Here is a 115343-nt window from a genome sequence, read left to right on the forward strand (position 1 = left end):
TCTGACATATCATCATCAAACACATTTCTTCTGTATTTCACGACTAACACAAGGTGATAATACAACAAGAATACTGAATGGTTATTACTATCTAATTTCATTTATATACCACCCTTTATCATTTATAAGACTGATTATATCAGAGGCAAAATAAAAAGGAAAACCTTTTGGCTACGCCAAACCGAAATTCATCTCCCACCTACCGTTGGGCTACGCCCTTCACACGCTTGAGAAAGGAGAATTCTTTCGGGAAATTCGTTAAAACTCTTTTAGATAATCTTTTAAGAGATTCGATAGTTTTATATTTTATATTTTTTTATTGTACATTTTTGCATTTGATGTTAGGATTATGCCTATTAAAATTGAATCCTAACGATTCTTCTTTATAATTTCCATATTTTAATTGTTAAATAAAAATATAGATTCTGATATATATATTCAAAATCAGACCTACAATATCTTTATTTTACAATGATTTCGTGGCATACCTTTAGAATGGAAAGATATATGCAACAACGTGTTAAGGGGTTACAGGAGGAACAAAAATGAGAGACTTTTTTGATGATAAGTACAAAAATATTGAATTAAAAAGGAGGTTAATCAATTTAATAAGTGAAATTAGCGAATTCAAAGGAAAATTAGCTGCTTATCAGGAACAAAACCCTGACATATTTAATAGTTTAGAAAAAACTATACCACTACATTACATAAAAAATTTCACAACTATTTATGAGGATATAAAAGTTCCTAATAAAAGATTAAAAGAACTTATTTTAGATGATATTGTACCTCAAAATATTTCTGAAGATGCTATTTTTTGTTATTATCAAACACTTTCTTTTGTACATAAAAACTCCTGTACTTTATCAATTAATCCAGCAACTATACAGGAATTACATTTTCAACTAATACATTACCTTACCTCTGACAGTGCCAAATGGCGTGAAAAACCTTTTATTATTCCGGGAGTTCCAGAACATGGAATGCACTTGAATAGTTACCGCATTCTTCCGCATGAACTTATCCCACGGTTTATGGAGCAATTATGTGATCAATACAACTCATTAAATACTAGTAAGGGGCTACATTCACTTTTATTAATAGCTCGTTTTATATTAAATTTTTATTGCATAGTCCCTTTCAATCAAGGTAATAACAGGCTGGCATTTATGTTAATGCAATTGCTGTTAATTAAGAGTGGGCATACATTTGTAAAATATGTATGTTTGGATAAATATATTAAGAAAAACGAATCTGATTATTACAATTCGATTTATAAATCTTCGGTGAATTGGTACTGCGAGGAACATAATAATAGCTTTTGGTTAAAAACGTTTTTAACAATTATATTAGAGGCTTACAAAGATCTTCATAACACAGTTCTAGATTCTATATGTAAACATACTAAAGTTGAGAGAATTCAGGATTTTATACTTAAACAAAAACAACCTTTTACTAAGGAAAGTATTCGTAACACTTATCCAGACATTGCAGAAAGTACAATCAGTAAGGCTTTAAATTCCTTGCAAGTGTTTGGCCATATTAAGCTAGTTACAAAAGGAAGAAACGCAACTTGGATTAAGATTTGACCATACTTTCAATACACATGAGGTTTAAAAATTCAATTATAACCTTACCATTGAATTTCATTTTAATTTTAAGCTAATATTACTTTTTTAGTTATTTCTAATTCCAACAAAACATTTTATAGGAAAAGGTCCGCTTTCCCCCGCCTTTTCCTATAATAAAATGAAATATAAACATAAAATAATTGTCGTAAAAAGTCTAATTTTAATATTTTTTCTTTATTTTCTGGTTGTAAACGCTTCTATTTCGTGTTACCATCTTAATCAAACAATAGATGGTCATAAAAATGAAAGTATTTCTTTCCCTTAGAAACATATAAACGTACGGTAATCTCAAGAAAATAAGGCCAAAGCAATATTTGATACCTACCAAAATAACTAATAGGAATTTTGCGCATATATTTTTCTGTTAATTCAGAAAAAAACATTTTGTCCCTAAACAAAATTTGTTAGCGCGCAAACTTTAATTACACTAGAACACCCAAATAAATGTAATGTCTTTTTAATTGAGCATTAAGATATGAAAAAAGAATTCTTCCTACAAAATTCGGCTGATGAACTTAAAAACATCTAAATTACTACCTTAAACGCCATCTATTGTTGACAATATATTTATCAACTATGAAAAAGAGCCTATCAAGGGTTCTTTTTTGTTATAATCATTCAAATTTCAATTCTATCTTGATACTTAGATTCCCCCACAAATCACCTCTACTTTTTTGCTCTCAATTATTAATTTCCGTTCCCAATTTGTTTAAATTTGTGAATAAAATTCCATCTTATAAAAATAATAAATACAACTAATCGTTATATATTAAAGAGGTGTCAATTTTGTCTTTAAATAAAGAGATCTTAGAAACTAAAACAGATAAAAACATTGAAAAGATCCAAACAAGTAACTTAAAAGAACTTAAAAATACATTAGATAACATCTTTGATATTAGTGCAGATTTAATTGAACACCCTTTGCAATTAAAAACAAATACGAATATTCTACTATATTACTTTGAAGGCCTTACTGATGGTGTTGCTTTAAAAGGCAATGTTGTTACACCATTATTACAAGAAGTAAATGAAGACAGTCAAATATTTAATTCTAATATTATCGCTACTCATACCAAAATAGTATATACATGGAATGAAATTAAAGAAGGATTACTTGAAGGTCAATGTGTACTATTTATGGAAGGAGAAAATCGTTCACTTCTAATAAATACAAAAGGCTGGGCAGAGAGAGCAATTCAAGAACCAATTTCAGAAGTTACTATTAAAGGATCTCATGATGGATTTATTGAGAATGCCACAAAAAATATAGGCTTAATTCGTCGATATCTTCCTTCTGCAGAGTTAAAAATCAAAAAGTTGACGATTGGAGAACGAGCAACTTCTGTTGTTTATTTAATTTATTTAGGTGACGTTGCGAATCCAGATGTAGTTCAAGAAATAGAAAACAGAATCTGTAGAATTAAAACGGATGCGGTATTAAGCATTGGTGAACTATCTAATTTTACAAAGGATCAAAATTGGTCTCCTTTTCCACAGGCTTATTTAAGCGAACGCCCAGATGCTATTTCAAACCATATACTTGATGGAAAAGTAGCGGTGTTAATGGATAGATCCCCTGGGGCAATGATTGTTCCAATGAATTTAATTGGATTCTTTCAAACTCCAGATGATTATAATATTCATTGGCTCATTGCATCATTTTTTCGCTTATTACGATTTGCAGGATTTATTATAGCTATTTTTTTACCAGCATTTTATATAGCTATAGTCTCTTTTCACTTTGAAATCATTCCTATAGATTTATACACTTCTATTGCAACGTCAAGAGTCAAAGTCCCTTTCTCTCCCTTATTGGAAGCTTTTATAATGGAAATCACACTAGAAATGCTACGTGAAGCTGGTATTCGCTTACCACAACCAATTGGACAAACCATTGGAATAGTTGGAGGGATTGTAATTGGACAGGCGGCTGTTCAAGCTGGTCTTGTTAGTAACGTTATGGTTATTATCGTATCTATTACAGCCATTGCTTCATTTATTGTTTCTAATTATGATTTATCAAGTTCTATACGCCTTATTCGTTTTCCAATGATGTTATTGGCTTACTTTTATGGGATTGTAGGTATTGTTAGTGGATTAATGCTCTTATTTGCTCATTTTGTTTCACTAACTTCATATGGTTCACCATATGGATTGCCAATCGCGCCATTTCGTCTCCAAGAGTTAAAAGATTCTTTTGTAAGATTTCCTATTTCTATGCTTACCAGCCGTTCGAGTACAGGGCAGCCGAAACAAAGAAAGAAAAAAGAAGGTGGTTAACATGGGAAATCTTAAATTCAAAAATATAACTTTATTCGAATTTATTATTTTCATCCATTCGCTGCAACTTGCATCTGGTATGTTAATTATGCCAAGCCCACTTGCTACTACTGCTGGCACAGATGGCTGGATTTCAATCATTCTTGGATGGATGGTTACTTCTATAATCGGTGTATTTATTATATTAATGTTACAAAAAAATCCCAACAAAAATTTCTCACAAATCTTAAAAACATACTTTGGTAAATGGCTAGGGACGATTCTTTTTCTTTTATATGCCTGTTATCTATTTTTTGCTGGCTTTAATACTTTACTAAAGGCAACTGATATTGTAAAAGTTTGGATATTCCCTTCCGCTCCTGCTTATCAAATCACCATATTACTACTATTACCTTTTATTATTTTAGCTCTGAGTGGGTTAAGGGCTCTTACTAGTTATTCTATGCTTGTTTTCTTCTTCACTACTTGGATGCCACTATTTCTTCTTTTTTCACTAAAGAGTAACTACAACCCTTTACACCTACTACCTATTTTTAAAGAGGGATTATACCCTATTTTAAAGGCAACAAAAGAAACTATTACTCCTTATGCTGGCTTAGAAATTGCATATTATATATATCCGTTCTTACAAAAAAAACAAAAGGCCATAAAGGGACTACTAATAGCTAATACTGGAACCATGATTTTCTATCTATATGTGACTATTCTTTCTTATATATACTTTAGCCCCGAGGGGATAAAAGACGTAATTTGGCCCGTATTTCATTTGTTACAAGGGGTTCGTTTTTCTTTCATGGAACGATTAGAAATTATTTATATCGCTTACTATTTAATTGTATTCTCCACTACTTTATATCCGTATTTATTTTTCAGTTTTGAATCTATGACCATATCACTTCAAAAAAACGCCCGAAATTGGGCGCTGCTTGCTTTTATGTTATTTATAGTGGGGCTATTTATTTTCCTAAATCCCGATGTGGATCAATATTTGTTTATATATTCTCTTATGGATATCTTAAATGTCATTTTCTTTATTCTTTTACCAATCTTATTTTTCGCTTACAGTATTCTTTTTACTTGGGTTACTAGGAGGAAACAACTTTGATTCGAAAATGGATATGGATTGTAATTTGTTGTGTGTATATAATTGGTTGTAGTCAGAGAGTTCCTCTTGAGAAGGTTTCATTAATCCTTTTAATTGGCTTGGATAGAACCTCTAATGGAGACATAAAAGTTGGAACAAGCATACCACTCTTTCATCATAAGCAGCAAAAAAGTACTATAGAACATTGGACACAAGCATCAACTGTATATAATGGATTCAGTAAGATAGATACGAAGTTAACGGGATATCTGACAGCTTCCAAAGCTGAAATCATTTTAATTGGGAAAAAATTAGCGCAAGAAGCAAACTGGTTGCAGGAGCTTGATTCTTCTTACCGTGATCCTTACGCTACCATTAATGCTAAAGTAGTACTTGTAGATGGGCCTGCAGAAGAAATTTTTAAAATTTATAAGTCTAGTAAACCATCACTATCATCTTATATATATGGTGTAATCGAATCCTCAATTCAAAATAACCAATCCGTCTCTTCTACAATTCAGCAATTAATGAGAGAACAAAATGAAGATGGAATGACGCAAACTGTTCCAATTATCAAAAAAACAAAGAATGAAATCGACACAGTAGGAATTGCATTTTTAAATCGAAAAGGGAAATATTTAACTTATATCCCTAAAAAAAATGTTAAATTTTTCAATCTTATAAATAAGCCAAAAAGTAATGGGCGAATGATATTACACCTTGCACTTCCTCCTAAAAATTACAACAAAAAAACATATACTTCTATCTTCGTACAGAACGCGACAAGGAAGGTAGATGTTACTTTTCAAAACGGAAAGTTTGTATTTAATCTCGATATATATGCTAATGTAGCTTTAATAGAAAAAACCAATCCGAATTTAATTAAGGGGTACTATGATAATAAAAAAAATATATATCATTTAAAAAGTGCTATTCAAAAAGAAATTAATAATAATTTACAAAATATATTAAATGAAATACAGCAGAATAAAATTGATCCAATCGGATTATCCCTATATGCTAGAGCTTTTCAATATAAAGAATGGAAAAAAGTAAAAGAAGATTGGGTGCAAGCGTTAGCAGAGGCTAAAATAAATGTAAAGACACACGTCAAAATAAAAGAAACTGGGACCATTAAAAATTAATCTAGCATTTAATAGCATTTCTCAAAGGAATCACATATTGTTTTAGTGATTCCTTTGAGAGAATAATGCTTTGCTTTAACGAAAAGAAAGTATATGCAATTATTCATTTATTTGTTCTAGTTATGAAAATATCTATTCTTGTCAAAAATGCTCAGTTCAAAGAAAAAATCCCTGTCTTCTTCTACTTATCCTATCCGAAAAAGAAACAAGGAAAAGTTTCGATAATTATGTTTTGCTTTAACAATTTTTAACTATTCACCTTCTTGTAGCTACTCCACTAAAGCTCCTGCTTCTATAATAAAAGCTCAAAAAGAGAATTCACTTTTCAAATCCAACCTATCGAATCAATTATTGTCTAATAATACCACACCATCTTTATCAACTCATTTTAGAATATTTGAACAATAATTTTATATACAAGCTCTGCATAAATTATTCATTTTCATTTATATAAGGCCTACATTTTTACTTCTGATAAATTATCAAATATTGAATTATTATACACAAACCTAAAAACACGAGGTATTTTGTAGAATTTTGTCTATCAATATGTATGTACACCCTTATGTAGTGGATATAGACTGTGAGGTGTAAGGAGGTACCTTACAAAATAACGAAAAGGAGATTATAAAATGATTAGATTAACGAAAATCTCAAAGTTAGCATTTGCAACATTAATTGTGGGAAGTAGTTTAAGCGTCTTTATGTCGTCACACAGTGTACAGGCTGACACCTTAGATCATAATTACCAAGACACTCAAAAATTCATACCACCTTCTAGTGCTAGACAAACATTGGAACAAAAAAACAATATTGTTCCAGAATCAAAAATTATTAAAAACCATTATGTAAAATATTCTAAAGCACATTTCCAAACTAAAGAAAGTATACCAAAAGAGATTTATTATTCTTCAGAAGGCTTTAAGGGCTATATACAAGCTAGTACCGTTTGGGATATGGGAGATCATTTCGCAACGCTATATTCCGGAACCGTTATTCGATGTTAGACTTTTAATCCCTTCTCTCCTAATGCTTATAATGATCAATTGCTCACTGCCAATACCGTAATATCTATTGTTCAAAAAATAAACCACAAAATCTTTCGATTTCATGGTTTATCAAATATAAAGATAATGCTAAACGAATACTCTAACATTACCTTCCCCAAAGTTAATTATAGAGTATTTTCAAAAAAAAGACACTCTTGTAGTGTCTTTTTCATAAGTATTTAAACTTACACCCATCATACTTTGTTTTTGAATTTGATTAATATCTAGTGCCCTTCCATTCAGACCTTAATAATGAATATTGATATTCATCAATCCATTGCCCTTTTAGCATATAATTCTGTAATAAATGCCCCTCTCTCCTCATACCCACACGTTCTAGCACAGAAATAGACTTGTTATTTCGAACATCCGAAAAGGCAATCACTTTATGTTTCCGTAATGAATGAAATATGTAATTCAATAAAGCACAAACAGCCTCAGTCCCATATCCATTTCCCTGATATTCTGGAGAAAGAGTAAATCCAATTTCTACGATACGAGAATCACTTAAAAGTGTGTGAAGTGCACAATCTCCAATTATTTTGTTATTTTCAGCCAAAGCAATTGCGAATTGGAACCAAGTACCTGGTTGATTAGGATTATTTTTAATTTGTTCATTTATAAACGTTTTTGCTTCATAATATTGATAGTTTTCCCATGACTGAAATTTAGCCACTGCTGGATTAGAACGATAAAAATGAAAGTGATTAGTGTCATCAATACTAAATCTTCTCAAAATAATACGATCTGTTTTCTCAAAAACTTGATTATATTTCCCCATAACCTTTTCCTCTTTTCTCTACATTTTCTGTGATCTAGATTTCGTTACATCATAAATTTTTAAGTTTTATTTTTTCATTACATATTCGTATTTTATTTACATAAACAAAAGTAAAGTAAATTCTCTATCATTATTGTATATTTAAAAAGAATTCCGCCTACTAACACCTTATTGTTGCGGCTATTCACTTATTTCAATATGATACTTTTCCATCTCGTATATGCAATAGACAATGATAGCCAAACTCCAACTGACACCATAATAATTATGTGTGTAGAAGTCATATCCCGCCTTAATACCTTTCTCTATTACAACCAATGTAAATCCTAAAGCCACCCATTTGTTAATTTTCATTTTAATAAACGTTAAAGAGATAATTATTAAAAATAAAATATTTGTAAGATGATTTATCATTAGCTCATATTTTTGAATGTATACTGCCATTATACAAGCAACGATACTAGTCGCAATGCCAAAGGCAACCACCGCTCCCCAAATCCTGTCCGAAAGTTCCACTCCTAAGCCAGTCCCTTCCTAAATAAATATCCTTTTCTTTAATTCGTTTCTACACCCTATTCAAGGTATGCTAAATTATCCTTGTCTGATGAATATCTATTTATCTTTTCATATAGAGCAAACAAAATTTTTACTCATAATTTTTTCTTTATTCTTGATATTAAGACTGTTTTTATGAGCATTTCGTATAAGTATGATGTAACTGATTAAAGCCATTTTCAAAGACGACATATCGGCGATAATTTATGTCTATTTTATATTGGTGTTAGCAAGTTCGTTTGCAAACTTGTTAGCACTTTTTTATTTAGATAATACACACACCTTCTTACATACTGATTATTTTCCCATTGAAGTACTTACGTTCTAAGGATATACCTTTATTTCATGTAATTACATTGGAGAAGTATAGTAAAGTGGAGGTCATTCGTTTCAATTCCGGAACAGTTCATTGGAAATAACGAGATTCTTAACTAATTAAATAAAGTTCCGAAATCACTAGTTACAGATGATACATAAGAACCACTTGAACAAGAACTAATAGATTCAATGCAAATTTAAAAAGAAATATTGGTTTCACATTACCGTAATAACTGTATATCAATACGAATACATAAACACTATCCATATTGATATACAAATTTATCTTAGCTAGAGAGAGAAGCTCCTACATCACCAATCCCTTGAATCATGTCAATTTTTACGTTAATTCTGTTTGGTGATCCTATAAGATTATCTGTTGAATTGCTTTCTACTTTTATATTTGGTCCAATAATAGTAACTAGATCTTTGCTAATGTGCAGTATAAAACCTTTGATATGAATATCTTCTAAAAATAATATAATGTACAAATTGGTTAGTTGATAATCACATAGTAATTTTTTAATTTCAGTTGTTTTTATTTCAATATTATTAAATGTATCTATTTGGTAATGAGATTCTTTTTGACTATATAATAATTGCGAATTATCTTGCGATAGTATGAATTTTTTAGGGGTTGGTGGATTTTTAAAAATATCACTTAATCTTAATAAAACACGAGAGGATTTTGGGGTTTTTAATGGTTTTGCAGAAGCATCAGTGGATTCTTGAGGTCTTATTGGTTTTACAGAAGTGTCAGGTGATTCTTGAGGCCTTATTGGTTCTGTTGAAGTATCAGGTGATTCTTGAGACCTTATTCGTTCTGTTGAAGTATCAGGTGATTCTTGAGACCTTATTCGTTCTGTTGAAGTATCAGGTAATTCCTGAGGCCCCGATGAATATGCAAAAGTTTTTGGTGGAATAAAAAACGGGATAGGTTTTATATCAAATAATTTAAATTGAGTATTTTTTTGATTTGAACAGAACTTACACATATAATCCCCTCCTATAAAAGTTTGTATTATATTGTAAACATGACTTGTATAAAAGTGATAGTGCAATTACCTAAAATATTAATATTACTTATATTTGAGGTAATTGCACTATCACTAGGCTTGTATGTAATTAAATTCAAATTCTTCATTTGATAAATCATTTATACAAATTTTATATAATATTAAAAAAATGCACTAGGATTACAAATACCTAGTGCATTTTTAAGCTTGCTAATTACGCTCCTCGATCATCACTAACTGATAAAATACTACTAATTTTTACACTAATTTGGTTAGGATTTTCAAGTGCATTTCCATTATCATTACTTTCTACTTCTACGCCTTCTCCATTACCACGACGAAGCGTAACAAAAGTTTCTCCGATTCGAGTAATAAGACCTTCTACGTGGAATGAAGGTAAAAATAATACAACTCTTGCTCCTACTAATTGAAATGCGCGTAACAAAGTACGGATTTCATCTTCATGATGTTCTGCCATTTTCATCAACCTTTCCTTTAAAATTTATAAAGTAGTGAAGAAGTCTTTTTGAATCAAACCTACTTACTATATGAAATGAAAACTAGTAAAGTAAATCTCATCTTATTTTAGAACTGCCTCACTGCTTTATAAGATAGACTATGTTTTTGATTAGAATTTGCTTAGACTTGATCACTATTGATATAAAAACAAACGTCCTCACTATTTATTCAGAAAATTCAGATAATATTTTTAGAGGAACTTTCTATGAAAAATCTTGATAATTTCCTTACCAAAAATTACGATAATTTTCTATTTATTAAGTCAGATAAACTAGAATAGCAAACAAGAATATTCCTCCTTATAAAAGTGAATTTCTCTTTACTTCACAGCAATTAACTTTGAATTTGCTATGATATAAAACATTTAGCCTTTAGAGTGTGTTGCACCATTTACATTTTTATCCATCGCAACATCTTCTAATGGCTTTCCTACATCATTTGTAGGTCCGTGATATCTAATTTCATAAGAAGGAGTGACTTTCATTTCTTCACGCGTCATTCCAAACTGCCTATATAAACGTACACATTCCAGAACACCTTCTCATTTTTTCTACGTTGCTACTCTATCGATTTTGGATAAGAAAGATAATTGTTTAGTCATGTAAGACCACTCCTTTTTATTTTTTATTACTTTTGTCTTAATGCTCCGCGTCTAGGTTCATAACAAGGTCTATCCATCCTCATTAAATACTCAATTTCACGAGTGCTTAATTTCTCTTTTCGTTTTTTCTTAGTTTTCTTTTTTGTCTGATTCGATTTCTTTTTCCATTCACGTAATTGATCTCTTAACCCCTTCATTTCCCCATCTCCATCTCCCTTTTCAAAACAAAAAGGACACCAATTCATTAAAACAGCTTTCATTGCTGCTTTAATGAATTGGTGTCCTCTAGTTTTCTAGCCGGACTATATTTTATTTTTGTTCACCTTACAAAATTCAATCCTTCAGTATGGATTGTACTGTTAGATTTCTTATCACGTCGGGACCCGACTATCATAATTGTAACATCACTATTAAATATCTGTGTCATTATATCGACAACCTTTAACAGGAAAACCATTTTCATCAACACTGTCAGGCATTGGCATACCGTTCTCATCTGTACACCATGATTGGCTTTGGAATGCTAAAAAATATGCTACCCATTTATTTTCAGTTGGAAAGTGCAGTAAAAAACCTCCATCATGCCAAGTTCCATTTTCCTTAACCTCTATCTCACTATTCCCTTGCATCATATGTATATTATCTATACCACCTGGAAATGTTGTACCATAGACATATATAATAGCGGAATCGTTTAATTCTTTTGCCTTTTTCATATTTTTATCGATAAATTCATTCAAGTCATTGTTCTCTCCAGGCTTATTAAAACTAACAACTTGCATTTTATGAGGATCAAACAAATTACCCCTAATATAATCTAATGCTATATCAGGATTTATACCTTGATGATAATCAATTTTATGAAAATCCGATTCCATTTTAGGAAGTATTGTAATTGATTTGGCGTTAAAATCTTCATCGGCATAGTATAACAAATCTGGACTATTAGCTTCTTTCGAACGAACATTTATTTTAACACTATACTCCTTATTTTGTTCTGTCTTAACTTTCACCTCATAATGTGGATTATGATGATTATTTGCATTTCTATCCGGATGCGTATCCTCTACTTTTCCTATTAGAACGCCATAATTCATTTTTATTCCCTCCATAATTACAATTTACTTTTCTACATTGAATGTAATTTAAAAATATAAATGAGATGTCTATAAGAAGATCTCCCTGTTTTAAAATTTATCTTCATCATGAACATTCTCAAAAAATCCTCCGGTAAACCTATGTTTTCCACCTCGGCGTAATATTTTTTCTAGACCATCCATATCTCCCGAAGCAAATACAGGAATAGGCACTGTATTTATATTCTCCATGTACTCAGGTAATAACGATCTTAACGCGATATCCATTCTTATTTCGCCTGCACGCATTAAAGTATTAATCTCACTGTCATGAAAGCTATCTAAATCAGTACGAAGACCAGCTAACAGACTTTCAACCTCCTTAGAACGGGTTGGTAATTTATAATCAGGTAAAGATGTTTTATCATTATAAAAAGGATTATTATTCTTTTCGAATAAAGATTGAATAGGTTTACTAAGAATAAGTTGCAATCCTGGATATTTTTTGTAATCTAAGGTTTTTAATAATCTTCTCCTTAAAACTACAATTTGACTATTAGATGTATCTAAAATCCGTTTAGTTAATTCAAAATGTGAAGGTACTTCATCTTCCTTCCAAAATTTCTCAGATGCAGAAGCATCTAAAACAAGGTAAATTTCATCAATACTTGCATCTGGGTCGGGAATAAATTTCATGGGCTCTTTTCTATGTTTTGTATTTGAAGGGGAACTACTGTTTTTGTTCTCACCATCCGAAATTAATATTGGCTCAGTCCCGATATTATCAAATACTCCTCCATCAGAAAACCAGAGCGTGTCAAATTTTAGCAAAGGATTGCCTTGCATCCTATTTTCTGGATCACTAAAATTTCTTCCCTCTAATGATAGTGATATAGGTGCAAATAAAACTGGAAAAGCAGCTGAGGTCGCAACAGCATAAGAGACTGTAATATCATCAAAATCAAGTGATTTTCCAATAAGTGTTCCATATATTTCTTGATTGGAAAAATAAAACATCCTCATTGTATCTAAACACGTTGTATTACAGTACCATTTTATAGGAGAATTTTCTAATTCCTTCATTCTTACCCCTTCACATAAGTATTTATCTAACATTGTCGGAAAGGCTTTACTGCATTTTTCACGAATGGACTTGAAAGATAATGCTTGTTTTGTAAACGAGTTCGTGAGTAACTTTGTACGAAGGTCTAATTGTCCTAATTTTACCAATGGATTTACTACGCGTTCTTCAAAATCATTTACATTACGGAATGATCCACCTTTATGTAAAGCAAGCATAATAGCAGCGGCAGTAATGCTGCCACCTGAAACAGAACTAATACTATTTACACATTGATCTAGCTTGCATTCAACTAAACGTTTATATCCCCCTAATGCATAAAAGGTCGCTCTAAATCCACCTCCAGAAAACGCTAATTTTAGCTCCTTCTTCATCTATGATTCCTCCTTAACTATTCCACCCATAAAGTTCGAGTAAAGATATGCGCGACGTTTAAATATAAAATATTTATTAGTAATAAAATAATTCATGGAATCTATTACTTACATGTGATACATTCCATTCAATAGATTAAAAATTAGTTTTATTTTTTTCTGATAATCAAACTTCTATCTGTACTCTTTCCCATGATATTTAATAAACCCTACAGGGCGATGAGTAAAGTGTATTACCGCATACCCTGGATTACCTTCGCTTGGTGTCGCAGTAGTTTTATCTAAATACTCACCTTGTAATTCAATTTCTTCTCCCTCTTCTAAATCTGGGATACGATTTGCTATTCCTAAATTATCTCCATAACGAATTGCACAAAATACTATGGTATCGACGGTTAATGATTCTGGTAATCCTTGAGCATCAATAAGTTCTACTTGATCAACTATAATATGTTGATGAGTACCCCCTTGAGGGTTTGTATCATCTTCTTCCACTTGTTTTATGATTCCTTTAACATGTACAATAGGACCGTGATGTGATAATGGATGTCGATGATGCTCCATAGGATGGTCAGCTAAAGTGTGGCCATAATGAGGATGTCGTTTTAAATTTTCAATCATAATTCTACCTCTAAATTTTATTATAGATATTGCCCTTTCTTGTTCAATCTTTTGTATGTTATATCAAGATTATTCATTTTTTATTTATATTAGTATAAATAGAAATTCAAAGAATACCTTATAAAAAAGGACACCTATTCTTAAAACAGCTTTCATTGCTGCTTTAATGAATTGGTGTCCTCTAGTTTTCTAGCTGGACTGAATTTATTTTATGATACTTGACTGCATGAAAAGATTCATCCATGCTTTATCTAATCTGTCTTTCTCATATTTTTGTATAGCCTTTGCGCGACGAGAAATTGCTTTTTTTAATTTCTTCTTTTTTAAATTAGTCAATCCTCTCACTCCTTCGTATGGAACGGTTTACTGTCCATTTTAGGGCGTTTTCATTAATTTAATACCCTATTACATTCAAAAAACTGCTCAAATGGAAATTGTACCTATATAATTTCAAAAGGATTATTTTGTTTGAATTTTCATAAAACATTTTTTAAAATTCCTCAATATTGGAAATAGCTATATAATAAAAATGATTAGATGTTAGGAGTGCTATAAATGCCTGATATGATTAAAGTCTGTATTGTAATAGTCGTTGCCTTATTTTTAATGTTTTCCATAATATCAGAGTTTAAAAAACCTCAAAAAGGTGTGTTTTGGTTCTCGATTGACGTAATGTTTCTCCTTGTAGCTTTTTTACTAATAAAAGACTATATCGTCAAACATATAACATAATCACTTTAATAAAACTCAATATTCCTTCAATACTATAGACAACCCATTTTTCAAACCATATTCCATAAACCAAGCAGTTAGCTTTAGCTAGCTGCTTTTTTATTAAACGGATAAAATTCGATATTCTAACAATACTACTCATAATACAACTTGAGCAGTTAACTTTTATTAGCTGCTCTTTATTTGTACAAGGTACTCAATTGACTGGCGCACATATAATATCCTGAGTTCCTTTCTTTATAAAATAGTCGTTATAAAATGAGACTCGTCACGAGAGCACTTTACTAAGTGCTCTTTTTATATTCCAACTTAATACAAAATGAAAGTTTGATTAAGCTTATTTTTACTACCGCATAACATGTTTAATTCTGCTTATAATATAGTTATAACTTAAAGTTACATATCATTTACTTGTAGGGTCTAATTTTTTTTGTACAACAAGCAGTTAGCTAATTAAGCTGGCTGCTTTGTTGTGCAAAAAGAAGTTTTTATACGATTTTAAACACATTTAAAAATAAATTCATATGATATTACGTATTCCTCTCTTTTACAAAATGGTTTTTGGTCAAAAGAGCACTTTTATGAAGTGCTCTTTTCTCATGGAATTAAAGCTCTACAAAATAGCGTTTTTGTTTAGTTTCAATCTAAAAGTAAAATTTTCATTTTTTCATTCCACCGAGTTCATAACATATTCTTTTCCCCCGATAAAATAATGATTGGATGTCTCATGCGCACTTTATCCACTGGAAATAATACCTTTCACGTACTTACGTATTAGAAACTTCATTTTTGCTTCTTCTGCAATAGCAATTTTGTTCATTTTTTTGATACATTTATGAAACATTCACATGTTATCTTCAATATGTTCTATTCTTTTTGAAAAACCATGTGAGAATACCAAAACAAAAAGCCCTAGAGCCCTAATTCTAGGGCTTTTTGTTTTCAAATAAGGATTTTGTATTAAATCTGCACCAAGTTTAAGAAGCATACATACCATATCTTGTGCACCTTTTTTATATAAATCTTGTTCATTGGGCGCCTTTAAAAGCGCTCTTTTTTTTGAAAGACTACACAAAGAGAAAAAAAACGCATACAATGTCACGATTCTTTTTCATTGTAAGTTTGGGTGGAAGAGCGTCCTCCAGGACGCTCTTTATATTTGTTTATAAACAAATAATTTACTTAAAAATACTCACAGTTTGTATAAACCAAACATATATTTACATAGACAAGACATAGCTTTTTATTAAACATGCACAATTTTTGTGCATGTTTTTTTATTTAACAAAAATTACATATTTTTTAGTTCAGATTATGTTAAGATTTACTTCGTATTCGAATTATGGTTTCGTATCTAATTCAGCAATATGTGAACTGTTTACCTAAAGAAAAGACACCCAAAAGGTGTCTTTTCTTCTTTTAACCTGAAAAATATTTTCCTTTTCAGTAAGATCCAATTATCCCTCTAATCTAAACCTCATATTTAGAAGGAATTTAATCAAGGTATTCAAGAGTTTTCACCTATTTCAATAGGCCTATAATTTAATTTCAAATCACATTTCCAGCACTATATTTGCTTTCTTACAGATTTTCTATCTTGTTCTTAATTCTGTCAAAATCCTCATGTAGCTATACAAAGAATATATGCTATTATAATTCTAAGAAACTATGTGTTCCCTTAACCCTGTATTTTTACAGGGTCTTTGTGTATTTTCTTCACTTTTATTGGCTTATAAGAGTTAATACACAACCATTTTCAATTAAAACCGTTTAAATGTTAGTTAGAATTTGAAATAATATATCTATTAGCTTTTTTAACAAATGAAATCTACTATTAGATTTCTAAATGTATACTGTACTAAGCACCGATTAACACTACACAAATAGTGTTAACTATGTTAATTGAATATTGGTAATAGTAAGTATAAATATTATCAATTTACTATATCTTACATTTATGTAAAAATAGATGTATGTTAAGCTTATTCAAAATCTTTCCCCTAATAAAGATTTGAAGTAGCATTTCATGATTCTCCTTACTGTTAATATGCCTTGAAAAAGAACCCTATAGGGTTCTTTTTCTTTTCATTATAACCTCAGTAAGTCCTTATTTAACATGTAAAAAGGACTGCTAATTACCTGCAGCCCTTTACACTTTAATATACACTTGTATTAAATACTTAACACTTTATCGTTTTCCGACAGAAGACTCCTTCTTCAAAAATGTGAAGGTGTGAAACACCAATTTTAGGTGGGAGATGAATGTCGGTTGGCATAAGCCAACATGTTTGTTATCATTTACTTATACAGATTGCTCTTCGAAAACTGAAGATATGAGGTTGGTTGCAGAAAAACGTTGCAACCGTAAAATCTTCAACGTTCTATCGCCCCATGTTTGCCGAAGTTGCGAAAACCAAGCTAAAGTAGGGAGTGTGGTGCGTTAACGCACAAGATACTTATGTTCTCACCGTAGGGACTACGGGTAGAGCCTGCTAAGATAACCGGTGGATACACCGGTGTTCGCAGGAATCTCCCACTTCAAAAAGTCCGTAAGGGCGTTAAGTGGTGAGTAGTTCAATGTATTAGACATTCAGACATACTAAACATGCCATTATCATTTAGACATATAACACTTCAAAGTTTAGAAGTATACAATAACAAATCTTTCCCAGCTTCCAGCTACATAACTAGTAGCTGTTAATTCTCTACCACCATTTGCTGATATATACCTACCATTACTGAGTGCTTGTAATACATATATCCTATTGTCTCCACCATTATATAAGATAAACTTTTCCCATGCCCCAATTGATGTACGATCTGCTACTACTCTACCATTTGGCTCAAACGAAACATACTTCCCATTACTTTTGGCTTTTAAAGCGTACGTATATAATTCTCCAGTCGGAATTAATTCAAATTTCTCCCATTCATTAACTACATTACGATTTGCTGTTACATTTCCCAAAGGCTCAGCAGAAACATATTGTAAATTTGCTGCCTGTATAGCAACTGTCCAACTTCCATTAAATAAATTCACGCCTTTTAGTGAACCTACTTTTGATAGATTCGCTGCCGATACATCATTCAATGGTGTAATCATCAATATCATTAAAACCATCGGCAACATCATTAAAACTAACTTTTTTGAGATTGTATTACCACTTGCACGTGTTATGAACCTCTTCATTCCCATTCCTCCCTTAATATACATAGCACTCATATATATCATACCAAATATGTAAAATATTGTAATGATTGAGAGGGTTTATCAACAAATACCTTACTATTCTGTTTCTTTTTTCTCAAATCTATAGCACTTAAACATGTATCAATTTTCAAGCACATTTTTTAAATTTTTTCCCCCTAATAAACAAATGTAGTAGTTGATGGCAATGAGAGTATATACAAAAGAGAGAGTATTTTCATTTCACTTTTCTTTAAATAAAAGCCAAATAGACGTTCATAATGAACGACTATTTGCATCTAACGAATAATTAGAATGTTTTTCATGTTATTCTATTTTGTTTAATCCCGTTGAAGTAACTTGATAGGTTCTTTTTTTGCCTATATATTCTTGTTTATTATTCTCAAGATTAATAAGTGTAGCGCGTATCTTTTCCTTTACTGCTTCCCCTTCTATATGGGTAAACTCAATGTAATCTCCCACTTTTACGGGCACAGTTTGGCTTTCAGCAGTTTGCTGTCTATTTCCCACGATTTCCTTATTGTACAAAATACTACCGGTTGAATTCTTTACTGTAATACTTGCATACGTATTATTAAAGTAAGAATGTGGTACGCCCGCTTCTAAATTCACCTGCATTTTCTCTGTTGTCTTATCATAATCTACTTTTGCGATTTCTCTATCACTATATCCTTTTAAAGACCACCCAAAATGATTTCCATCTAAAACCGTTGTTTCTGGCATTTTCTCTACTTTCTTCAAGCCTTCTTTTGTAACTTGATATCTTGCTGTTTTTCCAATGGTTTCATTTTTGTTATTTTCAAGGTTAATTAAAGTTGCTCGCGTTTTCTCCTTTGTTGCTTCTCCTTCTATATGGGTATATTCAATGTAATCCCCTACCTTGACGGGCACAGTTTGGCTTTCAGCATTTTGTTGTTTATTTCCCACGATTTCCTTATTATACAGAACGTTACCAGAAGAATTCTGGACCTTAATACTCGCATACGTACTAGCAAAATAGGAATGTGGTACACCTGCTTCTAGTTTTACCTTCATCTCTTCTACCGTTTTATCATAATCTACTTTTGCAATTTCTCTATCACTATATCCTTTTAATGACCATGCAAACTTGTTTCCATCTAAAATTGTTGCTTCTGGCATTTTTTCTACTTTCTTCAGGCCTTCCTTTGTAACTTCGTATATGGATTTTTTTCCAAAGCTCTCTTGTTTACTATTGTCTACATTTGTAAGAGTAGCTCTATGTACACCTTCTAGATGTGTTAACTCTATATAATCGCCTACTTTGACTGGAACTTTTTGCGATTCAGCATTTTGCTGTTTGTTTCCATAAATCTCTTTGTTATAGACCACTTTACCTGATGTGTTTTGCACTTTAATACTTGCATATGTACTATCAAAGTAGTCATGTGGTACACCTGCTTTTAGATCAATTTGCATTTCTTCTGTTGATTTATTTAAATTTACTTTCGCAAATTCAAAATCTCCAATCCCTTTCAGCGACCATGCAAATTCATTACCTTCAAAAATGTTTGGAGATTCATTTTTGATTTGTACCTTTTTCTCAACAGTTTGATCAAATATATCCGTTAATACAATTTTTGCATAAGCATTTGTTGGTAATGATATAGATTGACTGATTCCATTTTGATAAGATTTAATATCATTAATTACGTTAATAGGTTGGCCCGTCATATTTTCATTGTTATAAATTTCAATTTTCCCCTTAAATTGCGGTGTACTATTTTCTTTTAGTTTCCAAGATACATTTAATTTTTCATTTTCATAATATATAGATTGAATATCAAAATCTAGTTTTCCTATTTCAGGTTGAGTAGGTTGATTTAGCGTGAATATTTTTCCTGATCCAATAGTAGACTGCGTATTACCTCCTGCTTTGACCCATACATATTCTGAAGTAGACCCTCCATCATATTGATAAGTATTATCATGCGTTCCAGAAATACTTTGATTATTCCAATAACTCCATTGTTTATCAACTAATTTTCGGCTATAACCATTTTTCAGGCGCGCTTCTCGAACATTCTGTCCACTATCAGCCCAGTCTTCTTGAAACATTCCAAATCCATGATTAAATGCAACATTAGCAACCGGAAAGTCCATAATTGCAATTTGATGCCATTTATTCTTTGTTACATCTTTCATCCATTGTCCAAATTTAGTATGACCATTTTCTTGCCATGAACGCATTGTCATTGTGTACCAATTGTAGTCTTTCCAACCATAAGTTGTTTGAACCTTCATTCCTGTTCCTTCTCCTCCAAAGGGTCCAGCTTGCGAATTCGGAGATAAGTATTCGGCCTTTATTGCTTCTTTAGAGGAAATTGGATCCCATAAGGCAAAATGTAAAGTACGTTTTCCATTTTCATCAAACCCACTTTGTTGTTGAAAACCAGCATACCCTCCAGCTTCACCACCTGCATTCCAGTTGTGTACAGCCCAGTACGTATAAGGTGGTGTCTGAACTGGTGACCAGTCTATACTAATAATATCTGAGGCAGGTATATTTTGGGGACTCACATAAACTGCTGGAGCAGCTGAATGTGTTGCAGCTCTAGTTTGCAAAATAGACGTTCCAAACATAGAAAACATGCTACATGCTGCGGTCATTATAATAACTTTATTAAATCTTTTCTTCGTTTTCTGACTAATCACTAATCTACATCCTTTTCTAATTTTTATTAATAACTTAGTAGAGAAATCTATCAAAATTCAAGCAACATCCAGTAAATCTTTAAAATACTGCCCCAATTTCATGTTTTTCTATCTTCACATCTGATTCTTACATGTTATTTGACTATAAGTGGTTTCCATAAAGATAACGCAAATATCCAATTCGGGTCACCATTTCCTTGATGATTTTGAACCGCTTCATACACTGTCCCTTGATGTTCTACTTTATCGCCCTTTGTATATGCCTTCTTTGGATCCCATTTTTCATAAGATACATTTTGATGTTTGGTTTTTACCGAAAGAATTTCACTTTGAATTGATGTATTTCCAGCTGCATCTACAGCCTTCACTGCATATTTATATTCCTTATTAGCTGTTAAGTTTTGATCAATAAATGTCGTTCCTTGTACGGTTTGAATCAATTGTCCATCACGCAATACCTGATATTCTTTTACACCTATATTATCTGTAGAAGGATTCCATTTTAGTTCTACACTGTTAGAAGTAAGGTTGCTTGCATATAATCCTTGTGGCTGTGTGGGAGCTTCTGTATCTGGCTTTGGATTAACAATTTGATTTACTTTTTTCAGGCCATCCTTTGTAACTTCGTACATGGCTTTTTTTCCAAAGCTCTCTTGTTTACTATTATCTACATTTGTGAGAGTAGCTCTATGCACACCTTCTAGATGTGTTAACTCAATATAATCTCCTACTTTGACTGAAACTTTTTGCGATTCAGCATTTTGTTGTTTATTTCCATAAATGTCTTTATTGTATACTACTTTCCCTGTTGCATTTTGTACTTTAATACTCGCATATGTTTCATTAAAATAATGATGCGGTACGCCTGCTTTTAAGTCTACTTGCATTTCTTCTGTCGATTTATTGAAATTAATTTTAGCAAACTCGAAATCACTAATTCCTTTTAGTGACCATGCAAACTGGTTTCCTTCTAAAATATTATTTACATTAGGCATATCTGGTTTAATTGGATTAGAATCCGTACCCTTCCAAATCTCTGCTGTTAAAATTGGATATCCTAATGCAGCTACTTTTTGAATGGTATCGTTATTTGGACGTAATCCCCACTTCTCAAAGAAAGGAATCAAATTTTGTTTGGCTACTTTTGATGCTGAAATCATAAATAATTGTTTTTTATTTTCATCAGTTTGTGGAAGTTCACTTGAAGGCATGTCTCTATACAATTGATGCAATTTAGGATAGAAATCCTCTCCATACGCTAACTGTAGTTGCCAAAGCATAACAAGCTTTACAAAAACATCGCTAATTTCATCATAATTTTTATTCACTTGTTCTAAATATTGAAATGCTTTTGGATAAATTCCACTTTTCTCTAAGTTGGATGGTTGATTAAATGCTTTTTCTACAGAAAGGCTGTATATATTATTTTGTACTTCTGTCATATTATAAAACTTCCAGGGCGATTGTTGTCTCAAATGTCCTGCCTCATGCCAAGGGCCCCAGCCATCTGTTATAAATTTATTAATATCTAACACGTATTGGATTGCATCTCCTACATATGCTGTTCGATAAGAAGTTGCATACATATAATAATCAGGAGAATGATTTTCTTCTACGTAATGAACATAATGTTTATCTACTTGTTCTTCAGATAATCCAGCTACTTTGTCTTGAATCCGAGTAGCTTCATCCATCTTTTTTAAGAGTTGTACAGGATCTGTATTAGAACCCAACAAATATTTCTTAACACGTGCAGGGCTGGCCGTAATTAATACACGTTCGCCTTTTAACTCCACTGCATGTGCATTAGGATACTGGTCCAGCATGTTTATTAAATCTTGTTTCGTATGCTTTCCTAGTTCAAAGAAAGGCGTAGTCGTTCCACCTGTTGTGATTGTTGTTCGAATGGTACCACCTTGTTGTTTATTATAAAAATAAATCAGCCCCCCATTTGGAGATTGGATTGTGTTTATACCAGGTTTTAATGTGAATGATTTTATCTTAGAATCTTCTCTCCAAGAAGCATCATACGAATACGTTCCAATATATACCTGAATATCTTGATTACCTTCTACATTAATCTTTATTTGTTCATTTGGCTTTGCATATAAACCAGTTGGTTCATATGGACTAAATGCCATATTTTTTCTTTCCTGTTGTTTCAGTACCTCAACATCCCCTTTTCCTGGGACCATAAATACTCTATTTTCTGATTTAACTGACTTTTCACTTTGCAGTGATGTCGATAAATTTTTTTGCTGCTCCTTTTGCTCCGCAAAGACATCTGATGAAGAAATCATTCCAATCGCAAGCATAGTTACTGTAGCAGTAGCTGCAAGTATTTTTCTAGTTTTATGTTTTGAATTATTCCCCATATTAACTCCCTCATTTTTCCTTATTACTCTTAAGGATTTTTTGTTTTCTTCTTCATGTTTTTACAATCTAAACTATTCATACTATTTAAGTTGTGTCTATTACTCTATATTTTTTCATAAATATCTCCTTTTCTTTATGTATTATTGTATATAAATGTTATTTGATGACACATTAAATAACAACTTTACGATAAACTCATCGATAACAGCCTATTATGTTTTGATTCTGTATTCTAAACTTCCATCCAATTAGAGAAATATATCCAATTGGGGAAATAAGTAAATAAATTACAACATTTAAAGGTTGGGATCTCACGAAAAATTCATAAAACTTATTTACTTTAAAGGTTTAAACAATTGTGACCACATTTGTTTGAACCTCCACAATTTTTTTCTAAGCTATTCTCTAAAAATCTTATTTTTCGTTGTAAATAAACCTGATTGGTACTCTTTATGCAAAAGAAAAGATGGAATCTTTAATTCAACTCCACCTTTTTTCGAAATAAAAAGCATCTAATTCTATTTGAATTAGATGCTTACATTTAGTCCTTAAGCCTAATATTCTAAACTATTTACGCGTTTCTAAATCTTTTTTTATTACATCCCAGATTGAATTATCTTGACGCATCGGTTTACCCTCTTCATCCCATTTTATTTTTTCTGTTCCCAATTCATAATTCATCCCTGTCCATGTGTCTTCACGGAATGCATAGAATGATTTATGCCATCCTTTTTGGTTAAAGATAGAAATAAGATCTTGTATGTATTGGGTAGCACCTGGAACAGTACGGTTAATTCCAAACTCCTCTGCAATAATTCGATTAGATGGTACATGATTTTTCTTAGACCATTGTTGAATTGGCTTCAAAAACTTCTCTAATCCCTGCTTATTCCACATTACAGGTTTCTCTAAGTCTCCTACTTTTACTAATCCTGGATATTGATATTCTTTATTTTTCTTTTCACCTTGACTCGTTAATTCATATGGTTCATACATATGAAATGCGTAAAGCGTTTTTTTATCCTTTACTGGCTTTAAGTATTTAAAGGCCCATGGAGTAGCATATAAACCTGAATCTAAAATAACCGGTGTTTCTTGGTCTACTTCACGAATGGAATTGATTACCTTTTGATAAAATCTGTTTAAATCCGCTGTCGTTCCCTCCACTTTTGCATACCATTTCTCGTAATCTTCCGTCCAAAAATCATTATATCTATTATTTTTAGCTGTTTCTGGATGTGGTTCATTTATAATATTATAACCAACCACCGCGGGGTGATCTTTTAGTTCCAAAGCTAGGTCCTTCCAAAATTGACTTGCTTGATCTTGATACTTCTCTTCTTCCCATATTCTGTCGTCATTCTTATTATTATTAAATTGGCGCCATCGATCACCAGGTAAGGATAACATTGTAAGAACGACTTTCATTCCTTGTGATTGTGCGGCATCTAAATCCGCCTTTAATTTTTCTAGATCTTCCTTTACTAATCCCCGATAGTTATCTGCATTACCTATCAGAAAATCCTTTCCAGAAGTATCTGGTTTATCCTCAAATAGAAAATCTTTATCTTTTGCCCATTTATCAGGTGCTAAACGTACATATTCAATATTAGCTTCTTTTGCACTTTTATAGTTTTCAGGTAATGACGTACTATTCATGAAATTAGTACCCTTTCTTTTCGAATCCCAAAAACTAATTTTTGAATCGCCCTTGTGGTATGTATCAGCTCTTACATTCATTTCCTGTACTCCAAAACTCATCATGCCTAATAACGCAACAATTGGCAAAACTTTTTTCACAACTTTTCCTTCTTTCTCTTTATATTTAACACACATAACATACCTTTGTTTTGTTACAGGAATATGGCAATTCCCCAAAAAACCTTTTATGTTTATAAAGTAGAAGTTCATTTATACTAAAAAAAGATGGAGATATTTACAAAGTTGTTTCATTTTCTAAAAAACAAAAAAGGAATCCTTTACGAATTCCTTTTTGCCTTGCACTCTTTTTCAAATAGTGCATCTTTGCACCCAATTTTATTATAACTTATAATTCGCATAAGATAAATAAGATTAATTGAAATTCACTTCTATATTTTCATAAAACATCATAATTCCTTATAATTTTACAGATAAAATAGCATATTTTTAATAATCATCCCTTGAACATTCCTTTAGTTGTTCCATAGCAATCTTTTGCGCATGTTCCTTACTATCTATCAAAGTCAATCCTTGTGATATATAACTCCAAAATTCATATCCACAATCCTCCATCCATCTATACGCTTCTGTTGTGTAAAGACCATCCTTCCTTTTAATTATTTGAACCTTATAGTTTTTACTTGAAGAAAAAAACTCTTGTATAACCCGCTCCATTGATGCAATATCCCCCTAAAATAAGAGCTAGGCTTTTTCACCTAACCCTACTAATATATTTACCCTTGTTTAATCAATCTCATACGGATATCTTTCTTCCGCTACCGTTACTTTTTCTTTTGCTTTCTTTTCATAGGGTGTTTCATTGTCCCCTATTGATTCTTTCTTCTTGTCTTTCTTGGTGTCTTCTTCCGTCTCTATACCCTTGTACTTGTCATTCTCTTTCTTCTTCATTTCTTCTTCATTTCCTCTTCATACTTTAATTGTGCTAACGCCATTCTTAGCTGTTTCTCAATTTGTTCATCGCTATAATGCAACTGTTTCATGTCTTTTATCATCTTATCTGCTTTAAACTCTTTATCTACTTGTCTGAACTCTGATTGTGTAAGTCCATATGTTTCGGTTGTACAACCTGCTAATAACATAACAGGTAAGGTTAATGTTACAAGTATCTTTGCTTTCATTTTCTGCTACCCCTATAAAAAGCAGCAACTATACAGTTGCTGCTTCTAAAATTTCTTTTTGTATTTCAACACGCTTAACTTGGTGGGGGTCTTTTGAAAGAATTGTAAAAGCATATCCTTCACTAAATAACGTTTGTCCTTCCTGGATATCATAATTCTGCATTAGAATCCAACCACCAATTGTATCAACATCACTATCATTCATATGTAATCCTAACAAATCATTTATTTCACTAATACGCACTTTACCTTCTACGACAATATGATCATTATTCATTTGTTGAATTGGTGAAAGCTCATCACCATCATATTCATCACGGATTTCGCCTACAATTTCTTCTAATATATCCTCAATTGTTACCAAACCAGCTGTGCCACCGTATTCATCATATAACACAGCCAATGGAATACGTTTCATTTGCATTTTTAATAATAAATCATGTATTGGTATGGTTTCTATTGCTTCAATTACTGGACGCGTATACGAGGAAATAGAATTAAATTCTTTTGATTCATTACTTATATAACGAATCAAGAAATCTTTCACATTCACCATGCCGATGATTTCATCTTTGTCTTCTCCAAATACAAGGTAGCGTGTGTACTTTTCATTACGGATTATATTTATATGATCCGCTAAAGAATTCTCTACATGAAGTCCTATAATTTCTGTACGAGGGACCATTATTTCTTTTGCAATACGATTATCAAATTCAAAAATATTATTTACATATTTATATTCAGCTTGATTAATCTCTCCACGTTCATAACTTTCCGAAAGAATCAATCGTAATTCTTCTTCTGTATGTACGACATCATGCTCTGATGCTGATCTTAAACCAAATAGTCTTGTTATCATCCTTGCAGAGCCATTCAACAATCGAATAAACGGATACATGATTTTGTGGAACCAGATAAGCGGAGCTGAAAGCAATAAAGTAACCTTCTCAGCCTTTTGAATCGCAAATGTTTTGGGTGCCAATTCACCAACTACAACATGTAAGTACGTCATAAAAGTAAAAGCAATTCCTAAAGATAATACACCTGCAATGGAAGGGTTGATATTCCACTTATCAAATAAAGGATATAAAAGTCTCTCAATGGTTGGTTCACCTAATGCCCCTAGTCCCATTGCTGTCACTGTAATACCTAATTGACAAGCCGACAAATATTCATCCAGGTTTGACGTTACTTTCTTAGCTGCCAACGCACCCTTCTTTCCTTCTAATACAAATTGATCAATCTTTGATGCTCTTACTTTTACAATAGCAAACTCAATTGCCACGAAAAACGCGGTACATGCGACTAAAACCGCTACCATAATTAAATTAAATATGTCCAACTAATCCCCTTAGTTTTGTAAAAACTAAAGGATTCACCTCCTAATATATTTTCACTTTCCCTACTTACTATTTATTAACTGCGTGTAATATAAGATTGTTTACAATCTACATTCTCAAAATAATAAGAGGTACTCTAAGAAAATCGAGGTTATTTAGCCAACTATCCGAGTCAACGTCTGAGTCCAATACATATCCACCGCCTAAATTAAATTATCTATATGTTAGCATAGGTAATAAATTACAGTCAACACTTATATTTCAAATACTTAGAAAATGATTTAAAGAACTTCCCTCCCATCATTTTCTTCCTGTACTACCTAATGTAGATAACACTGTTTATAACCTAAACACTCCAACTACATTAGGCCGCTACCTCTCTCTTTCATTCTGCGTATTTTTAATTCATATAATAAAATATTTTTTCAAAAACCACTTCATAAAAGAACGTAAGTTCGTGTATAATGAGAACGTACGTTCTTGTTGTTAGGAGGAATTATGATGTATGACTATTCAATTTTACCGAATAGAATCATTTTATGTGTTGATCTTCGTAGCTTTTATGCTTCTGTTAGTTGCATCAAAATGGGATTAGACCCACTTCATACAAAATTAGCTGTAGTCGGTGATGTGAATAGGAATGGATCCATTGTTTTAGCCGCAACTCCACCTTTAAAAGCAATGGGAGTAAAGAAGTTGGCAAGGCTATACGAGATTCCTCGGCAAAAAGATATCCTTATTGTGAATCCAATTATGGGAACCTATATTAAGTGCTCCAATTACATAACGAAGTTAGCTCTACAATATGTTCCTATTGAAGACTTTCATCAATACAGCATCGATGAATTTTTTATGGATATTACCGATAGCATCCATCTATTTGCCCGAAATCCAAATGAATTTGCATTACAGTTTAAACGTGAAATATATGAACACACACGAATTGAATGCACAATCGGGATTGCACCTAACCTATTGATGAGTAAGGTAGCTTTAGATATTGAAGCAAAGAAAAATAAAGACGGAGTCGCTTATTGGACATACGAAGATATACCTACAAAATTATGGAGCATACGGCCGCTGAGTAAGTTTTGGGGTATTTCGCATAAAACAGAAACAAAATTAAATCAAAAAGGAATACATTCTATTGGAGATTTAGCTAATTATCCTCTTAAATATTTAAAACAAAGCTTCGGTGTGATTGGAGAAGAATTACACTTACATAGTAATGGGATTGATTTTAGTCGAATTTCAGAGAAATATGTTCCGGTTACAACTTCTATAGGAAAAAGCCAAATTTTAATGCGTGATTATACAATAGAAGAATTTCCAATTATCCTACTGGAACATACCGAAGAAGTTTGCTATCGATTAAGACAACAAAACAAACTTGCTCGAACCGTTCATTTCTCTGTTGGTTATAGCAAGGATAATGCAGGTGGCATTAGAAAAACACATAGTTTAAGCCGTCCTACAAATTTAACAATGGATATTTATCATATCTGTACATACTTTTTACATCAGCAATATACTGGTGAACCCATTCGTAGCATAAACATATCCTTAACAAACCTAATTCAAGAAGGGGAAGAACAAATTTCTCTTTTTGATGATGTCACAAAACGAGAACAAGAAGTGAAGTTGACAAAAGTAATGGATGAAATACGCACAAAGTTTGGGAAAAACAGTATTTTACGAGGGATTTCCTACACGCATAGCGCTACAGCTAGACACAGAAACACACTAATAGGAGGACATAAATCATGAGTAACGCCAATATGCCAAAAGGAAGAGGAATGGTCAAATGGTCTCCGTTCGCAGCAATGCCAGAACAATTCGCCGGAATACGTGAAATAATCAAAGAGAAAAATAAAATAGCACGTCCCATTTTAACCTCTGAAGAAAAAGAACTGATTGAGAACATGCTTTTATGTTCCTTATTATCCGAAGAAGAAATACTAATTACATATTATGAAGGCGGCTATTTACTTACTAACTATATGACCATCATTGATATAGATCCGTTAAATAGCGCTATCATATGTACGGATGCTTTCTATAATAAGTTGACACTACAATTTTCGGATATACTGGATGTAAAATAGAATAGATTTAAACGTTTGGATTGTTATAAAGGAGTGTATAAAATGCAAGGGAATCAGATAAGAAAGAATACAGCAAGAACAGTTATTCATAACAATATAAATAACTATCCCTATTTAAATATACCTATGATTATTAATGAGAATGATGGAATAACTTACGAGGTTTTAAGCACGGGTTTTCATAATAATGATGCAGTAGCAATAATAACAACGGACGGTTTCACTACAACTAGGGTAAATACACCAATCGTAACAGTAAAAAACGATGATAGTAGTATCCAAGTATTCCGTTTACCCTTAGAATTGGATTATTGGGTGCTTTCATGTATGCTTGATGCTTCAAGAGGAAAAAATCCATTCCCATGTAAAGTTGCTTTTGGAATCATTGATACTAAATGTCATGTGGAATTCAAGTAAAAAAGGAGTAAATTAATTTGTTCCTTTTATAATTTGGGGGACATTTATTTTTCTTAAGTTGATGGGCATGTAGCGTTATCCCTCACTATTAAATTTCAAATGCATGAAAATGAGAAAAAGTTTAAAATAATTTATATACAAATGAAATAATCCAGCGAGAGTATCAAACTGTATACAATTTACCTTTTCACACTAAAAAATGATACTAAGGTCATTGAAAGGCACCTCAGGGTGTCTTTTTCTTAATTCTAATCCGCGGTAACAAATTCATATTTTTTATATAAAAAGCGGAAAAAATATTTTATAATTCTATTTAGATTAATATTACGTTTTTAATATAAAACTTATAGAAAAATGGCGGTGATTGATTTTATGTTTAATATTTCAAAGGGTGCGATGATAGATACAATAAACAATATGATTTACAACATTGCTCTTTATGTCTTTGTATTTATTATTTGCATGTGGATTTTAGTATGTATTGTTCGATTATTTGTAAGGGGATTATCTAGAGTAATACCTATAACGTATACACCTTCGTTGCAATCTAAAGGCAATGGAAAAAGAAAACAAAATAAAAAAAGGAATGCGTCTTATAGAGTTCAATCAGTTGGAAAGAAAGCAAATACAAATAAAGTTGTAAATTCTGATTTGGATGATGAAGATGATTTTAACGACTATTATGACGACTACAGTTCCCCTAGCTATTATAGCTCTTCTAATAGTTCAAGTTCTGAAAGTTCATATAGTAACTCCAATTATAACAGCACTTCTAGTTACAAAAATGAAGATTCCTCTAGGTATGATAGTCCTTCTTATAATTCTAGTTATAATAGTAACTCAGATGAAAATGATTATCAATAAAATACTAACTTGCATAATAGTGCATAATCTATTTGTCATAGAAATGCACACATCCATGTATTCAAAATATATTAAATTGCAACAATCATTTTGGTTAGGAATCTTATGCTTAACATTAAACTTAAGATGGTTCCATACGGAGAAAGACGCCTTTGGTGTCTTTTCTTTGTATGGATCAGTACCAAGCTTCTAATATATTACGTAAGAACTTGACGCTATTTTCAATGGCTCAAAAAATAGACAATGATTTTCACTTCCAACTTCACAAAACAATTTTCCCTTTTTGATTTGCTCTATTTGACGATGTTCATGCAAATTGAATCATTCTATCCACTAAACAAGAAATAATTCTCCAAGAGCTGAATATATCAATCAATAAAGCAATTTTTCATATAATTGATTTCTTGTTTCATCTAAACCTATATCCTTAGACTTCTACCCTTGAAGTATCCTTTACGGATAAAACATTCCTTCACTACTACATCAATTAAATCTTTTCTTGCTGCAGTAGTTTTTCTAATTCATGAAGAAATGTATGAGTTTTCTCAACATCCTTTAAGATATCCTCTAGGTTCTCATTTGCTACAAAATCTCTAATAGAATGGTTAAAAACCATTAACCTACCATATCTATGCTCTATTTCTTTAAACCACACTTCTTTTTCCAAAAGCTTAAAATTTTTACGAATGACTTTTCCCCTTTTTGAAGGGATGAACATAAAGAGGCCTCCTAATACATCACCAATTACATCTCCCATGTGAAAACCTCCTTTTTCTCTATTTTAACACTTAGAAAAAACGATATATATTAGCATTTCCAATACACTTCAAATAAAGATTTGTTACCAATTAGAGTGAACGGTAGAACTTGCGTTATTGTTTTTTCTTATCTCGACAGAATACGACATCACCATTTACCTTAATTTGGTATAATCATCTGTGGAATTTTACAATTTTCAAAATGGAGGAATTAAACATGTTCAAAAAGTTGAGTACCATTGCATTAGGAAGTGCTTTAGCGATGAGTCTAGTTGCTTGTGATGATTCGTCAAACAAAGCTTCTACAGAAAAGAAAGATGAACCAAAACAAGAGGCTAAGAAAGAAGCAAAACAAGACCAAAAACAAGAAACGAAAAAGGACGATAAAAAGAAGATAACGGTTGCCGATGTGGATACTATTAAAACTGGTGATCCTGTAACTGGTGAAGGCGGAGATAAATACGAGGATCTAGTTGCTAAATATGGCGAACCTGACATCAAATCTGATTCTACAAGTAAAAATGTAAAAACGTATACTGCTAGTTGGAGTAAAAATGTAAAAGGTGGCACAGGAGCTAATTTCACCGTTAGTTTCATTGAAAAAAATGGTCAAAAATTAGCAGTAAGTAAAACTCAAATAGGGATGGAATAAATAAAATATTTTTAAAATCATCCCTAACACAAGGAATATAGATACTTATTTTACTCTCAAAGGCTGAAACATAAACATAACTGCATAACTACTGAAAACAAACATAAGAAAGACGTTCAAATCCATATGGATAGAACGTCTTTTCACTTTACTTCATACATATATCAATTTTTCACTTATTTATTTTGCATTACAATTAAAAAATCGATAAATTCATCTTCATTTACAGGTTTACTGTAGTAATAGCCCTGAATTAGATAACATGCATTACGTTGTAACACTGTTAATTGTTCCTTCGTTTCTACCCCTTCTGCTATCACTTTCATGTTTAAAGTATGAGCAAGTGAAATAATGGTTTGTATAATTTCATCTCCATCAGTAGAAGTTCCGATCCTATTAACAAATTCTCTTGGAATTTTCAAAGTATCAATTGGATAAAGAGGCAGATACGCTAATGAAGAATAACCTGTACCAAAATCGTCAATTGATAAATGTACACCATATGATTTTAATGCTTTTAACTTCGATAAGGTTTCCTTTTCATCTACCATTGCTATTCGCTCTGTTAATTCCAAATCAATCGAATTAGCAGGTACTCCTATCTCTTCTATGGTAGATATAATGGTTTGAACAAAATCTTTCTGTTCAAACTCTATAGCTGATAAATTTATCCCCATCTTTAGATTTGAAAAGCCCGCAGAATGCCATTCTTTCAGTTGTTGACACGCTTTCTGTAACGTCCACTTCCCAATTGAAATAATCTGCGCCGTTTCTTCTGCGATAGGTATAAACTCAAAAGGAGAAATCAGTCCAAGCTCTGGATGTTGCCAACGTATTAAAGCCTCTGCACCAATAACCTTACCTGCCTTACTATCAATTTGTGGTTGATACAATAAAAACAACTCATTATTTTCAATTGCGTTTGGTAAATCCTGTTCTAATCGTAATCGACGAGTTACTTTTTGAGATAATGTCTCGTCATACATACAAACAGCATTGTTACCTTTTTCCTTTGCGCTATACATAGCGATATCAGCGTGTTGTAAAAGTGTAGTAGTATTTATTCCTCCAAATGGATACACTGCTATTCCTATACTAAGAGATAAGTAAAAACTATGCTGATTTACTACAAATGGTTCTTCAGTTATACGAAATAGAGTTTTACACAAATCCAATAGCTGTTGCTCTGTTTGGTTATGGACAATGATCGCAAACTCATCACCACCTATTCTTGCTAGAGGAATAGTCGGTGACAGACATGTCCTAAAACGTTTGGCAACTTCTTTTAAAACCTTGTCACCAATCGAATGACCCAATGTATCATTAATAGTCTTAAAGCGATTTAAATCAATATACAGGAGCCCAAACTTATCCTGTGTTTTTTGTGCACGCTTAATAGATCTATCTAATTCTTGTTGGAAGAATATACGATTTCCAATCTCCGTCACCGTATCATGGAATGCAAGGTAATTTATCTCTTCCTGTTGTTGTTTCATCCTTGTTATGTCTTTTACCATTACATAGCTCCCAAAGGTTTGTCCTTCTATCATAATAGGAACTATAGTGACATACCAAAAGAGTATATCTTTCTCATTGTTATTTTTCACACGTAACTGTAGTGAAGATGAACTACATCGTTTCCCTTTCTTTATAGCTGCTTCCAATTCAGATTTATCTTCATCTAAAAAAATAGAGAAGCACTCTTTCCCTATCAATACAGCACTTTCTTTTCCTAATAACATACTTCCAGCCTGGTTTATATTTAATACGATACCGTTTGAATCAATCGTTAAAATAGGATCCGGATGATACTCATATAATGACTTAAATCTCTCTTGATTTTTTACTAAATCATTAGATTTATTTATTAAATCCCTTGTTCTTTGAGATACTGTTTGTTCTAATTGATTATTAAACACTTTTAATGTTTTAGTTAACTCTTTGTTTTGCATTCGTACGATTGTATGACGAATCAGTACAAATACAAAAGCAATACAATTTCCCGTAATTAATGTAGCTGAAGAAGTTTGCTCTTTCAAAGTAAAGCCAATTAAGACTGCAACTGCAAGATAAGGGAATATACCAAGAAGTTTCTCTCCAAATGTCGGATTAATAATAAAATAATTTCTTTTAGAAGACGTATTCTTTGGGATTGTAGCAGCAATAGCGATAAATAATAGTAAAACTCTATACAAACACCTTAAAAATATAACTGAACGCTCTGACAAATCATCCTGTAAGTAGAAATACAAGTAGTCCGTAATAGCCAATCCAGTTAATACTAGGATAAAAATAAACAATTTACTTTTTGCATTGAAAATAGCAGGTCGAAAGATTAGTGTAACTCCAAGTAATAGAAGTAATAAATCTATAATCGGAAAAATAAATGAGAGAAAAACATCTCCAATTGATAAGAATAAGATATTTGCAGATGGTTTATTAAATAGGTACCACTCTAATGTAAAAATAGCAGTAACAACAATGCATAAATCACAAAGTAAATACGCTTTCTCCCACTTGTTACATTCCATCATAATTTTATAAAAGAACGCAAAGAGAAAGAAGAACAAGAAAAACAACAAAAATACATCAGAGATATTAAAATTTTGTATTGGTAATTCTACATTAAGTACTTGAAAAGCAGATATGAAATTCCCTATCAAGAAACACCCTATCGCAATAGTAATACAAACCCAGAATACCCCTAACTTAATTTTTCTGGATAATATAGAATACAGTAATGAGATAAATACAGTAGTTTCAACAACTAAAGATGATAGCCGGATATTAAAATCTGATACAAAATAAAGATTCGGAAAAACAAATAAAAATATAACACAAAAACTTATATAAGCTATTAAAGCCAATAGCAATACATAAAATTGCACATATGCATGTTTACGCAATGGACTCACCTTCTTGAGTTTTTTTATACTTCTATTAAAAAGGCCTTGATAGTGGCACAACTCCTACTAATTAAAATGTGTGCAACCTATTATGTATATTATGACCTTTTTTAAAAGGTTTCTTTCTACATACAACAGTCTTGTTAACTTTTTGTAGATGTTTACAATTTTCAATACTGAGGATTCCAAATAGGATACGTTGAAACATGTAGCTTTTTAAAGTATTTGACCATCGTAAATTTGATTAGTACAACTTATCCATTCTTTAAATACGAGATAGAATCTAATTCTCTATTGGATTATAGTTAACCCTTAATCGTAACCATTATAGTTACAACTTTAATTCATGTCAATTTCTTATTCTCTCCTTTTTAATGGACAAAAAGTATGACATATTTATAAAATAAAAAAGCCTTACTACATTTAATTTTACAGTAGTAAGGCTTTTTAAATCCAACATCCCAATCAATCCTAAAAAAGTAGGTGTAGTGATGCTCACTATTATAATCTAAGTAATGGCCCTCTTTTCAAACAATATTTACTTCTGTCTCTCTACTTCTAATTTGTTACCTTTACTATCTACCATTCTTAAAGAACCTGCTCTCAAGAACTCAACAGTATAATCTACTACCGCATTCATTTGTCTAGCATCTATCTTCTTACCGTCCTTAACAAACTCAGTAGGAATCAAAGTTACTTTATTACTGTCTTTATTGTATAACCATGTTCCTGTCATATGGTTGTCTTCATAAGAAGAGTTACCAGTGTCATCATAAGCCGTGAATGACTTATCTTGTCTAAAGTCTAAACCCTTACGAAACTCAGAACCTTTGTAACTACCCCAAGAACCGATTAACTCGTTACCGTCTGCGGATATTTGTACGTTACCATTATCAGAAGTAGTTGACGACTTAGAGTCGGTCTTCGTATCTACATCGAAACCTAAGGCTTTTGCTTCCTTTTCATTATGGGATTCAATAGGTTCGAATCCTTTATGCCAGTACTTGTTACCCTCATTAATCAAGTCCATTGACTTTTTAGACTTTTCTCTATCTTCGTCTGTTACTTTTCCTTTCCCCTTCAAAATTTCTACTTGAAGTGCATAGGCTTCACTATAACAGTCTACTGCTTTTAAAATCTCTTTATGAGCGTCTTCAAACTCTTTTGGTGGGTCTATCTTCTTAAACTTAGCGATAATCTTTTGCAACTCAGACTCTTCTTTTAGAATTTCTTTCTTTAAGTCAGTTTCTTTTTTAGTTTTATCCATAGCTATCTCAGTTATTACTGTAATTTTCTGCACTAACTCAGAGGATAAACCAGTCATTCGAGTTGGATACTTCTCTTTTGACAGCTTTTCTTTCGTTTCTGATTTAGATTCTACTTTTTCTTTTGGCTTTGCGTCTGTTTTATCGGTACTACAACCTGCCAATAGCATGAACGGTATCGCAAACGTTACTAGTTTCTTTTCTTTCACTATGCCTCATCCCCCTAGAAAAAATTGTATTTAATTAACATATTGTACCATATCATAATTTGTATAAATAAGATAGAAAGTTTACCCATAATTAATTAAAATGTAGACTCTACATAAAAAAGCACTTGAACATTAAATAGCTGTTCGAGTGCCTTATTTCTATCCTATTTTTCATGTGAATTTAAAAAGAGCCTCCAATTAAAGTTATGTCAATTACAATAAGTGAAAAGAAAAATATATATTCAATCATACTTCCTGTTCTTGTATATATCGGAAATCTTATTTTCATTTTCAAAGGATAAAGCAATTGAATCCCACTTGGAGTAAGGGCATCTAACACTAAATGACTTAATACTCCAATAAACATTCCTATATATATTATGGGGTACTGGGGAACTAGGTACTTAAGAAATGCCGTTATACCAAACAAAAAGATTAGACTATGTGTTATTGTTCGGTGACCAAAAGTTTTATTGATCCCCCAAGATAATAAAGGTATTTTTCTTCCTAAAGTAGATCCTTGATGACAAATATCTGGTATTAATGCTCCAATTATTGATGTGGCCGTTAATAAATATGGGTCATCCCCAATTCCCGCATAATTATGTGCAATTAAAGCGAAAGCTGCTCCTGCTGCTACATGAGTTGGGCCTCTCAATTGTATCCTCCTTTCTATTATTCAAGTCTTATCTTAACAGTTGGCGAAAACATAATATCCTTTCACCCAGCGCTCTTTTAACCATCTCAGTTTATATTCCATGCTTGGTGTATAAGCTGCTGCAGAATCCATTAAGTTATACCTATCTAAAATTTCCAAACATCTATTAGGGTTAGTTAAAGTATTTAGAAATTCCAGGTCCTCGCTTTCGAGAGAATTCCATACAATGCCTTTAAAATTAATTGGCAGCAGTTCTAAAATCATATCTCTATCCAAACCCGATGTTTCCAGGAAATTTTGAAGATGAGAGAGGGATAAGTAACTCCAATTGGTACTTTGGTATTCTTCCCCTAAAAAAGTAAAACGTTCTAAACCATTACAATTTAATTCATAACTTTTTATTGCTTCTATTCCCCATTTCATCTTTTTCCCCCACAATTAATATTCTCAGAATTGACTACTAAGTATGTTCACAAATTTCTACCAGTTACTTTTAAATAACATAATGGACTTCTCTATTCCTTCTTTTCACATAATGAATATATAGACAACATGAACAAACCATATTTATTATCATTGTAGAAAAACTAAAAAACACATTAATTCCTAAAACATCACAGAATAATAAAGCAACCATGCTTAAAACATAAAAAAATAATAATCTATCAAAAATAGACAAATGTCATTTCTCCCTTTTCTTAAGATTAGTATTATGCAAATGTTGCTGTTTATAATTTCTCCTTACTCTTCCCCAAAACAGAATTCCTAGATTAAACATTATTGCTATAACTATCATGAGAATCGCATACAAAACTAGATTCACTTTTCTACAGATCCCCCCTTTAATAATAAAAATAACTCTTTATCTAACAGGTTACTATCGGTAACATGTCCTTCCCTTTAAATATATACAAATAATTCTACGAAACTAAGTGACAGTAAAAAATAAAAACCTATTCTCAATTCTAAAAAAGAACCAGGCGTAAATTTCAAAACTAGGTCATATTTAATCCCCCTGCTCTTCATTCTGCTAAGGTTAATAATCTTTATATGAAAATGCTCTAATTTTATTTATAGATGTTACAGTCTAAAAAACCCGAAAACAATACTATTTTCCAAAGAAGTCAATAGAAAATTGTTGAGAAATATTTTTTTAGATACCTAAATATTAACAATTTTGATACAATAATGAGAAATCGCACAATATATAATAGGAGGGTTTTATATGGGAGCAGCAACAGTAACATTAAGTGAAATTACAGAGCTTTTAAGTAACTGGCATGACTCTATTCGCGAACTTGATCATGAACAATCAACTAATTTATTTGGAGAAATAAAAAATAAGATTGATAAAATTGAAGAAAACCAAAACGTGCTTTTATACTACTCTTTATTAGAGTTTAGACATAATATGCTTAACAAGGATTATGAAGGCTCTAAAAAATCGCTTGAAAAAATTGAAGATTTTAATAAACCAAGTGAAGAACTTTTGAATTACTACTATAACTTCTTTAAAGCAATTCATAATACAGAAATTGGAGAATATAAAAAGGCTGGTGAATATTTCGATAAAGCCAAACAGTTAATCGCAAATATCCCTGATGAGATTGAGAAAGCTGAATTCTATTATAAAGCAGCAGCATTTTACTATCAGGTAAGGCACCCTTTAGAAGCAGTTAAATATGCAAACCGCGCTTTAAAATTCTACGAACCTGAAACAGGATATGATCTTAATATAGCAGCTTGTAATAATATCCTTGGATTAACATGTACATCACTTAAACAATATGAATATGCGGAAGAATATTTTATTAAGGCTTTAGATATCGTTACAAAAAAACACAATACCATGTTAGGTCTTAAAATTAGACATAATTTAGGTTTTCTATATGCTGAACAGGATCTTTCAGAAGCAGCTATACGAAACTTAACAACAGCTATCGATACTCCAGAAAAGAGTTATAAAGCTATTTTCCTTATTGCTAGAGAAAATTACAAACTTGGAAATACAGAAGAGTCATTAAAATTTATTGAAACTGGGTTAGAAGCATGTAATCGTATCAATAACACGGAATATAAACACCACTTCTCAATATTAAGCGCACTAAACTCAAAAGAATCTACAGAAAAGTCCGAAAATACAATCTCAGAAGGAATTCAGTACTTTGAACAAGAAGGTTTATTAGGGTTCGTTCATGACTATTCGAAACAATTGGCTTTAAAATTCTACTCATCTAACCAGCAAGATAAAGCAAACCAATATTTCTTTAAGTCACACGAAGCCGAAGAAAAACTACGTAAAAAGGAGGCACTAAAATAATGAAGAAAGTAATTCAAGTTTTAGGTATCACTCTAGGATTAGTAGCCGTTTTTGGTTTTACTTCAAACAACACAATACAAAATGCTGAACACGGGGAAACATTTGCACCAAAAGTACAAGATAGCTCTATCCATTACGTAATGAGAGAACACGGAGAAACATTTTAATACTTATTAAGGGCCATACCTCATACATGGCTCTTTTTTTATTATATTAAATTTGATTTATATGCCTGTTAAGATCATATATTCAACTGAATCCATTAAACTTTTACTAGCAGCTAATCTCCCGCCTAACTTCTTTACTTCGCCCAATTTTATGCTAGGCGTTTCACTAATCACAAATCGCGGGATTAACTATTATTTAGAAAGGGTGTAATTTCTTCTATGTTAACTACACTTCCGATCATTATGACTACCAATGGCCAGAAATTAAAATGTTCATTTACTAGCATTACAGAACGATGTGATTTTGACCATATCTCCTTCGACATGGAATTCCGCGACATTGTGAATAATTCCAGGGTTGGAACTGCTTCATGTCGTATTCATAAAGAGCATTCTGAAAAAAAAATTGAAATTACTATTACAAGTTTAGATGCAACCCCTATAGGAAATGGCGTTGGTACTGCTATGGTATACTCCATATACAGATGGACATATTTGAGCTATCCTGGTTATGAACTCCGCTTTAATGGAATGATTAGTACGGCCTTCGATGAAAAGTATCTAATAGGTTTTTATACTAAAGTTGGATTTATCGTAAAAAACGGTTTCTTTAATCTAAAAATAGAGCAAAATGATTTTCAAAAGTTCTGTATAAATACTGAAAGTAAAATATCTGAGCTATGTTTCACATTTCTAAGTAAACAAAATGAAAGCTATAACAATGAAATAGATAATTATCTAAGTATCCTGTCACATATTGAAAAGAAATATAATTCAATGTCATTTATTTCATTTATTAAACAACGTTATTTTAGACGTAAACAGTCCTATAACGAAAATACTCTCATGTAGATGTAAAAAAGAGTTTGGTCAAGTTATTACAAGTGACCTTTATATTAAAACAAGAATAGAGAGCAAGTTTTGAAAAAAACAAAATCAAAACTTCCCCTCTATTCTTATGTTATCTTATTTCCTTTTCTACGCCGTGATTGTATAGCTGAATGATATCCTCTGTAAAATTCTGAACGATTGTTGCAAGTTCTTCTAATTTCTCCTGCGTTACCCCATTAATATACCAAACAAAATTACTATTGGATTCTGAATCAGTTGGTATGGAACCAATGGTTATTTTATATTCTGTAGTTTCTGTTACCGTGTCTTCATATGATTTCTTTACCTCATACTGATACTTTTCAAGACGAATAAACATATCTCGCCAGAATAAATCAGCAATTTCCATTTGATGATACCAGCCTTTACGGAAATAATCAGGAATACTTCTTGTATGTTCTAACAAATAGCCTTCTGTCTTTGTTGGGTGATGGATTATCGCATGAATCGCGTCCGTAATATAATGCGCTGTTGGATGATTACGAACCAAGATACGACGCGTTTCCTGACGCACTTGTAGAAGAACATCGTAATAAAAATACATCATGTCACGAGTCGTAGTAGCAAGCTCCCCTTTTTGAAATGGAACCATAGTACCGTTGTGAAATGTTAGTGATACATCACCAAGATTCCATGTATATGTTTGCAAATTATAATCCCCTTTCGTTTCTTTTTTATATCTAGTATAATCTCCCCACTTTAAAAAAGGATTTATTCAATAAAGAGAAGCCATCCTAATAACTACTTTACCCATTTGCAATACTCCTAGTTTGATACTTATTTCGTTTCTTCTTCGTATTGTTTAGCCATTTTATAAATTGTCTGTTTATATCCTATCATAGCAGTACTCATTTTTAATCGCCCATCAAGAAAATCCATATCTTTTGGGTTTATTCTTTTAAGTTGTATGTTTATACCTTCTCGATACTTTTCCATATACTTAATTATATCTTTATGTAGTTCCTTAAACTCTTTATCAGGCTTTAGGTCTGCAATTTCTATAGCTATGCTCTCTAAGTCATAAAGTGCTTCTCTGTACTCTTCTTTATGTAATACCAAATCATCAGATTCGGAAAGGTAGTTTAGTATATCTTCAGAATCACTTAAAGCATCACCTAAAGCATCCAATTCTTCACCATAACTAGCGTTATTAGCATCTAGTTCTTCCATGACTTCTTTACCCTTGTTAGATTTAGAATAGTCTTTTCCTGCTTCACAACCTGCCCCTAATAGCATGATAGGAAGCACTAAACATATTAGCTTCTTTGATTCCATAATGTATACTCCTTTTTAAAAGCATTTTAATTAACATATGAAACCATAACATAAATTAAATAAGTAAAATATATAAATTGATGATTATTAAGAGGTATTTTGATTGTTTTGTAGTATTGCAATAAAGCACGATTAAAAAATTATCTTTAATCCTTATTTAACAACAAAAATAAGAACTTTTTTATTTTTTAAACATCTTTATTATCCCTATACAAAAATATTAATATCTTGATATAACCCAATCGAATTATACATATATTGGATAACTTATGTTAAAATACCCTTGAACACTATAAAAATACTAATTATTCAAACATCGAAAAGGGGCATATAAATGGCATGATAAATCAAGCTGAATGGTTGTGGCAACGGATTATCGAAAGAGGTTCAAATTCTGAAAGTAACTTTAAAGAATCGTTAAATCTTCAGCCAGGTGCAAGTGATGAAGATTTCCAACTTATTGAGGATACACTAGGGCTTACACTCCCTGAAGAAATGAAGAACTTTTACAGAGTGTATAACGGACAAATTTGGGAACCAGGGGTGAATCCATTTGTAAGAAATTTGACCCTGTCTCCCATTTCTGAAATTATATCAAATTGGGAATTTTTACAGGAAGAATTCGATCCGGATGATGATTTAGAGCCAGATATTGAAAAAGAGCTTAAACCAGCTCTTTGGAATTCTAAGTGGATTCCAATTGCAGAAAATGGTGGCGGAGATTACCTTTGCATTGATACAGATCCATCTGAAGTTGGGTTAACAGGACAGGTTTTATACTATTACCATGACTGGGGAAAGCGTGCTATCGAGGCAAAGAATATTTTTGCATTCATCGAAATTTGTTTAAAAGAAGAGAATTATGAATAAATGTACCTAAAGTAATGTGTACTTTAGGTACATAAGAAAGGACATTACATATTTAATATGTAATGTCCTTTAATTTATCTAAGCCAATTCATTTTAGGTCTTGATTATGAGAAATTCACACAATCTTTTAAGATACCATTCTGTCCTAGTATACAATCCATTTTTACAGATAGTACTTACTGCAAATGAAACCCTTAGGATATTAAACTTATTTTACTAAAAATTTTTCTAATTCTTCAGCTAAATTTTTAGCTCCAGTAGGACTTAAAGTAATTTTACCATCTGCTAAAGTTATATTTTTTGCAGATACCTCTCCAGTAATTTGGCAAGCATTATAAGGCGAATATCTTTTTAAAATTATATTTTCATTATCAACATAAATTTCTAATGGTGATTTAATCCCTATGCCTAGCGTATCTCTGAGTTCTTTTGGTATTACAACCCTGCCTAACTCATCAACTTTTCGTACGATTCCAGTTGCTTTCATAATATTATTCCCCCTAATAAATTATCAACCAGTTATATTTTAACATCTTTCCATTATGGTTTGGATTGATCCAATTGTTGTTTCATTTTCTTTTCATTTTCAGTTATAAGATTTATTAACTCCTTTTCCCTATCATTATAATAACTAGTTAGTGTATCAAAACGAAGCTTAATAAGTTTTTCAAGACTGAGCTTTTTATGGTTATCAATTATTTCTTTCTCACTTAAGTAAGAAATATTATTCTTTAAGTTATAATGCTCTTTATTAATTACATCATTAATCTCCATATGCGCCCTTTTAATATTCATAAATAAATCTGCCCACTGCGTATTCAGACTGAAGTATTGATCAATCTTCCAATTTTCCCATTCTTTATATAGTTTTTCATACTCCTTATTAAGAGTTTGGTGTAATTCATCAGCGCTACTTACTGTCGCGTAATTCCCTTTTCCTGCTTCTGCAGTATTCTTTAATTGCTGTTGTTCGCTATTTTTCACATCAAATCCAATGATATTTACAACTGCATGAGTACTAGATTGGTTGAGATTTTTGGCAGCATTAACTGGGTCTCCTCCACAAGTCTCTTCTCCATCACTCACAATATATACTACGTTTAGGTTTTCTTCTCCGGTATACTCTTTAAAATCATCATTTATAGACTCTATAGCGGATGCTAACGGCGTCCAACCCTTTGGATCAAATTTAGATAAAGCAGCATTGAATTGCTCCTTATTATAAGGCTGTAATGGATACATTACCTCGGAAGATCCACAGGATAAACTTTTATCATTTTCATTATTACTTCCTTTATGTCCATATACCCTTACATTACATTGGCATTGTCCGGAATCTTATCAAGATAGTTGTAAATAGCTTTCTTAGCTGCTTCCATTTTAACTTCACCATTAACTTTACCAGCCATACTCCCGCTTGCATCAAGTAAGATCTCCACATTCAGGGATTTAGCTTTTGGTTTTATAGAATGTACATTGTCATTATTTTGTTCTTTAATCGCTAATTCAGGAATTATTCCCTCCAGTTTACTTACAGCTTCTTTATAACTTTGCGCCTGTAAATTTAGTAATTGTACATATATTTGTTCTGCACTTAAATCTTTTGGTAATTTCATCAATTCCTGATTAAGTTCATTCATTTCTTCTGATGATAGTGCTCTTTCCTTTGCGTATTTACCTGGTCCTTCTTGAATCATTAACGGGGCATTAGTAGCAAATAACGACTCATATGTCTTGGTATCCTCTTTTTTAATTTCTTTCTTGCTGATTTCCTTTTCAACTACTTCACTTTTTGGTTCATTAGATTTAGAAGGCATAGTATCTGATTTTGAACACGCAGTAATAAATACACAGAATCCCAGTGTTATTCCAATTACATTAAATAATGCTTTCCCCACTTTAAAACCTCATTTCTTCCGTCAATGAAAACAGATTCAATGTTTTACTTTTGATTAAAAATTGAAATTTGAATGGTTCTTTCCTTCTTTTCCACCTTTTCTTTAATTTCAGGCTTTTTAAACTCTAACTTATTAGCTGCTATGTTATATGACAACACAGCATCGAAAAGGTCCTCCCCTTTCTTAAATCCTTTAATCGTGTTTGTTTTTCCATCTTTCAATAATTTTTTCACTTGTGCACTAGATATTTTCTTTCCTAATATCTTCTCCTTAATTTGAAAATCACAACCTGTCGTACTATATCCTGTGCAGCCATAAAAACCTTTTTTTAGAACTACTTGACTACCGCACTTTAAACACGAACCTAGTAACTTCTTCTCCTCCTCTTTCCTTTTAGCCTCTTCAATTTTTTTAATTGAAGAATCTAAATTCCATGATTTAGAGATTTGTTCAATATCATTTAATAGCTTCACTACTAATTTTTCAGCCTTACCTATAAATTGCTTATAATCAATTCGACCATCTGAGATTGCCTCTAAAACATTTTCCCATTTTGCCGTTAATTCAGGTGAACACACAATCATCTTGTCACCAAGTGCATCCATTAACATCCGGCCCTTCTCTAATAAAAGTACCTTATTATTCTTATTAACTAAATATCCACGATCATATAATGTATGGATAATACCATCACGCGTAGCAACAGTACCTATTCCACTTGTTTTTTTAAGGATTTTTTGCATTTCTTTTTCTTCCATTAATTCTTCGGTACATGATTTAGATAAGACATTTTGTGTATTACAATCTGCATGATTCCGCTGTTAACAAGCGCAATACAATGGTACTTCAGGATCCACCTGTTCTAAATAGCAATCTCCTTTGCCTAAAGAACACTTTTCCCAGTGTCCACATGCCCCAAATCCTTTCTTAGAATAGCCTAGAGCCGTGTATGAAGCGTCTGATTTCATATGTGGGTTTCTTTCCATTATCCTTTTTAACTGTTCTATCCACATAGATTTCCCCCCTTACAAAGCAACCATATATACATTTTTTTGCAACTTAATGAACATTTCTTGCAGAACAAGATTTAACGAAACATTCGCTTGTCTTCTTATATAACCTTTTTCTAAAAGCTCTATTGCATCAGCAATTCCTTTTACACCTAGTTTTTCAGCATGTATCTCTAAAATATTGATTTGACTTTGAAAAGATATAAAATCCTTCTTTTTCGTTAAAGCATAAAGTACATCCTTAAACCATATGTTTATAAATTTAAATAGAATTGGCTCTTTTTCTTTTGAATCTATTAATTTTAATAACTTTATTATTTCTATATAGACTGCAGGTTCCATCAAATTCTTCATCAAGCAGGCTACTTGCGAATGTAGATCTATAAACCACTGCTCTTTTGCTAGTGACATAGCCTTATCTATATTATTTGTCATACGAGTTAAAAGCTTTACTATATCCTGAGAAAGATTTGCTGCAGATAATTCTTCTTCGTATTCTCCCATAGGTGTATCTAGAAAGTTTAAAATTTGGCATCTAGATTGAATCGTACCAATAACCTTTTGTATATTTTCTGTAACAAGAATGGCCGTTGTATTTCCATCTGGTTCTTCTAAAAATTTTAATAAACTATTTGCAGCACTAGTTGTTAGCATTTCAACTCGATCAATAAGATAAATCTTTCTTGAGAGTTCAGTAGATGTGTATGAGATCTCCTTGTGTAATTGATGAATTTGCTCCTTCTTAATACTCCCACCCTCTTCTGGTGAAATAATAACTACGTCAGGATGAATGTTGTTATTTATGCGATTACAATTTCGGCAATCATTACATGGTATTCTCCCTGAATTTTCTAAGCAAAATAGGCTTTTAATAAATAATAAAGCTGTCTCTTTTTTTAAAGTACCTGCTTCCCCATTAAATAGATACGCATGATTAACCTTATTATTTACTAATCCATTTTTCAGTATTGTCCCTACGATATGTTGCTTTTGCATTACTTCATTCCAAGATATAATTATTGTCATCATTACCACTCCTTAATTTTTATTAACACAAAAAGACCTTTCGAAGAAATAAGTGCTATTGTAAGAGGCTTACAATAATTCTTATAACCCGAAAGGTCTTGTGTATTTGTTTAAGCAAAATAAAAAATTATCGCCTAAATAATAACAAAAATTCAGACGATTTTCAAGTGTAGTTAGTCTATTTGGAGATGTTTGAATTTTTCATTCCACTAACTAATACGAAGTGTAAGTAGGTAAATAAATCTACAAGGCTATATTAATGATCAATATACCTTCGTATTTTATAGCACCAAACTCACACTTTCAACCTTAAATAGTACACCTTAATTTATTTTTTAGGTTCTTAATTTAAACCTAATATTTTTAAAAGCTTATCAAATTCTCTTTGAGCATCTTCTAAACGCTGAGAATCATCTATCCATAAATTAAATAATTCTTTCATCAATTGCTCGTAACCAATTCCTAAATGACTATGTAGATTCTCAAACCAGTCGTGATGATCTTCCCCTTCCACTATAGAAAAGGCAATATGTACTTCCTCTTCAGATTTTTTTAACGATTCCGCTAATTGCGGTATGAAATCATATGCAATTTGTTTAAACATCTCTTCTGGAGAACTTTCTCCAGGAAGAAACATATAAGGCCAGTTAAATAATTTCTTTTTAACTCTTTTACCTGAAAAACCATTGAATATATCCCTTTGATCTCCATCTAACAATGCTAAAATTTTAAAACGTGTAAGTTGAGGAAATGTTTCAATTAACGTCTCAATTTTTGAAACACCACCAGGGACATCAATTACTAAGTATTCATGTATTAAATGTGGTGCAAATCTATTAATCCACACCCTCACAAATTCCCTAGCTGCTCTATCTTCCACTAATAATATACCAACTGTTTTAGGTTGAATTCCTAATGAAGGTAGATACTGCATTTGAGAAGTTGGAGTAGTAATTTTAACTTTCTCTCGTGTTTTCGAAACGAATCTAACATGCTTTGGTGGTATTCTACTCAAGATTGAAGGAGAATGAGTTGTAAGAATAATCCACATTCTTTTTTCCTCACTATACTTAGCTAAAACATTAAGTAATTGTATCTGAGCTTTTACAGACAAATAAGTCTCTGGCTCTTCAAGTAAAAGTATAGAATTTCTTTCTAACCTTTTTAATTGCCACATTATATAATGTACAGATAGTTCACCCAATCCCATCGCTTCAGATCCATAAGAAATGTCATCAGACAGGCTAACTTTAAAGTACGGTACTCGATAACCTAATTCTTCCATATCATAACTTAACGTTGATAAATAGGTCTTTCCTACTATACTAGAAAGTAACCTTAATTCTGCCTTTTCACTTTCTAAGGGATCTATAGTATCTAGTGTGCGTTGTATTTCGGAAATATTTGTATAAAATTCTTGTTGCTGAGGGCTATGAATTGATGAATCAATCCATACACATGGAAATTCAATACCATCCTCTTGTACATTTAAAGATTCGCCATCAACTTGAAGCTTTCTTTCAACATTTTTACCCCTATGATTTATGTCACCACTAATTTGTGATCCTTGTAATCTTCCCAGATGGAATTTAGAATTTTGCACCTCATCAGGATTAAGCAGACCATATAATGCTGCTAATATGGTAGTTTTCCCCACTCCGTTTGCTCCGCAAATTGCTGTAATTCCTCCATTAAATTCTAAACTATTATTTTCAAGCCCTATGATATCTTTAAACTCCAACTTATTTAAACTTGTACCATATCTTTGTTTATATACCGCTCTCCAATGATCTCCCGTTGCAGCTGTTCTCACTCAATTACACCCCAATTTATTTCCATAATAAAATCATCTACAGCAGAATAAACATCTTCCTGATAATAAACTGCCTCAAATTCAATCCATTTAATAAAGCCTTCAATTAAATGGATATTTTTTATATGCATATAATTATTAATAGAACCGTTGTTCCTTAAAAACGAGTAGAAAAAGAACCAAATAATAATATCTCTAGTTAAAATTGATTTCGTACCAGATGCATTAAGACTATTTTTTTGTTTAAACAATTTTAGTAAGTTAATATCCAGGTTAGTAAGTATATTATTTTCTTCTTTCTTTTTTAAAAACAAACGAAGTTCCTCAAATTCATAGATAAAATCAGAAATGGCTTCCAATTCATCGAGATTTATATTACTTTCTAAAGAGGCCAAAAAGCATAACCAACTAAGTAACGAAGCTTTAGTTAGTTTAATTTTCCTGGAAGGGTAATTCTCAATAATTCCCCCCATAATTCCCCCCATAATTCTTATTATATTTACCATCTTTTTATATGTTTTATCTTTGAATACTAAATCAGAACGATATCTTTCATTTAGTATATTTGCATTCAAATTAACATTAAAAGTTCCTTCTTCTATATAGATACACATTCTAATGACTATATCATCATAAGTCATTTTCACATTGGAAAATCCAATAGTATTCTCATTTAGTCCATAAATATCAAAAGCTTCTACCAACTCTTTAACCTGTTTCCTTACAGGTCCATACAAATTATCACGCTTCTCTGCAGGTGACATCCTTGAAGAGTTGTGCAATCGATTAAATAATTCAGATGGTTCATCAGATTTAAATCCATCAATTATTATAATACCAATGTGGTAATTCAAAATCCTCATCTGCTGCCAATGAGGAAGTTCTTCAAATGTTAATCCATCAAACTCCATTACTTCTTCACTATGTGGACTTATATTCCCATCAATTCTAAGTTTATCTGAAAGAAAATCCAAAATAACATTTAATCTCTGAAAGCCATCAAGAACCTCTAATGAGTACTCTCTATATGACTTAATTAAAATAATAGGTGGGATGTACCATCCCCTTAAAATAGTATCAATTAATTGCGCCTTTTTTGAATAATTCCATACTTCTCCTCTTCGATATTCCGGATGCACAATCCACATTTCATCTTTAATACGTTCTTTAATTTCACTTAAATTATAAGTCATTGATTGAGTTTGCAAATAAATTTCCCCTCAACTATTATTAGTCAAAAATATACGTACTCTTTAATTCATTACATATTATAACATTAAATGCATCTATATATTTCATGTTACATAACCAAATTTAATACTTAATTTCTAAAACAGTTTTCTTCCTCGAACCTTCATTAAATTTACTCATTAGCATATCTTTTTAACGCGCTTTCAAAAGCTGTAATACCTTTACTATTTACAAAACGGATAGGGGTGTTATAACGAGCTGCGGCGGGAATAATTAATTCATGATATATATGACTCAATAATTCTGTTAGATAAAAGACTACATCAGCTTTTTTAACTGCACTATCTATCTTACGATGCTGATCTTCTGCTACAAATATAATTTCTGCATTGCATTTTTCAACGCACTCTCTATAGTATCTTTCTTTATTTCCACCAATTACAGCCACTTTCTTGCCTGCCAAATCATTCTTATGCACATCTCCTTCCGGCTCTTCTTCTTTCTGCAATTGGATGATTTCTTGAGCCATTTGTTCAATCGTTTTATTTAAATACTCTATTTCTATTTTATGTTGTTCTGACTTGATTTCCTCCTCAGTTGCCAACTCAGTCATCAATTCATTTACTGACCTCTCTGTTTGTTTAACAACTCTTGATGCCTTAGCATCTGATGAGATTTTTTGTTTTTTCAAATATTCATTTTCCATTTTGTATTTATTTAACATTTTTTCTTGTTTATTAAGCTTTTTTTCATACTCGTTTAACTTACTTTGAAGTTTATTCCACTCCTCTTTAAATGAAATCTCTTCAGCCTTTTCTTGACTAGGATATCTCTCCTGATGAAATATTGCTAATTCTGCAAGAATGTTAATGTATCTGAATGAAGCAGCTTCTAAGTACAAATCATGCATATCATCTGTTCCTTGAGTTTTTATATAAGCAGTGATAAAAATTGTGAAATGCATTCCGTACTTCTCAATTACTTCTTGTACATCTTTAATTTTCTTCTGTTGATTATCTGTTTGATCATATGCTGCTTGTAATTGAGCTATCTCAATTTCACCAGCGACTTTTAAATTCTTTTGAAGTCTTTCTTTCATTTGTGGTTTACTATATTCTTTTAACAAGCGATCGATTTTCCCTCTTTTACCCTGTTTCTTTTCCTTCGCTGTTAAGAAAATTTTACAGTCATTGAAAAAACGTGTAACTATTTTCTTGTGTTTCGGTGAATCACTTTCTATTAAAGAAATAATAATGTACAAATCAACAACATCAGATAATGATTCCGTAGATTCTAGCCAATACTGAGAAACAGCCTCTTTCACTTTTGTAAATAATTCATCAGATATTTTATCTTGACCTATAGAATCTCCTTCCTCAAAACACTCACTGTAATGTTTAAATAAATCTATTGATTCTTTTCCGTCGTTTTTTGTAATCGAAACTAATTCACCCATTTTTAATCCCCTCCACAATAGAATTTTCTGATAACTCCTCTAAATAGTAATATGTGGAATTATGAGTGTCAAATCGATTCATTAAGTTTTTAATCTTCCTTTTTACCAAACCAAGAGTTATAATATTCTTATATTTTTTTACTTTTTGTTTTTTCTTCTTTAAATTAAAAGCAGCCCTTTGGGTTGAGTTAACACATGAAAATGTGAACAGTAACTCTACTCATTTGGCTGCTTTTTTGCATTTAAAAGAATTGCCATTTAATAAAATTTGTTATTTATGGGAGGAATATTAATGAGTCATTATGTTGCACTATACCGTGCGTATAGACCAAATAGCTTTAATGATTTAGTGGGGCAAGATCATATTAAAACGACCATCATGAATGCGATTAAACTAGAAAAAGTAGCTCATGCCTACCTACTCTCTGGACCACGAGGTACTGGTAAAACAACTGTGGCCAAAATAATTGGAAAAGGTGTTAACTGCTTAGCTCCATTAAGTAATGGTGAGCCTTGTCAAAAGTGCGCCAACTGGAGTGATATTAATAATAATAAATTCGCGGACATTCTAGAATTTGATGCTGCAAGCAATAATGGAGTAGAAGAAATACGGCAGATACGAGATCAGGTACATTTAGCACCGGTTACAGGGAAATATAAAGTGTATATTATCGATGAAGTGCATATGCTTTCAAATTCAGCATTTAATGCTCTATTAAAGACATTAGAAGAGCCACCAGCACACGTTATTTTCATACTGGCTACAACAGATCCACAAAAAGTTCCTAAAACTATCATTTCTAGATGCCAACAATTCGAATTTCGAAATATACCTCTTCAAGCAATGATTGACAGGTTAAAATTCATTTCCCATGATCAAGGGATTCATATTACAGACGAAGCATTACATTTAATATCCCAATTAGCTGAAGGCGGTTTAAGAAATGCTCTTAGCATAATGGACCAAGTAATCGCATACGCAACAAATAATGTAACAATTGAGCATGTTGCAACAGTCGTTGGTAAGGTAGCAATTCAGGATATTGAAAAACTAATACATTATATGACTGAGAAAGATTTAACCAGCACTTTGGATTCCTTGCAAACTATCCTAGAGAGAAAACAAGCGGATTTCTTTTTAAGCGATTTAATTGGTTACTACAGAGACCTCATGATATTCAATCTATCTCAAAAAACTGACATGTTTAAAGTGGCCATTTATAATAATGCTTTTATAAATCTTGCTGAGCGAATACCATTATCAAAGATTCCAAGTATTCTTGAAGAGCTTACAACGGTACAGTATAAAATAAAAAGCTCTGTAAATGCAGCGACACTAATTGAAATTGCATTAGTTAAGATACTTCAGCTGGAGCAGGAAATATCAACGATCCAACCGAATATCAAAAATAATGAAAATGTAGATTCCAGTGAGCTTAATCAAACATTGTTACAAAGTTTACTTGATACCATTGCAGCATTCAATCAGCGTTTAGACGAATTAGAAAAACAAAAAGAAGAACCAACTGCTAATCAAAGACGCAGAAATATTCAAATTTATCGCGACACTAAAGCTAAGGAAACTGCAAAAGATATTGTTTTACCAGAAATCACTTGGGAAACAAGCAAATTATTAGAAACATTCCTACCCAACTGTATCGCTCATATAAAGAAAGATAATCCTTTAATCGCAAATAGTTTAGGAGAAATAGTTCATGCCACTGGATCAAAGCACCATATTATATTCGTAATGGAAAATCCCCAACAAGTTGAGACTTTATATAATCCATTAAATGATTCCATAGTTACTAAAACCATTTCCCAATTACTTAGACGTCAAATTAAAATGATTTACTTAGAAAAAAGTGAGTGGGAAGAGATAAATACTAATAAGGAAGTGTAAAAATGAATCGTATCAAAGTACCATTCGGAAGAAAAAAGAAACCTAAACTCCCAGTTGAAGATATTTCCGCCTTATCTTCTATGGAATTTGATCATCTATTGCATGTACTTAACGAACATGCAAATAGATATACGTATTATAATCGCTCTTATGAAATTAGAAAGTTTCAACAATTAATTGCATTTCATCTAGCAGATAAATTAACAAAGCAGCAAACATTTTCTAACATCGAATTAGGTATCCTAAACGTTATACTTGAAAACAGGCTCCTACCATTTGAGGAAAGTAATAAATTAGGTGATTTTGTATTATTAAAGGAAATTGATAAGCAAAACAATTCGAATGAATTTATTACCCAATTAATAGAAAAAGACTTTCAATTAGTTGAGAACATTGCATATGTACGGATAAATAAAAATATAGACTGTAATTAAATTATTCATAAAACATAACCCCGCTTAGATAAAATATAAGCGGGGTTAAAAAATTTCGAACATTTTCCATTGAAACTATTTTGATTTTGCCTCATGAAAATTTCTCCATTTGATATTTCAGTCAAATATACTATCGAGGAAGCTATTTCCTACAAAGCTATAAGATGCCGATTTTTCATCCCATTTTAATTCAACTTCTAATATTTCTTCTTTATTCAGTACTGTATTTTTAGAATCACGGTATTCAATCCATTTTATTTTTTGGGGAACATCCGGAATAAATAGTGCTGTAAAATAAGCTCTTCTCAATATTGTTGCCAATTGAGCATAACGATCTCCTACTGATCGACTACCATTACCATACATCACAAATCTTGCGCTTATATCTCTTGCTATGTCTTTATCATTAAGAACATACACTTCTACAGGAAATCGTTGTATTTCCCGTACCTTATCTTCATTTGATTCCGTGGACATAAATAGCCCTGTAACATAAGGTAATTCAAACTTATATACTCCTGAATGTATTTGTTGATATTTTGGTACTTCTTTAGTTCTATTAAACATTAGTAATCCCCCTTAGTAGTTAAATAAAACTAGATTTAATTTTTTGTTGCCATCACTGTATTCTCCCTTAAATGCAATTCAATTTTGGCTACCGATCACTCTTTATCCTATAGATGCTGTTCTTTAACTTAGGCTTCTTGTGTAACCGTACTTTAGTACCATTAATGTCCAAGTCAATTTTTTCTTCCTCTAAAGCCTCCATTTTCTCTTTATGTTCTTTTTCAATTTTATCTCTTTCTTCTTTTTTCTTAGTCGCTTTAGGACCAATTACGAACAGAATTAAGAATATACTCACCATGACAACAAAAGTAGTCACTAGTACCTCTCCCCCTTTGCCAAAACTCCGTACAACAAAATTCTTTTTAATGTCTAAGACTTAATTCAGAAAATTAGAGGAGAACAAGTGCTAGTATAATTACATCGAAAAACAATAGAAATTACCTGCACTATTCCCTCCTTCCCCTAGATAAACATAGATTATAAATGGCGCAACAAGGCGGGTACTATCAATGTCATTACAAATATAAAAATTGAACTATATCTCAAACTCGAACTCCATTTCCCATATTTCGGATGTTCAAATTTCTTATAAAGCATACCTAGTGCTAGGGATATTAAAAACATTAATACAGCTGTCCCTAAAATTATAGAAGTGATTAAACCCACCATATTACTCATAAAAGTTTGAAAGTCAAAAGAACGTGTTGTCAGCATTAACACCGGTAAAATCCTTATTAGTAGTATGAGAATGAAGGACCCTACTCCAAAATATATAGATCTTTTTTTCCACTTTATATGTTTAAACCATAAAGAAGCTCCAAAAACTAGTAATGATATTAAGATTACTACAGAAAGAATAAGGAAAATAACATCAAAGAATGCAGGCACACTCGCATGGACTGCACCATCTATTTTATCTCCCCCATCTTTTATTACATCACTGCCGCCATTAAACAAAGAACCAAACCAGTCTACAATCCAATCAGTCATCCAGGAAATATCGAATGGTAACTCTTCACTATTTGTTTGTGCAGGAGCAGCTGAGTTAAATACCTCCAAATTATCCTCCCCCTTTATTGATAATAAGCCCTTTACTTTAAGTATATAAATTTCTTCTACCAAAACTAAGAAAGTAGGAGATGATACAGGGAATATTTATACTTAAAATGATAAAAAACAAATTAGCTTTAAAGTGGGGTATATAGATATGAAGGTGGAGGTTTTGCTTATAAATATAACTTGATTCAAATCATACTAAAAAAGTGTTTGTATTAAAGGAGAATCCTTTATACTTTGAAAAAAGATTGTTTGAAAATAGAATCAATCTTGTGTACTAATGCACATTTTTTATAAAAAGCTTGATGAGAATTCAACATAAACAGTTCATCTTTACTTAATACGGTATAACTTCATGTCAAATCCCCCAAAAAAGCTAAGACAAAAATACAATAAGCTGCCCAAGACGACTATAGCCATCAAGTTTAAAAAATGAGTCCGATGCCTTTTGGCATCGGACTCATTTTTTTACAATAGGGAGTTGAGGAATGCGGTTTTGGACATACTCAAATAAAACTCTCTAGATTTCGTATTTTTTATATGGCTTTGTAAAGTCTTTTCGTACATTTTTGAATGATACTAAGGATATCGTACGGTGTACGACACTTATACTCACTAACCTCTTTTTGTTTTTTTCCATATAAGTCTTCTCATTCGATATGTAATGCTAACTACCAAACACAAACCAATTAATTGCCCATATAAATGACATTGAAATCGTTCCAGTTTCACAGGTTTCACTTCATGAATTTTAAAAATAGGCTTCCATGTTTTAAATATAATTTCAATTTGTCACCGTAAAGAATAAAGTTCATACACTTCATTGTGCGGAAGGTGTTTACTAGATACGTTCGTAATAAGAAGGTTGATACGACTTGCATATTTCGGCATCTTCTTTTTCGCTCTCTTGTGATGTTCCAAACGTTTCGCCCACTCAGTTTGTGTTAGACGATATATGACAAGGCGTGTTTTATGTTTTTGGTGAAGTCCTATATAGATTTCTGGTAATTCTAATATTTGTCCTTCAGATAGATCTTTCGTCAATTTTTCTAAATCGAGAAGAGTCCATTTTCCTCCTTTCTCTTTTTGATAGACTTGTGTATTCCAGCGAATACGTGACACATAAAATGCTTTTCGATCCGCAATTTTTTCTAAATCATAAATAGAAAAATAACCAAGATCACGAAGAGAAAGTTCCCCTGGCTCTAATGTTTGCGTACGTTCCTGTCCATAACGGCAATCGCTACTCGTTCCATCTCTTACAGCTGTTTCTAAACATTCTCAAAATAACGTATATAGTACTATATACGTTATTTTCCTATTGAATACCCTTTTACAATACCATATTGGTATTGTAAAAGATTACTATAATGATCTTGTATTTTAGTTTTATAATTTATACTAATATTTTATTTTTATCTGTAAGTACATTAACAAAAGATTGAACTTCACTCATAAATTCTCCAAATTGATTAAAGTCCATTTGTTGTTTAGAATCCGATAATGCATTTGATGGATCTGGATGTACTTCAGCCATAATTCCATCTGCACCTATTGCTATTGCAGCTTTTGCAGCAGGTGCAAGCAAATCTATTCTACCTGTTGAATGGGTTACATCTACAATAACTGGTAGATGTGTTTCTTGTTTTAAAATAGGTACCGCTGTAATATCAAGTGTATTGCGGGTAGCTTTCTCATAAGTCCTGATGCCTCGTTCGCACAGAATAACGCTATCGTTTCCTTGCGATAAAATGTACTCCGCAGCATACTTAAATTCTTCAATAGTTGCACTTAAGCCCCGTTTTAATAAGACTGGCTTGTTGGTTTTTCCTACAGCTTTCAATAACTCAAAATTATGCATGTTCCTAGAACCAACTTGAATAACATCAATGTAATCTAATGCCGGTTCTAGATGTTTAACACTTAAAATTTCACTAATTATACTGAGGTTAAATTCTTGTCCAATAGTTTTTAATATTTTTAAGCCTTCAAGTCCTAATCCCTGGAAATCATAAGGTGAAGTACGAGGTTTATATGCACCTCCACGTATAAGTGTTAATCCCTTCTTCACCATATTTTCAGCTACTAATTTCACTTGATTATAATTTTCAACGGCACAGGGTCCCATAATAAAACAAGGTATCCCATTACCAAATTTTTCACCATTAATATTTATAATGGTGTTTTCAGGTTTTGTATCACGAGAGACAAGGAGCGGTTTTTTCTTCTTGAATGAGTTAGGTTTAATTGTAGTAGATTGCATTTTATTTATCTCCTTTTTCAACATTAAATTTTTCCTTGTTGTTATATAAGTAATCTTCTACATGATACATTCTCCAAGCCCTTATTTATACGACTATAAAATCTAATTTAACCTTTAAATAACACAATTATATATTTTTATGTCAGAGATTTGGAGTTATATACAATTACCATGATGCTTTTACATCAACTCTCTCCTTTTATGGATAAATAAAAACATTCTCTGTATTATAATTTGGCAGTCATAATTATAGAACGAGGATTAAATCCAAATTTTTGATAAAATGAATCTACTTCATTCCCATATACAACTAATAATTCTATTTCGTTAATATTCATTTTTTTAAACCATTCTATTGCACTATTCATTAACTTTATACCCAATCCATTTCTTTGATATTTCTCATCAATAAATAGAACATCAATCTTACCATTTTTATTTTTTCTATATGAAATACAAAACCCAATTATGCTGAGCCCTCTTGACTCAATTAATAATTCAATTCTAAACTCTCCACCTCTTGATATTTTTTTATACTCTTCAATACGTTCTTCAAAAGTGATTCTCGGATAATCTCCAGAAAAATATTTTGATTGACTGTTATGGTGTTCGTGTAACTTATCTAGTGGTTCTCTTAATATATCTATATCATTAAGAGTTATCTGTTTTTTTATAATTCCCATATTTCACACCCCAAATAATTTATGTTTCTTTAAATGTAAATATTAAATTTTCTGCTATTAAACATATTTTCATCAAAGAGGGGCGTGTTTCCTCCTCAGGAACATAGAAGATAACTTGATAAATTAAATCATTAATCCCTGCAAACTATATTTGTTAAGAGAATTTTACTTTTTAACGATTATATCCTAAAAAAGCAACCTAGTAATATAAAGGAAATGATCTGATTTTCTTAAAACTATTAAAATAATGTAAAAAAAGACAACTCAAATTCGCATTTGAATTAAAGAGCCGCCTTTTTATACTGTTATAAGCTTATTTTCTCCTTTTTATTTGGTGATAGCAAAAATGTTCTTAAGCTTTTACACCTAAATGGTTGCTTAGGCTAGTATAAAAAAAGCCACTAATCAATAAGTTACACTTTTAAACTATTAGTCTAAATAGGCTCAATTCAATGGTGTAGATAATTCAAGTTTCATATCAATAAATTTATTCTTTTTCTTGTTTAGTCTATCTAAAATTGAAATTCAAAACATGAAAATCTTAAAACTTGCCGTTATATATATTAACCGACTCAAAATTAATATAAATTCATAAAGTTAATTGCTTACTAGCTGTTTTTACTATAAATTTAACATTCGAATTTATTTCATTGACGATCTTTTGTACTTCCTCATAATTCTCTGCCTTTAAAATATAATAACCTATTCTGTCCCAACTACATTGAAACGGTTTAATTTCATCTCCCAATGCAACATTTAATTCCCAGTTAACAATATTTTGAGGGTAAAATTCAAATAAATTTAGATTTTCTATTTTTACTAAGCTACCAAATTTCTCCGGTAAAAAGTATTGAATAAAAGAAACATTCGAATTATCTTTTTTTATGTCTATCGGCTTATTACACATTAAATTAATATATTCTTGTCTAAAATTAAACCCATAAGCCTCAGATATCCCATTCGAAATAAAGTCTCCTGGAATTCTTGCGGCACACTCTATTAAATATGGTTGCTCTTTATTAATTTTCCATTCTGCATGTAAAACTGTAGTGCCAACTTTTGCAACATCTATTATTTTGTGCATTTCCTCATTGATTTTTTCACAGATACTATTATTAATATTTGCAGGTATCTCATGCGCAATTTCAATAAACTCTTCTAACTTTGTTTGTTTAGTATAATTAATAAACAGTACTTTTCCATCTTTGACAAGGTATTCAACACTAATCTCATATCCTGGTATAAAATCTTCTGCGATATACTCCCAATAAAAATTACTATCAGATAATAACTTTTCTGGTCTGTATGTGAAAGATTGTTCAAAAACGTCATCAATTTCTTCTTTTCTTGAAATCTTTTTTACTCCAATTGATCCCTGTCTGTTAGTTGGTTTAAAAATAATTGGTCGTCCTTTAAAAAAATCAATTAATTCCTCCTTTTCTGAAATTTTCTTATAATTAGGAGAGGAAATTTTATTTTTTTTGCAAAAGTCCCTCAAAAGAAGTTTATTAGTAAAAATTGAACTTCCGATTAATCCTATGTTAGGTAAATTCAAACCATTAGCAACTGAATATGCTGCACGTACAGCATATTCAAATCCAGGTATTACACCATCAAATTTTACCTTTTCAATAATGTTCGTAATTTTTTCAAGTAAGTTTGGGCAATTCATATAATCGACTTCGATAATTTCTTTAATAACATTATTATTATATGGTTTTAGTTTTTTTAAAACATCGGGTGATTCAATAACATACACCTCATGATTAATAGATAAGTTTGAAATACTATTTATAAAAGCCATATTTCTGCCAATAAGCAAAATCCTCACATTTATCCCCCTTCCATCTTCTATTTATTAACAAAATTAGAAATCATCTCAATCCCATTGGTCGTTAATATTGACTCCGGATGAAACTGTACTGATTCAATATCATAAGTCTTATGCCTGATGCCCATAATTAAACCATCTTCTGTTTGGGCCGTTATATCCAGTTGATCGTGTGGAAAGTCTGTGTTTTCTACAATTAAGGAATGATATCTTCCAACGTTTATATTTTGTTTAATCCCCTTAAATACTCCTAGCCCATCATGATGAATCCTTGACGTTTTTCCATGATAAACATATGGAGAAAATGTGACTGAAGCACCGAAATATTCTCCAATAATTTGATGTCCTAAACAAACACCTAAGATAGGAATTTCAGCCTTAAATATATCTAGAACTTCTTTACATTGACCTGCTTCAGATGGGGATTTTGGGCCTGGTGATATTAATATTTTTTCAATATTTAACTTACAAATTTCATTAAAGTTTATCTTATCATTATTAATTACCTTCATTTTAGTAGTGAAATTCCCAATGTATTGAACTAAATTATAGGTAAAAGAATCATAATTATTTATTACTAATAGCATAACTTTTTTCCTCACTTTTATTTGCTAATCCAATTATTAGGGCATTTCCTTTATCTAACGTCTCTTGATATTCCTTCTCTTCTTTTGAGTCATAAACAATTCCACCACCTAATGAAAGGCTAGCATTATTTCCATTTAATAGAATTGTTCGTATAATTATAGAAAGATCAAAATCGGTAAGGTCATAAGATATTCTACCTAATGTACCAGTGTATAATGCTCTACTTTCGGGCTCTAATTCTCTTATAATTTCTACTGCTCTTTTCTTAGGACATCCAGTAATAGATCCGCCAGGAAACGTTTCCAAAATAATATCACCAAAACTTAGGTTTTCCTTTAATTTAGCCGATATCAAAGATATCATTTGAAAAACAGATTTATAAGCTTCAATAAACATGAGCTTCTCTACTTTTACTGTCCCATATTCAGCTATTCTTCCCAAGTCATTTCTTAAAAGGTCAACAATCATAGTATTTTCCGAACATTCTTTTACAGAATTTTTTAATCCTTCATAGTTTTTTTTATCTTCTTCTGGATTTTGACCTCTTGGTCTTGTTCCTTTAATGGGTTCGGTGTATATATTATTTTGATACCTTTTGAGAAATCGTTCTGGACTTGTTGATAAAATATAATTTTGTTTCATTTTCATATACGAAGAAAACGGAGCGGGATTTGATTTTCTAATTTTTTTATACAATTCCCAAGGGTTGTTTTCAACCATCCAAGAAAACTTTTGGCAAATATTAACCTGATAGATATGTCCTCGGTATATATATTCTTTTACTTTCTTTATTGTTGAGATATATTTTTCAAAAGACATATTACTTTTTATAGATTCATCATATGAATTATTAATCTGGTATGATTTTGGATTGTTGTTAACAATCCGAAACTTCATGCTGAATCTTTGCTTTAATCTTCTAGTAGAGAATTCCTCATTCGTAATAACAATATAGTATAATTTTTCTAATTGATGATCATATATAAGATTATCTGAACAAAAATAACAAGCTACATCTGGAAAATGGGAAATATTATCTTTTTCCTCCCAAACGTCCATAATTTTTTCACCAAAATTATAGCTGAGAAAAGTGAAAAATTGAGGTTTTATATCTGGTGAATTAATTAAATTACCTGCTTGTAACTGGCTGTATTTTTCTAAAAATAGATCCATTTCTTTCATTACAATTGATGCAGGCTTCTCGTCATTATAATACTCAAATGAACTTATTATATTCCAGCCAACATAGGAATATCTTTCTTTATAATCTCTTTTCGAAAATTCGTTCATTTTTACGCTTGAGGTATCCAAAAAAAATATATACTCCTCATTACCCAATTCACTTATTAAACTACTAAGATCTCTTTTTTCATTTTCTATTTCAACGAGAAAGTATTTCATTTGTCTTTACTCCTATTTGGTTATTATTCATATTCAGGGAATGATCTATTTAACGCCTCTTTTAAATTTTCTAAAACAGTTTGATAATTAGGACCATAAGCATATATATCTCCAATTCTTTGGTGTGATGCATTTGCAAGTTTTACAAAATCACCATTCTTAACTAAATAATCGACTTTTATGATTCCGCTTAGATTAGATATATCAGTTTCAGAAAAAAGTTTTTTGATTTTACCATTCTTGGTCATTGGTATTTGAATGGATCCTGTAACCCCAGGTTTAATAATTGGGTTTAAAGTTAATTCCTCAAAACACTCTACTCCTACAAAAGCATCAATAATATCGACATTGGTATGTAACTTTAGATTCTCGGGTATAGAGCTTCCAGCAGGACGAATAGCAATTTCACAAAATACTAAGTCATCTAATTCATTTAAAAAGCATTCTAAATGTGTTACGCCACTTTCTATATTAAATGCCCTAATAATTTGTCGATTGTAATTAAGCAATTTATCATGTAATTCATCATCCTTATTTAAAGCAATAGTACCTATAAAGTTGTGATTTTCAAATCCAACAAGTGGTTCTGGATACATACTTGCATATGCAAATCTAATCTCATTATTTTGGATGACACTATCAATGTGAAACTCAATTCCTTCAATAAATTCCTCGAGTAGGATACCGTTCTTAAAGTGAAATAAACCTTTTTCTTTTAAATAAAAATTATAATAGTCAATCCACTCAGCTTTGCTTTTAATAATAGATACACTTATTGAACCCATACCTTCTCGTGGCTTAGCAATAATTTTAGAATGTTCTTCTAAAAACTTTAAACCATCTTCAAAATTATCAACCTCAATACATTTAGGAATCTTTAATCCAGCTAAAGAGACTACTTTTTTCATTTTGTATTTATCTCTATAATTTAGTGATTCATTTTGTTTTTTCCCTTTTATTTTATAAAGTTCTCTAATTTCAGCTGCAATCATTATTCCTTTTTCTCCTGAGGCAATTACAGTTATAAAATCTTCTTGCTTAAAATTATTTAATATAGAGCTAATTTCATTAATATCTGTTATATCATTTACATGATAAAACGAATCACATAAATCCATAGAAGGAGGTGGCATACTTTTATCTACTAAAACTATGGTTTTATATCCCCTCTTTTTTACATTTATTAATACACTTTCTCTTCGTCCAACACATATACAATATTTTGAACTCATTTAAATCACTCCAAACTAACTTTAATACAACTCTCCATTTTTGCTACAGATTCTTTAACATCTTCATATCCTTTAGGTGAATAAAAAGCAAATAAAATTAAGCGTCCACGATTATCCTTTAATTTTTTTACCTTATCCCCTAATTTTGTTTTATATTCTAATCGTACAAAGTTAGGGTCGTTTTCTACTAATTCAACATTTTCTATATTTTTAAAGATACCATCAAAAGGTGCATGAACAAATTTAATAAAAGCACTTCCATTTGGTTTTGGAATGTTATCCATCTTGCTTCCCATGCTATTTTCGATTATTAATTCATACATATCTATACTTAATACTTTCCCCAACATATCTGGTATACAGCCGCCCCCGATCCTAGGGTTTAATTCAATTAAAGCAACATTTCCTTTATTGACTTTAATTTCTGCATGCGTTATACCTGTTTTGACTTGTAAGGCCTGGTGTATTTTAGTAACATATAATTTTATTTTAGATATTATATCCTCGGTTAAATCTCTAGCCGGTAATATATGACCCAATTCAACATTGGTAAATTTATTATGAAAAACTTTTTCCGTAATCATTAAAATATTTACTTTTCCATTTTCGATAACAGACTCTACTGAATATTCTTTTCCTTCTATATATTCTTCAATTAACATCACATTAGAAAAAATATTACCTAAATTTGCATAATCGTTATTTGCTAAGTTTTCCTGGTATTCCTTTTCTAAATCACTAAAACTGTAAATTTTTCTAACATTAATACTCCCAAATCCATTTATTGGTTTAATAATACAGGGGAATTTAATTTGATTTTTATGATTCAATAAATCCTCATAAGATTTAATTTCAAAAAATTGATAATTGAATAATCCAGCTTCCTTTAAAAGTTTTCGATTATTAAGTTTATTTATTGTATGTTCAATTGCAAAATCACTGATACAAGGTAAACCTAAAGTCTCAGCTACCCTATTAGCGATTTCAGGAAGGAAGACATGTCCGGCCAGAACACCATCAAAAGGGATTTTTGTGTATAATTGCACTAATTTATCAACAGTTTTCTGAACGTTTAAAATATCGACATGCACATAATAATCTAGTAGCTTTGCTTCCTCTTTATCTAACTCATTTTGTAACTCATGTGTTGCAAGAATAACTTCAAAATTTAACCTTTTGGCATGTCTTAAATAGTTCTTCCCAAAAGCAAAATTACCGATAATCAGAATTCTTTTCAATTTTTATATTCTCCTTTTTAACATTAATAATTTCATCTTCAATATTGCAAGAATAATCAATTATTAAATCGAAAAGTGGTTTGATAAATGTAGTGTCGAGTCCTAAATCTTTGCCTAGTACTTTTCTGGTTTCGAAAATTTCTTGCATTCTATTTGGTTGCATAATATCAATAGTTTCATTTTTTTTTAGTATTCCAACTTGCCTTACCAATTCGAATCTATCAGATAAAATTTTTAGTAACTCACTATCTATCTCATCAATTTTTTTTCTATAATGATTTAATTGAGACATATTTTATTCATTCTCCTTATATTCAGATAAAGAAGGATGGATTGCGGATCCTCTTTTAAGGAAGTTTTAATTCTGCTAGAACCAAATTAAAAGTTCTCGATTTTTTCTTTTTCACTTTCAACCATTATTTTGTATTTATCTCTGAATTCATTAGAAGTAGTAATTGCCTTTTCCGCATATGAATAGCAGTATCTACATTCTTTCCCACAATAAAGCTTATTACATTTATCCATTACAAACCAATTCATAAATTTAGTGAGCTTACTATTATCAATATAAATATTGTTTAAAAATTCTTCGGGAGACATTACATCTTTATAACCATAATGTTGAATTATTTCTAGTAAATTCCCATCGAATTTCTCCTCTGAATATGCTTTACATCTTTTTATTGCAACTTCAGTTGGTGTCGCTCTATCAATAATCTTAAAATGGTCATAGCCCATTTCTGTATAAAGGTGCAAATCTTCAGGTCTGATAATATCAGATATTAAATAATTTGCTGGTTCAAACACCCTTTTTGAAGAACAACCTAAATAACAATAGTCCATTGTAACTTTTTTTCCTGAAATACGGGAAGATTGGCCTAGGAACGCTTGATGATACGGTAGCATTGGGCATTCATAAAGACAATTATTATTCACAATAAGTTCCAAATCGATATTAGTAGCTTTTCTAATTTCTTTTAATAGTGGGAAATTACGATTGGTTGTCATTGGATCCAAAACAATACAATCAGCGCCCATTTCAACCCACTGTTTCACTTTTGCTACAGAGTTCACACATACCGTAGAAGAAACCTTTACGCCCAAATTTGGATAATTATCTTTAATAAAGCGTACAAGAATTGGTATAGAAACTGTCAGTGAGTCAATACCGATATCAGAAATCCAATCTAATAATTTTCTTAACTCTTTTTTTCCGTTTAATGTAAATTCATCGTTAGATAGAAATGGGTTGTTAAATGTATAGTTAACAGTTATACCATGATCATGAGCATACTGAACATGATTTTCAACCTTACTTTTATCAATTGCGTCTAAAAAATCTGTTTCTAGTCCTCCACCTACGAAGTCGTTTGTTAATTTGCCAAATACATTGGTTACCTTCAAATCTTTTACACCATCAATTAATCGATTATCAAAGTTTGTTGATACAGAAAGGTTCATATTACTTCATCTCCAATTGATTTAATTTTTTCTTCATTTAATTTAATACTCAATAAAATAAAAGTAAGTCCTATTACTCCTAATAAGAAAATGTATATTGAAATTATTAGTTCATTACTAAATGTACTAATAAAAATGAAGACAGCACCAATAATTTTTGCTACCTGAAAATTAATACCACTAATTGCCATATAGGATCCTTTATTATTTAGGTCAATAACATCTGCTAATATAGCTTGCTTAGCTGGGGCATGAAAAAGCTCTCCAACCGAAATAAATAATATTGCAACAAATAATAGAAGCAAATCCGTTGTGTATGCTAGCACTGAATATCCTAGAGCAAAAGATAATATTCCATAAATAATAAATGGTTTTATCCTTGTTGATTTCATCCATGAAATTACAAATGGTGTTCCAAATATAATAATTATTGTATTAATAGTTGTTAGGATGCTTAATATTTTTACCCCATCAATTGTAGTATGTAATCCGAAAATTAATTTTTGTAGAAAAGGAGTTATATTCTTAGCCAAATGTATTGATATCAAATTATTACGCTGCAATTCTACTCCTAAAATCAAAATACTACCTATTGTATAATAGAGATAACATTTATCACTTAAGACAAATTTATAAGTGGAAAAAATATTTACAATATTAAATCTCTCTTCTTTTCTTTCAGTTTTTGCAAAGGTTTCTTTGATTTTAAAAATTGTAATCCACGATATTACAACTGAATTTAAAAACAAAATAATTAATATTATAAATTGAGAATTAAATAGCCATCCTCCAACAATTGTACCTATCATAATAGATAAATTTGTAACCCAGTAATTTAAAGATAAAATTCTTGCCCTATTTTGTTCATCACACAAATCTACTAACATTGCTTCCCCAGTTGGATTAATTATTCCTTGTGCACAACTAATAGTAGAAACTAACAGAAACATTATATACGGAGAGAATTGGAAGACCATTAAAAGAAAACAAACCAATTTAATAAGTTCTCCTATTACCATTAGTTTCTTTCTTCCTATTAAATCGGTTTTATATCCACCGTATAGCCCTGAAATAAATTGAATGATTGTCGTAATAATAATAAACATAGATGCCCAATATGCATTTAATTCTCTGGTGTAATATATTGCTATGAATGGCAGTAACATAGATGCTCCAGCTTTGCTCATAAAAGATATTATTAACCTATTCCTTATTAAAGGATTTAAATTTGAAAACATTTTTTCCTCCTTCCTTATAATATAAATATTGCTATATTCAACATGTAAAAAAAAGGATATAATATTAGAAAAATGTATCCCTTTTAAGGAGAAAAAAATGACAGACATAGATTACTATACATTAAGAGCATATCTATACCCTCGAGAAGTTAATCAAAAAGTATTCTTTACCTTAACAGAGATTGAAAAAGTTTTGAAATATAGTAAGCAAAATGTAAAAAAGAAATTAAAACGATATCATGAATTAGGATATTTAGAATACCTGCCTGGTAGAGGGCGCGGGAATCAGTCTTGTTTAATTTTTAAAGAATCTTTCTACTCTGAAGTGAATAAAGTACTTAAACAAGAGCTAGCAAACAAAAATATTAATTTCTCTCTTTCTATTGTCCAATTGAATATTCCTAGATCTTGGTTTTTTTCATTTAGAAAAGAACTAAATGAAATATTTGAAATGCACGGTACAGACAATAATTCTGATACTATACGGCTATTATTGAATCGCAAGCTAGCTACCTTAAACCCGTTAGTAGCATCACTTTCCTTTGAAAGTTTTTTAATTCAAAATTTAAGTGAAACTCTTTTAAAATATAATGTAACAGACAAAAAGGTTGAGCCTTGTATAGCCCATCATTGGGAACATAACAAAGACTTTACTAAATGGACTTTTGATATCAGAAAACATATTTATTTTCACCATGGGAGAGAATTAGATAGTTTGGATGTAAAGCATACTTTTTTTAATGCTCAAAAAGGCTTAACAAGTAAGTGGCTTGTATCTAATATTAAGGATATCATTTGTGATACTCCATATAGAATTACATTTTCCCTTTCATATCCAGATCCATTCTTTGAGAAAATTGTTTCGCACTATCCATTAGTTATACTCCCTAGAGATGTATTATTTAATGAAGATTCATGGATTGGTTGTGGTAAATTTATACTTGAAGAAAAAAAAGAGGATTATCTACTTTTAAAAGCTTTTCCTAATTATTTTAAAGAGCTACCATTAACAGATAAAATAGAATTTTGGTATATTAAAAAGGATATACATTATCCAATGTTATATAGTCCTTCAAAGGAATCACATAAAGAAGAAATTGTTAAAATTACTAAAGAGCGTTGCGGAGTAAATTATTTGATCTTTAGTCAGAAAACACAAAATTATGTGGTAAATAATTATATGAGAAAAGCCTTGTGTCAGATACTTGATATAGGTAAAATGGGAAAAGATTTAAAGAAAGACCATATTACACCTATTTCTAGCTTCTTTTTTAGGATATCTGGATTTGACCAAAAGGAAGAAAATATACTTGACCTAATAGAAAAATCAAATTATAAAGGGCAAACACTTATCTTGGGTCTTATTGATCACCCTCGGGTAATAGAGGATGGAAAATGGTTTGTTAATGAAGCTCGAAAATTTGGAATCAAATTAATATTAAGGCCATATAAATTTGATTCTGATTTTTATAAGACAGAACTTGAATTTAAAACTCACATGTCTTTTGGTTCTGAAATACCTACAAGTGATATAGAGATTGGTTTTCTAGATTTTATATTAAATGACACCCTTCTTTTAAATAGGTTTCTTTCAAAAAAACATTTACTTGAGATAAATCAAATGGCCCAAAATTATAGAATGAAAACTAATTCTGGATCGAGGAAAATAATTTCACTTGAAATTGAGAATTACTTATTAAGTAATAATCTTTTGAAATACACCTATCGTCCATGTAAACACTTTAATGTTCAGTCATTAATACAAGGATTTGAAGTTGATGAAAATGGAAATGTAGATTTAGGGAAAATTTGGATTTGATAATTATTAGTTTTTAAGAAGACATAATAGGTTATAAGGTATTTGATTTTTCGCAATAAAACCATGTTTTCCTAATTTGCAATGCTCTTAAACAAGCTGACTACAAACGAATTTGGTCGAAATGAAAAACTAATTACCAGATTATATAGAAAAGAAGGATAAATCAATCAAAAAAGACATAATTAATCGTAAAGATCATGAAAATAAGCTAGAAAAATGGGCTAAAAATCTTATAAAGATGATGAGCGGGATTCAAGGTGTAAACAATAAACTTACTTCATTTGGTACGAAAAGTAAGTTTATTGTTTTTTTTGAGGTTGCAATGGCCATTACAATCAAAAACAGATTTATTAAATCAATATTTTTTTCTAGATGTATTTTTGATTTTACTTTTTTATGAGGAAATGAATCATGATTTTAATACGTTAAATGCAATAACTGTAATTTTTAATATTATTTAATTGACTAATGATTACTTAGAAAATCAAAATCCTCACTCTAACCTTTTAACGTTATTCATCGAAATTTACTTAATATTTTTTGATAAATGCTTTTAATTATAATACTTAATTGTAGTTATATATCTATATCTATATCTATATCTATATGTGTTTATATTATTAATCTATTCAATTCTCTTTTTTGAATGGGTGTTTCAATTAATAAATCTAAATAATACCCCTCTTCTGTATCAAAGAAATACTCCATTGTTTTCTCAAATTCTTCTTCTTCACTTTGCATATATTTCTCTACTACATAATTAGAAAGCGCTGAAACCGATTGAGCAATTAAAGAATATACGAATCGCTCTGCTAACACATTATCTTCAAAATGCTTTTTTTCTTTTCGAAAACACCCAGGAGCATGATAAGTAAAAGAGACAAAACTTTTCATAATAAAATCCCCCTTTAATTGTCTTAAAATAATCAATGGATTTTCGTGCTTTTTTCATCTACTTCATCTAATAGTTTAAATCTGCCTTTTCCTGTTTTTATAAGTAAACCTTCATCAACTAACTGATCCATAATATTACGAACTACATTCACATCTAGTTTCATTTCCTGTTTTACACGTGTCACTGCCGTATCCCCTGTTTCTATAATGTAAGACTTTATCCGCTCATATGGTGTTGGTAATGGCTTTATGTTTAAACCATTGTTTGGACGTTCATAAGGGAACAAATCACATATATTTTGCAATATATCCTTAGTTTTGCCTTTAGATAAGTCAACTACAGGACTTTGAAACCTTACGTATTCTTCGCTCATGACAGGGCTTTTTAATAAAGCATCTCCTTTACCAAGTAACTTCACACCTGGTGCACTCCCAAAAACCGTTTTGTAGTCATGATAACTACCACAACTAAAAGCAATTTTAGTTGGTAAATTCGCCTTGATTAACCCATCTACAACTTTTACTTCTGGTCTTTGAGTCCCACAAATCACATAAATACCTGCAGCTCTTGCTTTTTGACCTATTCGCACAATATAGTCTTTCACATCAGGATTTTGCATGACTAAATCACTAAACTCATCGACAATACAAACAATATACGGAAGTTTTTCCACATCAAGTAATACATTATAGTCAACTAAATCATCTATATCGTATTCTTCCATCAGTGCATATCTTCGGTCCATTTCCTCAGTTACTGCAGCTAAGACAGCTGTTGACTCCTCAACTTCAGTAACTATTTTTTGAACATGTGGGAAATCCTTAAATTTCTTAAAATCAATACGCTTTGGATCTATAATATAAAAATGCAAATCATAAGGCGTTTTCAATAAACATAAGGACAAAATTACTCCTATTAAAAAATACGTTTTCCCACTTCCGGTTGCTCCAGCTATTAACATGTGTAAGGTATCTGTTAAGTCCTCAAAGAGTGGCTTTCCATGTTCATCTAAACCAATGATAAAAGGTAATCTTGCCTCTTTTGTGAACGTTAAAAACTCGGAACTGCTTATGATATCTCTCAAGTAAACAACACTTCGTTTTTCTTTTGGAAAACTAAACATAATTGAGTTCAGTTCTGAAGCAGATGATAATTGTAGGTCCTCCAAACCAACAGCTACCCGTATATCCTCTACATGTTTTTTAATGTCTCTAAATTTAACATTAGAAGGAATTGAAAGAGTTACATGCATAATTGTAGACCCTTCCTCTATTTTGATAATTTCACACGATTCCTTTATAATACTTTGTTCTCTCATTACATTTAGTATCTTTAATGTATTCTCATCTGCTTCTAAACGCGTATTACGTTCCTCTTTTGTATAGGGTAATAGTTCAATCACTTTTTCCATAAAGTCGGAACTGTACACCGTATTTGTTTCTGAATTAACTGCAGAACCAATAATCGTACATTCATTCGTACCAATAACATCTTTTTTACTTTCTTGTCTTTCTTGCTCTACTACTAAAGACAGAATTTCACTCTCACTTATATACTGCTTATTTTGATTTACATTAATTTTCCTACTTTTTATACTATCTATAACCTTTTCATTTTCTTCAATTGTAGACATCTGCAGACGATTAAAATAGGTGAGTTTCTCTAATGAATTAGCAATTACATGCTGCAAATAGCCTTTTCTCGAACCGTCTTCAGCGAAGATCCCAATGATTAACTGATATTGATATAATGGCTCCTTTATTTTGTTTTCAATATCCTTCACCTGAGAATTTATATTTAATGGATAGTTCATACTTTCAAATAGTTGATGAACATATTTTTGTAACTTCCGTTTAAACAAAGCATCTGATGGATTCGCAATTCCCGATAAATAATCAATGTATTGCTCGATAAGGTCCTCTTTCGCTCTACCCTCTTTCTGAGTTAAAAATTGTATAAATATTTTTTCACCTTCCTGCAACACATCCTGCATGTCTCGAAATAAACTTTTCGCATTCTTCAATGGAAATATACTCCCTTTTTGTAAAGACACTAAATAAAGGTCCATATTACAGATTGCTTCTAAAACATACTGACTATCTATCCGCTCTTGAACGAGCTCAATATTACTTTCCACTGGTATAGATAGATGGTTTTCACAACCACCATTAAGAATGATTTTCTCAAATCCTATTGTTGAATTCACATCACAATTCAAAACATATTTGACTGTATTTTCATCAAAAGTATTTATTGAATAGATTTTCGATAATAAAACATCAGCCTGAGAAGTAAATCTACGTTGGAATTGTTTAAAAAACATTACCGATCCCCCTATTCGATTTATTTTCTCTTTCCTTTTTTCCATAGCTTCATTACTGTTCCTTTCAAAGGAATTCTTGTAAAATGGCTCTTTAACGATTTTCCTATTGAAAACACATCATCACCATTATCTTGAAAACCTTTTAAAAATCCTGGAGGGTTTGCGACCCTATAGAAACCACCAATTATGAATAAGATTTTCAATAAAATCATATTTGGTTCTATAAGTCCCCTTGTTGCAAATAGAACAATTGCCATAAAAGTAATAAATGTTGCATGTATAAGCTGTATTAAAGATAACTGCTTAACATTTTTCCACCATAGGTTAAACCAATGCCGATGTTGATCAAAAATCCATGTACATAGTGCTAATGGAGTACTTATTACAAGCAACATCAAATCAAACCATCGCCGTCCGGCTTTTAATAAAACAGGGATAAGTGTAGAAATAAGTAGTAAATCAAAACCTATTAGTGCAATTAAATTGATTACACTTAAGGATCCATTTAATACTAATTCACCAGCTTTTATTTCACTGACACCAATACCAGTAATTGCATCGGAACATAGATTCAATAAGGAGAAACCTTTTGCAAAAAGTGTAGGAGCAGCACCAGTTAGTAATAATGCAAGAGGAATTCTGTGAAGGATTTTTCGTATGGGGGTGTGTGGTTTGCGAAGCATCATTTTTATCGAATTAATAGTACATAAAATCATGATTAAAATTAATGAAATAGTAAAAAATACAAGTGTCTGATCTTTAATAATTGTCGTTTCAAACAGAAATGCCGGTAACTTTAACAATACGTTTGAAACTAACTCAAAAATTTCATTTAGCAAAATTACACTGCCATTATATATGTGTTGAGGTAGATTTTTCATAAACATATCAATACTATCAATTGCATCTGATATTCCTGTTACTTTTGACTTAATATCTGTTAAAAGAGTACTTATACTTTCAAAATAATTACTTCCAGGGATAAATGAAAATGGAGCAGGATCTTCTGTTTTAGTAGGTAGTTTGAATTGAAACTTATCTTCAAATGGCGCCCATGGTTCAGCTGCACTTTCCATAGCATAAGCTTCTTTCACATGAAACATTAGGAAAGATGTTGCTACGGTTGCATAGGGAATAAGGTTTCCAAAGCCTCTTGAAATGTAGGTAAGTACCTTGCGGGATCTATATACCACTCTAGATTTCCAAACAGTGAGTGGAATAACAAAATGATGCAAAATATAGCGAGTGGCATTAATAATACTTGAATTAACCCGCGAATGATATCGTTGCTCCATTCCTGAGCAAACTTGTGTTTTCGAAACATGCGGCAAACTCCTGCCAATACGGAACCTACTAGCGCAATTCCAACTGCAATGATGATACAGCTCATTAAAATAGCCAATAGTATTTGTATCATTTCTGCTGGCATTAATACTGCTTCCGCCGTCTTCGATACTGTTTGAGCAGCTGCTGGTGATGCGTACATGAGAATCCCACTCAACATTGGTATACTTTTTTTTGCTAATTCTAACCACTGGTACCTTTTCTTCTTTTTGCTGTTTATCACTTCCCTTTTTAGATTTTTTACATGAAAAGGGACTTTCTTAAGTTGCTCATTAAACTCTTTTTCAACATTTTGATACTCAGACTGATTTTGATGAAACTTTATTTTATATGTGTTTCCCACTTGTTCGACGGAAAATGGATGTCCTTGCCCTTCATCAGTTCTGTGATGTTCTAACATAAGTACACCCCATTTAAAAAATAATTAACTACTAAACATTTTCTTCGTTAAGTTCCTTTCTGATTGCTTCATAATCATGAGTTGGTGAAGCTGGCGCTTTAGACTTTGTTTGTTTCTTATTCTTTTTATCAAAGGTATGAAAATAGTCTATCGCTTTCGTAACACCAACTGTAAAAGCGCCCGCAACTCCAAACTTCGATACAGTCATTATAAGAAACCCTATACCAGTCATATTGTCATGCCACCTTTTCTTCTCGATTTGGTAAAATTTATTACGCCTGTGCCTGGTTTTATGACATTTATTTTTAAAATTAAATCAAAAAGTTTTAAATTTAAAACTTAAGGACAAAATAAAAACTACTCTAATCCTTATCTCGATAGAATAATTCCTCAATAGGTGGATATTGTAGTGCTGCCCAAATTTTAAAGAATGCTTCTAGCGAAGGCTGAACATGATTATTTACAATTAAGCTTAGATTCCCTTTTTTTATATTGGTTATAGCAGCTAATTCTGTTTGCTTCATACCAATTTTCTTAAGATATTGTCTCAATTTATTACGTAATGGGTTCCCTGTATCAGAAGCTAATAATTTCAAATAGTTTATATTAATTTCTTCAATTTCTGTGGCTTGTTCAATCTTTTTTAAAAAAGTTAAAATAATTCCTCTGACCAATATTTCAAGATCCACTTTTTCTTCAGCATTTAATTTTTTCCTGAAATTCTGATATCCTACCATCTCTACCAACTGATCATATATTTCCTCTGAAACCGTAAATATAATCTCCTTCTCATCCATAATTGAATAAAAACCTCCTTTTGCGGAAATCGTAATACTACATGTTATAAGCGAAAGGACAGTGATATGCGTGATTTCACTATTAAATAATACTGAAAAAGTAGATGAGATATTAGATGAAGTATTTGATGCAGGAAAAAGAAGTAAATAAAAAGGGTGAAATTAATGTCATTTAAATTTCTCGGAATGTGGGTACCACAAACTGGTGTAACACCTGAGTGGTTAGAAAAGCTTGAGATATGTGACGAAAGTATATTTAAAGAATTAGGTTTATCAAGAGAAGAGGTTATTGAAATCTGCCAACACCTACATGATAATAATATCTTAATTTAAATTCACCTTTCATATATAAAAATTAAGACACACCTCTTGTCAGAGTATGTGTCTTTTAAACTTTCTATACTTTTACCTCTAATATAATTATTGTTAGGTGATAACCTTGCCACCAAATCCTGCTAGCGTTATTGCTTCAGTTATCTTTGTACCATTTAAAAGAAACATTTTGTTCAAACGCCTAACAGAACAAGATAAAAAGCCTAACTCATGTTAGTAATTTTTACTGTTTCTGTTGATAAATAAAAAAATACTTCCTAGCACACTTAATCCCAGTAATAAATATAACAATAAATCCGGTAGAAGTTCTGAAGGAACAATATCTATCGATTGAAAAATAATAATAGCAATGATACCTAAATATAGGGTGCTGTACAACATATTATTTGTTTTATATTGAATTTCTCTCCCTCTTTCGTCTTTTGCTTCATCACTTGATCGAAATTTTATTACATACATCTGACTGATGAATATTAAAACTAAAAATAAAGATTTTAACCACAACATATGTCTCACTCCTCCTGATAATCGAACACGTCAGTTATTGACTTTTCAAATATATTTGCAATTTTAAAAGCAAGAATTAGAGAAGGATTATATTTGTTTTTTTCAAGAGTAGCGATAGTTTGACGACTAACACCCACTCTTTTTGCCAACTCTTCTTGAGTCCAACCTTTTTCCGCTCGACAAACTACAATTTTATTATGTAACAATAGCAACACCTCTTGAAAAGATTGTAATTTATTTCTTACAATTCGTAAAGTATTTTTGACAAAACATTTTTTAAAATTAAAAATACTCATAAAAATATCCCTTTATACAAAGGGATAAAGCGGTACAACTTTTTTAAAATCAGGTCTTGGTTATAAAATAACAGTTAACTTTTTTCAAAACGGTTTTTCTTTATTTCAAATCCACATCTTCATCTAAAAAATTATAATTACCATCAATTAGATCCTGTAAATACTCATCAAAACTGTTTGCAATCACTTCATATTCATCGGGGTCGTGTAAAAAACGAATTATTTGACCACATACCCCTTCTTCAGAAGGATTAAAATCAATATACAGCTTTGATGTTCCACCGTTGTTCATACAATCTGAAAAGTGAATATAAGTGCCAGGGAGAAGTCCTTCTGGATTTATCTTAGGGTCAACAGCATCCTCGTCATCTTGGTATTCTAAAAGATAGGAGACGTCTTCTTCTTCTTTTGAACTTTCAATCATCTCCTGTGTAGAAAGCAAATAATATGGATACTCTTCAACATCTGAACCTAAAATACATACCGTGACTTCGTTTTCTCCATATTTCCGCCAATATGTACCATCGATATTTTCAAGTAAAGTGATTAATGATTCTGGACAATTTGGATATTTCGTCCTTAATATATCAATATCTCCTTTTGTAGCACCGTATGCTTTATTTAGCGCTTCGAGATCATCTGTCGATAATGCTGCTTTCAAACCGTTTAAAAATTTGTTTACCAAATCCATTATTTTGTCCTCCCAAAAAACAAATATAAATTTTCTTAGTCTATATACCTAACATAAATAAGATTTGACCTTTAACCGTTTACACATCTAATTTAATTAGTACCATTACGCTCTAACTCTTCTCGATTAAAGTATTGTTCTAGTAACTCTTTACCTGTTTTGATTGTAGTATAGTACTCCCCACTATACAGTTTCCCTTCTGATGGTTTATGGAAATCTTCGTATTTCTTGAATTCTTCATTTTCTTCAAACGATTTCTTTGCAAGGTCCATGTCTTCTGCTTCTATTTTAGCAAACATTCTACCTATATCGAATACACCTTCTTCATCAATACTCTCTTCTAGTAGATAGTGTTGATCTTCTTCTATAGGTGTCATTTTACCTTTTGTAACAGAATATAAATGCTTCGTTTCTTCTACTTGTACCATGATGAAAATCCAACCCATTCTTACAACTGTACATGGTGCTAATCCTTCTAATGTCAGTGCAACTACCTTTTGGTCTTTCACAAATTTCCCCATCTTACATACCCCTTAATTTGTTTATTTTATTCTGTTTAAAGGTCAAAATATTTTCAACGTGATGATGCATATCTATAATCATATAAATCAGTAATTCCCTTTACTACAATTGTATTTACCTCAATATTTTTCACTATCGCTTTTCCTGTTAAACGATTCATATATTAAATATAAATAGCAAATTCTATAGGTTCCTGTTTTTATTTTGCTTCTTCAAAATAATATAGTTCTTCTTCATAGGCACTTAACTCTAACTCCCAATCTTCAAAGTTAGTTTTATGTATGGATAGTGCATGAGATTCAGGCGATCCTATTTCATATTTTAAATCTTTAACAAAAACACGGTCTATGCCATGCCAGTTCCTTTTTCTTCCCATTTTGGTCATCCTTTTCGTTCCTATCAATAATTTTTTCTACTTCTATTAAGTCAATTATTGACTATAAAAACATTGGAATATTTCCATTTTTATCATACAGGATAAAGAGTGATTACACCAATTATTACCATGTGTTTCTAAAGTTTTTTGAAATGACGTTATTACTTTTTAACAGGTTTATTATTCACGTACATTAAGTGTACAATGATATTTATTTTGTCATTATTGAGAAAGAGTAATATCGTAGGTGTAGCTTTGAAATAAAGTTTGATTAAAATGAAGTCTTTCCTTGTGAATTACTATGCAGTTTTTATAAAAAGTACGATTGTTTTGTTATCCATTATTTTGTTTAGTTCTCCGCTAATTAAGTATCTTTCTTTACATTATATTGACTGTTAATCATTATATTTGAGATAATAAATTTAATGATATAAATAATGCCATGGAGGTTTAGAATATGAAAAACATAATGGAATTCCTCAACAATCCATATATCAAATATCCATTAACTGTAATTTCAGCTATAGCTATAATAAAAACAGGTTATGATTTAGGTTCCTTTATTACAAAGTTAAAATATTTTTAAATCGTAAAAAAGAAATTGACTTTTTAACAAAAGAATAATTTCCTTAAATGATATAGAAAAAGCATTGCTGAAATCTTCAGCAATGCTTTCCCATTAAACGTGCTATGATAATGAAAGTCTATTTTTTTCTACTCATGAGTTCTGTACAATCATTTATATTTATTTTAGCTTTAAGATACGTTCTATTTCTTCCACACTCAACTTACTTGCTTTTGCAATAGTTTCAAGTGGTACACCAATTTCATGCATTCCTCGGATCATCTGCATCTTACCTTGCTCAATGCCTTTTTCCATGCCCTCTTGTTCTGCATGAGCTAACTTAGCTTGTTCATCTAGAAGTAATTTCTCTCGAGCTTCATATGCTGTTCGGAAAGAAGAATCATGGCTCATATTTTCCCATTTATTTATTGCCTTTTGTAAAATTGGATCTTGATTCATCGCAATCTCCTCCAATGTTTGAGTTAAATGTTCATCTTCATGTGCTGGTAATAATAACATCCAACGAACAAATGTATTTTCCCATGGGTTTACTTTTTCTTCACGCCATTGTTTTACCAATTTCGGTATCTCTACAAAATGGATTTCAATGTCGTCACTTAAGAGTTGCTGTAATTTTGTATTCCATAATTGTCCGATGGTATGAAATTCATCATCCTGAGAAAATAAAATAAAGTCTAGTAAGTTAATGGTAATTGTTTTCCGAAGTGAACGATATGGCATCCCTTCTTGCATTTGTGAAGTATAAAGTTTACTCCAGTAATATAAGGAGCGCTTCACCATATCATGTGTATTTCGAAGCTGGATTTCGATATTTACTTGCGTCCCATTATCCAGGGTTGCTAATAGGTCTAAAATCGATAACTTATCATCTTCATAAGATTTATGGAGATGTGGATCATCTAATTGTAGCGAAGTAATAGGTGCATGTAAAGATTCCTCTAAAATTGCATTTAGGAAACCCGTTAAAATTTCCTCATTTCCTTTTGTTCCAAATAGCTGTTTAAAAGCAAAATCAATCCGTAAATTTACTAATTTAGTGGACATGGATTTCCTCTCCCTGTCTATATCATCTCTTATTAGTATTGTACATAAAAAAAGGTAGAACATGCAAACAGGCTCTTACGTTACCTCACATAAGAGCCTGCCTACATTGACAAAAAATTAGTGGTTCTTAGCAAAAATAATTCCAAGTGACATCGTTTTTGTCCAGAACCTTTATTTTCATCTATTCTTTTTCTGGCCAAATTTTCGCATTTGGTTCTAATAACCACTTGTGTTCTTCCTCCATGATACGATCATTCCATGGGTTATTCTCAAGATGTCGAATCATCCAACAAAAATACATTGCATATCCAGGCGCAGTTGCTTGCGGATGATCTAGATCACCTGGAATTGTAATAAAACTATTATGTACAACGCGATAAGCATCTTCACCTACCATCGCACATCCAAATCCCTGTGGCTTGTTAAAGCGATAATAATATACCTCTGGCTGATCATGATGATGCGGTGGATAACTAGACCATCGACCTGGATATGAAATAACTTCTCCTACTACCATATTAGAATATGCTGCATTGTTAAAGTCAAAAATCGTACGAATAACACGTTGTGCTGTTCCCTCCCATACTCCTTCTCCAGCTACAACACTTTGACACTCATTTGGAGTATACAACTTGGACGAAAATTCTTGATCATTATCTGTTTTTTGAACAAGCACTTCACTATCTGAAAGAGCAGTTATTGTAACCTTCACATTTTTAGCCACATGTAAACACCAAGGGTTTTCTTCAAAAACAGACTGTCTTTGAATAACTTGTTCCATTCCTTCCCACTCTAGACGTATTGTCCCTTCTAGTAAAAGTACTGCCGTTTCATTTTTATTATCAAATAGCAATTCTTCTTTTCCATTAGACATCTTATATATGCCTATATCCATTAACATATAACTGCATTGACCGTTCATTTCTGTTAATACATTATAGCCTTCATTTAATTCACCTAATTTTCCTAACATGATGTTCTCCCCCTTTTTTATGGCTACTCTATCATTCTCTACTTTTGTCAACTAACTAAATTATGAGTTCCTTCTATTATTTAATGAAGAAGGCCTTTCTGGTTATGCTTTGTTTTCACTTCCGAATATACGTATATGATTTTTAACGTTTTCGTATGCGGCCTCAATTACATCTTGATGGTACGTAAAGTAATCTAAATAAGGAGTATTTAAGGCCGCAGTGTTAACTCTAGTAATTACATTCTGAAACGTGGCTGTTGCTACATTAATTTTTCGAACACCATGTTGGATACATTGTTTGAAATTATCTGGGCTAATTCCAGATCCACCATGTAATACGAGCGGGATATGAACTACCTCATTAATTTCCTGTAGACGGTCTAATCGTAAATCAGGATCTCCACTGTACATACCATGCGCATTTCCAATTGCAACAGCTAACGCATCTACGCCCGTTTCTTCTGCAAATCGTTTTGCTTCTGTAGTGCTTGTCAGCAACATTTCAATATCTTCTGATCCGTCCTCACTACCACCAACTCTGCCAATCTCAGCCTCTACCGTCGCACCGTACTGTTTCGCAAGTTCTACAATTTCTTTTGTCTTTTGTATATTTTCTTCTAACGGATAGTGAGAGCCATCAAACATAACCGAACTAAAACCAATTTCTAACGTCTCTTTCATCTTTTCAAACGTCATCCCGTGATCAAAGTGAACTGCTACTGGAACAGTTGCTTTTTTTGCTGCAGCTACCATCAAAGGACCAATCATATGAATTGGCGAATGATTCAAACGAACTTCCGCAATTTGTAGAATAAGTGGTGAACTTAACTCTTCAGCTGCTTTAATAGCTCCCATTACCATTTCCATATTAGCGATACTAAAAGCTCCAACCCCATAATTCTCTTGATTTGCTTTAATTAAAATATCTTTCATTTGAACTAATGGCATTACATACTCCCCTATTTCAATATTATTTATTAAATGTAAAACCAACCGTTACGTCTTTTTACCCCTTTTGCAAGAAGGCATGTTGATTACCATACCATTTACTTAGGGATAATCTTAAAATGCTTAAATTACAGACCTGCTTTTTCTTGTATAAATTTTCGGGCTTTTAATGCGTATTCAAAAGGATTCGCTAAAGCTGGATCTTGCTCTGCTTCTACTACAAACCATCCTTTATAATCAGAGTTTGCAAGGATAGTAAACACTTCATCAAATACTATTACGCCATCCCCGGGAACTGTAAATGCACCATTCTTCACTGCCTGTAAGAAGCTTAATTCGTTTTCCCTTACAGCATCTACTACTTCCTGGCGAATATCTTTTAAATGTACATGTTTAATGCGAGGTAAATATTTTTTCAAAATATAAAGTGGCTCTTCTCCTGAAAAAACAAGATGACCTGTATCAAAAAGCAGAGATACAAGCTCTGGATTCGTCATGTCCATTAACTTTTCAATTTCTGCCGTTGTTTGAACACCCGTACCCATATGGTGATGGTATACAATATGTAGCCCCTTTTCCTGAGCTAATTTACCGAGATGATGTAACCCATCCGCTAGCTTTTCCCACTCTTCTTCTGTAAAAACGGGCTTGTTTTGAAATAGCGGTACATCCATTAAACCTTGAATACTACGTCCTTGCTCTGAAACAACGATGACTTTTGCACCCATGTCATGCAAGAAATCCCTATGCTTAATAAATTCTTCTACCGTCTCTTCAATCGGCTTCGTTGTTAAAAACGTACTAAACCACGCACTAGCAATCTCCAAGTTTCGTAATTCCAAAGATTTTTTTAATAAAACTGTATTTCTCGGGTATTTATTCCCTACTTCACTTCCATTAAATCCAGCTAGTGCCATCTCACTAATACATTGTTCAAACGTATTTTCTGCTCCTAGCTCCGGCATATCATCATTTGTCCAAGCAATTGGTGCAATTCCAAGCTTAATTGTATTTTCTTTGAACATCCCCTTGTCTCTCCTCTTTACAAAATGTGATAGAATTTCGCCAAACTCTCTTAACTGGTCATTAAAAAGAGAGCTCCCTAGTCAATATGCATGTAGATAAAAAGCTCTCTTTGTGCCCTAATCTAATAAGATCTTGCCTGTTGCAAGTTACTTACTTTACTCTCATACGAAGCTTGTACACTTGGACTATTAGATACTTCTGCAACACCTACATGCCACCATGAATCGTATCCATTTGTCATTGTTTTTGGTAATACTTTAATATCAATTAATGTAGAAATTGTTTGTTTTTTCGCATCTATAAGCGCTTTCCGTAATTGTTTTAGTGATGTAACATGATATGTTTTCACACCATATCCAGCTGCGCTAGCTGCAAAATCAATTTTCATAATTGCCCCGTCTAATTTACGAGTTTCCTGGTTTCGGTAGCGAAACTCTGTTCCCAAGCTCCCCATTCCATTGCCCATTTGTAAGTTATTGATGCAGCCAAATCCGGAGTTATCAAACAATAAGACGTTAATTTTTTTGTTTTCTTGAAGACTTGTGACGAGCTCAGAATGAAGCATTTGGTAACTGCCATCCCCTACCATTGCATATACTTCCTTCGATGGTTCAGCTAGCTTTGCACCAAGCGCGCCGGCAACTTCATAGCCCATGCAAGAGTATCCATACTCCATGTGATATGTATTAGGTTTTCTAGGTGCCCACATTCTTTGTAAATCGCCTGGAAGACTTCCTGCTGCACCAACAATAATCGAATCTTCGTCAAGTAATGTATTGATTTGTCCAATGACGGCAGTCTGTGTTAATTCTGTACCAAGTGCGTCTACATACTCATTTAAATTCTCATCGAAATGACCTTCAACTTCCGGCGTGAAACCTTGACCTGTAAAGCGAATATTATGTAGACGTGCTAATTCTGTTTCCCAAGCCTCTTTTGCATCAGTGATTTCTACTGTGTAACTAGATTGATACTCAATCGATTGCAGTTCATCTATTAGAGCAAGAAGTGTTTCTTTTGCATCTGCTATCACCTTCAATGCATCAAGCTTATTCGCATGGAATTCCGAAATGTTGATGTTTAAAAACTCAACCTCTTTATTCTGGAACAATTGCTTAGATGCCGTTGTAAAATCAGTAAATCTTGTCCCGATTCCAATAACAAGATCCGCTTCCTTTGCAATTGTATTAGCTGCTAAATTCCCAGTTACCCCAATGCCGCCAAGATTATATGGATGACAACTTTCAATCGCGCTTTTCCCTGCTTGCGTTTCTCCAAATGGAATGCGGAATGCCTCAGCAAACTGTTTCAGTTCCTCTGCCGCTTCTGCGTATCTTACTCCACCACCGCAAATCATAATTGGCTTTTTCTTTCTCTTAATCATTTCAACCGCATCCACTAAACTGGCTTTTGTAGGTAGACGACGCTCAATACGGTGAACGCGCTTTTGGAAGAAGTAACTTGGAAAATCCCACGCTTCCCCTTGGACATCTTGTGGTAAGCAAATTGTTACAGCTCCTGTATCTGCCGGATTCGTTAAAACACGCATGGCTTGAATCATAGCCGTCATCAATTGTTCAGGACGATTTACCCGGTCCCAGTACTTACTTACCGCACGAAAAGCATCATTTGTAGAAATAGATAAGTCATGTGTTTGTTCAATTTGTTGAAGAACAGGATCAGGTTGTCTTGTTGCAAATACATCACCTGGAAGTAGTAAAACGGGAATATTATTTGCAGAAGCTGTTGCAGCAGAGGTAATCATATTTGCTGATCCAGGACCAACAGAAGAAGTACATGCCATAATTTGTTTTCTGTGTTTTTGTTTTGCAAACGCCATCGCAGCATTTGCCATTCCTTGCTCATTTCTCCCTTGATATACTTCTAATTCCCCAGCGTCTTCTTCTAAAGCTTGACCAAGGCCTACTACATTCCCATGACCAAAAATCGTAAAGATTCCCTTAATAAACTTTTGTTGTTCTCCATCAAACTCTACGTATTGCTGATTCAAAAATTTCACCAAAGCTTGTGCCGTCGTCATTCTAACAGTTTGCATATTGTTTGCTCCTTTCTATCTTCTCTATCAGTCATTCTACATATGAAAAAGGAGTATCAGGAATTTGATAGACTCCTAATACTTCCTTCTTATGTTTTACTACCTTCCTTACTTTCGCTTCCAAGCACCTAGAGAGATTCTACTTCTCTCTTCATGATTACTTTTCCCAACGAGATGTAAGCATTTTCTTTCTCGTATAAAACTCAACGCCGTCAGTACCGTTCGCATGAAGATCTCCATAGAAAGAATCTTTCCAGCCAGAGAACGGGAAGAATGCCATCGGTGCTGGAACCCCAACATTCACACCTAACATACCTGATTCAATTGTTTCACGGAATTGACGTACACTTGCCCCGCTATCGGTATAAATGCAAGCTCCATTTGCAAAACGAGACTCATTGGCAATTTCAATCGCTTCATCCAATGATTTCACACGAACAATAGATAAAACAGGAGCAAAAATCTCATCTTGCCAGATTTTCATTTCTTTTGTAACATGGTCAAAAATTGTTGGGCCAACGAAGTAGCCAGCTCCTTTTACAGCCGTATCTTCGCGTCCATCACGAACTAATGTAGCGCCCTGTTCTACACCTGAATCGATGTAACCAATTGTACGCTCTTTATGGTTATCACGAATAACTGGTCCTAAAAATACATCTTCATCAAGACCATTTCCGATGACAATTTTATTTGCTTCTTCTACGAGTCTTTCAACTAATTGATCTGCAATTTCTTCTTCTACTGTTACAACAGAAGCAGCCATACAACGCTCACCAGCTGAACCGAATGCAGCACTAATAATTTGCTTTGTTGCTAGTTCAAGATTCGCATCATGTAATACAATGGAATGGTTTTTCGCACCTGCTAATGCTTGTACGCGTTTTAAGTTTTCTGTTCCTTTTTTGTATACATATTCTGCGACAGGCTGAGAACCTACAAATGAAATTGCCTTCACTAATTTATGTTCCAGAAGACCGTTTACTACATCGTGAGCGCCATTTACGATATTTAATACACCTTTTGGTAAGCCTGCTTCTTCAGCTAATTCTGCTAATCTTGCTGCTAGAAGTGGTGTACGCTCTGAAGGTTTTAACACAAATGTATTACCGCAAGCAATCGCAAGTGGGAACATCCAGCATGGAACCATCATTGGGAAGTTAAAAGGTGTAATTCCGCCTATAACACCAATTGGGTAACGATACATACCAGACTCAATACCTGTCGCAATATCAGGTAGCTGTTTTCCCATCATTAATGTAGGAGCACCTGCAGCAAACTCCACGCACTCAATACCACGAAGAACTTCACCGTAAGCTTCGTTATAGCTTTTTCCGTTTTCAATCGTAATAAGTTTCGCTAACTCTTCCCAGTTATCTACTAATAATTGTTGATATTTAAATAGAATACGAGCACGTTTTGGCACAGCCGTTTTGGACCAAGATTTGAATGCTTCATTTGCAGCTAATACAGCTTGTTCAACATCTACTTTTGTTGAAAGTGGTACCCGGGCGATTACTTCCCCTGTTGCTGGATTGTATACAGCTTCCATCTTAGTTGAAATAGATTCTACCCATTCGCCGCCAATGTAGTTTTTTACAATTTGTGCTGTTTGTACTGTCATATTCATTCTCTCCCTTTTATATAATGTAGAAGCGTATATAAGATACGCCCTTGCTTAATTAATGTTTTATGATGTTTCTATACAATTTCCTCAGCCGTTTCCATGAATGTAGAAATCTCTGCCCTTGTTGGCATTGCATCCGAACAGCTATGTTTAGAAATAACAATCGAAGCAGAAGCACCACCTAATCGCATCGCCTGAGGAATTTCAAGCCCTTGCATTAGGCCATAAATAAACGCAGATGCATACGAGTCGCCAGCACCAAACGTCTTTAATACCTTTGTTTTAAAGATACCGCCTCGGTGTGATTGGCCGTCTCTCGTATAAGCGATTGAACCATCCCCGCCGTGCTTAATTACGACGATTTTCGCATGATGAGAAAACCATCTTTCAGCTGTAACTTGGTCATTAGATTGTTCATAGTTTAATAGTTTTTCCATCATATCGAACTCTTCACGCGTCCCAATAATGACATCAGATTTTTCAGCCGCTAGATTGTAATACACAGCCGTTTCAGCCTCTGATTGCCATGTATACGGGCGGTAATCAACATCAAAAAATACGACTACATCATGTTTACGCGCATATTCTAGCGCTAAAAATACCGCCTCGCGAGAAGGACTTTTCGCTAAAGCTGTTCCTGAAATTAAGAGAGCTTTTGATTGTTTAATATAGTCCTCAGAAACTTCTGTTGGATCAAGATTTAAATCTGCGACATTGTCGCGATACATTAAAATACTGCAATCTTCAGGGCTTTTAATTTCTGTGAAAGCTAAACCTGTCACTGCACCAGTACGATCAATACATATCTGATCTGTATTAATATTGTTATCCTCTAGGTACCCTGTAATAAAACGGCCCATTTGATCATCGGACACTTTACCGATAAATCCTGTTTGTAAGCCAAGACGCGCCGCACCAATTGCGATATTCGCAGGAGATCCCCCCACATACTTAGTAAACGTTCTTGTTTCTTCCATAGGACGTTGTGTTTCATTGGCATTTAAATCAACGCATAAACGTCCAACTGCAATTAGGTCTAATGGACAATCTTCTTTAAAAATAAGTGGATTCATTATTTCTGCCTCCCATGCTTTATGAATGAGTGAATGATATGGTTCATATTTTTATAAACTTACTATTCATTACTCTTTATCTATCTATAAGTAAGCGCTCTCTTTATTGATTTAATGTAGGCTATTTATGTTCAATTTGAACGGGTTTTCCAGTTAGTAATGATTCCTTCGCAGCTTTCGCAATTCGCTCTGCTTGTAACCCATCATTACCACTGCAAATAACAGCTTTTCCTTCTATAATTGACTTTGTAAATTGTGTTACTTCCTCAATATACGCCTGCGTGTAACGCTCTAAGAAGAAATAAAGTGGCTTATCTTTTACAACACCTTCTGTTTTAGAAACTTGTACTGTTGTCGGGCAACAATTATCCGCAGCGACCGCGCCTTTTTCACCAAACACTTCCACACGCTGATCATATCCATAAACAGCTTGGCGGCTATTATCAATTACCCCTAAAGCTCCATTCGCAAATTTCAATGTGACAATTGCCGTATCAACATCATTTACTTCCTGAATGGATGGATCAATTAATGTTGTTCCATATGCAAATACTTCAATAACTTCACTATTCATTACATAACGAGCCATATCAAAATCATGAATCATCATATCCATAAACAATCCACCTGAAGAACGAACATACTCTATACTTGGTGGTTGTGGATCTCTAGACGTAATTTTTAAAATATGTGGATGTCCCACTTCTCCTTGTTGAATAAGATCATAGACTTTTCTGAAGTTAGGGTCAAAACGACGATTAAAACCTACTTGAAGAGATACTCCTTGTTCTTTTACTACTTCTAATGCATCTAATGTTTCTTCTACTGAGAAACTAACAGGCTTTTCGCAGAAAATATGTTTTTTCGCAAGAGCCGCTTCTTTAATAATTTGCGCATGTGTATTTGTTGGCGAACAAATGAATACAGCATCAATTTCTGGATCTGTTAATAAATCCTGATAGTTTGTAGTCAAAATGGAAATCCCTTTATCCTCAGCCCACTTTTCTAGATGACTAATCGCTACATCTGAAACCGCTTTAATTTTTAATTGTGGCATGAGCTGCAAATTATCAACATGCAGTTTCCCAATTCGTCCAGCACCAATAATCCCAATCGTTAAAACATTCATATGATTTCTCCCTCTTTATTTAAATTTAAGAAACAAAATGGAAGTCTATAAGGTTTAGCACACCAAATTAAGTTAAGCGCTTTCCCTATTTTTCTTCATTATACACACTTGATTCTAAATTGAAAACATTTTTATTTTTTTGAATACTCTTCTTTTCATCCGAATTTCAAATTTCGTAAGTAAACGTACTACACCCATATACAAATTAATAATTAGAAACAAATAATCTCAACAACTACAAAAATAATCTTTTAAAATACTGATATAACAAAGGAAACGAAGCCTTTTCAATAGTAAACTCCCATCTATAAGGTATTTCTGTGTTTTCATATTCACTATTATTTTATTGTCCGATAAGTAAATAGAATGCCCTATAAAAGAAAGTTGTAAATTGTCAAAAAATTTCATTGACGGTCTCATAATGTAAGCGTATACTTTTTTTATCAAAAATAATTAAGCGCTTAACCAAAAATAACTTATCGGTGGTGGGAGAATGAACGCTATTAGTTCAAGCAAAACATTTATGGACAGGATTGGTATCCCTTCTAATTTAACTTGGGGATACATAGGAATTATTGTTTTTATGATTGGGGATGGTTTAGAACAAGGATGGTTATCCCCTTATCTCGTTGAGAGAGGTCTAACGCTAGAACACGCTGCATTTTTGTTTACTATTTACGGAATAACTGTATCTGCTTCTTCTTGGTTTTCGGGGGTATTTGTACAAATGTGGGGACCACGAAAAGTAATGACGTTTGGTTTAGTATCATTCATTTTAGGTTCCATTGGATTCATCGGTATTGGAATTCAGCATATGAATTATCCTGTAATATTACTTTGCTATGCCCTACGCGGGTTTGGTTATCCCTTATTTGCTTATTCTTTCTTAGTTTGGGTATCTTACAGTACTCCGCAGCAAATGCTCTCAAGAGCAGTTGGCTGGTTCTGGTTCGTATTCCAGCTTGGGCTTAGTGTTATCGGGGCCTTCTATTCTAGTTATATGGTTCCTAAAATCGGAGAAATCGCCACTTTATGGAGCGCTTTAATTTTTGTTGTCGTCGGGGGATTATTCTCAATTGTTGTAAATAAGGACAGGTTTAAAGCACAAACCGTAAGCGCTAACAAATCAAGTGAGTTACTAAAAGGCATTACCATCGCATTTGAAAATCCTAAGGTTGGTATAGGCGGTATTGTAAAAATTATAAATTCGGCCGCTCAGTTTGGATTTGTTGTTTTCCTTCCTACCTATATGATGAAATATAATTTTACGATGACGGAATGGCTTCAAATTTGGGGTACTCTATTCTTTGTAAATATGGTATTTAATATTATTTTTGGTATTGTTGGAGACAAGTTTGGTTGGGTAAATACAATTAAATGGTTCGGAGGAGTCGGTTGCGGAATTGTAACTCTTGCACTCTATTATGTACCACAAATGGTAGGGCATAATTATTGGGCTATATTATTTGTTGCATGTTGCTACGGAGCAACACTTGCCGGTTATGTACCTCTTACAGCATTAGTTCCATCTTTATCTCCTGAAAATAAAGGAGCGGCAATGTCTGTCTTAAATTTAGGTTCAGGATTATCAGCATTTGTTGGACCATTAGTAGTAACTGCTTTCATCGGTCCATTAGGTGTAGGCGGCGTGATGTGGATCTTTGCGGGTTTGTATTTCTTTGGTGCATTTTTAACTCATTTCCTTACTATTCCAAAGGAAGATGGGATGGAGCAGGATTTAAATACGAAAAGCAGTGAGCAATTCTCTGTATAAATCCTCTATATAATAGAAGGTCATCATAACTGTATATGGTTAAGATGACCTTCTTTTTGTTACATTCAAGTAGGATATCAAAAACGCTAACATGTAATATCCTTTACTGATGATCGCTCTACTAATTGAGGAATAATAGTAATTTTTTGCTTAGCATGTTCCTTCATTTCCATCGTTTTTAAAAGTTGTTCAAACGTACAAGCTGCCATTTGTGTAATTGGCTGTTCAATTGTCGTTAACCCAGGATCTGCTATCTCAGCATAAATTGTATTATCAAATCCGATTATTGATAAATCTTCCGGAATTGAAAGTCCTTGTTTTCTTGCTTCATTCATAAGGCATATCGCAATTAAATCTGTACAAGCAAAAACCGCTGTAGGCCTATTAGGCAAGCTAAGTAATTCTTTACTTGCACGTTTGCTATCTTCCACAGTCGAATAGCAGCTAATTATTGCATCATCATCTAATGAGATATCTGAATCTGTAAGAGCCTGCTTAAAGCCATTCAGCCTTCCTAAGCTACTTTTTCTATCCTTCTCCATCATAATCGTTAAAGATGTATGGCCTTTCTGCGTTAGATAACTTCCAGCTAGATAGCCTCCCCTCATATCATCAGTTGTCACAACATGAGTCGTGATGGAAGGATGATCTACGGTAAATAATACAAGTGGCAAATCTCGGTTCACGATTTTTTTAACAAGTTTATAATCATTTAGTTCCGTCGCAATAATAATGCCATCTACTTGCTTTTTAAATAATAAATCAATGTATTCGTGCTCACGTTTTGTTTGATGGTCCGTACTACATAAAATGAGTGTATACCCTGATTCTCGTGCACTATTTTCAAAAGCTCTTGCTACTTCTGCAAAAAATGGATTTGAGATATCTGGGACAAGTACCCCAATCGTATATGTTTTTTTACCTGTTAACGCCGCTGCTACACTACTTGGCTGATAATCTAATTCGTCCATTACCTGATTTACTTTGTTTATTGTTTTTTCACTAATACGCCCTGTTTGATTAATTACCTTAGATACAGTCGCTATTGATACACCTGCTTTTTCCGCAACATCATAAATTGTTGGTTTCACTTTAATTGTCCCTTCTTAATCATCTTTTTCTATATTTTATCATAAATATATTTTGCTTCTTGGTACACAAATGGAATTCTTTTAAAATTTGTAAGTATTTCTATCTTATAGCGTAATGCTTCATATTTACGAATTAATCTACCTTTATGAAACACCTGTAGAAAAAATTTGATTAATTTACTTAATAGACATTTAATATCCACATGCAAGGCTCATTAAAAACAGAGCATGCAGGAACGTTCATGGTTCTTTCTACCATTTACACCAACTCACAATAATTTCTAATCAATTATTGTAATTCCTAATATTAAGATGTAAAATAACATTATCTTATATGCGCTTAAGATAGATCGGAATAAGAAAAGGAACCCTTCTGGGTTCCTTTTTCTATGCAAAATAAAAAATCATCCCATTTAGATGCTCTCTGCACTTATTCTTTCTATATAACACTAATTCCTATTGCCCTAAGGATACCTCATACAATACATACTAACCCTACTCATATATAAAACTCTAGTAACCCAAAATGTCCAAGTATCATACATAGAATTAAGCCTATAGGATATACAAAGACTTCTTTCCAATTTATCCATTCATATAGGGGAGATAGTTATACGATGATTAAAACTCCTAATACAATTAAAACAACACACTTTCTTCAAATTCAATCCTTTTTGCTTATCCTTTTATTGTCTCGATAATTGAAACCATTCATTTCCCCTAGAGCTGAGCAGTTAGTTCATTCTAACTGCTCTTTTTATTTTTTATCGTCACCCTTCCATTGTACCTCCATATGTTGTATAGAAATATCTCCTTCTAAATTGTCATTGATGCCTCTTTCAAGTCCTAATACACACCTTAAAAAGAGCACTTTTAAAAAGTGCTCTTTTTACTTTGCATGTCACTCATCCTACAATGAATTAAGATTTTAACCTACGAATAATTTATGTAATTATTTCCAATACTAAGAGTAGATTGGTAACAGCCAATCTGTATCCATAATGAATCTCTAATTTTCTTGAAATCTCCCTGGGCAAGGCGGCTATTTTTAATAGCCGTCTTTCTTGTATAAATTATAAATATTTGCACATACTATTAGGGGAATGGTTGAATCATTGTCATTAAAAATGTTCAGCACTTCCGCTCCTTAAGAGAACAGTCTACGCAACTGTTCTCTTTCCTATTTCCTTTTTTCACGCATATAATCTGACAAGCATTATTAACTCTAACTCCCCTACAATCAATCGCATTGCAACATTCTCAATATTTCCTCAACAAATTCACAATATTTTTCATGGACAACAGCACACTTTCTCAACAGTTTTAATATCTTAATATTAAATACTGAAAGGAGATGTTGAAAAATGACTTGGTTCATTATTTTAGGGTTTATGCTTATTTTAATAATAAGCGGTTTTCATGCACATAGTATTCATATCATTTTCAAAATAGGTTCAGATACAAAAGCTGTGCCAAGTTGGTCTTTCGTTAATAAAATAAATTTCCAAACATTAAAAGAATTAATAAAAGGACTAAATAAGGATAAACTTAAAATCCTTACAATAGGAGAACTTGTTATTCCTTTATGTTTCTTTAATAGATTATTTAGCAAAACATTAATTTTTCTATTCCTATTCTTTTACTCTCAATACTTAAACTAATGTAATATGGATGAGTTAAAGAATAACAATCACTAAGCGTAGCAAGCCAACTTTCGATTGCCTATAATGAATTGGACCTGAAGAATTAAACAAAAAATTAAGCGGCTGTTTAAATGTGAGTCCGGTATTGTACTGGACTCATTCCTTTTAACTGTATTTTTATTTTTTTGCGATTGTAATGAACATTATACTTATCTAATACTATCTTAATATGTTCCATACCTTCGAATTTTGTAAGATAAGTTACTTTTGCTTTTGCTTGATCTTGTTCTGTAATTCCATCTCTTTTTGAACAAAGTCCTCCATGCTGTTAACCAATCCCACAACGCATCAGCATTCTCTCCATAATAATTCGGTAAATCTAATTTATTTTTCAATATTTTATCATTTTAGCCAAGAAGACTCCTTCCTCAAGGAACGCAAAGTGAGTAGGTGGGAGATGAATTGGCTTCGAACAAGGGATGGCAGGAAGCCATCTTAATTGTTTGACATACATAAAGTGTTACTTCGCTATCAACAGAATATACGTTCGGTGTATAATAGTCATATAGTGAAATGGAGGTGAATCAAATGATAATTAATAAAGCCTTTAAGTTTCGTATCTATCCAAATCAAGCACAAGCAATTCTAATTAATAAAACAATAGGTTGTTCTCGCTTTGTATTCAATCATTTTCTATCCCTATGGGATCACGCATATAAAGAAACTGGAAAAGGTTTAACATATGGTACATGCTCTGCCCAACTTCCTGCCATGAAGAAAGAGTTTGTTTGGCTCAAAGAAGTAGATAGTATTGCGATTCAGTCATCTGTTCGCAACCTTGCGGATGCGTATACACGATTTTTCAAAAAACAAAATAGTGCCCCGCGTTTCAAATCCAAGAAGAATAACGTACAATCTTATATCACAAAACAAACAAATGAAAACATTGCCGTTGTAGGAAACAAAATAAAATTGCCCAAACTAGGCCTTGTTCGATTTGCCAAAAGTCGTGAAGTAGAGGGACGTATTGTAAATGCGACTGTTAGACGAAACCCTTCTGGTAGATATTTTGTGTCACTATTAGTTGAAACAGAAGTACAAGAACTTCCGAAAACACATTCTTACATTGGGATAGATGTAGGACTAAAAGATTTCGCCATTTTGTCGGATGGAACACCCTATGAAAATCCGAAGTTTTTCCGATCATTAGAAGATAAGTTGGCGAAAGCACAGCGTGTTCTTTCTAGAAGAATGAAAGGATCTTCTCGCTGGAATAAACAACGAGTAAAAGTAGCTAGAATTTATGAATACATATCAAATGCTAGAAAAGATTATTTAGACAAAATCTCAACTGAAATCATCAAAAACCACGATGTTATCGGCATAGAGGATTTGCAAGTATCGAATATGTTAAAAAACCGTAAGTTAGCAAAAGCAATTAGTGAAGTATCTTGGTCACAGTTTCGAACCATGTTGGAATATAAAGCAAAATGGTATGGCAAACAAATCATTGTCGTATCGAAAACATTTGCTTCCAGCCAATTATGTTCTTGTTGTGGATATCAAAACAAAGACGTTAAAAATCTAAACCTACGTGAATGGGACTGTCCTTCTTGTCGTACACACCATGATAGGGATATTAACGCAAGTATCAATATAAAGAATGAAGCAATAAGGCTTCTAACCGCAAGGACTGCGGGGTTAGCCTAATCAATTAGAGTTCGATAGAACTCTTTACTTAGGAATCCCTCACTTCTAAACGAAGTGAAAGTGGGGGTAGTTCAAAATTGTTTGTTACTTGAATGTGATATATAGTGATTCAATCGAGAAATTCATAAAAAAACGTTATTCTTTCCTATTTAGCTTATTTAGAAAGAATAACGTTTTTTTACTTTGGAATAGCAATGTGTTACACCAACCCTCTTTTCTACAAAAAGACAACTATAAAGATAGACCCATAAATAATACAGTAATCACATAATATCCCCTCATACATGTCTTTTTTTATTTTTTGGGAAATGCGGCAACAAAATCTTTTAAACACTCAGGAATTAATGCTTTTTAAAAATTCATTTTCTAATTCTACTATCTTTTTTTTACGAGCTTTTATTTTTCTTACAGGCACCCCAGCATACATATACCAATCATCTAAACTTTCTTTTACCATACTCATCGCACCAACTGCCGCTCCTTCTCCTATTACTACATTTGGAAAGATAATAGAATGCGCACCAACAATGGCATGCTTTTTTAAAATAACTTTACCAGCTTTCACATTTTTATATTGATGTGGAATAGTCGGTCCCATTAAGGTATTTCCGCTAAAATCATCAATTGCTGCATATACAATTGTTTTTGATGAAATATTTGCAAAATCATGCATTTCAATCCCCATTTCTCCTCCAAATAACGCTGTATATGCCGCTATATTCGAATAACTTCCAATTGTAATTTTGCCACTTAAAATGCAAAAATCATCGATTCTTACATTATTTCCAACAGATATAGCACCTGGATTATATATGCTGGTTTTTTTACTTATTAATACATTTCCCCCGACAGATAGAAAGCCAATTTCGCTCAACTCTTCTTGACTATAAAAACTATTCATCTGTGGACACCACCTTCTGTATTAAACACATTATAATTTTCTCTACGATTTCTTTTGTCATTCCTTCCCATAAAGGTAGACTAATTATTTGTTTTGCTATTTTATTTGTATTTGTTAAATCTGTAGACTTATATTTTTTAAAGAAATCTTGTTGATGACAAGATGGTGAAAAATATGATCTAGCTTCTATCTTTTGCTTCTTCAACTCTTCTATTATCTGCATATTGTTAATTTTTTCTGAACAGAGGATAGGCATAAATTGATGAATAACTGCTTTTGTCTTTTGAACTTGCCAGCCTTTTTTTATTAATCCCGTACTTTGTAATAACTGTTTATACCATTCAGAGATACGAGTTCGTTCTTGCATTTTTTGATTCCATTTATTTATCGTTGTAATCCCAATAGCTGCTGCATATTCAGTCATTTTACAGTTAAACCCCATCATCGTACATTCACGATTATGATCAAATCCAAAATTACCCATTATTTTAATTTGATTTATCTCTTCCTCATTATGGCTATATATCATACCACCTTCACCAATTCCGAAAGGCTTTGTTGCATGAAAGCTATATACAATCATACCACTAAAATTCTGACCGTAATGTACATCCTCATGCATTAATCCAAACCCTGGTGCCGCATCTACAACAACCGGAACGCCCTTTTTCTCTAATTCTTCATAGTCCTTCAAGTCCATCCATGATCCGAATGTTGCATATGGAACAACAACTGCAACCTCTTCTTTTAATTCATCAATCTTATCCAAAAGTACCGTTTTATCCATACACCAATCATCTAACGAAATATCAATAAAATAAGGCTCCAAGCCACACCAAATAGCTGCCAATGGAGTAGCAGGGAATGTAAAACTAGGCATAAGAGCATACTTTCCCTTTCTTCTTTTCTTTAGTTGAATAGCCGCCATTAACCCTAACGTTGCGTTTGCTACTGTTGTAACAGCTCCCCTGTTTTGAAAAAATGACGACATAATTGTTTCCTCAAAACGTTGATTTATAGGTCCATAATTCGTATATATGTGAGATGTATCAATTTCCTTCAATTCGTCCAAATACTCACTTACAGGTACAGTTGAAGCACGTAAAAAAGGAATATTCTCCATATCTATCTATTCCTTCCTATCATTTTCGGACAATATAGAGCATATCCGTTTCTGATAATCCGAATTTCCTAGCAATTTCTATCCCTTGTTTCTGAGCTATGTTATACAATTCCACCTTAAAGCCCGCATCTGTTAATCGTTGAATAAATCCCGATCGATTATAAATCCTAACATGATCTTCTTGACCAAAGGCTATTTTTCTCAATAATGGCGTTACAATAGATTTATCCTCTATAATAAAATCTACATTCATTGCGATTGGCACTTGAATAATTCCCCATCCATTTGGCTTTAGTACCCTATATAATTCTCGCATTGCTTTTTCATCGTCAGGCACGTGTTCTAATACATGACTACATAAAATAACATCAAAGGTATTATTTTCGTATGCAATTCTCGTAATATCAATTTCCTCCATTAAAGAATCCTTTGGTTCTAAATCTCCACATATATAAGTAATGTTTTTAAACTGGTTAAGCCATCCTCTTACCTTCACTTCAGGTGCAATATGAAGCATAGTATAATTCCTACTTAACAAATCCGTTTCTGTTTCAATGTACGCACGATACAACCTGTCACGATCCATCGAATAGCAAACTGGACAGATACCTGTATCTTTATTCCACATCTCAAATTCATATTTTAGAAAATCATAATGTGCTGGCCAAGGAGAAAAACTTTTAAATTCTTGATTGCAATATTGGCAATAACAAATATTTTTCTCAAATATATGCGTAACTAGTTTAATTAACCCGCTTTTTATCTTTTCATTATAAATTTGATCTAGTTCTCCACTTCTTACTGCATCCTTAAGTATAAATCCCGCATTCTCCAAACAATAAGATAAGCTCTCTTTATAATCTTGTTCAGAATTTAAAAACCCACTATTATGTGCATCTGTAATTAATTCAATCCATTCTTCAATTGTCATTAATATAAAGTACATTTGTTTTTGATTTTGTCCACTATGTTGTCTAAAGTAGCTAAGAGGTTCCTGTATATAAACTGCTTTTCCTTTCCTCATCATATCTAACCAAGTTGCAATGTCATTAATAGAAGAATATGCTTTCCCCTTAAAATAACCAAATTTCCCTCCAAAAAAATTACGATTAAACAAAACCGTTGTTGGTTCTCCAACTACGTTTTTTAAGTTTTTCAACATATAATTCCCTAGTATTTTCCCTTCAAAAATTGTAGTTTCTGTGGCAATTTTCATATTCAATGTTGAGGGGGGTAATACCTCTCCATTCTCATCAATCAGTTCACGGTACGACGTCACAAATGCAATGTTTTCTAATTCAAAAAAGTATTTCATCATTCTCTCAATCTTTTCAAAATGAAATAAATCATCATCTAATAAAAAATTTATATATTCACCAGTAGCAAGCTCTATACATTGATTAAAATTTTCAGCCACCAATGGATTTTCATTTTTAACATATGTTATACATTCATGTTCTTTTAAGTATGGCTGGATCATTGTTTTTACTTCATCATTTGTACTATCGTCAGAAATTATAATTTCAATATTTTCATAGGTTTGATTCAAAGCACTTTTGAGGGCTAATTCTAAGTAATGAGGTCTATTGTAGGCAGGAATTAGTATACTGACTTTTGGGAGGTGCGAGTTGATATTCATACGCTGTTTTTTCTTTTCAATATTTATTTTCTTTAGCTTGATTTGTTGATAGTAATCCAATGAATATAATATGGATGATGGAACAATTCTTCTTGCATAGTCTAAAAAATTTGTAATAGCTCTGTCTAACTCCTCTTCGGAGGATAAGAAACCATATTTTTCTCCAGCTATAATAATACTATGAGAAAAATCTTCTAACCCATCCATCATTTTATTAGATTCATTTAACTGCTGATTTGAATGTAATCGAAAGTAACTGAGTGTCTCCGCTATATATACTGCTTTCCCTTTACTCAGTAAGGATAACCATGAAGCTACATCTACGTTGCAAAGATACCGCCTTTTATCAAATACACCATACGGTTCTGTTAAATCACTTTTACGAAATAAAACCGTTGTCGGTTCTCCTATATAATTTTTTTGATTCATAATCACCATTTTTCCTAATTGTGACCCATCTATAATCGTATCTGTATAAAATAAACGCATCGTTGCATAAACATCTGACAATAGGTTTCCTTCTGCGTCCATTACTTGGCGATGGGATGTTACAAGCTTAATTTCATTATCTAGGTCATTTAAAAAGTATTTCATCATTTTTTCAATTTTATTTACATGAAATAAATCATCATCCATTAAGAAGTTTATATACTCACCTTTCGCTTTATGAAATAACATACGTGAGTTCTCAAATTGTCCAAGAGTTGACTTATTTTTTATATAAATAATATTTGAATGATCATACAAGTACTTTTGTAACACTTTCTCTGTTTCGTCGTTTGTACTATCATCCCCTATTATAATTTCTATATTAGGATACGTTTGTTCTAATACACTACATAAAGCTTTTTCAAAGTAGTGTGGACGATTATACGTAGGAATTAATACACTTACTAAAGGCGTTTGATTTATTTCCTTTTCATTTATATCATTTTCCATTCTATTCCTCCGCCTTTTTATTTATTTTCACTTTTGAAATAGACATGCTACTACAAATCTATTTATTAGACGAACTAGATCTGAAAGGTGTTGCGAAAAACAAATAAATAGCTTTAAAAACAGTAGCTATGTTGACATAGTGTAGAATAAACCTGGATAACTTTTTTCGTCCCATTCTATTTATTTGTAAAATGTGGCATTCTTTTTTCAATAAATGCCTTTACCCCCTCCTTCACATCTTCTGTTTGAAATACTTTTCCAAAGTAACGCGCTTCAATCTCAAGCCCTTCTTGTAAAGGTACTGCTGCCCCTTCGCGAATTGCCGACTTCATATAGGCGAGAGCTGGAAGAGAAAATTTACTTATATCCCTTGCAATCTCTTTTGCTTTATTTAACGCCTCTCCTCGAGGGGTAATGTAGTTAACCAAGCCTATTTCTTTTGCTTCTTTAGCTGTAATCGATTTCCCTGTGAACATCATCTCTTTTGCTTTCCCTTCTCCAATTAATCTAGGTAAGCGTTGGGTTCCTCCAGCCCCAGGAAATAAACCTAACGTAATTTCCGGTAATCCAATTAAAGATTGCTCTTCTATTATCCTTAAGTCACAAGCAAGTGCTAATTCACATCCACCACCTAGTGCTAACCCATTAACAGCAGCTATAGTCGGTTTAGACAGATTCTCTAGTTGATTAAGAGGTTGTTGCAATTCTAATGATTTCATCTCGGCATATTTTTCACCTTTGCCCATCCAATCTGGAAATTCTTTTATATTCCCTCCCGCTACAAAGGCCTTTTCTCCACTTCCAGTTATAATTACGACTGAAATATCATTATCAATTTCTATTTCCTCTAATACATCTACTAATTGTTGAACTACTTCTAAACTTAAAGTGTTGACTGGTGGATTTTTAATTGTAACGACAGCAATACTTCCTTTTTTATTACAAGTTACTACTCGTTCATTCTTCATAAAAAATCCCCTTTTAAACTACCTAGTTTTTCACAACACCAAGCATCTTTACTTCACTTACCATCAGCCTAAATTTCCGAATATGGTTCCGCTTTTAGAAATTCATCAATTTATTGTATGAACTGTAGAAGCATAAAATGAGCAATCCTTTCTTGGCATCACTTTATAATCTAAACATATTTTTAAATTATTCTTTTACTGTATTAATTTGCTTTATGTTTCTTTGGTTTCCGTTACACAGTTTCTGAAGCTGGATGACTCTTAGAAAAAATGAGATAAGAAGACTGATACATGAGGTACATTAAATGAGAACAATTTAAGAAATACACTGTTTTAGTAACCACTTGTATTTAAGTCTTTGTTAACTAATTTGTTGTAATTACAATTGAACTACCCCCACTTTCACTTCGTTTAGAAGTGGGGAATTCCTAAGTAAAGAGTTCTATCGAACTCTAAATAAAAAAGCTTATCCTTTAACACGTTATGATAAGCTTTTTTATTATTCTTTTCATTTTTTGTTTTCGGAAGTATTTCTTTAGCTTGATAGCAATGCGGTGCTATCAAGCTAAAACTTTATAGTGCCCTCAAAACGGAAACAACAAGTTGCATTTATATAAATAGCTTTTGGAAAATTGATAATTTTGTTCAGGGATACTTTAAGTTTTTAGCTTGAAGGGCATATAGTGCTACCTCATACAGAGTAATTAGGATATTAAACTTAAACGTGTTATTTTTAGCATTCTAAATAATCGGGTTCAATGTATTTTTCTGTTTCAGGAGAGCTTTTAATTTCTATAGGATATTTCTTAAAAGCTACAACAGTAATCCTATCTTCTTGAACTAAACTTCTGGATTCATTTATAGAAGAGAAACCTGTTCGCGTTAAAAAATTGTATAAAGAGGATTTTGTCATCCAAAAACTAGTAACGTTATCTAATGATGCCCATTTTGCTTTTAAACGTTCTTCTATTGATGAATTAGCAGAGTGTTCTAGCATTGTGTGTCCCTTATATTCATAATTTTTATAAAGTACTGATACATTAGGAGTAGAAGTGATATGAGTATCAATTATTACAAACCTTTTGCATACTTCATACACTTTTTCTAAAAAGGGGAATACATCTGAGCAGTCTAAATGATATAAAATACCCGAGCATAAAACAATATCAAATTGACCATATTTGTCAGCACTTAAATTTCTTACATCATCTTGATAAAAGGTTAAGTTTTCCAACCTTAATAAATCTTTAGCGAATATAGCTTTTTGTATGTTTGATTCTCTTCCTTCTATCCCTACAACAGTTGCGCCTTGCATAGCAAACTCAATAGCGTAATGCCCCTCTAAACAAGCCAAATCTAAGATTCGAAGATTTTTAAAATCACATTGTGTGATATCTTGAATCATTGTCACAATTTTTTTTAACGCAGGATTTGGTTGTCGAATATCTCTTGTATATAGAGTATCCGTTAATTTAATATCATAAGCGGTCCATTCACCATATTTACGAATAATGTTTTCTTTTTCGAGAACAAAATCTTTCATGATACAATTCGCCACCTTTAACATAATATTATGTGTAATATATACCTTCATAAGATCAATATATGTGTGTATAACTTGTATTTAGACGAAGGTAAACATGTTAAGTCTAATTCTAGAGTATTCCTGCAAAATAAAATTCTCACTAATAAAAAATATGTTATATAACTATAAAAACTCTACCAAATTATTAAAGGAATCTCCTTCCCCCTATCGAATTATTGTAGAGGAAAGGAGAGGAATACATGGAAATTCTAGGTTTAGATCCTCGCGCATTAGCGACTTTAGGTGCACTTGAATACACCAATCGTCGCAATAAATTAATCGAAGACTCGGAGAATAACATATACGAGTGTAAAGAAATAAAAGAAATACTTCAATCACTCCCTAAAGAGAAGCAGATTGAGGTTCTTGAGAATCAAGCTCACTTTGAAGCTGTGGCAAAGATGATTGAACAAAACAATTTAATTCTTTTAGAACAGATGAAAGCTCTACAGCTAATTCAGAAATAACAAACTTATGATTGATTAACTCTACATATGCTTCCATAAATAATGTATCTTTATTTATACCTTCAGCCTCTGTTTTTACAGGGGCTTTTGTTATGCGTTGATTCATATTTTGAATTTGAATGGTTTCTTTCACATGTATGAATAGATCTTCTAACAAACCTGGTGTAGACCCTAATTCCTGCTTTTCAATTTCCTCTGTGACGGCACTGATAAATTCCCATAGTACTTTTGCACCTAGTAATTCTGCTAAACGTTTTTCACGCATTTCAAATGTTTTCATGTTCATATTTAACCACTTCCTTCTCCGTATTTTTTACCGATAATTAAATTGTTTAGATTATGATGTAGCTACTATGTACAGTAATTGAATTCTCACTCACTCCAATTGTAAACTATAGTTTACAATTGGACCCAAAAATAGATTCAACGCTTTTTCCCAAAACCTTTGCTATTTTTATAGCTAACTTAACGTTTGGTTGTTTTTTATTATTCTCTATCTCAGAAATATAAGTGCGCGATAAACCAACTTGTTCCGCTAATTTTTCTTGTGATATTAGTTTTTCTTTTCGTAATTCAGCTATCTTATTCACTGCTCTACTCCCCTCCGCTTATGTATTCATATGATTACAAAACAATTGTAAACCATAGTTTACTTAATCGTCAACAATGTTTTACATGTTTTTTCTCTATTTTAGTTTCTTTTTGTAAATTATTGTTTACAATTGTAATAGGAGGATTACATATGAAGAAAACTCTTGGTGAAATTATAAAAAATTATCGTTTAACAAATAAACTATCCTTACGCGAGTTTGCTCAAAAATGTGATGTTAGTCATACTTATATAGACAAACTTGAAAAAGGTGTAGATTCAAGAACTGGAAAACCTGTAGAACCCACACTTTTAGTAATAGAAAAGATATCAAATGCCATGAATATAAGCACAAAATCCTTATTAGAAGAAATAGGATTCATTACAAGAGATAATATTGAGGTAACTGATACAGAATTAGAACAGTGGTTTAAAGCTATTAAAAGTGCCTCTCCTCAAAAGCAGGAGGAATTAAAGAAGTTTTGGAAGTTTTTAATACAAAAGGAAGACTAAATTAGCTAAAAGGCCTCCACCTTGACAGGGTGGAGGTCAGCTACAACGGGTAGTTATAGATCTTTTGTCTTGTTTTCAATAACGACATAGGAGGCGTTTTTTTATGACATCTAATATGGAACATTATCTCTTATATTTTTCATTCCTACTGCTACTTATGTTATTTCTAAATTAATATGGTCATAATTAAAAAAGAAGGTGCTCGCAGCTCCCTCTTTTTTTAGATAATTAAATATGCTCTCCATGATCCATAAACACTTCAATAGTTTCATTTTGTGATACGTCTTTTACATTAGTAAGACCAAAAGTAAAAACAGCGGATAACATCATCATTAATAAGATTGCTTTTTTCATTTTAGCGCCCTTCTTTCTATACTCTTTTTGTCTGCATCTAAAGCGATGTGTAAATACTTGCTGGCTTTTTCGTGATTTTCTGAACCATAGAATATATTACCTAAAAGATAAGCATATTCTTTTACCCAATCATATAATTCTTCTCTTTCAAAATACAAAATACCTTCCATGACCACCTTTTCTAATTCTTCTTGTGGCGCATAGTTATGTAATGCTTTTAAAATTTGAAAATGATGACGATAACATAAGTCACTAACCTTATAGCCATTCTCAATATATTCATTAGCATTATGATTGTGACCTAACTTAAAATGTTCTCTTGCTAAAAGAAACATCGTTTTAGCGTTGTTTTCTAGTGATTCCTCTAAATGCTTAATTGCTAACTCTGACATGTTTTGACTTGCATATAAAAGTCCTAAATTGTGCTTTACACGTTTAGTAAGACTTTCGTCATGAGATTTTTGGAAAGTACCCAATGCTGAAAGTAAATATTCTTCTGCACTTTCGAAATCACTTAAGCGAGTGTGTGCCATCCCTAAAGTATTCAAACAAGCAGCAGTTTTTAATTCATACCCTGGACTAATTGAAAATACTTCATTTGCCTTCGTAGCAAATTGAACTGCTAGGATTGGTTTCAATATGTGATAGTAATGAACTGCAAGCCAATAATTAAATTCAGCTTTTTCGATTTCATCATGCATGTACTCTAAATACTTTTCAGCTTCTTCAAATTGCATTCTTGCTTCACTATGGTTTGCTGTATTAGTAGCATAAATTGCTTTAAATAAATGATGATAGTACTCTAAAAATGTTTCTGTAGGCTCTTGTAATGGCTCAATTTTATCCAAAATATCTTTTGAACTATCCATATCACGAATTAGCAGATTATACCGTGCATTCAATAAAGCATAGTAGACTAATATTGTTTGGTCTTCCTTAATATTATTGATTTTATCTGCAATCTCTTCTTTTATTTTATTAGACTGTAATACACGTTGTGAAATTATAGCTTGATACCAGTCGTTTAATAATTTTGTGATTTCTTCTTTAGAAATAATTTCAACATTCATATACGCTACCCCCTTTTGTTAAATGTTACCACAACATACTTGTTTATATAAATGGTTTTTAGAATATTAAAACTTGATAAACTTTTTTGAACACTTATATTAAACAATGTTAATTTCAGATTTATTGAACTACCCCCACTTTAAATAATTATCTGTTAATCTTACCAATCCAATTAGTACAACAGTTAACGTGATACACAGGGAAGATTTAATTCAATAGAAAATATATTTTGAATAACTTCCCTTAAAATTAGTATCAGTATCCCTCATTCCCTCGTCTACCGATTTTAATATCCGTATTTCTTCAAGTACACATATATATGATTTGATTTTATACGAAAAACCATGAATTATTAAAAATTTAGTTTCAGATAGAAGACGTAGACCATAGGAGTTGGTGTTTCTTAATCCAGAATACATTACTGGGTCTTTTTTCATTAGTACAAGATATAAATCGTCAGTTTGAATTATATAGTTGAGAAGGAATGCTTAATAAAGAAGGAGGATCATGATGAAATATCAAACCTTATTTCCCTCATTAAAAAAATTGCTTTTTATCTTTATCCTTTCTTTCAGTATGTTAATTTTCACACTCCCTGCCTCTACCTTTGCACAATCCAATGACAATGTAATTTCTGTTACAAATTACTATGTATCTCCAACAGGAAATGACCTCAATCCCGGCACATTAGATCAACCTTTCGCTACCATTCAAAAAGCTGCTAACGTTGCTAAAGAAGGAAGTACAATCTACATAAGAGGCGGAGTTTATAACCAAAAAGTTCGTGTCGCTCATTCTGGTGCCTCAGGCGCACCCATTACTTTTCAAAATTACCAAGATGAAAAAGTCATTCTTGATGGTTCTAAAGTCAAGTTAGAAGATGATGGGTTATTTACAATAGAAGACAAAAACTACATTCAAGTAAAAGGATTAGAATTTCGTAACTTAAAGTCAACGAAAGTTAACGAAACCCCTATTGGTATTTATATCACTGGAACAGGAAGTTACATTGATATTAGAAATAATTATATTCACCACATTGAAGCAAATGTTAAGGATGGAAATGCACACGGTATTGCTGTATACGGTACTTCATCTAGTGCTCAAAATAATTTAAATCATATTGTCATCGATAATAACGAAGTAGCAAATTTGAAGTTAGGACTGAGTGAAGCAATTGCTGTGAATGGGAATGTAGATTTCTTTGAAGTTACCAATAATAAAGTACATGATAACAACAACATCGGAATTGTCCTGATTGGACATGAAGGCGTATCACCAGTAGCTTCTTTAGATCAGGCACGAAATGGAGTTGTTCGTAATAACATTGTCCATCACAATTCATCCATCAATAATACTAGTTATAATGAATATTCAGCTGATGGTATTTACGTGGATGGTGGGAAGGAAATTGTCATTGAGCAAAATCAAAGCTATGAAAATGATCTCGGTATTGAAGTAGCTAGCGAACATGCTGGAAAAAGCGCAAGCCAAATTACTGTTAGAGACAATACAATATCAAATAATATTATGAGTGGTATTGCAATTGGTGGGTATGACAGTCAGCAAGGATATGCTGAAAACAACACAATTACGAACAATGTAATTTATAAAAATGATACAAAAGATCAAGAGAGTGGCCAAATCGAATTAAATTACGATACCCGAAACAATGTAATTACCAATAACCAAATCTATGCAAGTAATAGCCGTATTTTTATTAGCAATAATTTTAATAAAAACACTGGAAACAAACTCGATTACAATCATTACTATGGTGAATTCGATCAAACTAATGGCTTATGGCAATGGAAAAGAAAAATGTATAAAGGATTTTCTTCTTATCAAGCAGGTATGAACCAAGAAGGAAATGAACAACATAGTGTATTTAGCAAATTGTCTCCTTCATTCAAACTTATTTTAAAATGAAGCAAATTTACTAAAATGACTTTATCTTAGCAAACTTCAAATCCCCTCCCCTATAATGGCAAGGATGAATTAAAAATTGCAGTTTCAATTGAAACTGCAATTTTTCCATGCTTATAAAGGCTCTGCATTTATTCTATAAGTACATAAGTGTATCTATAATTATATTTAGTAAGCTGCGGCTAATTTCTCTTAATATTAAGTACTAATACCTCCGCAGAAATTAATCTATTATTAATTCAAGAACAAGTATATTAAAAATATGACCACTTATTTTTAGTATTTCTCTTTATATTTAATAGCTCCTTCTCCAATATGAATAAGCAACTTTTATTATTCCTAAAGAAATAAAGAAATATAAGAGAATATTCACAAATTGTTCTGCTGTAATATATTGAAGTATGTTAAGGAGGAATAATATAACTATTCCCAGATAAAGAGTATTATATAAAAAATTAGTAGTTTTATACTGAATTTCTAAACCTCTCTCATCTCTTGCCTCTGGGCTTTTTTGAAATTTAAACATATATAATTCACTTAAGCATGATAAAACTATAATAATAATTACAGCATACTTTATAAATTCCATTTGTTTATTCCTCCTTAAATTCAAAAACTTCCTCTAATGGTTTTCCAAAAGCTTGGGCTATTTTAAATGCAAGAATTAAAGAGGGATTATATTTATTCCTTTCCATAGAAGCGATAGTCTGTCTACTAGCACCTACTCTCTCTCCTAAATCTTGCTGTGTCCAACCTTTTTCGGCACGACAAACAACTATCCGGTTGTTTAACAACTACCTCCACCTCCCATAAACATTTTATCCTATTTTTAACATTTTGCATATAATCTTTAACATATTGTGTACTATTTTTTACATTTTATTAAAAATACCATATGAGGAACATTGAATATTCGTAAGAAGTTGTCTCTTCAAACAACTAATATTCTAGGAAATTGCAACTAAAGAAGTTGCTGTTTCTTTTATTCCCCTAAAAACTTAATCGCTTTGCGGTACTTCTCCAATCGTTTTAGGTCTCTCTCTGTTATCCTAGCAAGTCTTGAGTGATCAGAATTATGTTTTAAGTCTGCAAGTTTAACTGTACGGGCAAGAGAATTTTCTTTCACTCTGCTCAGATACTCAAAATAAGGTGTGTATTTCTCTTTTGTCAGTACCTGCACTGCCTCAACTACGTTATGAGGTATACCAGCATTTAATAAATCAGCAGCTGATATCTCAGTATCTTCCAGAACATCATGCAAATAAGCAGTAGCCTTCTCTTCGGTCGTATTTACAAAGCTAGCAACTGCCTCAGGGTGTTTGATATAATCCATACCTGCTTTATCTACTTGTCCAGCATGTGCTTTTTTGGCTATCTCATAAGCTATCTTTATATAATCAGGTAACATCGCAAAATCTCCCTTTCTTTAAATAAAATCTCCCCCTCTAGCAAGCTGTTCTAAAAGTGAAGGAGGAAAATATTGATATAATCCCTTAGCAAATCATTGAAGTTTATCTTGGAACAAAAAATTCATAAAAAATGCCATCCTCTCTGTATATTTCTACAAAAAGAATAGCGTTTTTGGGTTATACGGATACAATTTTATTTTAATTTGAATTACGCCCTTTTCCCTTACGGGTATTTACTATATTAATGAAGAAAATTAGTCCGCAGACAAGAAATAAAAAAGGGTGCACCCATGTTCTAGAATTACCAAGACTTATAATAAGCATTATAATGCAAAGGATACAGCCTATAATATTAATGCTAAAAGATAACTTCTCCTTTATTGTTTTCATTTTTAACTATTCCCTTCCAGATGCCACCTTTAATTTATAATTCTTAATATAATAATAACATACGTTTCGAATTTTAACTTTTTTTACATTTAATCACTTTTTTTGTTCTGGTACAACAAATACTGTTATTGTGTGCCCCCAGGTAGCAAGATAGCAATAACCCCTGAAATTAAAATTAAATCTGAACAGATTGAAGAATTCACTACAAAAAAGCTAACGAAGCAAAAATAAACAAAATATAGATTTGAATTATATTTCTCAACAACCAAAATTACTTAATGTGTTAAAAAATAATCAGGTTGGCACCCAATACCATATTACGATGGTTCCAGTCGCAGGAAGGCACCTTTGGGTGTCTTTTCTTTTGTTTGAAACATATTCTGGCAAAATACCTGTATCTTTGTTAATTTACGACTCACATAAAACAACAAACTTCGTATATATAATTTGTTACCCTAAATGGGTTGAAAATACGAACAGTTATAGGAGGATTTTGTGAATGGTAAAAACAGCTTGTGTAAGTATTATTACTGGCATTCTTTTAATATGTTCAACAGGATGTGCCAATCAAACTGATTCTATTATAGCTAAAACTCAATCAATAGATGATGGCACATATACAACAAAAGAGATCACAGACGCATTTCCTGTAGGAACACCCATAACTACTTACATTCAAAAAGAAGAAAAACTGAACGTAAAACATCTCACCAATATTTCACTTACAGATGGTGGCGTCGGTAGAGTTCTGGAAGCAACAGATGGTTTTGTTGTCGTATGTGGGAATGAAAAAGGAGTTTTTGATGTGTTAATATTTAAAACCATGGAAGATGTAAAGAAATATGAACAGAGTTTAAAGCGATAATTAATATTCTTCTTATGCCTTTTACACAGACATTGTCCTCTTGCTCTTGCTGTGGCTTTTTCTAAGTACAGTATAATTGCGTCACGAATACACACACGTTATAATAGTCACCTAATTACATATGAAGAGGTGCAGAAAATGAATAAAACAGAATTAACAAAAGTAGTAGCAGAAAAAGCTGAACTTACACAAAAAGATGCAGCAGCAGCAACACAAGCTTTATTAGATACAATAACAAATGCGTTAGCAAATGGAGAGAAAGTACAGATTCTTGGTTTTGGTACATTTGAAGTACGTGAAAGATCTGCACGTACAGGACGTAACCCACAAACAGGTGAAGAAATGCAAATCGCGGCTTCAAAAGCACCTGCTTTTAAAGCTGGAAAAGAATTAAAAGAGGCAGTGAAATAATTACACATAGTCAAAAGGCTTTCCACGCCCCAGCTTTGCCCCCTACCCTTCGCATATCCTGTTTTGGCTAGCTAATCTGGTTTGTTAAGGTGGAAAAGAGAAGGAGGGCAAAAAAAAAGAATCCTTTAAAGACCAGGATTCTTTTTTTTGAAGTATCGCCTATTGTGAAGTATTTTTATAAGAATGTGTAGTAGAAGGTTATAGCAAATCCGATTATAAAGAGTAATGATACGAGGAGATAAACTCTTTTTTTGTTATCTTTTGCTATTATTTTATCTAGTGTAATAAAAATACCAACAATACCTGCGATTAATGCGAATTTAGAGAATTCAGATGGATATGTGAAGGCAACTACTGCGAAACAAGCAATAATCAATGTTAGTCTATAAAACAGTATTCCTTTAGACATTTCCATTTGAGGAATCACACCCTTCTTTTTATATTTGACTAGCAGCGCAACCAATTGCGTAACCAGCTAGACATCCAAGACAACCACCACATGCATATGGACTAGCAAATAAACATCCTCCACATGCACCTTCGCAAGCCCATTTAGCCCATTGAGGCATAGTTTTCCAGTTGTTTTTAATACAACGTTGAACATCTTCCCAGTAACCTGCTTTTGCATTGTTTTCTTTTAAGATTGATTCACTTTTTCCATCAGTGAATAATTTCATCTGATTAAGTTTTCCATCTTTTGAATTTAGGTCTAAAGTCCCTACATTTTCACCATCTAATGTTTTTACTGTTAAAAGAATCGTATCACCATTATTTGGTGTTTTCAACTCTAAAAATGTAGGGTCTGCAAACTTACTTTCAGATTCGTTAAATCCTACAGTTAGATATTGTTTTGTATCATTAGATTTAGGGTTTTCTTTTGAAGGAATTATGATCGCCGATGTTTTATTCTCTTTATAATCGACCTTAACAGCTTCTTTCCATTCAAAATCTGCTGTGGAGTAAATACTTAATTTGTTTTGTTTAAGATCAGTTAATTGTTTTTTTACTTTGTCCAAAATTTGTTCGTCAGCAAATTTATTTGTTTCATTTTTCGAAAGATTTTCTGGTTTTTTACAAGGTACACAATCGTTCTTTTTTTCTTTGGTATTATTATTAATATTGTTACTAGTATTATCTTGTGCAAAAACTTTTTCTAAATTTAGTGAGTATGGTTGAAAAACTCCAAAAGCTAATATAACTACGACAAAAACTAATCCTAAAATTTTTTTCAAACTAATACAGCTCCCTTATAAGTATAATTTCTCCTCACCTCCATAATAGAACAAAAAATGGAAATTTTTAATATTTTTCTAATAATTGGAATGTGTTGTTAACTTAGAGAACTTTGATATATTCCGTTTTTCATTTATTTAAAAATCAGATTATAAAAAAACACCTTCAAGAATGAAGGTGTTTTTTTCTTATAAGTCAGCGTGTGTTTGTAATAAATAATCTGGTCTTGCTGGTGCACCTCCACCGTCTCCTATATTTACAGCTTGATTTTTAAAAGAATCGTTTAACCCTAACGATAGGATACTAATTAAAGATATTCCAAGTATAGTTAGATAGATTTTTTTCATTATTTTAACGCTCCTTTTTCTAATTCATTTTTTTGAGCTGTATTGCTCATGTAAAAATATTGACTTGCTTTGTTATGGTTATTTTCTTCATAAAACTTTAGAGCTAAGATATCAGCATATTCTTTTACGCATTCCCATAGTTTTTCTTGTTTGAAATAAGTAATACCTTCTGAAACAAATATTTCTAAAGTTAATGTAGGGACATTGTTGTTGAGGGCTTTTAAAATTTTAAAACGATGTTGGAATTCTTGATTGTTAAAATCGTTACTAAGTTTTAATCCTTTTTGAATTAGTTGATCGCTGTAATTATGGTCATTTATCTTATAGTATTCATATGCTTCTACGAAAAATGCTTTGAAATGGTTTGGATTGTTCTTTGTTACTTCAGATACATGACGAATCGCGAGTTTAGATAAATTTTGTTTTGAATATAACCAAGCTAAATTATGTCTTACCATAAGGATAGAATTTTTATGGTTATTTTTTTGGAATGTGTCTAGTGCCTTATTAAATGACTCCTCAGCTAATTCGAAATGTTTTAAATCAATACAACACAGACCTATAAAATTGTCACATAGTGCTACATTTATTTCATAATCTTCATGTTTTAAAAATTCTTCTTTAGCTAATTTTATATAATCAAGAGCTATTACTTGTTTATAGATTTGATAATAAAAATATCCCATTCGATAATTAAATTCAGCATGTTCTATTGGATCAGGAATGTGTATTAATAGTTCTTTTGCTTTTTCATAGTGTTCACTTGCTTCAGTGTAATTGGATGTTAAAGTACAATGAAATGCTTTAAAGAAGTGATAATAATAAGCCAGGAAGTCATCTGCTGGAGTTGTGAAATTATCCATTTCATCAAAACTGCTTTCGTTAATACTTATCCAATCTGTTAATGCTTTGTATCTAAAATCTAATAAAGAATAATATAAGATTAAGTTTTGATTTTCTTTGACATTGTTAATTTCATTGTCTATATACTCTTTTAATTGTTTTGCTTTAACTAATTGGTGTTTTAACATGGATTGATACCAGTCGTTTAATAATTTTGTTATTTGTTCATTTTCTAATTGAACATTCATAGAATCTTCCCCTTTTCCAAAATTATCTATATCTAATGTAAAACCATGGTATCATGGCATTACGTTAGATTAACCTTTAAATAAGTTGATATATATAAATTTCAATATTCTATGTATTTTACCTTTAATTTTATTACGATTCTTATTTAGTATGTTTTTAGCAAAAGAAATACTAATAAATCCAGGGCACATTTATGGACAGGATGAAGGATATTACATACGTTTATCATACACCTATGCTTCAATCAAATATTTATAAAATTAAATATACTAATTAAAAGAAATTATCCATCCACTTTAATGTGAGGTCATTGCCATCAAGTTAAGAAATTCATTATCCTAAAAACGAAAAAAATGAATTCTCATAAATTGGTGTAGAGAGATAAAAATTTTCTTTTTGTGGGTATTTCAAAATTTTAGCTTGATGGACATGTGTCACGCCCCCTATTACTGATTGTTGTTAGAACTGCTGCTCCCACAAGAAGAATATCTGAAAAAATTATTTTAAAACAAAACCTCTTTATAAAAGAACTCGCGTTCGTATACAATAAGAACAAACATTCTTTTTATTTAGGGAGGAATAACAGTGTATGACTATTGTATCTTACCGAATAGAATCATCTTATGTGTTGATTTACGTAGCTTTTACCCTTCTATAAGTTGCATCAAAATGGGGTTAGATCCTATGTATACAAAATTGGCAGTAGTCGGTAATGTAAATAGAAACGGTTCAATCGTATTAGCTGCCACTCCCCCATTAAAAGAATTGGGAGTAAAGAAGATGGCGAGATTATACGAGATCCCTCGCAGAAAAGACATTCTAGTTGTAAATCCCATTATGGCTACTTACATTAAATGCTCCAATTACATAACTAAACTAGCTTTACAGTACGTTCCTATTAAAGATTTTCACCAATATTCTATCGATGAGTTTTTCATGGATATTACGGATAGTATTCATTTATTTGCTAACAATCCCTATGAATTTGCGTTGACATTTAAACGTGAAATATATGCAAAAACACGGATCGAATACACAATAGGAATTGGCCCTAACCCTTTAATGAGCAAAATAGCTTTAGATATAGATGTAAAATAAAATAAATTTACGTAAACATGTTTAAATCATTATAAAGGAGCATAAAAGAATGCAAGAGGTTCAAATAAGAAAGAATGCAGTAGGAGCAATTATTCATAATGATATTAAAAACTATCCCTATTTAAATATACCTATGGTTATTAAAGAGAAAGATGGACAGATTTATGAAGTTATAAACACTGGTTTTCACACTAATAATGCAGTAAGAATGATAACAACGGACGATTTTGCAACAACCAGAGTAAATGCACCGATTGTAACTGTAAAAAACAGTGATGGTAATATTCAAGTATACCGCTTGCCTTTAGAATTGGAATCTTGGGTAATTTCTTGTATGCAGGCTGCTTCTGCAGGAAAAATTTCATTTCCATGTAAAGTTTCCTTTGGGATTATAGATACAAAATATTATGTTGAATTCATTTAAAATTAGAATATATTTGATGCGAATAAAGACGGAACACCAACATTTTGCAAATTCTGTACGTCAAGACTAAATCTCTTAATCAAACCATATTTTATTATAAGTACCAAAACTCACTACCAACAACAAAGTAGCCTAAAAAATATTAAACATCCTTTATTATCGATATTATTAACGTCAAATAAAAAAAGAAGAGAGAAAACATTCTCTCTTCACCAATAATATTTTACAGAGTAAGTAGGGTAAAAAACTATATAAAGATGAACCACAAAAATACTTTACCTAGTTAATTATATCATAAATCACTCTAAAAAAATACATATCACATACAATTTTGTTTTATTTATGACAAAATTGTTAAATATTTGAATATAAAAAGGCATTATATCTAAATGAATAGAAAGGTGTTGGTGTGGTAATAAAATTTAAGGAGGCTTTCTATTATGTTTTCAAAAAAACAAAAATTATTAACAGTAATTACAACATTAACATTAGGGTGCGGATTTACTTTTGGCTTAACACCTGCTTCTGCGGATACTGCCAATAACACTTCTCCAATTAAGGAGGAACAGGTACGAATACAAATACCTTTCACGGGCTATGTTATTTCAGCAGACGATAATTACTTAATTGTTGCTGATACTTTTACGAAAGAAGAAGCACTTTATTATCAGAATAATTGGTGGGAGCTAGTTTCCCAAAATAAAATTTTAAGAGTACCTGTATCCAATGGTGAAAACTACAAATTAGGTGAAAAATTAAACGTATACGCTGCTGCTTGGACTTACTCTTTACCACCAATCGCTATAATGCCAACAATTGAAAAAGTAGTTGATTAAATACTGCTTATCTAATAAAAGAAACATTGCCCTAATTAGAGCAATGTTTCTTTTCCTTATTTGGCATGAGAAATTGAAATGGATGAGAACAGATCTGGAATGCTATTCTCAAAAGCTAATGTAAAGGAAGGGATTAATTCATGTATTCTTTCTTGCAGTGATTTCTTATCTACTTCTCCAAGTTCGTTCAAAAGTTCATTCTCTTCTGAAGACTCATCTCCATTGATTAACATCATTAACATATCTAAGTTAATGATTTCATGAGGCGAATGAACTAGCCCATTCATCATTATATATTTTTGGAGCATGGATGAATTACCTTCATTTGCTTGCTTTACAGCTTGTTTAAGATATAAATCAAAATATTTCTGTGTAAATTTCACACCTTTTAGTGGAACGGCTCCTACATGTTCAACACCTTTCCAACGTAAATCCGCAATTGAACTCAGCCACCATGCCGGCTCAATAGCTTTTTGCATACGTTGCAGCACCTTGCGTTCGAATCCAGGTTTATGAGTAGAGTGTTCTTTTAAACAAGTATCTAACATTTCAGCTTCAATGGCAGCTACGGTCATCCCCTGTCCATAAATGGGATCAAAGTTACAAAAAGCATCACCTAACACTAATAATCCAGATGGCCAATTTTCCATTTGTTCAAAATGTTGACGAATTGACTCCTGCGCTCTAAATCCTCTTGGGACACTAATTGGTTCTAACTTTTTAATTAACTCTCTCATCATAGGGGTAACTAAAGAATCCAGTTCTTTTTCATATTCTTTTGAATTGGTTGGTGGATAGTGCGTACCTCCAGCAACAAATAGTAGCGCTTGAGCTATGTTATCTTCAATATATAATAACCCTACAGCACCAACGTTTTTAGCAGGATCGCCTTCAGAAATTGCACTCAATTTCTCTTTGATATGTGAAGGTACTTTATAATATCTCGTGCTATATCCAAAATTCACCTTTAAATGTTCTGGCTCTGGAACATCATACCCCATAGATGTAAGCCATTTATTGAGTTTAGATTGACGACCACATGTGTCGACTACCAAATCGGTTAACACAGTTCGTTTTGTTTTTAATTCGTCTCGTTCTTGAATATGAATTCCAATAACACGCTTGTGATCCGACGAAGCTAAAAGGCCTGTCACCGCTTGCTTTGAATAAAAATGTACATTAGGAATTTCTTGCACACGTTGGCGGATTGTCCATTCTAACAATGCTCGACTGCTCG

General features: G+C 32.0%; 113 protein-coding genes and 5 pseudogenes (1 of these 118 running past the window's edge). 30 read left to right on the forward strand and 88 right to left on the reverse strand.

The annotated features are described in order from the left end of the window. On the reverse strand, positions 1-101 hold a 101-nt coding region (locus ACTFP3_RS24770; RefSeq protein WP_170925762.1), incomplete at its 3' end, for a transposase. Positions 102-545: 444 nt separating this feature from the next. Between ACTFP3_RS24770 and ACTFP3_RS24775 the strand changes: the two genes are divergently transcribed. From ACTFP3_RS24775 to ACTFP3_RS24795, 5 genes are all read left to right on the forward strand, one after another. Beyond that, a complete protein-coding gene (locus tag ACTFP3_RS24775; RefSeq protein WP_048538655.1) occupies positions 546-1589 on the forward strand; it encodes a Fic family protein in 1044 nt (347 codons plus the stop codon). 828 nt (positions 1590-2417) lie between these two features. Next, entirely contained in the window at positions 2418-3911 is a 1494-nt protein-coding gene (locus ACTFP3_RS24780; RefSeq protein ID WP_440011485.1) for a spore germination protein, read from the forward strand. Between the two features lies 1 nt (position 3912). Then, entirely contained in the window at positions 3913-5016 is a 1104-nt protein-coding gene (locus ACTFP3_RS24785) for an endospore germination permease (protein WP_326037050.1), read from the forward strand. Continuing rightward, a complete protein-coding gene (locus ACTFP3_RS24790; protein WP_440011486.1) occupies positions 5013-6140 on the forward strand; it encodes a Ger(x)C family spore germination protein in 1128 nt (375 codons plus the stop codon). Before ACTFP3_RS24785 ends, ACTFP3_RS24790 begins: the two co-directional genes overlap by 4 nt. A 632-nt stretch (positions 6141-6772) precedes the next feature. Next, entirely contained in the window at positions 6773-7147 is a 375-nt protein-coding gene (locus ACTFP3_RS24795) for a hypothetical protein (protein WP_098905920.1), read from the forward strand. A 259-nt stretch (positions 7148-7406) separates the two neighbouring features. Here ACTFP3_RS24795 and ACTFP3_RS24800 read toward each other — a convergent pair whose 3' ends face one another. The 18 genes and pseudogenes from ACTFP3_RS24800 to ACTFP3_RS24885 all read right to left on the reverse strand — a co-directional run bounded on the left by ACTFP3_RS24800 (position 7407) and on the right by ACTFP3_RS24885 (position 27302). After that, positions 7407-7970: a GNAT family N-acetyltransferase gene (locus ACTFP3_RS24800; RefSeq protein WP_440011487.1), complete on the reverse strand. Its 564-nt coding sequence runs from the start codon at positions 7968-7970 to the stop codon at positions 7407-7409. A 180-nt stretch (positions 7971-8150) separates the two neighbouring features. Next, a complete protein-coding gene (locus tag ACTFP3_RS24805) occupies positions 8151-8486 on the reverse strand; it encodes a hypothetical protein (protein ID WP_440011489.1) in 336 nt (111 codons plus the stop codon). Between the two features lie 644 nt (positions 8487-9130). Next, on the reverse strand, positions 9131-9838 hold the full coding sequence (locus ACTFP3_RS24810; RefSeq protein ID WP_440011490.1) for a hypothetical protein: 708 nt from the start codon (positions 9836-9838) through the stop codon (positions 9131-9133). A gap of 235 nt (positions 9839-10073) precedes the next feature. Next, positions 10074-10343 carry a hypothetical protein gene (locus ACTFP3_RS24815; protein ID WP_016512752.1) on the reverse strand — a complete coding sequence of 90 codons (270 nt, stop codon included), beginning with the start codon at positions 10341-10343 and terminating at the stop codon, positions 10074-10076. Between the two features lie 438 nt (positions 10344-10781). Further along, positions 10782-10979, reverse strand: a pseudogene (locus ACTFP3_RS24820) (ArpU family phage packaging/lysis transcriptional regulator); the annotation flags it as partial. Positions 10980-11005: 26 nt separating this feature from the next. Further along, a complete protein-coding gene (locus ACTFP3_RS24825) occupies positions 11006-11176 on the reverse strand; it encodes a hypothetical protein (protein WP_087965850.1) in 171 nt (56 codons plus the stop codon). A 213-nt stretch (positions 11177-11389) separates the two neighbouring features. After that, complete coding sequence (locus ACTFP3_RS24830) at positions 11390-12076, reverse strand: YukJ family protein (RefSeq protein WP_097998763.1); 687 nt, start codon at positions 12074-12076, stop codon at positions 11390-11392. Between the two features lie 90 nt (positions 12077-12166). Further along, positions 12167-13510 carry a patatin-like phospholipase family protein gene (locus ACTFP3_RS24835; RefSeq protein WP_440011492.1) on the reverse strand — a complete coding sequence of 448 codons (1344 nt, stop codon included), beginning with the start codon at positions 13508-13510 and terminating at the stop codon, positions 12167-12169. A gap of 174 nt (positions 13511-13684) precedes the next feature. Next, entirely contained in the window at positions 13685-14131 is a 447-nt protein-coding gene (locus ACTFP3_RS24840) for a hypothetical protein (RefSeq protein ID WP_098906677.1), read from the reverse strand. A gap of 204 nt (positions 14132-14335) precedes the next feature. Beyond that, entirely contained in the window at positions 14336-14467 is a 132-nt protein-coding gene (locus ACTFP3_RS24845) for a DUF3983 domain-containing protein (RefSeq protein ID WP_141402337.1), read from the reverse strand. Between the two features lie 3037 nt (positions 14468-17504). Further along, complete coding sequence (locus ACTFP3_RS24850; RefSeq protein ID WP_440011494.1) at positions 17505-18053, reverse strand: fascin domain-containing protein; 549 nt, start codon at positions 18051-18053, stop codon at positions 17505-17507. 324 nt (positions 18054-18377) lie between these two features. Further along, positions 18378-20744: a putative mucin/carbohydrate-binding domain-containing protein gene (locus ACTFP3_RS24855; RefSeq protein WP_440011496.1), complete on the reverse strand. Its 2367-nt coding sequence runs from the start codon at positions 20742-20744 to the stop codon at positions 18378-18380. Between the two features lie 134 nt (positions 20745-20878). Then, positions 20879-23119, reverse strand: a complete 2241-nt coding sequence (locus ACTFP3_RS24860) for a M60 family metallopeptidase (protein ID WP_440011498.1) — start codon at positions 23117-23119, stop codon at positions 20879-20881. A gap of 568 nt (positions 23120-23687) precedes the next feature. Further along, the gene (locus ACTFP3_RS24865; protein WP_440011500.1) at positions 23688-24956 is read right to left on the reverse strand and encodes a glycoside hydrolase family 5 protein; all 1269 of its coding nucleotides are present in this window, start codon (positions 24954-24956) and stop codon (positions 23688-23690) included. A 312-nt stretch (positions 24957-25268) separates the two neighbouring features. Beyond that, positions 25269-25496, reverse strand: a complete 228-nt coding sequence (locus tag ACTFP3_RS24870; RefSeq protein WP_440011502.1) for a hypothetical protein — start codon at positions 25494-25496, stop codon at positions 25269-25271. A 69-nt stretch (positions 25497-25565) separates the two neighbouring features. Then, entirely contained in the window at positions 25566-25730 is a 165-nt protein-coding gene (locus ACTFP3_RS24875; protein WP_326036598.1) for a hypothetical protein, read from the reverse strand. Beyond that, positions 25727-25960, reverse strand: a complete 234-nt coding sequence (locus ACTFP3_RS24880) for a hypothetical protein (RefSeq protein ID WP_326036597.1) — start codon at positions 25958-25960, stop codon at positions 25727-25729. Before ACTFP3_RS24880 ends, ACTFP3_RS24875 begins: the two co-directional genes overlap by 4 nt. Positions 25961-25988: 28 nt before the next feature. Continuing rightward, complete coding sequence (locus ACTFP3_RS24885) at positions 25989-27302, reverse strand: hemolysin family protein (RefSeq protein WP_163093269.1); 1314 nt, start codon at positions 27300-27302, stop codon at positions 25989-25991. Between the two features lie 499 nt (positions 27303-27801). On the opposite strand from ACTFP3_RS24885, the gene ACTFP3_RS24890 reads away from it, so the two are divergent. The 4 genes from ACTFP3_RS24890 (at position 27802) to ACTFP3_RS24905 (ending at position 30686) form a co-directional block, all read left to right on the forward strand. Next, positions 27802-29067, forward strand: a complete 1266-nt coding sequence (locus tag ACTFP3_RS24890; protein WP_000272552.1) for a Y-family DNA polymerase — start codon at positions 27802-27804, stop codon at positions 29065-29067. Next, positions 29064-29405 (forward strand): YolD-like family protein, encoded by a 342-nt coding sequence (locus tag ACTFP3_RS24895; RefSeq protein ID WP_000063577.1) that lies wholly within the window; start codon positions 29064-29066, stop codon positions 29403-29405. Before ACTFP3_RS24890 ends, ACTFP3_RS24895 begins: the two co-directional genes overlap by 4 nt. Positions 29406-29447: 42 nt before the next feature. After that, on the forward strand, positions 29448-29822 hold the full coding sequence (locus ACTFP3_RS24900) for a hypothetical protein (protein ID WP_313755485.1): 375 nt from the start codon (positions 29448-29450) through the stop codon (positions 29820-29822). 354 nt (positions 29823-30176) lie between these two features. After that, entirely contained in the window at positions 30177-30686 is a 510-nt protein-coding gene (locus ACTFP3_RS24905; protein ID WP_438882530.1) for a hypothetical protein, read from the forward strand. Between the two features lie 487 nt (positions 30687-31173). Here ACTFP3_RS24905 and ACTFP3_RS24910 read toward each other — a convergent pair whose 3' ends face one another. Continuing rightward, complete coding sequence (locus tag ACTFP3_RS24910) at positions 31174-31443, reverse strand: hypothetical protein (protein ID WP_326036595.1); 270 nt, start codon at positions 31441-31443, stop codon at positions 31174-31176. Between the two features lie 218 nt (positions 31444-31661). Here ACTFP3_RS24910 and ACTFP3_RS24915 point away from each other — a divergent pair, with 218 nt between their 5' ends. Beyond that, positions 31662-32096: a hypothetical protein gene (locus tag ACTFP3_RS24915; RefSeq protein ID WP_440011505.1), complete on the forward strand. Its 435-nt coding sequence runs from the start codon at positions 31662-31664 to the stop codon at positions 32094-32096. 176 nt (positions 32097-32272) lie between these two features. On the opposite strand, the gene ACTFP3_RS24920 is transcribed toward ACTFP3_RS24915, so the two are convergent. The 4 genes from ACTFP3_RS24920 to ACTFP3_RS24935 form a co-directional block, all read right to left on the reverse strand. Further along, entirely contained in the window at positions 32273-35002 is a 2730-nt protein-coding gene (locus tag ACTFP3_RS24920) for an EAL domain-containing protein (protein ID WP_440011507.1), read from the reverse strand. A 538-nt stretch (positions 35003-35540) separates the two neighbouring features. Continuing rightward, entirely contained in the window at positions 35541-36476 is a 936-nt protein-coding gene (locus ACTFP3_RS24925; protein WP_440011508.1) for a DUF7018 domain-containing (lipo)protein, read from the reverse strand. A gap of 181 nt (positions 36477-36657) precedes the next feature. Then, positions 36658-37134, reverse strand: coding sequence for a metal-dependent hydrolase (locus tag ACTFP3_RS24930; RefSeq protein WP_440011510.1), 477 nt, complete (start codon positions 37132-37134; stop codon positions 36658-36660). Between the two features lie 33 nt (positions 37135-37167). After that, positions 37168-37557 (reverse strand): hypothetical protein, encoded by a 390-nt coding sequence (locus tag ACTFP3_RS24935; RefSeq protein WP_074651321.1) that lies wholly within the window; start codon positions 37555-37557, stop codon positions 37168-37170. Between the two features lie 802 nt (positions 37558-38359). Between ACTFP3_RS24935 and ACTFP3_RS24940 the strand changes: the two genes are divergently transcribed. The 3 genes from ACTFP3_RS24940 to ACTFP3_RS24950 all read left to right on the forward strand — a co-directional run bounded on the left by ACTFP3_RS24940 (position 38360) and on the right by ACTFP3_RS24950 (position 40473). Beyond that, positions 38360-39454, forward strand: coding sequence for a tetratricopeptide repeat protein (locus ACTFP3_RS24940; RefSeq protein WP_440011512.1), 1095 nt, complete (start codon positions 38360-38362; stop codon positions 39452-39454). After that, positions 39454-39621 (forward strand): hypothetical protein, encoded by a 168-nt coding sequence (locus ACTFP3_RS24945; RefSeq protein ID WP_000755964.1) that lies wholly within the window; start codon positions 39454-39456, stop codon positions 39619-39621. The genes ACTFP3_RS24940 and ACTFP3_RS24945 overlap by 1 nt, the downstream gene beginning before the upstream one ends. Positions 39622-39840: 219 nt before the next feature. Then, positions 39841-40473: a GNAT family N-acetyltransferase gene (locus tag ACTFP3_RS24950; RefSeq protein WP_440011514.1), complete on the forward strand. Its 633-nt coding sequence runs from the start codon at positions 39841-39843 to the stop codon at positions 40471-40473. Between the two features lie 109 nt (positions 40474-40582). Here the strand turns inward: ACTFP3_RS24950 and ACTFP3_RS24955 are convergent, their stop codons facing one another. Next, entirely contained in the window at positions 40583-41161 is a 579-nt protein-coding gene (locus ACTFP3_RS24955) for a hypothetical protein (protein ID WP_440011516.1), read from the reverse strand. 128 nt (positions 41162-41289) lie between these two features. Then, the gene (locus tag ACTFP3_RS24960) at positions 41290-41787 is read right to left on the reverse strand and encodes a hypothetical protein (RefSeq protein ID WP_440011518.1); all 498 of its coding nucleotides are present in this window, start codon (positions 41785-41787) and stop codon (positions 41290-41292) included. Positions 41788-42126: 339 nt separating this feature from the next. Between ACTFP3_RS24960 and ACTFP3_RS24965 the strand changes: the two genes are divergently transcribed. Continuing rightward, positions 42127-42657, forward strand: coding sequence for an SMI1/KNR4 family protein (locus tag ACTFP3_RS24965; protein ID WP_277493257.1), 531 nt, complete (start codon positions 42127-42129; stop codon positions 42655-42657). 208 nt (positions 42658-42865) lie between these two features. Here the strand turns inward: ACTFP3_RS24965 and ACTFP3_RS24970 are convergent, their stop codons facing one another. The 9 genes from ACTFP3_RS24970 to ACTFP3_RS25010 form a co-directional block, all read right to left on the reverse strand. Beyond that, on the reverse strand, positions 42866-43144 hold the full coding sequence (locus tag ACTFP3_RS24970; protein ID WP_440011520.1) for an AbrB/MazE/SpoVT family DNA-binding domain-containing protein: 279 nt from the start codon (positions 43142-43144) through the stop codon (positions 42866-42868). A 53-nt stretch (positions 43145-43197) separates the two neighbouring features. Continuing rightward, a complete protein-coding gene (locus ACTFP3_RS24975) occupies positions 43198-43899 on the reverse strand; it encodes a vWA domain-containing protein (RefSeq protein WP_440011522.1) in 702 nt (233 codons plus the stop codon). Positions 43900-43967: 68 nt separating this feature from the next. Beyond that, entirely contained in the window at positions 43968-44555 is a 588-nt protein-coding gene (locus tag ACTFP3_RS24980; protein WP_440011524.1) for a hypothetical protein, read from the reverse strand. A 44-nt stretch (positions 44556-44599) separates the two neighbouring features. Beyond that, a complete protein-coding gene (locus tag ACTFP3_RS24985; protein WP_440011525.1) occupies positions 44600-45313 on the reverse strand; it encodes a DNA topoisomerase in 714 nt (237 codons plus the stop codon). A gap of 63 nt (positions 45314-45376) precedes the next feature. After that, a complete protein-coding gene (locus tag ACTFP3_RS24990) occupies positions 45377-45568 on the reverse strand; it encodes a hypothetical protein (protein ID WP_440011527.1) in 192 nt (63 codons plus the stop codon). 12 nt (positions 45569-45580) lie between these two features. Further along, the gene (locus ACTFP3_RS24995) at positions 45581-46591 is read right to left on the reverse strand and encodes a DNA polymerase III subunit delta' (protein ID WP_440011528.1); all 1011 of its coding nucleotides are present in this window, start codon (positions 46589-46591) and stop codon (positions 45581-45583) included. 343 nt (positions 46592-46934) lie between these two features. Further along, positions 46935-48404 carry an ATP-dependent nuclease gene (locus tag ACTFP3_RS25000; RefSeq protein ID WP_440011530.1) on the reverse strand — a complete coding sequence of 490 codons (1470 nt, stop codon included), beginning with the start codon at positions 48402-48404 and terminating at the stop codon, positions 46935-46937. Beyond that, a complete protein-coding gene (locus ACTFP3_RS25005) occupies positions 48401-49612 on the reverse strand; it encodes a DUF262 domain-containing protein (protein WP_440011532.1) in 1212 nt (403 codons plus the stop codon). The genes ACTFP3_RS25000 and ACTFP3_RS25005 overlap by 4 nt, the downstream gene beginning before the upstream one ends. Before the next feature lie 155 nt (positions 49613-49767). After that, entirely contained in the window at positions 49768-51051 is a 1284-nt protein-coding gene (locus ACTFP3_RS25010) for a DUF2325 domain-containing protein (RefSeq protein ID WP_440011534.1), read from the reverse strand. 292 nt (positions 51052-51343) lie between these two features. Here ACTFP3_RS25010 and dnaX point away from each other — a divergent pair, with 292 nt between their 5' ends. Beyond that, a complete protein-coding gene (gene dnaX / locus ACTFP3_RS25015; protein WP_440011537.1) occupies positions 51344-52954 on the forward strand; it encodes a DNA polymerase III subunit gamma/tau in 1611 nt (536 codons plus the stop codon). Positions 52955-52956: 2 nt separating this feature from the next. Further along, entirely contained in the window at positions 52957-53388 is a 432-nt protein-coding gene (locus tag ACTFP3_RS25020; protein ID WP_326036580.1) for a hypothetical protein, read from the forward strand. Positions 53389-53505: 117 nt separating this feature from the next. On the opposite strand, the gene ACTFP3_RS25025 is transcribed toward ACTFP3_RS25020, so the two are convergent. The 14 genes and pseudogenes from ACTFP3_RS25025 to ACTFP3_RS25090 all read right to left on the reverse strand — a co-directional run bounded on the left by ACTFP3_RS25025 (position 53506) and on the right by ACTFP3_RS25090 (position 66946). Then, positions 53506-53955: a hypothetical protein gene (locus ACTFP3_RS25025; RefSeq protein ID WP_440011539.1), complete on the reverse strand. Its 450-nt coding sequence runs from the start codon at positions 53953-53955 to the stop codon at positions 53506-53508. An 88-nt stretch (positions 53956-54043) separates the two neighbouring features. After that, a complete protein-coding gene (locus ACTFP3_RS25030; protein ID WP_064472587.1) occupies positions 54044-54271 on the reverse strand; it encodes a hypothetical protein in 228 nt (75 codons plus the stop codon). A 161-nt stretch (positions 54272-54432) separates the two neighbouring features. Next, positions 54433-55032 carry a hypothetical protein gene (locus ACTFP3_RS25035; protein ID WP_326036609.1) on the reverse strand — a complete coding sequence of 200 codons (600 nt, stop codon included), beginning with the start codon at positions 55030-55032 and terminating at the stop codon, positions 54433-54435. Between the two features lie 771 nt (positions 55033-55803). Then, a pseudogene (locus ACTFP3_RS25040) lies at positions 55804-56217 on the reverse strand (transposase); the annotation flags it as partial. 190 nt (positions 56218-56407) lie between these two features. Beyond that, positions 56408-57274 (reverse strand): bifunctional 3-deoxy-7-phosphoheptulonate synthase/chorismate mutase, encoded by an 867-nt coding sequence (locus ACTFP3_RS25045; protein WP_259591423.1) that lies wholly within the window; start codon positions 57272-57274, stop codon positions 56408-56410. A 227-nt stretch (positions 57275-57501) separates the two neighbouring features. Next, positions 57502-57957 carry a GNAT family N-acetyltransferase gene (locus tag ACTFP3_RS25050; RefSeq protein WP_326036578.1) on the reverse strand — a complete coding sequence of 152 codons (456 nt, stop codon included), beginning with the start codon at positions 57955-57957 and terminating at the stop codon, positions 57502-57504. Between the two features lie 589 nt (positions 57958-58546). Beyond that, positions 58547-59788 carry an ATP-grasp domain-containing protein gene (locus ACTFP3_RS25055; protein WP_259591425.1) on the reverse strand — a complete coding sequence of 414 codons (1242 nt, stop codon included), beginning with the start codon at positions 59786-59788 and terminating at the stop codon, positions 58547-58549. Between the two features lie 20 nt (positions 59789-59808). Then, positions 59809-60375 carry an anthranilate synthase component II gene (locus ACTFP3_RS25060; protein ID WP_259591426.1) on the reverse strand — a complete coding sequence of 189 codons (567 nt, stop codon included), beginning with the start codon at positions 60373-60375 and terminating at the stop codon, positions 59809-59811. Next, on the reverse strand, positions 60356-61777 hold the full coding sequence (pabB, locus tag ACTFP3_RS25065) for an aminodeoxychorismate synthase component I (RefSeq protein WP_440011542.1): 1422 nt from the start codon (positions 61775-61777) through the stop codon (positions 60356-60358). The genes ACTFP3_RS25060 and pabB overlap by 20 nt, the downstream gene beginning before the upstream one ends. 23 nt (positions 61778-61800) lie before the next feature. Continuing rightward, positions 61801-63009: an ATP-grasp domain-containing protein gene (locus tag ACTFP3_RS25070; RefSeq protein ID WP_326036576.1), complete on the reverse strand. Its 1209-nt coding sequence runs from the start codon at positions 63007-63009 to the stop codon at positions 61801-61803. A 5-nt stretch (positions 63010-63014) separates the two neighbouring features. Next, positions 63015-64247, reverse strand: a complete 1233-nt coding sequence (locus ACTFP3_RS25075) for an ATP-grasp domain-containing protein (RefSeq protein ID WP_440011544.1) — start codon at positions 64245-64247, stop codon at positions 63015-63017. Continuing rightward, positions 64222-64539, reverse strand: a complete 318-nt coding sequence (locus ACTFP3_RS25080) for a chorismate mutase (RefSeq protein WP_259591430.1) — start codon at positions 64537-64539, stop codon at positions 64222-64224. The genes ACTFP3_RS25075 and ACTFP3_RS25080 overlap by 26 nt, the downstream gene beginning before the upstream one ends. 86 nt (positions 64540-64625) lie before the next feature. Next, positions 64626-65708: a U32 family peptidase gene (locus tag ACTFP3_RS25085; RefSeq protein WP_259591431.1), complete on the reverse strand. Its 1083-nt coding sequence runs from the start codon at positions 65706-65708 to the stop codon at positions 64626-64628. After that, positions 65705-66946, reverse strand: a complete 1242-nt coding sequence (locus ACTFP3_RS25090) for an MFS transporter (RefSeq protein ID WP_440011546.1) — start codon at positions 66944-66946, stop codon at positions 65705-65707. The genes ACTFP3_RS25085 and ACTFP3_RS25090 overlap by 4 nt, the downstream gene beginning before the upstream one ends. Positions 66947-67043: 97 nt before the next feature. Between ACTFP3_RS25090 and ACTFP3_RS25095 the strand changes: the two genes are divergently transcribed. After that, a complete protein-coding gene (locus ACTFP3_RS25095; protein WP_440011549.1) occupies positions 67044-68765 on the forward strand; it encodes an ABC transporter substrate-binding protein in 1722 nt (573 codons plus the stop codon). 380 nt (positions 68766-69145) lie between these two features. Next, entirely contained in the window at positions 69146-69226 is an 81-nt protein-coding gene (locus ACTFP3_RS25100) for a DALR domain-containing protein (protein WP_440011632.1), read from the forward strand. A gap of 151 nt (positions 69227-69377) precedes the next feature. Here ACTFP3_RS25100 and ACTFP3_RS25105 read toward each other — a convergent pair whose 3' ends face one another. The 6 genes from ACTFP3_RS25105 to ACTFP3_RS25130 form a co-directional block, all read right to left on the reverse strand. Further along, entirely contained in the window at positions 69378-69659 is a 282-nt protein-coding gene (locus ACTFP3_RS25105) for a hypothetical protein (RefSeq protein WP_259591434.1), read from the reverse strand. A 32-nt stretch (positions 69660-69691) separates the two neighbouring features. Next, complete coding sequence (locus ACTFP3_RS25110; RefSeq protein WP_440011551.1) at positions 69692-71983, reverse strand: FtsK/SpoIIIE domain-containing protein; 2292 nt, start codon at positions 71981-71983, stop codon at positions 69692-69694. A gap of 20 nt (positions 71984-72003) precedes the next feature. Further along, positions 72004-73059 carry a hypothetical protein gene (locus ACTFP3_RS25115; RefSeq protein ID WP_440011553.1) on the reverse strand — a complete coding sequence of 352 codons (1056 nt, stop codon included), beginning with the start codon at positions 73057-73059 and terminating at the stop codon, positions 72004-72006. Between the two features lie 41 nt (positions 73060-73100). Beyond that, entirely contained in the window at positions 73101-73727 is a 627-nt protein-coding gene (locus tag ACTFP3_RS25120; RefSeq protein ID WP_000889450.1) for a hypothetical protein, read from the reverse strand. A gap of 31 nt (positions 73728-73758) precedes the next feature. Then, the gene (locus ACTFP3_RS25125; protein ID WP_000145720.1) at positions 73759-73959 is read right to left on the reverse strand and encodes a hypothetical protein; all 201 of its coding nucleotides are present in this window, start codon (positions 73957-73959) and stop codon (positions 73759-73761) included. Positions 73960-74089: 130 nt separating this feature from the next. Beyond that, complete coding sequence (locus tag ACTFP3_RS25130) at positions 74090-74524, reverse strand: helix-turn-helix transcriptional regulator (RefSeq protein WP_000343546.1); 435 nt, start codon at positions 74522-74524, stop codon at positions 74090-74092. 186 nt (positions 74525-74710) lie between these two features. Here ACTFP3_RS25130 and ACTFP3_RS25135 point away from each other — a divergent pair, with 186 nt between their 5' ends. Continuing rightward, entirely contained in the window at positions 74711-74857 is a 147-nt protein-coding gene (locus ACTFP3_RS25135; RefSeq protein WP_440011555.1) for a hypothetical protein, read from the forward strand. A gap of 213 nt (positions 74858-75070) precedes the next feature. Here ACTFP3_RS25135 and ACTFP3_RS25140 read toward each other — a convergent pair whose 3' ends face one another. The 5 genes and pseudogenes from ACTFP3_RS25140 to ACTFP3_RS25160 all read right to left on the reverse strand — a co-directional run bounded on the left by ACTFP3_RS25140 (position 75071) and on the right by ACTFP3_RS25160 (position 77258). Beyond that, positions 75071-75364 (reverse strand): hypothetical protein, encoded by a 294-nt coding sequence (locus tag ACTFP3_RS25140; protein ID WP_259591438.1) that lies wholly within the window; start codon positions 75362-75364, stop codon positions 75071-75073. 5 nt (positions 75365-75369) lie between these two features. Then, positions 75370-75570, reverse strand: a complete 201-nt coding sequence (locus ACTFP3_RS25145) for a helix-turn-helix transcriptional regulator (RefSeq protein ID WP_002094847.1) — start codon at positions 75568-75570, stop codon at positions 75370-75372. A gap of 190 nt (positions 75571-75760) precedes the next feature. Next, a complete protein-coding gene (locus ACTFP3_RS25150) occupies positions 75761-76351 on the reverse strand; it encodes an SMI1/KNR4 family protein (protein WP_259591439.1) in 591 nt (196 codons plus the stop codon). A 92-nt stretch (positions 76352-76443) separates the two neighbouring features. After that, positions 76444-76872 (reverse strand): hypothetical protein, encoded by a 429-nt coding sequence (locus ACTFP3_RS25155; RefSeq protein ID WP_259591440.1) that lies wholly within the window; start codon positions 76870-76872, stop codon positions 76444-76446. A 53-nt stretch (positions 76873-76925) separates the two neighbouring features. Beyond that, positions 76926-77258: pseudogene (locus ACTFP3_RS25160) on the reverse strand (transposase). 448 nt (positions 77259-77706) lie between these two features. On the opposite strand from ACTFP3_RS25160, the gene ACTFP3_RS25165 reads away from it, so the two are divergent. Beyond that, positions 77707-77835, forward strand: coding sequence for a hypothetical protein (locus ACTFP3_RS25165; RefSeq protein ID WP_255259139.1), 129 nt, complete (start codon positions 77707-77709; stop codon positions 77833-77835). Between the two features lie 159 nt (positions 77836-77994). Here ACTFP3_RS25165 and ACTFP3_RS25170 read toward each other — a convergent pair whose 3' ends face one another. The 8 genes from ACTFP3_RS25170 to iolG form a co-directional block, all read right to left on the reverse strand. Then, positions 77995-78879 carry an Rpn family recombination-promoting nuclease/putative transposase gene (locus ACTFP3_RS25170; RefSeq protein WP_161520625.1) on the reverse strand — a complete coding sequence of 295 codons (885 nt, stop codon included), beginning with the start codon at positions 78877-78879 and terminating at the stop codon, positions 77995-77997. Positions 78880-79060: 181 nt separating this feature from the next. Next, positions 79061-79852, reverse strand: coding sequence for a 5-deoxy-glucuronate isomerase (locus ACTFP3_RS25175; RefSeq protein ID WP_259591441.1), 792 nt, complete (start codon positions 79850-79852; stop codon positions 79061-79063). 102 nt (positions 79853-79954) lie between these two features. Next, entirely contained in the window at positions 79955-80800 is an 846-nt protein-coding gene (locus ACTFP3_RS25180; RefSeq protein WP_326036566.1) for a class II fructose-bisphosphate aldolase, read from the reverse strand. Between the two features lie 128 nt (positions 80801-80928). Continuing rightward, positions 80929-81825, reverse strand: a complete 897-nt coding sequence (iolE, locus tag ACTFP3_RS25185; protein ID WP_326036565.1) for a myo-inosose-2 dehydratase — start codon at positions 81823-81825, stop codon at positions 80929-80931. A 122-nt stretch (positions 81826-81947) separates the two neighbouring features. Next, on the reverse strand, positions 81948-83882 hold the full coding sequence (gene iolD / locus ACTFP3_RS25190) for a 3D-(3,5/4)-trihydroxycyclohexane-1,2-dione acylhydrolase (decyclizing) (protein WP_440011558.1): 1935 nt from the start codon (positions 83880-83882) through the stop codon (positions 81948-81950). A gap of 157 nt (positions 83883-84039) precedes the next feature. Continuing rightward, the gene (locus tag ACTFP3_RS25195; RefSeq protein WP_259591446.1) at positions 84040-85503 is read right to left on the reverse strand and encodes a CoA-acylating methylmalonate-semialdehyde dehydrogenase; all 1464 of its coding nucleotides are present in this window, start codon (positions 85501-85503) and stop codon (positions 84040-84042) included. Positions 85504-85580: 77 nt separating this feature from the next. Beyond that, positions 85581-86579, reverse strand: a complete 999-nt coding sequence (iolC, locus tag ACTFP3_RS25200) for a 5-dehydro-2-deoxygluconokinase (RefSeq protein WP_259591447.1) — start codon at positions 86577-86579, stop codon at positions 85581-85583. Positions 86580-86700: 121 nt separating this feature from the next. Continuing rightward, the gene (gene iolG, locus ACTFP3_RS25205) at positions 86701-87708 is read right to left on the reverse strand and encodes an inositol 2-dehydrogenase (RefSeq protein ID WP_440011560.1); all 1008 of its coding nucleotides are present in this window, start codon (positions 87706-87708) and stop codon (positions 86701-86703) included. Between the two features lie 493 nt (positions 87709-88201). Here iolG and ACTFP3_RS25210 point away from each other — a divergent pair, with 493 nt between their 5' ends. Next, positions 88202-89482, forward strand: coding sequence for an MFS transporter (locus tag ACTFP3_RS25210; RefSeq protein ID WP_000991772.1), 1281 nt, complete (start codon positions 88202-88204; stop codon positions 89480-89482). 86 nt (positions 89483-89568) lie between these two features. Here ACTFP3_RS25210 and ACTFP3_RS25215 read toward each other — a convergent pair whose 3' ends face one another. Beyond that, entirely contained in the window at positions 89569-90573 is a 1005-nt protein-coding gene (locus ACTFP3_RS25215; protein ID WP_440011562.1) for a LacI family DNA-binding transcriptional regulator, read from the reverse strand. Positions 90574-91937: 1364 nt separating this feature from the next. On the opposite strand from ACTFP3_RS25215, the gene ACTFP3_RS25220 reads away from it, so the two are divergent. Next, the gene (locus ACTFP3_RS25220) at positions 91938-92234 is read left to right on the forward strand and encodes a hypothetical protein (protein WP_440011564.1); all 297 of its coding nucleotides are present in this window, start codon (positions 91938-91940) and stop codon (positions 92232-92234) included. Between the two features lie 109 nt (positions 92235-92343). Here the strand turns inward: ACTFP3_RS25220 and ACTFP3_RS25225 are convergent, their stop codons facing one another. Beyond that, positions 92344-92454, reverse strand: coding sequence for an IS3 family transposase (locus ACTFP3_RS25225; protein WP_163051308.1), 111 nt, complete (start codon positions 92452-92454; stop codon positions 92344-92346). A gap of 73 nt (positions 92455-92527) precedes the next feature. Beyond that, positions 92528-92614, reverse strand: a pseudogene (locus ACTFP3_RS25230) (barstar family protein); the annotation flags it as partial. A gap of 190 nt (positions 92615-92804) precedes the next feature. Here ACTFP3_RS25230 and tnpB point away from each other — a divergent pair. Beyond that, the gene (gene tnpB, locus ACTFP3_RS25235) at positions 92805-93926 is read left to right on the forward strand and encodes an IS200/IS605 family element RNA-guided endonuclease TnpB (protein WP_440011565.1); all 1122 of its coding nucleotides are present in this window, start codon (positions 92805-92807) and stop codon (positions 93924-93926) included. Between the two features lie 334 nt (positions 93927-94260). Here the strand turns inward: tnpB and ACTFP3_RS25240 are convergent, their stop codons facing one another. The 7 genes from ACTFP3_RS25240 to ACTFP3_RS25270 all read right to left on the reverse strand — a co-directional run bounded on the left by ACTFP3_RS25240 (position 94261) and on the right by ACTFP3_RS25270 (position 102138). Further along, the gene (locus ACTFP3_RS25240) at positions 94261-94827 is read right to left on the reverse strand and encodes an acyltransferase (protein WP_440011567.1); all 567 of its coding nucleotides are present in this window, start codon (positions 94825-94827) and stop codon (positions 94261-94263) included. Beyond that, the gene (locus ACTFP3_RS25245; protein WP_440011569.1) at positions 94820-95950 is read right to left on the reverse strand and encodes an aminotransferase class I/II-fold pyridoxal phosphate-dependent enzyme; all 1131 of its coding nucleotides are present in this window, start codon (positions 95948-95950) and stop codon (positions 94820-94822) included. Before ACTFP3_RS25245 ends, ACTFP3_RS25240 begins: the two co-directional genes overlap by 8 nt. 19 nt (positions 95951-95969) lie before the next feature. Beyond that, a complete protein-coding gene (locus ACTFP3_RS25250; RefSeq protein ID WP_440011571.1) occupies positions 95970-98528 on the reverse strand; it encodes a glycosyltransferase in 2559 nt (852 codons plus the stop codon). A 176-nt stretch (positions 98529-98704) separates the two neighbouring features. Further along, positions 98705-99496, reverse strand: coding sequence for an enoyl-CoA hydratase (locus ACTFP3_RS25255; protein ID WP_440011573.1), 792 nt, complete (start codon positions 99494-99496; stop codon positions 98705-98707). 733 nt (positions 99497-100229) lie between these two features. Then, on the reverse strand, positions 100230-101039 hold the full coding sequence (locus ACTFP3_RS25260; RefSeq protein WP_139848437.1) for a class I SAM-dependent methyltransferase: 810 nt from the start codon (positions 101037-101039) through the stop codon (positions 100230-100232). A 384-nt stretch (positions 101040-101423) separates the two neighbouring features. Continuing rightward, positions 101424-101834 (reverse strand): hypothetical protein, encoded by a 411-nt coding sequence (locus ACTFP3_RS25265; protein WP_440011574.1) that lies wholly within the window; start codon positions 101832-101834, stop codon positions 101424-101426. Positions 101835-101940: 106 nt separating this feature from the next. Then, the gene (locus ACTFP3_RS25270) at positions 101941-102138 is read right to left on the reverse strand and encodes a helix-turn-helix transcriptional regulator (RefSeq protein WP_087965341.1); all 198 of its coding nucleotides are present in this window, start codon (positions 102136-102138) and stop codon (positions 101941-101943) included. A 152-nt stretch (positions 102139-102290) separates the two neighbouring features. Here ACTFP3_RS25270 and ACTFP3_RS25275 point away from each other — a divergent pair, with 152 nt between their 5' ends. Then, positions 102291-102650: a helix-turn-helix domain-containing protein gene (locus ACTFP3_RS25275; protein ID WP_087965343.1), complete on the forward strand. Its 360-nt coding sequence runs from the start codon at positions 102291-102293 to the stop codon at positions 102648-102650. A 228-nt stretch (positions 102651-102878) separates the two neighbouring features. Here the strand turns inward: ACTFP3_RS25275 and ACTFP3_RS25280 are convergent, their stop codons facing one another. Beyond that, entirely contained in the window at positions 102879-103004 is a 126-nt protein-coding gene (locus tag ACTFP3_RS25280; protein ID WP_000709205.1) for a hypothetical protein, read from the reverse strand. Next, the gene (locus ACTFP3_RS25285) at positions 103001-104074 is read right to left on the reverse strand and encodes a Rap family tetratricopeptide repeat protein (protein WP_440011577.1); all 1074 of its coding nucleotides are present in this window, start codon (positions 104072-104074) and stop codon (positions 103001-103003) included. The genes ACTFP3_RS25280 and ACTFP3_RS25285 overlap by 4 nt, the downstream gene beginning before the upstream one ends. 511 nt (positions 104075-104585) lie before the next feature. On the opposite strand from ACTFP3_RS25285, the gene ACTFP3_RS25290 reads away from it, so the two are divergent. Continuing rightward, positions 104586-106004, forward strand: a complete 1419-nt coding sequence (locus ACTFP3_RS25290) for a right-handed parallel beta-helix repeat-containing protein (RefSeq protein ID WP_440011578.1) — start codon at positions 104586-104588, stop codon at positions 106002-106004. Positions 106005-106296: 292 nt separating this feature from the next. Here the strand turns inward: ACTFP3_RS25290 and ACTFP3_RS25295 are convergent, their stop codons facing one another. The 3 genes from ACTFP3_RS25295 to ACTFP3_RS25305 form a co-directional block, all read right to left on the reverse strand. Then, positions 106297-106590 carry a hypothetical protein gene (locus tag ACTFP3_RS25295; RefSeq protein WP_440011579.1) on the reverse strand — a complete coding sequence of 98 codons (294 nt, stop codon included), beginning with the start codon at positions 106588-106590 and terminating at the stop codon, positions 106297-106299. A 4-nt stretch (positions 106591-106594) separates the two neighbouring features. After that, positions 106595-106795, reverse strand: a complete 201-nt coding sequence (locus tag ACTFP3_RS25300) for a helix-turn-helix transcriptional regulator (RefSeq protein ID WP_000933886.1) — start codon at positions 106793-106795, stop codon at positions 106595-106597. Positions 106796-106983: 188 nt separating this feature from the next. Next, positions 106984-107409 (reverse strand): HD domain-containing protein, encoded by a 426-nt coding sequence (locus ACTFP3_RS25305; protein WP_440011581.1) that lies wholly within the window; start codon positions 107407-107409, stop codon positions 106984-106986. An 890-nt stretch (positions 107410-108299) separates the two neighbouring features. Here ACTFP3_RS25305 and ACTFP3_RS25310 point away from each other — a divergent pair. Together ACTFP3_RS25310 and ACTFP3_RS25315 are read left to right on the forward strand one after the other, a co-directional pair. Further along, complete coding sequence (locus ACTFP3_RS25310) at positions 108300-108665, forward strand: hypothetical protein (protein ID WP_214632099.1); 366 nt, start codon at positions 108300-108302, stop codon at positions 108663-108665. Positions 108666-108803: 138 nt separating this feature from the next. Then, entirely contained in the window at positions 108804-109076 is a 273-nt protein-coding gene (locus ACTFP3_RS25315) for an HU family DNA-binding protein (RefSeq protein ID WP_001043941.1), read from the forward strand. A gap of 175 nt (positions 109077-109251) precedes the next feature. On the opposite strand, the gene ACTFP3_RS25320 is transcribed toward ACTFP3_RS25315, so the two are convergent. From ACTFP3_RS25320 to ACTFP3_RS25335, 4 genes are all read right to left on the reverse strand, one after another. Further along, positions 109252-109491, reverse strand: a complete 240-nt coding sequence (locus tag ACTFP3_RS25320) for a hypothetical protein (protein WP_002182105.1) — start codon at positions 109489-109491, stop codon at positions 109252-109254. A 22-nt stretch (positions 109492-109513) separates the two neighbouring features. Next, entirely contained in the window at positions 109514-110308 is a 795-nt protein-coding gene (locus tag ACTFP3_RS25325; protein ID WP_149214846.1) for a hypothetical protein, read from the reverse strand. Positions 110309-110497: 189 nt separating this feature from the next. After that, on the reverse strand, positions 110498-110656 hold the full coding sequence (locus ACTFP3_RS25330) for a Phr family secreted Rap phosphatase inhibitor (RefSeq protein WP_000725639.1): 159 nt from the start codon (positions 110654-110656) through the stop codon (positions 110498-110500). Further along, positions 110656-111747, reverse strand: coding sequence for a hypothetical protein (locus ACTFP3_RS25335; RefSeq protein WP_149214845.1), 1092 nt, complete (start codon positions 111745-111747; stop codon positions 110656-110658). Before ACTFP3_RS25335 ends, ACTFP3_RS25330 begins: the two co-directional genes overlap by 1 nt. A 586-nt stretch (positions 111748-112333) precedes the next feature. Between ACTFP3_RS25335 and ACTFP3_RS25340 the strand changes: the two are divergent. The 3 genes and pseudogenes from ACTFP3_RS25340 to ACTFP3_RS25350 all read left to right on the forward strand — a co-directional run. After that, positions 112334-112843, forward strand: a pseudogene (locus ACTFP3_RS25340) (Y-family DNA polymerase); the annotation flags it as partial. Positions 112844-112895: 52 nt separating this feature from the next. Then, a complete protein-coding gene (locus ACTFP3_RS25345; RefSeq protein WP_001158652.1) occupies positions 112896-113270 on the forward strand; it encodes a hypothetical protein in 375 nt (124 codons plus the stop codon). Between the two features lie 440 nt (positions 113271-113710). Further along, positions 113711-114106: a DUF3221 domain-containing protein gene (locus ACTFP3_RS25350; protein ID WP_000491765.1), complete on the forward strand. Its 396-nt coding sequence runs from the start codon at positions 113711-113713 to the stop codon at positions 114104-114106. A gap of 56 nt (positions 114107-114162) precedes the next feature. Here the strand turns inward: ACTFP3_RS25350 and ACTFP3_RS25355 are convergent, their stop codons facing one another. Continuing rightward, a protein-coding gene (locus ACTFP3_RS25355) for an NAD(P)/FAD-dependent oxidoreductase (protein ID WP_440011585.1) crosses the window boundary here: on the reverse strand, positions 114163-115343 show its 3' portion. The gene runs 346 nt beyond the window's last position; only the last 1181 of its 1527 coding nucleotides appear in the window; the start codon falls outside the window, past its right edge; it ends in the stop codon at positions 114163-114165.

Source organism: Bacillus cereus group sp. MYBK5-2 (genome assembly GCF_051915685.1).
GTDB classification, from domain to species: Bacteria; Bacillota; Bacilli; order Bacillales; family Bacillaceae_G; genus Bacillus_A; species Bacillus_A cereus.

Bases quoted from the DNA above. Each gene is read 5' to 3' on its own strand.
- ACTFP3_RS24940 (WP_440011512.1), top strand. From the start codon at position 38,360: ATGGGAGCAGCAACAGTAACATTAAGTGAAATTACAGAGCTTTTAAGT.
- ACTFP3_RS25045 (WP_259591423.1), bottom strand. From the start codon at position 57,274: ATGCAATCTACTACAATTAAACCTAACTCATTCAAGAAGAAAAAACCG.
- ACTFP3_RS25195 (WP_259591446.1), bottom strand. From the start codon at position 85,503: ATGACAGTACAAACAGCACAAATTGTAAAAAACTACATTGGCGGCGAA.
- ACTFP3_RS25125 (WP_000145720.1), bottom strand. From the start codon at position 73,959: ATGACTGGTATAGGGTTTCTTATAATGACTGTATCGAAGTTTGGAGTT.
- ACTFP3_RS25090 (WP_440011546.1), bottom strand. From the start codon at position 66,946: ATGTTTTCAAATTTAAATCCTTTAATAAGGAATAGGTTAATAATATCT.
- ACTFP3_RS24960 (WP_440011518.1), bottom strand. From the start codon at position 41,787: ATGGAATCAAAGAAGCTAATATGTTTAGTGCTTCCTATCATGCTATTA.
- iolG (WP_440011560.1), bottom strand. From the start codon at position 87,708: ATGAATGTTTTAACGATTGGGATTATTGGTGCTGGACGAATTGGGAAA.
- dnaX (WP_440011537.1), top strand. From the start codon at position 51,344: ATGAGTCATTATGTTGCACTATACCGTGCGTATAGACCAAATAGCTTT.
- ACTFP3_RS24850 (WP_440011494.1), bottom strand. From the start codon at position 18,053: ATGAAGAGGTTCATAACACGTGCAAGTGGTAATACAATCTCAAAAAAG.
- ACTFP3_RS24970 (WP_440011520.1), bottom strand. From the start codon at position 43,144: ATGAAAGCAACTGGAATCGTACGAAAAGTTGATGAGTTAGGCAGGGTT.
- pabB (WP_440011542.1), bottom strand. From the start codon at position 61,777: ATGAAATACTTTCTCGTTGAAATAGAAAATGAAAAAAGAGATCTTAGT.
- iolC (WP_259591447.1), bottom strand. From the start codon at position 86,579: ATGAATCCACTTATTTTTAAAGAAGATTGTCCATTAGACCTAATTGCA.
- ACTFP3_RS24840 (WP_098906677.1), bottom strand. From the start codon at position 14,131: ATGATTGAAAATTTAAAACGACATCCTCATTATGGCCACACTTTAGCT.
- ACTFP3_RS25110 (WP_440011551.1), bottom strand. From the start codon at position 71,983: ATGTTTTTTAAACAATTCCAACGTAGATTTACTTCTCAGGCTGATGTT.
- ACTFP3_RS25255 (WP_440011573.1), bottom strand. From the start codon at position 99,496: ATGAAGAATGAACGAGTAGTAACTTGTAATAAAAAAGGAAGTATTGCT.
- iolD (WP_440011558.1), bottom strand. From the start codon at position 83,882: ATGCAAACTGTTAGAATGACGACGGCACAAGCTTTGGTGAAATTTTTG.
- ACTFP3_RS24905 (WP_438882530.1), top strand. From the start codon at position 30,177: ATGGCGGTGATTGATTTTATGTTTAATATTTCAAAGGGTGCGATGATA.
- ACTFP3_RS25105 (WP_259591434.1), bottom strand. From the start codon at position 69,659: ATGAAAAGTTTTGTCTCTTTTACTTATCATGCTCCTGGGTGTTTTCGA.
- ACTFP3_RS25095 (WP_440011549.1), top strand. From the start codon at position 67,044: ATGACAGACATAGATTACTATACATTAAGAGCATATCTATACCCTCGA.
- ACTFP3_RS25350 (WP_000491765.1), top strand. From the start codon at position 113,711: ATGTTTTCAAAAAAACAAAAATTATTAACAGTAATTACAACATTAACA.
- ACTFP3_RS24945 (WP_000755964.1), top strand. From the start codon at position 39,454: ATGAAGAAAGTAATTCAAGTTTTAGGTATCACTCTAGGATTAGTAGCC.
- tnpB (WP_440011565.1), top strand. From the start codon at position 92,805: ATGATAATTAATAAAGCCTTTAAGTTTCGTATCTATCCAAATCAAGCA.
- ACTFP3_RS25330 (WP_000725639.1), bottom strand. From the start codon at position 110,656: ATGAAAAAAATCTATCTAACTATACTTGGAATATCTTTAATTAGTATC.
- ACTFP3_RS24825 (WP_087965850.1), bottom strand. From the start codon at position 11,176: ATGAAGGGGTTAAGAGATCAATTACGTGAATGGAAAAAGAAATCGAAT.
- ACTFP3_RS25080 (WP_259591430.1), bottom strand. From the start codon at position 64,539: ATGTCTCAATTAAATCATTATAGAAAAAAAATTGATGAGATAGATAGT.
- ACTFP3_RS25060 (WP_259591426.1), bottom strand. From the start codon at position 60,375: ATGCTATTAGTAATAAATAATTATGATTCTTTTACCTATAATTTAGTT.
- ACTFP3_RS24895 (WP_000063577.1), top strand. From the start codon at position 29,064: ATGAGTAACGCCAATATGCCAAAAGGAAGAGGAATGGTCAAATGGTCT.
- ACTFP3_RS24795 (WP_098905920.1), top strand. From the start codon at position 6,773: ATGATTAGATTAACGAAAATCTCAAAGTTAGCATTTGCAACATTAATT.
- ACTFP3_RS24800 (WP_440011487.1), bottom strand. From the start codon at position 7,970: ATGGGGAAATATAATCAAGTTTTTGAGAAAACAGATCGTATTATTTTG.
- ACTFP3_RS25150 (WP_259591439.1), bottom strand. From the start codon at position 76,351: ATGGATTTGGTAAACAAATTTTTAAACGGTTTGAAAGCAGCATTATCG.
- ACTFP3_RS25240 (WP_440011567.1), bottom strand. From the start codon at position 94,827: ATGAATAGTTTTTATAGTCAAGAAGAGTTGAGCGAAATTGGCTTTCTA.
- ACTFP3_RS25050 (WP_326036578.1), bottom strand. From the start codon at position 57,957: ATGGGAATTATAAAAAAACAGATAACTCTTAATGATATAGATATATTA.
- ACTFP3_RS25020 (WP_326036580.1), top strand. From the start codon at position 52,957: ATGAATCGTATCAAAGTACCATTCGGAAGAAAAAAGAAACCTAAACTC.
- ACTFP3_RS24860 (WP_440011498.1), bottom strand. From the start codon at position 23,119: ATGGGGAATAATTCAAAACATAAAACTAGAAAAATACTTGCAGCTACT.
- ACTFP3_RS25165 (WP_255259139.1), top strand. From the start codon at position 77,707: ATGAAAAACATAATGGAATTCCTCAACAATCCATATATCAAATATCCA.
- ACTFP3_RS24785 (WP_326037050.1), top strand. From the start codon at position 3,913: ATGGGAAATCTTAAATTCAAAAATATAACTTTATTCGAATTTATTATT.
- ACTFP3_RS24995 (WP_440011528.1), bottom strand. From the start codon at position 46,591: ATGACAATAATTATATCTTGGAATGAAGTAATGCAAAAGCAACATATC.
- ACTFP3_RS25310 (WP_214632099.1), top strand. From the start codon at position 108,300: ATGGTAAAAACAGCTTGTGTAAGTATTATTACTGGCATTCTTTTAATA.
- ACTFP3_RS25010 (WP_440011534.1), bottom strand. From the start codon at position 51,051: ATGGGTGAATTAGTTTCGATTACAAAAAACGACGGAAAAGAATCAATA.
- ACTFP3_RS25210 (WP_000991772.1), top strand. From the start codon at position 88,202: ATGAACGCTATTAGTTCAAGCAAAACATTTATGGACAGGATTGGTATC.
- ACTFP3_RS25130 (WP_000343546.1), bottom strand. From the start codon at position 74,524: ATGGATGAGAAGGAGATTATATTTACGGTTTCAGAGGAAATATATGAT.
- iolE (WP_326036565.1), bottom strand. From the start codon at position 81,825: ATGTTCAAAGAAAATACAATTAAGCTTGGAATTGCACCAATTGCTTGG.
- ACTFP3_RS25135 (WP_440011555.1), top strand. From the start codon at position 74,711: ATGTGGGTACCACAAACTGGTGTAACACCTGAGTGGTTAGAAAAGCTT.
- ACTFP3_RS24975 (WP_440011522.1), bottom strand. From the start codon at position 43,899: ATGTATCCATTACAGCCTTATAATAAGGAGCAATTCAATGCTGCTTTA.
- ACTFP3_RS25175 (WP_259591441.1), bottom strand. From the start codon at position 79,852: ATGTTAGGAAAATTAGGTGAATTAAATGAAGGCTATAATGTATTAACA.
- ACTFP3_RS25220 (WP_440011564.1), top strand. From the start codon at position 91,938: ATGACTTGGTTCATTATTTTAGGGTTTATGCTTATTTTAATAATAAGC.
- ACTFP3_RS25315 (WP_001043941.1), top strand. From the start codon at position 108,804: ATGAATAAAACAGAATTAACAAAAGTAGTAGCAGAAAAAGCTGAACTT.
- ACTFP3_RS25225 (WP_163051308.1), bottom strand. From the start codon at position 92,454: ATGGAACATATTAAGATAGTATTAGATAAGTATAATGTTCATTACAAT.
- ACTFP3_RS25290 (WP_440011578.1), top strand. From the start codon at position 104,586: ATGAAATATCAAACCTTATTTCCCTCATTAAAAAAATTGCTTTTTATC.
- ACTFP3_RS25345 (WP_001158652.1), top strand. From the start codon at position 112,896: ATGCAAGAGGTTCAAATAAGAAAGAATGCAGTAGGAGCAATTATTCAT.
- ACTFP3_RS24985 (WP_440011525.1), bottom strand. From the start codon at position 45,313: ATGGAAGAAAAAGAAATGCAAAAAATCCTTAAAAAAACAAGTGGAATA.
- ACTFP3_RS24890 (WP_000272552.1), top strand. From the start codon at position 27,802: ATGTATGACTATTCAATTTTACCGAATAGAATCATTTTATGTGTTGAT.
- ACTFP3_RS25170 (WP_161520625.1), bottom strand. From the start codon at position 78,879: ATGTCCACTAAATTAGTAAATTTACGGATTGATTTTGCTTTTAAACAG.
- ACTFP3_RS24830 (WP_097998763.1), bottom strand. From the start codon at position 12,076: ATGAATTATGGCGTTCTAATAGGAAAAGTAGAGGATACGCATCCGGAT.
- ACTFP3_RS25265 (WP_440011574.1), bottom strand. From the start codon at position 101,834: ATGAACATGAAAACATTTGAAATGCGTGAAAAACGTTTAGCAGAATTA.
- ACTFP3_RS25085 (WP_259591431.1), bottom strand. From the start codon at position 65,708: ATGAACCTTTCTGTATCAACAAACTTTGATAATCGATTAATTGATGGT.
- ACTFP3_RS24815 (WP_016512752.1), bottom strand. From the start codon at position 10,343: ATGAAAATGGCAGAACATCATGAAGATGAAATCCGTACTTTGTTACGC.
- ACTFP3_RS24935 (WP_074651321.1), bottom strand. From the start codon at position 37,557: ATGAAATGGGGAATAGAAGCAATAAAAAGTTATGAATTAAATTGTAAT.
- ACTFP3_RS24965 (WP_277493257.1), top strand. From the start codon at position 42,127: ATGATAAATCAAGCTGAATGGTTGTGGCAACGGATTATCGAAAGAGGT.
- ACTFP3_RS25115 (WP_440011553.1), bottom strand. From the start codon at position 73,059: ATGGAAAGTGCAGCTGAACCATGGGCGCCATTTGAAGATAAGTTTCAA.
- ACTFP3_RS25120 (WP_000889450.1), bottom strand. From the start codon at position 73,727: ATGTTAGAACATCACAGAACTGATGAAGGGCAAGGACATCCATTTTCC.
- ACTFP3_RS24775 (WP_048538655.1), top strand. From the start codon at position 546: ATGAGAGACTTTTTTGATGATAAGTACAAAAATATTGAATTAAAAAGG.
- ACTFP3_RS24910 (WP_326036595.1), bottom strand. From the start codon at position 31,443: ATGGGAGATGTAATTGGTGATGTATTAGGAGGCCTCTTTATGTTCATC.
- ACTFP3_RS25275 (WP_087965343.1), top strand. From the start codon at position 102,291: ATGAAGAAAACTCTTGGTGAAATTATAAAAAATTATCGTTTAACAAAT.
- ACTFP3_RS25070 (WP_326036576.1), bottom strand. From the start codon at position 63,009: ATGAGTTCAAAATATTGTATATGTGTTGGACGAAGAGAAAGTGTATTA.
- ACTFP3_RS24810 (WP_440011490.1), bottom strand. From the start codon at position 9,838: ATGTGTAAGTTCTGTTCAAATCAAAAAAATACTCAATTTAAATTATTT.
- ACTFP3_RS25180 (WP_326036566.1), bottom strand. From the start codon at position 80,800: ATGCCATTAGTTCAAATGAAAGATATTTTAATTAAAGCAAATCAAGAG.
- ACTFP3_RS24950 (WP_440011514.1), top strand. From the start codon at position 39,841: ATGTTAACTACACTTCCGATCATTATGACTACCAATGGCCAGAAATTA.
- ACTFP3_RS25025 (WP_440011539.1), bottom strand. From the start codon at position 53,955: ATGTTTAATAGAACTAAAGAAGTACCAAAATATCAACAAATACATTCA.
- ACTFP3_RS24875 (WP_326036598.1), bottom strand. From the start codon at position 25,730: ATGAAGAAGAAAGAGAATGACAAGTACAAGGGTATAGAGACGGAAGAA.
- ACTFP3_RS25335 (WP_149214845.1), bottom strand. From the start codon at position 111,747: ATGAATGTTCAATTAGAAAATGAACAAATAACAAAATTATTAAACGAC.
- ACTFP3_RS24835 (WP_440011492.1), bottom strand. From the start codon at position 13,510: ATGAAGAAGGAGCTAAAATTAGCGTTTTCTGGAGGTGGATTTAGAGCG.
- ACTFP3_RS24990 (WP_440011527.1), bottom strand. From the start codon at position 45,568: ATGTGGATAGAACAGTTAAAAAGGATAATGGAAAGAAACCCACATATG.
- ACTFP3_RS24880 (WP_326036597.1), bottom strand. From the start codon at position 25,960: ATGAAAGCAAAGATACTTGTAACATTAACCTTACCTGTTATGTTATTA.
- ACTFP3_RS25305 (WP_440011581.1), bottom strand. From the start codon at position 107,409: ATGTTACCTGATTATATAAAGATAGCTTATGAGATAGCCAAAAAAGCA.
- ACTFP3_RS25155 (WP_259591440.1), bottom strand. From the start codon at position 76,872: ATGGGGAAATTTGTGAAAGACCAAAAGGTAGTTGCACTGACATTAGAA.
- ACTFP3_RS25260 (WP_139848437.1), bottom strand. From the start codon at position 101,039: ATGAAAGATTTTGTTCTCGAAAAAGAAAACATTATTCGTAAATATGGT.
- ACTFP3_RS25285 (WP_440011577.1), bottom strand. From the start codon at position 104,074: ATGAATGTTGAAATTATTTCTAAAGAAGAAATCACAAAATTATTAAAC.
- ACTFP3_RS25320 (WP_002182105.1), bottom strand. From the start codon at position 109,491: ATGGAAATGTCTAAAGGAATACTGTTTTATAGACTAACATTGATTATT.
- ACTFP3_RS25295 (WP_440011579.1), bottom strand. From the start codon at position 106,590: ATGGAATTTATAAAGTATGCTGTAATTATTATTATAGTTTTATCATGC.
- ACTFP3_RS24870 (WP_440011502.1), bottom strand. From the start codon at position 25,496: ATGGAGCGGGTTATACAAGAGTTTTTTTCTTCAAGTAAAAACTATAAG.
- ACTFP3_RS25280 (WP_000709205.1), bottom strand. From the start codon at position 103,004: ATGAAAAAAGCAATCTTATTAATGATGATGTTATCCGCTGTTTTTACT.
- ACTFP3_RS24900 (WP_313755485.1), top strand. From the start codon at position 29,448: ATGCAAGGGAATCAGATAAGAAAGAATACAGCAAGAACAGTTATTCAT.
- ACTFP3_RS24915 (WP_440011505.1), top strand. From the start codon at position 31,662: ATGTTCAAAAAGTTGAGTACCATTGCATTAGGAAGTGCTTTAGCGATG.
- ACTFP3_RS25245 (WP_440011569.1), bottom strand. From the start codon at position 95,950: ATGGAGAATATTCCTTTTTTACGTGCTTCAACTGTACCTGTAAGTGAG.
- ACTFP3_RS24865 (WP_440011500.1), bottom strand. From the start codon at position 24,956: ATGTGTGTTAAATATAAAGAGAAAGAAGGAAAAGTTGTGAAAAAAGTT.
- ACTFP3_RS25250 (WP_440011571.1), bottom strand. From the start codon at position 98,528: ATGGAAAATGATATAAATGAAAAGGAAATAAATCAAACGCCTTTAGTA.
- ACTFP3_RS25140 (WP_259591438.1), bottom strand. From the start codon at position 75,364: ATGTTGTGGTTAAAATCTTTATTTTTAGTTTTAATATTCATCAGTCAG.